Source organism: Archangium violaceum Cb vi76 (assembly GCF_000733295.1).
Classification (GTDB): domain Bacteria; phylum Myxococcota; class Myxococcia; order Myxococcales; family Myxococcaceae; genus Archangium; species Archangium violaceum.
The window spans coordinates 1-114,544 of sequence record NZ_JPMI01000394.1 but is presented as its reverse complement, the minus strand read 5'-3'; the positions used below and the strand labels follow the sequence as shown (position 1 = coordinate 114,544).

At 69.3% G+C, this 114,544-nt stretch carries 81 protein-coding genes, 1 tRNA gene and 1 pseudogene; 36 read left to right on the top strand and 47 right to left on the bottom strand.

Translation table 11 applies throughout. The annotated features are described in order from the left end of the window. Nucleotides 1-2,291, top strand: a 2,291-nt coding sequence (locus tag Q664_RS62810; RefSeq protein ID WP_043413693.1) for an ABC transporter substrate-binding protein, incomplete at its 5' end; no start/stop codon positions are given. A 3-nt stretch (nt 2,292-2,294) separates the two neighbouring features. Here the strand turns inward: Q664_RS62810 and Q664_RS49065 are convergent. The 8 genes from Q664_RS49065 to Q664_RS49030 form a co-directional block, all read right to left on the bottom strand. After that, on the bottom strand, nt 2,295-4,373 hold the full coding sequence (locus tag Q664_RS49065) for a hypothetical protein (RefSeq protein ID WP_043413689.1): 2,079 nt from the start codon (nt 4,371-4,373) through the stop codon (nt 2,295-2,297). A 101-nt stretch (nt 4,374-4,474) separates the two neighbouring features. Continuing rightward, nucleotides 4,475-4,834 carry a hypothetical protein gene (locus Q664_RS49060; protein WP_043413658.1) on the bottom strand — a complete coding sequence of 120 codons (360 nt, stop codon included), beginning with the start codon at nt 4,832-4,834 and terminating at the stop codon, nt 4,475-4,477. After that, entirely contained in the window at nt 4,831-5,394 is a 564-nt protein-coding gene (locus tag Q664_RS49055) for a hypothetical protein (protein WP_152622804.1), read from the bottom strand. Before Q664_RS49055 ends, Q664_RS49060 begins: the two co-directional genes overlap by 4 nt. Before the next feature lie 70 nt (nt 5,395-5,464). Next, nucleotides 5,465-6,079, bottom strand: coding sequence for a DedA family protein (locus tag Q664_RS49050; RefSeq protein ID WP_043413654.1), 615 nt, complete (start codon nt 6,077-6,079; stop codon nt 5,465-5,467). Between the two features lie 11 nt (nt 6,080-6,090). Next, entirely contained in the window at nt 6,091-7,158 is a 1,068-nt protein-coding gene (locus tag Q664_RS49045) for a radical SAM protein (protein ID WP_043413651.1), read from the bottom strand. Next, nucleotides 7,155-7,394 carry an anti-sigma factor family protein gene (locus Q664_RS49040; RefSeq protein WP_043413687.1) on the bottom strand — a complete coding sequence of 80 codons (240 nt, stop codon included), beginning with the start codon at nt 7,392-7,394 and terminating at the stop codon, nt 7,155-7,157. Before Q664_RS49040 ends, Q664_RS49045 begins: the two co-directional genes overlap by 4 nt. Before the next feature lie 60 nt (nt 7,395-7,454). Then, nucleotides 7,455-8,069 carry an RNA polymerase sigma factor gene (locus Q664_RS49035; protein ID WP_152622805.1) on the bottom strand — a complete coding sequence of 205 codons (615 nt, stop codon included), beginning with the start codon at nt 8,067-8,069 and terminating at the stop codon, nt 7,455-7,457. 46 nt (nt 8,070-8,115) lie between these two features. Then, a complete protein-coding gene (locus Q664_RS49030; protein WP_043413645.1) occupies nt 8,116-8,697 on the bottom strand; it encodes a DNA-3-methyladenine glycosylase in 582 nt (193 codons plus the stop codon). A gap of 157 nt (nt 8,698-8,854) precedes the next feature. Between Q664_RS49030 and Q664_RS49025 the strand changes: the two genes are divergently transcribed. Continuing rightward, complete coding sequence (locus Q664_RS49025) at nt 8,855-10,405, top strand: 4-alpha-glucanotransferase (RefSeq protein WP_043413685.1); 1,551 nt, start codon at nt 8,855-8,857, stop codon at nt 10,403-10,405. Nucleotides 10,406-10,459: 54 nt separating this feature from the next. Here Q664_RS49025 and Q664_RS49020 read toward each other — a convergent pair whose 3' ends face one another. Next, on the bottom strand, nt 10,460-10,777 hold the full coding sequence (locus tag Q664_RS49020) for a hypothetical protein (RefSeq protein ID WP_043413641.1): 318 nt from the start codon (nt 10,775-10,777) through the stop codon (nt 10,460-10,462). Between the two features lie 194 nt (nt 10,778-10,971). Between Q664_RS49020 and Q664_RS49015 the strand changes: the two genes are divergently transcribed. The 4 genes from Q664_RS49015 (at nt 10,972) to Q664_RS49000 (ending at nt 20,218) form a co-directional block, all read left to right on the top strand. After that, nucleotides 10,972-13,197 (top strand): BamA/OMP85 family outer membrane protein, encoded by a 2,226-nt coding sequence (locus Q664_RS49015; RefSeq protein WP_052519664.1) that lies wholly within the window; start codon nt 10,972-10,974, stop codon nt 13,195-13,197. Further along, nucleotides 13,194-17,879, top strand: coding sequence for a translocation/assembly module TamB (locus tag Q664_RS49010; protein ID WP_043413637.1), 4,686 nt, complete (start codon nt 13,194-13,196; stop codon nt 17,877-17,879). Before Q664_RS49015 ends, Q664_RS49010 begins: the two co-directional genes overlap by 4 nt. A gap of 90 nt (nt 17,880-17,969) precedes the next feature. Then, nucleotides 17,970-19,589 (top strand): SitA5 family polymorphic toxin, encoded by a 1,620-nt coding sequence (gene sitA5 / locus Q664_RS53820; protein WP_075207728.1) that lies wholly within the window; start codon nt 17,970-17,972, stop codon nt 19,587-19,589. Nucleotides 19,590-19,606: 17 nt separating this feature from the next. Further along, on the top strand, nt 19,607-20,218 hold the full coding sequence (locus Q664_RS49000) for a pentapeptide repeat-containing protein (RefSeq protein WP_043413635.1): 612 nt from the start codon (nt 19,607-19,609) through the stop codon (nt 20,216-20,218). Here Q664_RS49000 and Q664_RS62525 read toward each other — a convergent pair. The 3 genes from Q664_RS62525 to Q664_RS48985 form a co-directional block, all read right to left on the bottom strand. Then, nucleotides 20,212-22,809 (bottom strand): fused MFS/spermidine synthase, encoded by a 2,598-nt coding sequence (locus tag Q664_RS62525; RefSeq protein WP_043413632.1) that lies wholly within the window; start codon nt 22,807-22,809, stop codon nt 20,212-20,214. The two genes, Q664_RS49000 and Q664_RS62525, sit on opposite strands and share 7 nt — an antisense overlap. 66 nt (nt 22,810-22,875) lie before the next feature. Then, nucleotides 22,876-24,963 (bottom strand): HEAT repeat domain-containing protein, encoded by a 2,088-nt coding sequence (locus tag Q664_RS48990; RefSeq protein ID WP_043413630.1) that lies wholly within the window; start codon nt 24,961-24,963, stop codon nt 22,876-22,878. A gap of 59 nt (nt 24,964-25,022) precedes the next feature. Continuing rightward, nucleotides 25,023-25,472 (bottom strand): response regulator, encoded by a 450-nt coding sequence (locus Q664_RS48985; RefSeq protein WP_052519662.1) that lies wholly within the window; start codon nt 25,470-25,472, stop codon nt 25,023-25,025. A gap of 280 nt (nt 25,473-25,752) precedes the next feature. Between Q664_RS48985 and Q664_RS48980 the strand changes: the two genes are divergently transcribed. Next, complete coding sequence (locus tag Q664_RS48980) at nt 25,753-26,964, top strand: cytochrome P450 family protein (RefSeq protein ID WP_043413627.1); 1,212 nt, start codon at nt 25,753-25,755, stop codon at nt 26,962-26,964. 54 nt (nt 26,965-27,018) lie between these two features. After that, nucleotides 27,019-27,897 (top strand): zinc-ribbon domain-containing protein, encoded by an 879-nt coding sequence (locus tag Q664_RS48975; protein ID WP_043413625.1) that lies wholly within the window; start codon nt 27,019-27,021, stop codon nt 27,895-27,897. A 12-nt stretch (nt 27,898-27,909) separates the two neighbouring features. On the opposite strand, the gene Q664_RS48970 is transcribed toward Q664_RS48975, so the two are convergent. Beyond that, on the bottom strand, nt 27,910-28,962 hold the full coding sequence (locus Q664_RS48970; RefSeq protein ID WP_043413622.1) for a hypothetical protein: 1,053 nt from the start codon (nt 28,960-28,962) through the stop codon (nt 27,910-27,912). Nucleotides 28,963-29,170: 208 nt separating this feature from the next. On the opposite strand from Q664_RS48970, the gene Q664_RS60360 reads away from it, so the two are divergent. Continuing rightward, nucleotides 29,171-32,866 carry a patatin-like phospholipase family protein gene (locus tag Q664_RS60360; protein WP_043413621.1) on the top strand — a complete coding sequence of 1,232 codons (3,696 nt, stop codon included), beginning with the start codon at nt 29,171-29,173 and terminating at the stop codon, nt 32,864-32,866. Nucleotides 32,867-32,887: 21 nt separating this feature from the next. On the opposite strand, the gene Q664_RS48960 is transcribed toward Q664_RS60360, so the two are convergent. The 10 genes from Q664_RS48960 to Q664_RS48915 form a co-directional block, all read right to left on the bottom strand. Continuing rightward, a complete protein-coding gene (locus Q664_RS48960; RefSeq protein WP_043413619.1) occupies nt 32,888-35,638 on the bottom strand; it encodes a VWA domain-containing protein in 2,751 nt (916 codons plus the stop codon). A 66-nt stretch (nt 35,639-35,704) separates the two neighbouring features. Beyond that, complete coding sequence (locus Q664_RS48955) at nt 35,705-35,944, bottom strand: hypothetical protein (RefSeq protein ID WP_043413615.1); 240 nt, start codon at nt 35,942-35,944, stop codon at nt 35,705-35,707. Then, the gene (locus tag Q664_RS48950) at nt 35,941-36,561 is read right to left on the bottom strand and encodes a hypothetical protein (RefSeq protein WP_043413613.1); all 621 of its coding nucleotides are present in this window, start codon (nt 36,559-36,561) and stop codon (nt 35,941-35,943) included. Before Q664_RS48950 ends, Q664_RS48955 begins: the two co-directional genes overlap by 4 nt. Nucleotides 36,562-36,819: 258 nt before the next feature. Beyond that, nucleotides 36,820-38,553 (bottom strand): vWA domain-containing protein, encoded by a 1,734-nt coding sequence (locus Q664_RS48945; RefSeq protein ID WP_043413611.1) that lies wholly within the window; start codon nt 38,551-38,553, stop codon nt 36,820-36,822. Next, the gene (locus Q664_RS48940) at nt 38,550-39,416 is read right to left on the bottom strand and encodes a DUF58 domain-containing protein (RefSeq protein WP_043413608.1); all 867 of its coding nucleotides are present in this window, start codon (nt 39,414-39,416) and stop codon (nt 38,550-38,552) included. Before Q664_RS48940 ends, Q664_RS48945 begins: the two co-directional genes overlap by 4 nt. Next, nucleotides 39,413-40,921, bottom strand: coding sequence for an ABC transporter permease (locus tag Q664_RS48935; RefSeq protein WP_052519661.1), 1,509 nt, complete (start codon nt 40,919-40,921; stop codon nt 39,413-39,415). Before Q664_RS48935 ends, Q664_RS48940 begins: the two co-directional genes overlap by 4 nt. Next, entirely contained in the window at nt 40,918-41,898 is a 981-nt protein-coding gene (locus Q664_RS48930) for an ABC transporter ATP-binding protein (RefSeq protein ID WP_043413606.1), read from the bottom strand. Before Q664_RS48930 ends, Q664_RS48935 begins: the two co-directional genes overlap by 4 nt. Continuing rightward, entirely contained in the window at nt 41,895-43,721 is a 1,827-nt protein-coding gene (locus Q664_RS48925) for a hypothetical protein (RefSeq protein ID WP_052519660.1), read from the bottom strand. Before Q664_RS48925 ends, Q664_RS48930 begins: the two co-directional genes overlap by 4 nt. Continuing rightward, nucleotides 43,714-44,709: an AAA family ATPase gene (locus tag Q664_RS48920; protein WP_052519659.1), complete on the bottom strand. Its 996-nt coding sequence runs from the start codon at nt 44,707-44,709 to the stop codon at nt 43,714-43,716. The genes Q664_RS48925 and Q664_RS48920 overlap by 8 nt, the downstream gene beginning before the upstream one ends. A gap of 14 nt (nt 44,710-44,723) precedes the next feature. After that, nucleotides 44,724-46,148 carry a hypothetical protein gene (locus tag Q664_RS48915; RefSeq protein ID WP_043413603.1) on the bottom strand — a complete coding sequence of 475 codons (1,425 nt, stop codon included), beginning with the start codon at nt 46,146-46,148 and terminating at the stop codon, nt 44,724-44,726. Between the two features lie 428 nt (nt 46,149-46,576). Between Q664_RS48915 and Q664_RS53815 the strand changes: the two genes are divergently transcribed. The 6 genes from Q664_RS53815 to Q664_RS59795 all read left to right on the top strand — a co-directional run bounded on the left by Q664_RS53815 (nt 46,577) and on the right by Q664_RS59795 (nt 50,331). Further along, nucleotides 46,577-47,263, top strand: coding sequence for a protein kinase domain-containing protein (locus Q664_RS53815; protein WP_075207727.1), 687 nt, complete (start codon nt 46,577-46,579; stop codon nt 47,261-47,263). Nucleotides 47,264-47,610: 347 nt separating this feature from the next. Next, entirely contained in the window at nt 47,611-48,285 is a 675-nt protein-coding gene (locus Q664_RS48905) for a DUF2381 family protein (RefSeq protein ID WP_052519657.1), read from the top strand. A 78-nt stretch (nt 48,286-48,363) separates the two neighbouring features. Continuing rightward, nucleotides 48,364-48,840: a hypothetical protein gene (locus tag Q664_RS48900; protein ID WP_152622802.1), complete on the top strand. Its 477-nt coding sequence runs from the start codon at nt 48,364-48,366 to the stop codon at nt 48,838-48,840. Between the two features lie 82 nt (nt 48,841-48,922). After that, nucleotides 48,923-49,507 carry a hypothetical protein gene (locus Q664_RS58665; protein WP_152622801.1) on the top strand — a complete coding sequence of 195 codons (585 nt, stop codon included), beginning with the start codon at nt 48,923-48,925 and terminating at the stop codon, nt 49,505-49,507. A 220-nt stretch (nt 49,508-49,727) separates the two neighbouring features. Beyond that, nucleotides 49,728-50,039: a hypothetical protein gene (locus Q664_RS48890; RefSeq protein WP_043413594.1), complete on the top strand. Its 312-nt coding sequence runs from the start codon at nt 49,728-49,730 to the stop codon at nt 50,037-50,039. Nucleotides 50,040-50,160: 121 nt separating this feature from the next. Next, nucleotides 50,161-50,331, top strand: coding sequence for a hypothetical protein (locus tag Q664_RS59795; protein WP_160174669.1), 171 nt, complete (start codon nt 50,161-50,163; stop codon nt 50,329-50,331). Nucleotides 50,332-50,337: 6 nt separating this feature from the next. Here the strand turns inward: Q664_RS59795 and Q664_RS48885 are convergent, their stop codons facing one another. After that, a complete protein-coding gene (locus tag Q664_RS48885; protein WP_043413592.1) occupies nt 50,338-51,015 on the bottom strand; it encodes a hypothetical protein in 678 nt (225 codons plus the stop codon). A gap of 283 nt (nt 51,016-51,298) precedes the next feature. Here Q664_RS48885 and Q664_RS58660 point away from each other — a divergent pair. Then, nucleotides 51,299-51,371: transfer RNA gene (locus Q664_RS58660), tRNA-Cys, on the top strand. On the opposite strand, the gene Q664_RS48880 is transcribed toward Q664_RS58660, so the two are convergent. After that, a complete protein-coding gene (locus Q664_RS48880; RefSeq protein ID WP_043413589.1) occupies nt 51,350-51,571 on the bottom strand; it encodes a hypothetical protein in 222 nt (73 codons plus the stop codon). The genes Q664_RS58660 and Q664_RS48880 overlap by 22 nt on opposite strands. Nucleotides 51,572-51,889: 318 nt before the next feature. Here Q664_RS48880 and Q664_RS48875 point away from each other — a divergent pair, with 318 nt between their 5' ends. The 3 genes from Q664_RS48875 (at nt 51,890) to Q664_RS48865 (ending at nt 57,918) form a co-directional block, all read left to right on the top strand. Further along, entirely contained in the window at nt 51,890-54,889 is a 3,000-nt protein-coding gene (locus Q664_RS48875) for a SusC/RagA family TonB-linked outer membrane protein (RefSeq protein ID WP_200883882.1), read from the top strand. A 19-nt stretch (nt 54,890-54,908) separates the two neighbouring features. Further along, entirely contained in the window at nt 54,909-56,285 is a 1,377-nt protein-coding gene (locus Q664_RS48870; protein ID WP_052519656.1) for a RagB/SusD family nutrient uptake outer membrane protein, read from the top strand. 79 nt (nt 56,286-56,364) lie between these two features. Beyond that, nucleotides 56,365-57,918 carry an Hsp70 family protein gene (locus Q664_RS48865; protein WP_043413587.1) on the top strand — a complete coding sequence of 518 codons (1,554 nt, stop codon included), beginning with the start codon at nt 56,365-56,367 and terminating at the stop codon, nt 57,916-57,918. Between the two features lie 85 nt (nt 57,919-58,003). On the opposite strand, the gene Q664_RS48860 is transcribed toward Q664_RS48865, so the two are convergent. Further along, nucleotides 58,004-59,785 (bottom strand): M20/M25/M40 family metallo-hydrolase, encoded by a 1,782-nt coding sequence (locus Q664_RS48860; RefSeq protein WP_043413583.1) that lies wholly within the window; start codon nt 59,783-59,785, stop codon nt 58,004-58,006. A gap of 302 nt (nt 59,786-60,087) precedes the next feature. On the opposite strand from Q664_RS48860, the gene Q664_RS48855 reads away from it, so the two are divergent. The 5 genes from Q664_RS48855 to Q664_RS53810 all read left to right on the top strand — a co-directional run bounded on the left by Q664_RS48855 (nt 60,088) and on the right by Q664_RS53810 (nt 69,736). Further along, a complete protein-coding gene (locus Q664_RS48855) occupies nt 60,088-60,474 on the top strand; it encodes an SET domain-containing protein-lysine N-methyltransferase (protein ID WP_235217176.1) in 387 nt (128 codons plus the stop codon). A gap of 66 nt (nt 60,475-60,540) precedes the next feature. Next, on the top strand, nt 60,541-62,214 hold the full coding sequence (locus tag Q664_RS48850; RefSeq protein ID WP_043413576.1) for an NHL repeat-containing protein: 1,674 nt from the start codon (nt 60,541-60,543) through the stop codon (nt 62,212-62,214). A 240-nt stretch (nt 62,215-62,454) separates the two neighbouring features. Further along, nucleotides 62,455-65,514 carry a serine/threonine-protein kinase gene (locus tag Q664_RS48845; RefSeq protein ID WP_043413573.1) on the top strand — a complete coding sequence of 1,020 codons (3,060 nt, stop codon included), beginning with the start codon at nt 62,455-62,457 and terminating at the stop codon, nt 65,512-65,514. An 8-nt stretch (nt 65,515-65,522) separates the two neighbouring features. Then, on the top strand, nt 65,523-66,779 hold the full coding sequence (locus Q664_RS48840) for a hypothetical protein (protein ID WP_043413569.1): 1,257 nt from the start codon (nt 65,523-65,525) through the stop codon (nt 66,777-66,779). Between the two features lie 26 nt (nt 66,780-66,805). Then, nucleotides 66,806-69,736 carry a DUF4215 domain-containing protein gene (locus Q664_RS53810; protein ID WP_084610977.1) on the top strand — a complete coding sequence of 977 codons (2,931 nt, stop codon included), beginning with the start codon at nt 66,806-66,808 and terminating at the stop codon, nt 69,734-69,736. Nucleotides 69,737-70,197: 461 nt separating this feature from the next. Here the strand turns inward: Q664_RS53810 and Q664_RS48830 are convergent, their stop codons facing one another. After that, nucleotides 70,198-72,459, bottom strand: coding sequence for a M4 family metallopeptidase (locus Q664_RS48830; RefSeq protein WP_043413567.1), 2,262 nt, complete (start codon nt 72,457-72,459; stop codon nt 70,198-70,200). A 478-nt stretch (nt 72,460-72,937) separates the two neighbouring features. Here Q664_RS48830 and Q664_RS48825 point away from each other — a divergent pair, with 478 nt between their 5' ends. Genes Q664_RS48825 through Q664_RS48815 form a run of 3 tightly spaced genes read left to right on the top strand, consistent with a single transcriptional unit; the run spans nt 72,938 to nt 74,906 of the window. Next, complete coding sequence (locus Q664_RS48825) at nt 72,938-73,654, top strand: MotA/TolQ/ExbB proton channel family protein (protein WP_043413564.1); 717 nt, start codon at nt 72,938-72,940, stop codon at nt 73,652-73,654. A 3-nt stretch (nt 73,655-73,657) separates the two neighbouring features. Then, entirely contained in the window at nt 73,658-74,092 is a 435-nt protein-coding gene (locus Q664_RS48820) for an ExbD/TolR family protein (protein WP_043413562.1), read from the top strand. Between the two features lie 16 nt (nt 74,093-74,108). After that, a complete protein-coding gene (locus Q664_RS48815; RefSeq protein ID WP_043413560.1) occupies nt 74,109-74,906 on the top strand; it encodes an energy transducer TonB in 798 nt (265 codons plus the stop codon). Here the strand turns inward: Q664_RS48815 and Q664_RS48810 are convergent, their stop codons facing one another. Then, a complete protein-coding gene (locus Q664_RS48810) occupies nt 74,907-75,638 on the bottom strand; it encodes a hypothetical protein (RefSeq protein ID WP_043413557.1) in 732 nt (243 codons plus the stop codon). 17 nt (nt 75,639-75,655) lie between these two features. Then, the gene (locus Q664_RS48805; protein ID WP_043413555.1) at nt 75,656-76,834 is read right to left on the bottom strand and encodes a hypothetical protein; all 1,179 of its coding nucleotides are present in this window, start codon (nt 76,832-76,834) and stop codon (nt 75,656-75,658) included. A gap of 186 nt (nt 76,835-77,020) precedes the next feature. Between Q664_RS48805 and Q664_RS48800 the strand changes: the two genes are divergently transcribed. Continuing rightward, a complete protein-coding gene (locus Q664_RS48800; protein WP_043413552.1) occupies nt 77,021-77,353 on the top strand; it encodes a tellurite resistance TerB family protein in 333 nt (110 codons plus the stop codon). An 18-nt stretch (nt 77,354-77,371) separates the two neighbouring features. Here Q664_RS48800 and Q664_RS48795 read toward each other — a convergent pair whose 3' ends face one another. The 4 genes from Q664_RS48795 to Q664_RS48780 all read right to left on the bottom strand — a co-directional run bounded on the left by Q664_RS48795 (nt 77,372) and on the right by Q664_RS48780 (nt 80,584). Continuing rightward, nucleotides 77,372-77,794, bottom strand: coding sequence for a hypothetical protein (locus Q664_RS48795; protein ID WP_043413549.1), 423 nt, complete (start codon nt 77,792-77,794; stop codon nt 77,372-77,374). Nucleotides 77,795-77,939: 145 nt separating this feature from the next. Continuing rightward, nucleotides 77,940-78,566 (bottom strand): hypothetical protein, encoded by a 627-nt coding sequence (locus Q664_RS48790; protein WP_043413547.1) that lies wholly within the window; start codon nt 78,564-78,566, stop codon nt 77,940-77,942. A 351-nt stretch (nt 78,567-78,917) separates the two neighbouring features. After that, nucleotides 78,918-79,658 (bottom strand): hypothetical protein, encoded by a 741-nt coding sequence (locus tag Q664_RS48785; RefSeq protein WP_043413543.1) that lies wholly within the window; start codon nt 79,656-79,658, stop codon nt 78,918-78,920. A 41-nt stretch (nt 79,659-79,699) separates the two neighbouring features. Beyond that, on the bottom strand, nt 79,700-80,584 hold the full coding sequence (locus Q664_RS48780; protein WP_043413541.1) for a hypothetical protein: 885 nt from the start codon (nt 80,582-80,584) through the stop codon (nt 79,700-79,702). Nucleotides 80,585-81,155: 571 nt separating this feature from the next. Here Q664_RS48780 and Q664_RS48775 point away from each other — a divergent pair. Then, the gene (locus Q664_RS48775) at nt 81,156-82,691 is read left to right on the top strand and encodes a LysM peptidoglycan-binding domain-containing protein (protein WP_075207726.1); all 1,536 of its coding nucleotides are present in this window, start codon (nt 81,156-81,158) and stop codon (nt 82,689-82,691) included. Between the two features lie 59 nt (nt 82,692-82,750). Continuing rightward, entirely contained in the window at nt 82,751-83,218 is a 468-nt protein-coding gene (locus tag Q664_RS59790; protein WP_160174668.1) for a hypothetical protein, read from the top strand. Between the two features lie 126 nt (nt 83,219-83,344). On the opposite strand, the pseudogene Q664_RS48765 reads toward Q664_RS59790, so the two are convergent. Both Q664_RS48765 and Q664_RS48760 read right to left on the bottom strand, forming a co-directional pair. Next, a pseudogene (locus Q664_RS48765) lies at nt 83,345-84,286 on the bottom strand (endonuclease/exonuclease/phosphatase family protein); the annotation flags it as partial. A 140-nt stretch (nt 84,287-84,426) separates the two neighbouring features. Next, complete coding sequence (locus tag Q664_RS48760) at nt 84,427-85,581, bottom strand: TIGR03118 family protein (protein ID WP_052519654.1); 1,155 nt, start codon at nt 85,579-85,581, stop codon at nt 84,427-84,429. Between the two features lie 276 nt (nt 85,582-85,857). Between Q664_RS48760 and Q664_RS48755 the strand changes: the two genes are divergently transcribed. Both Q664_RS48755 and Q664_RS48750 read left to right on the top strand, forming a co-directional pair. After that, nucleotides 85,858-86,214, top strand: coding sequence for a DUF4398 domain-containing protein (locus Q664_RS48755; protein WP_043413528.1), 357 nt, complete (start codon nt 85,858-85,860; stop codon nt 86,212-86,214). A 23-nt stretch (nt 86,215-86,237) separates the two neighbouring features. Continuing rightward, nucleotides 86,238-87,350, top strand: a complete 1,113-nt coding sequence (locus Q664_RS48750) for an OmpA family protein (protein WP_043413527.1) — start codon at nt 86,238-86,240, stop codon at nt 87,348-87,350. A gap of 85 nt (nt 87,351-87,435) precedes the next feature. Here Q664_RS48750 and Q664_RS48745 read toward each other — a convergent pair whose 3' ends face one another. From Q664_RS48745 to Q664_RS48720, 6 genes are all read right to left on the bottom strand, one after another. Then, nucleotides 87,436-88,629, bottom strand: coding sequence for a BMP family lipoprotein (locus Q664_RS48745; RefSeq protein ID WP_043413524.1), 1,194 nt, complete (start codon nt 88,627-88,629; stop codon nt 87,436-87,438). 54 nt (nt 88,630-88,683) lie between these two features. Further along, complete coding sequence (locus Q664_RS48740; RefSeq protein ID WP_043413522.1) at nt 88,684-89,613, bottom strand: ROK family protein; 930 nt, start codon at nt 89,611-89,613, stop codon at nt 88,684-88,686. A 21-nt stretch (nt 89,614-89,634) separates the two neighbouring features. Next, nucleotides 89,635-90,189, bottom strand: a complete 555-nt coding sequence (locus Q664_RS48735; RefSeq protein WP_043413519.1) for an NADPH-dependent FMN reductase — start codon at nt 90,187-90,189, stop codon at nt 89,635-89,637. Between the two features lie 16 nt (nt 90,190-90,205). Then, a complete protein-coding gene (locus tag Q664_RS48730; protein ID WP_043413516.1) occupies nt 90,206-91,573 on the bottom strand; it encodes a phosphomannomutase/phosphoglucomutase in 1,368 nt (455 codons plus the stop codon). Between the two features lie 413 nt (nt 91,574-91,986). Continuing rightward, nucleotides 91,987-97,296, bottom strand: coding sequence for a trifunctional serine/threonine-protein kinase/ATP-binding protein/sensor histidine kinase (locus Q664_RS48725; RefSeq protein ID WP_043413513.1), 5,310 nt, complete (start codon nt 97,294-97,296; stop codon nt 91,987-91,989). A 139-nt stretch (nt 97,297-97,435) separates the two neighbouring features. After that, nucleotides 97,436-98,596, bottom strand: coding sequence for an LOG family protein (locus Q664_RS48720; protein WP_043413510.1), 1,161 nt, complete (start codon nt 98,594-98,596; stop codon nt 97,436-97,438). Nucleotides 98,597-98,662: 66 nt separating this feature from the next. Between Q664_RS48720 and Q664_RS48715 the strand changes: the two genes are divergently transcribed. After that, nucleotides 98,663-100,765, top strand: coding sequence for a S9 family peptidase (locus Q664_RS48715; protein ID WP_200883881.1), 2,103 nt, complete (start codon nt 98,663-98,665; stop codon nt 100,763-100,765). 13 nt (nt 100,766-100,778) lie between these two features. On the opposite strand, the gene Q664_RS48710 is transcribed toward Q664_RS48715, so the two are convergent. From Q664_RS48710 to Q664_RS48680, 6 genes are all read right to left on the bottom strand, one after another. After that, nucleotides 100,779-101,513 (bottom strand): hypothetical protein, encoded by a 735-nt coding sequence (locus Q664_RS48710; RefSeq protein WP_052519653.1) that lies wholly within the window; start codon nt 101,511-101,513, stop codon nt 100,779-100,781. A gap of 764 nt (nt 101,514-102,277) precedes the next feature. Continuing rightward, complete coding sequence (locus tag Q664_RS48700) at nt 102,278-104,164, bottom strand: CotH kinase family protein (protein WP_043413505.1); 1,887 nt, start codon at nt 104,162-104,164, stop codon at nt 102,278-102,280. A gap of 130 nt (nt 104,165-104,294) precedes the next feature. After that, nucleotides 104,295-106,016 (bottom strand): serine/threonine-protein kinase, encoded by a 1,722-nt coding sequence (locus tag Q664_RS48695; RefSeq protein ID WP_235217175.1) that lies wholly within the window; start codon nt 106,014-106,016, stop codon nt 104,295-104,297. Nucleotides 106,017-106,340: 324 nt separating this feature from the next. Then, on the bottom strand, nt 106,341-107,135 hold the full coding sequence (locus Q664_RS48690; protein ID WP_043413499.1) for a hypothetical protein: 795 nt from the start codon (nt 107,133-107,135) through the stop codon (nt 106,341-106,343). A gap of 8 nt (nt 107,136-107,143) precedes the next feature. Further along, entirely contained in the window at nt 107,144-108,475 is a 1,332-nt protein-coding gene (locus Q664_RS48685) for a pre-toxin TG domain-containing protein (RefSeq protein ID WP_043413495.1), read from the bottom strand. 207 nt (nt 108,476-108,682) lie between these two features. Beyond that, nucleotides 108,683-109,747 (bottom strand): mannose-1-phosphate guanylyltransferase, encoded by a 1,065-nt coding sequence (locus tag Q664_RS48680; RefSeq protein ID WP_043413490.1) that lies wholly within the window; start codon nt 109,745-109,747, stop codon nt 108,683-108,685. A 146-nt stretch (nt 109,748-109,893) separates the two neighbouring features. On the opposite strand from Q664_RS48680, the gene Q664_RS48675 reads away from it, so the two are divergent. The 3 genes from Q664_RS48675 to Q664_RS48665 all read left to right on the top strand — a co-directional run. Beyond that, entirely contained in the window at nt 109,894-112,608 is a 2,715-nt protein-coding gene (locus Q664_RS48675) for a GDSL-type esterase/lipase family protein (protein ID WP_235217174.1), read from the top strand. 1 nt (nt 112,609) lies between these two features. Further along, entirely contained in the window at nt 112,610-114,034 is a 1,425-nt protein-coding gene (locus tag Q664_RS48670; protein WP_043413488.1) for an MBOAT family O-acyltransferase, read from the top strand. A gap of 108 nt (nt 114,035-114,142) precedes the next feature. Beyond that, nucleotides 114,143-114,544, top strand: a 402-nt coding sequence (locus tag Q664_RS48665) for a hypothetical protein (protein ID WP_043413485.1), incomplete at its 3' end; no start/stop codon positions are given.

Genomic DNA, 114,544 nt, shown 5'->3' with positions numbered 1-114,544 from the left:
CGCTGGGTGTGCGCTCCACTCAAATCGGCCGCATCGTGGACGTCATCCAGGAGATCGCCGACCAGACGAACCTGCTGGCGCTCAACGCCGCCATCATCGCCGCCCAGGCGGGTGAGCAGGGCCGGCCCTTCGGCGTGGTGGCCGATGAAATCCGCAGCCTGGCCGAGCGCACCGCGCGCTCCACGCGGGAGATCGCCACCATGGTGGGGGGCATCCGCCGGGAGGTGAACACGACGGTGGCGCTGGTGAAGGAGGGCCGCGAGCAGGCCAGCACGGGCGTGCAGTTGGGAGACCGGGCGGCCGAGGCGTTGATGGAGATCCGCACCATCACCCAGCGCACCTTCTCCGCGGTGGAGGCGATGCAGGCCGAGACGAAGCGGCTGGAGATGCAGGGCTCCACGGTGGTGGAGGCCAGCCACCGGGTGGCGCGGCGTGTGGATGACGTGACCCGGGCGGCCATGGAGCAGGCGGGTCACGGACGCGAGCTGGTGCATCAGACGCAGCAGATGGCGAAGCTGGCGCAGGAGGCCTCGCAGAAGGCGGAGGGCCAGGCGCGCACGGGCAGGGACCTGTCCACCGCGGTGGTGCGGTTGAGCACGGCCATCGAGGAGATCCGCGCGGCGCACGGCGTGTTGATGCGCGGGGACGCGGCCATCGGCGAGGAAGTGGCGCGGGTGCGCGAGGACGCGCTGCAGGTCATCCGCATCGGCGACGGGCTGAGCCGCACGGTGGAGCAGTTGGCGCACGAGGCGGCCAGCCTGGATGGCGAGGTGTTCCGCTTCCGGCTTCCGGCCCCCCACGCGGGAGGCACGGTGCGCGCGGGCATCCACCAGACGGCCTTCGTCCGGGCGCTGGGCGGGTTGGATCCGCTCTTCGCCGTGGACAACCAGTTGCTGGAGATGAGCTGCTGCGTCTTCGCCAACCTGTTGCGGCTGGATGACGGCGTGCTGGTGCCGGACCTGGCCGAGCGCTGGGAAGCGGACCCCTCGGCGCGCCGCTACCGCTTCTACCTGCGCCAGGGCGTCACCTTCCATGACGGGATGCCGTTGACGGCGCGCGACGTGAAGCGCCACTTCGAGCGGCTGTTGGACCCGGCGGTGAAGTCGCCGGACCGTGGACTGATGGAGGACGTGGAGGGCGCCCGGGCCTTCGCTTCGGGCCTGGCGCGCGAGGTGACGGGCATCGAGGTGCTGGATGACCAGACGCTGGAGATCCGGCTGGAGGAGCCCAAGGCCTTCTTCCTGCAACTGATGGCGCTGCCGCGCACGGCGGTGGGCCGGGTGAGCGCGAGCGGGCGGGTGCTCGGCACGGGCCCCTACCGTCAGGTGGAGTTCGGGCAGGAGCGCATCGTGCTCGAGCGCAACCCCACCTACTGGCGCAAGGAGCAGCCGCTGTTGGACAGGCTCGAGTTCCACCTGGTGGACTCGCGCGAGCAGGCCGTCCTGGCCCTGCAGGAGGACAAGGTGGACCTCGTCTCGCACCTGTTCTCCATGCACGTGGAGTCGCTGGAGCTGGACGGGCAGCAGGTGGTCACCAGCACCACGCCGTCCACGTCGTTCCTCGGCTTCAACCTGCGCGAGGCGCCGTACAACGACGTGCGGGTGCGCAAGGCGCTCCGGGCGGGAATGGACTTCCAGGGGCTGGTGGAGCGCTTCCACAAGGGAGCGCGCATCGCCCGCACGGTGACACCGCCGGAGTTGCTGGACAACGAGGGCCTGCTGCCCGAGCCACGGCTGGACATCCACCTGGCCGAGCGGCTGCTGCGCGAGGCCGGCCTCCGGGTGCTACCGCTGACGCTCTACTTCGCGAAGGGACGCGACACGACGGCCGAGGACGCCGTGCTCTTCCGCCCGCTGCTCGAGGCGGGGCTGGTGGAGCTCCAACACGTGGAGCTGCGCGCGGAGGAATTCGCGGAGCGGCGGCGCGAGGGACGGCTGCCGGCCTTCCGGGTGGGATGGATCGCCGACTATCCCGACCCGGACAACTTCCTCCACTTCCACCTCAATTCGAAGGCGCAGACCGTCTACTCGATGGGCTACCGCAACGTGGAGTTCGACGCGTTGACGGTGGAGGCACGCACCACCATCGACCCGGAGCGGCGCAAGCAGCTCTACCGGCTCGCGGAGAAGATCGCCTACGACGAGTGCCCCATCATCCCCATCTTCCATCACCGTGTGTACGCGGCGGCGAGCGGGAGCGTGCAGGGACTGCGGCTGCACCAGACCCCTCCCCAGGTGCGCTTCGAGGACCTGTGGCTGGAGCAGGAGCAGCGGCTGGAGCGGAGGAGCTGAGCCTCAGGGGCTCGCGCGCCGCGAGCCGGAGACGCCGGACGCCTGGGGCCAACCGCGCGTCTCCGCCGTGATGAACGGCTCGAGGTCGAACGCCTCCAGCCGCCAGGAACCCCCTCGCTCGAGGGCCACGTAGACGGAGTGCCCCGCGTAGAGGGCTCCCACCACCCGGGGATTCCCGGGCAGCGGGCACATCATCAGCCGCTCGCCCTCCGCGAAGACCTGGAGGTGGGCCCGCGTCACGCCTCCGAGCCGCATGCTCGTCACGGTGCTCACCCCACCGCCCTGGACGAGCGCGGCCTCGTGCAGCACCCCGGGAGCCTCGTCCAGGAAGAGGGGCACCTCCCAGCGGGCCTTGCCTCCCCGCGCGTCGAATGCGCGCAGCAGCACCCCTTCCTCTTCCGGAGCGCACACCGTGCCGTCGGTGCGCGAACAGGTCCGGGCGAAGGCGTAACCGGTGTCTTCCAGCAGCAGCACGGGCTCGTCGAGCGGCCGGACGCTCGGGGCGCCAACGTCCCACTGCGCCGCGGAGGGTGTCCCCCCATCCACGCCCACGAAGGCCCGCGCCCCCGCGAAGAGCCAGTCCCCCGCCACGGCCAGCGAGGCCCCCGACTCCGGCACCTCCTCGAGCAACGGGATGGAGCGGAAGCCCGTGCCTCCGTCTTCTGGCTCGGCGCGAACCAGGGGCCCTCCCGCGGCGAAGAGGAACACCTCTCCGCGCGAGTCCAGCGCCACCCGAGCCTCTTCCGCGAAACCGTCCAGGGTGCCCTGACGCAACACACCGCCGTCCGGGGCGAGCACCACGAGCGCCGAGCTCCCACCCGCCCACGACACGAGCGACACCACGTTCCCCTCGGGTCCGAGCGCGACGCGCCCCACGCCGGTGGAGGGTCCCCCTGCTTCCGGAGGCGCTTCGAGACGCGTGAGGGGAACGCGCCACTGGGGAGCACCCGTCACCGAAGAGGCATAGGACTCGAGCGCTCCCGGCTCGTGCAGCACGACGCCCGCGTCCGAGACGCCGAGCAGCGTGCGCGCCGGGCCCTCCGGATAGGGCGTCTCGAAGCGCAGGAAGCCCTCGCTCGTATAGGACACCAACCGGCAGCCGGCATCGCCGCCGCACACCGACGCGAAGAGGGACTCCCCTTGCGCGAGCAACACCGGCCCACCGGGCGTGAACGAAGGCTCGCCGCCGAGCTCCTGGGCGAAGGCGGGCACGAGCTCCGTCACATCCGGACGCACGCACTCGCCGGACTGACAATGGCCCTCCCCCTGACAGGGCGTGGCGGGCGAGCAGAGGAGTCCCTCGGGCGTGGGGACCTCGCGACAGGTGCCGGAGAAGCACAGCTGGGCGGTGACACAGTCCACCTTGCCGCAAACGGAGAGATCGCGGGCATCCACCTCGGTGCACCCCCGCTCCCGGTCACACAGGCCCACGCGGCAAGGGTTGCCGGATGAGGGACAGACCACGGGCGAGGTGATGCATCCCTGCTCCGGTGAGCACGCATCCCGGGTGCAGGGGTTGCCATCGTCACACGTGCGTGGCGAGCCCACGCAGGCTCCAGCCTGACAACGGCCGTTCTCCTGACACCGGCTGCCGGGGATGCACGCCGCGCCGTCCGGAGCGTCCGACTCCACGCACACGCCCGGCTCCAGCTCGAAGCGTGACTGGCGGCACGCCGCCGAGGGCACGCACACCAACGGCCGTACGCCCTGGCCTCGCAGGGCCACCTCCACCGAGCGCCCTCCGGAGGACAGCACCAGCGTGGCCTCGGCTGGACCATTGCCCGCGGGGAAGAGGACCTCCAGCGCCACGGAGCTGGCACCCGGGACGGACACCGCGGTCTCGGCCAGGGAGAAGGGACCACCACGCACCGAGGCGGAGATGGTGACACTGGCGCGGCCGGTGCCCACCACCGTCACGGAGCGGCGCGCCGTGTCGCCCTCGAGTACCCGGCCGAAGTCGAGCACCCGCGCCTCCACGTCGAAGTCCCCGCGAGTACCGCCCACGGGCGGCTCGTCACACCGACAACCGCCGACGAGCACGAAGGCCACGAGGAGCAGCAACCCGGGATGGGAACGGAGCATGACCACCACTTGATCGCGGCTCCACGCGTGCGCTCAACGCTTCCCGAGAGCGACGGATGGATGAACGACAGTTCGGCCTGTCCGAAGCACGGGTCTGGTGCTCAGCCCCGCTGCGTGGCGACGAACTCCGCAGCGAGGTCGAGGAACTTCATGATCACCTTGCCGTGGTCGCCACCGCAGTCGTCGAGAAACTTCTTCACCCAACCTCCGCCCTCGGGGAACTCGTGCTTCACATCCGCGAGCCAGTCCACGAACCGGCCCCACTCCTCATCGGTGAAGCCGTTGCGGTAACAGCAGTGCAGATAGCCCGCGATATAGGACCACATGTTCTCGGCGTTCTCGGCCCCGAAAAACAACCAGAAGGGGCGTCCTCTCCGGGCCTCCTCCCGGATCCCCATCAACACATCCAACACGAAGACCGGACGGTCACGCTCCGATGGTGTCGAGTTCCGTGCGCTCATAGGCTGCTCACCACTTCCCAGAGGGGGACACCATCGTGCGCGATCAGCCGTTTGAGATATTCGCTCAAGACCATGCCCTCCGGCCCGGTGAAGGCATCATAGACCTTGTCCTTCATCATGACCGCGTAATGCCTGCCCATGTCGGATATCTGAATGGTGCTTTTCGGGTCCCCTGCTCGCATCTCCCAACCCAGATAGGGTGGCTTTCCAGGGGGCTTGAATTGGACGTACTGCGGATTACCGCCAAAGGCCTTGAAGCCGTTGGAGATATCCCGGGCAACCTGCTTGCAAGGCCCCATCGTCCTGTTCACCGCGTTGTAGGCGCTCTGCATGGCCTGTAGCGCGGCGGGAACCGTGCTCCGGTTCATATGGAGCTGCCAGAGGGAGATGGCGCCAGCGATGTCTCCTCGCGCCAGGGCCGCCAGCATCTTGAGGCGCACCGTGTCTGGCACCGTGGCCAGCAGCGCCGTCGTGGGCAGACCCGGTGGCGAGGCGTGGAGAACACCCGGCGCCAGGAGACAGCCCACAACCAGGAGAAGCCTACAAGCGTTCGCGAACATTCCACGAGACGCTACCGAGGCCGATGGCCGGTCACAATCCGCGAAGCTGGGAACAGGTCCCGCACCGTGCTCAGGTAGTCTGAGCCTTCCGCTTCGCCAGGGCGCGCACCAGCGCCGCCACCACGCCCACCGCCACCAGCCCGATGACGGCCCACTGGTAGCGCCACATCAACGCCTCCAGCCGCTCCAGGTTGCCGCCCACCGCCGCGCCCAGCGCCAGCACCAGCCCCGTGTGCGCCATGGCCGACAGCGCCCCGAGTATCAACGCGTTGCTGCGCGGCATGTGCGCCGCCCCCGCCGCCACGAATATCAATCCCCGCACGCCCGGGATGAAGCGGTTGGCCAGCAGCAACCACGGCCCCTTGTGCCGCATCTGTGACTGCACCGCCTCCAGCCGCGCATGGGAAATGCCGAAGAACACGTCCCCCGGCTTCCGCTCGAAGCGCCCCACCAGCCACCGCCCCACCTGGTAGTTGACGAGCGCCCCCACCACGCTCCCCGCCACCACCACCAGGAACACCAGGGGCCAGGGGTGCTCACCCCGTACCGCGTACACCCCGCCCAGCAGCGTGATGGTGTCCCCGGGGAACGGCGGCACCACGTACTCCACCGCCGCCGCCAGCCCGAGCACCAGCAGCCCCAGCAATCCGATGTGGGAAATGAGGTTGTCGAGGTACTCGACCATGCCCCGGCAACTTAACCAGCGGCCACCGGAGGCGGCAGCACCACGCCGCCATATTGTGAAGCTTCCAGCGTCCCGCACGCCGCCCCGATGTCCTTGCCTCCCGAGTAGCGCCGCGCAATCGGCGCTCCCAGGATTTGCAGGTGGTCCCGGAACGCCTTCAACTCCTCGGCCGAGGGCGGCAGGTACTTGCCCGTGGGATCCGTCACATCGATCAGATCCACCTTGATGGGGATGCCCTCGAACGCCGCCTTCAGCGCCTCGGCATCCTCGCGCCCCAGGTTGAAGCCGCTGATGGCCACGTAGGCGATCATCGCCCGCTCGCGCCGCACCGTGGAGTACTCGCGGATGGCGTCGATCAGCTCCGGCAACGGGTGCGTCTTCTCGATGGGCAGCACCTTCACCCGCTTCTCCGGAATGGCGCTCGTCACCGAGAAGGCCAGCCGGTACGGGTGCCCCTCGCGCACGTAGCGCCGGATGGCCTGCACATGGCCCGCCGTGGAGAAGGTGATGGAGGGCCCGGCAATCGCGAAGCCCGCCGGGTGGGAGAGGATCTGCGCCGCGCGCAGCGTCTCCGTGTAGTTGAGCAGCGGCTCCCCCATCCCCATGAACACCACGCCGCGCACCGGCCGGTCCGCCTCGGCGCGGACCTGCATCACCTGATCCAGAATCTCCCAGGTCTGCAGGTTGCGCTTGAAGCCCAGCTTGCCCGTCATGCAGAAGTCACACGCCAGCGCGCAGCCCACCTGGCTGGAAATGCACACCACGTACTTGTGGTCGAAGATGGGGATGCGCACCGCCTCCACCCGGCCCCCCAGGGGCGAGGCGAAGAGGTACTTCACGAAGCCGTCGTCGGCCTTGCGCCGCTCCACCACCTCCAGCCGCGTCATCTCCATGTTTTCCCGGAGGAAGTCCGCGACGCGCCGCGGTACCTGGGGCGCCTGGCACACCTCCTCGAGCGAGGAGGCCCCATGGGCGAACACGGAGGCGAACACCTTGCGCACGGCCACGGGCGAGGGCTCCGTGGGGGCGAGGGCCAGCTGCAGCTCCGGCAACGACAGCGACTTCAGGTTGAGCTTCACGAGGCGGACTTGATGCGCGCGCGCAGGTATTCGGTGAGCTTGGCGGAAACTTCCTTCGGCATCTGCTGGGCCATCGCACGCTTACACAGCCCTGGCGTGGCCTTGTAGGTCCGCAGGAAATCGACACAGGGCGCGCACCCGGACAGGTGCTCCTTCAGGTGTCGTGACTCCTCGGGCGTCATCTCGCCATCGAGGAAGTTCAACAGGAGGTTGATGGCGTCTTTACACGTGTACATCCGAACCTCGGCCGTGGCCTGCCTCGTCATTCACGAAGATGCCTGGCCTCCTGATGGGTTTCACCCGCCCGCACTGCCCTGATTGTAGAACTGGTCGATGGCTTCGCGAAGCGCGAGCCGGGCGCGGTGCAACCGGCTCTTGATGGCGGGGATGGAATCCCCCGTCACCTCGGCGATCTGTTCGTAACTGAGGCCCTCCACGTCTTTCAAGAGAAAGACTTCCCGGTACCCCTCGGGCAGGCGGTCGGCCGCCCCCTGGATGGCCCGCCCCAGCTCGGCATCCAGAATCTTGCCCTCGGCGCTCCGGCTCCAGTCCTGGAGGGGGTACTCGGCCAGGCTCCCCCGCTCGGTGAACTCCGGGCCCTGGATCTCCTCCTCGGCCGCCTGCACCACCCGCCGGTGCCTCAGCCGCATCAGGGCGTTGTTGGCGGCGATCCGGTGCACCCACGAGCCGAAGGCCGCGTCTCCCCGGAAGTCCTTGAGGTGTTGGTAGGCGGACAGAAAGGTGTCCTGGGTGATTTCGGCGGCATCCGCCTCGGAGCGCGTCATCCGCAGCGTCAGGCCGTACACCTTGTCCCGGTGGGCCTCCACCAACGCCTCGAAGGCGCTGATGTCGCCGGCCTGGGCCCGCGCCACGAGCTGCCGATCCTCTTCCTTGACGGCCTCGTCGGACATCTCGTCGGACATGAGGGGCGCACCCTCCCAGCCAAGCCGAGCCCCGTCAAGGCCGCTCTCGGCGACGGCGGACCGGAGGACGGCTCACGTGTTGACTGCCGCGGATCCACAACCGGTAGGGCTCCAGGGCCCACTCCCCAGCATAGTCCACCCCGATGCGCGGGCCCCGCTCCACCCGGGCCTCCGGCACCGGCTCGCCCCGGGTCAAATGGAGGGCCGCGTCCTGCAAATCCCAGCGGTTGTGGGCCAGCGTCAGCCCCAGGGCCCGGCACAGCCGCCCCGGCCCGTCCGTCCGGACATCCCCGGGCAACCCCTCCACCGGCTCCACCGCCCGCACCAGCACCGCCGAGCCCACCCCCTCCTGGTCCGTCACCACGTTGAAGCAGTGGTACATGCCATAGATGAGGTAGACGTAGGCCCGCCCCGGTGGACCGAAGAGGACCTCCGTGCGGGGCGTGCGCCCCTTGGAGGCGTGGCAGGCCAGGTCGTGCCCCCCCACGTAGGCCTCCGTCTCCACGATGCGGCCCACCCGCCGCCTGCCCCCCTGCTCGAAGACCAGGTGGGTACCCAACAGCTCCCGGGCCACGGTGAGCGCGGGGCGCGCATAGAAGGAGACGGGGAGTCGCACGGGACGAGAACGGATGCCGCCGCTTCCGCCTGCCGTCAATGGCCGGGCCAGGAGGTAGCCGGAGTGTCTCCCCAGGCCGACAAGCGGCCACGGCGCCGCCCGACCGGGCAGAAGGACAGTTCACACCGGGGGGCACGTGATGCATTGTGCGCCCACCATGGCTTCCACCGGCCGGATTTCCGGTCTCCTGCTTCCGCTCTTCTCCCTCCGCTCGAAGAACGACTTCGGTATCGGCGACTTCGGCGGTTTCGACGGCCTCTTCCAGTGGATGGAGGCGGCGCGCCAGCGCCTGCTGATGCTGCTGCCGCTCCTGCCCACGTCTCCGGGCGACCCCAGCCCCTACTCCACGCGCTCGGCGTTCGGGCTCAACGCGCTCTTCATCAACCTGGAGATGCTGCCCGAGTTCCACGCCACCGGCGGCGAGGCGGCGCTCTCCGACGAGGAGAAGCGGCTGCTGGCCGAGGCGCGCGCCGCCCCCCGCATCCGCTATGACCTGGTCTTCCGCCTCAAGGGCGCGGCGTTCCGGCGGGCCTTCGACCACTTCGACCGCACCGAGTGGCCCCACGCCCCGCGCGCCAGGGAGTTCGACACCTGGCGCAAGCAGCAGGGCGAGTGGCTGGAGAGCTACGCGCTCTACACCGCCATCTCCCAGGACCGGCACCAGAAGCCCTGGTGGGAGTGGCCGGAGCCGCTGAAGAGCCGGCACCCCGAGGCGCTCGCGGCCGAGACGGCGCGGCTGGAGCACGAGGTGCGCTACCACGCATGGCTGCAGTGGGTGGCCGAGGCGCAGTGGAACACGGTGCGCGAGCGGGCCAGGGCACGCGGCGTGCTGCTGTGCGGGGACGAGCCCTTCATCATCGGCCAGGACAGCTCGGACGTGTGGGCGCACCCGGACATCCTGCGCCGCGACGCGCGCCTGGGCGTGCCGCCGGATGCCTTCTCCGCCACGGGCCAGGACTGGGGCCTGCCCTACTTCGACTTCGAGCGGATGGAGAAGGACGGCTACCGCTGGCTCAAGTCGCGCGCCGTCAAGGCGGCCAGCTACTACGACCTGCGCCGGGTGGACCACGCGGTGGGCTACTTCCGCCAGTGGATCCGCGACGAGAAGACGCCCACCGGCCGCTTCCTCCCCGACACCGAGGAGGCCTGGAAGCGCAACGGCGAGAAGAACTTCCGCCTGCTGTCGAAGGACGCGGGCATCGTCGCCGAGGACCTGGGCGTGATTCCGCCCTTCGTGCGCGCCATCCTCAAGGACCTGGGCCTGCCGGGCTACCGGGTGATGCGCTGGGAGCGCGACGACAACGTCTACCGCAACCCGCATGACTTCCCGGCCGTGTCGCTCGTCACCACCGGCACCCACGACACCGAGCCCGTGGCCGACTGGTGGGAGAACGCGGCCACCCAGGACGAGCGCCAGGCCATCGCGCGCGTCTACCCCGAGTTCCAGGGCCTCGGCGTCACGCGCGAGTTCACCCCGGAGCTCCACCGGGCCATGCTCGCCGCCGCGCTCAACTCGGGCAGCGAGCTGTGCGTGCTGCCCTGGCAGGACGTGCTCGGCACGCACGACCGCATCAACCTGCCGGGCTCCATGAGCGACGCCAACTGGTCCTACCGCATGAGCCAGAACGTCGAGGACCTGCTCTCCAACGAGGACACGCGCAAGGCCGCCGAGCGGCTGGGCCTCCTCACCGCCTCGGCCCGCCGCTGAGGTGTCCGCACCGGCCCGGGTCCCTCTTCACCGGAGGGGCCCGGTGCCGCCGCGCTACCTCGGCTCCATGCACTTCACCTGGCCGGGGAAGCCGTCGAAGATGGCGCACTCGTTGCCCTGCTTCGCGCACTGGAGCCGCTCGCACACGTCGAGCGTGAGGCACAGCGCGGGTGAACGGCCGTACTCGAAGAACACCTCGAGGCAGGCCTCGTCCTGGAATCGACAGCCGAGGGTGGTGCAGTACTCGAGCTGCCTGCCCGGCACACCCAACGTCTGCCCTTCCTTGATCTGCACGATCTCATCCTCGGACACACCGCACGAGGTGAGCACCACCAGCGCCGCCGCCAGGAATCCTCTGATTGGCCATGACATACGGCCCCACTCTGGAGCAGGCGGGCTCCGGATGCACGTCCCACGCGTCTGCTGGCGCGCTCCAGCGGACAGAGCCCCCGCTCCGGAGGGCGTCAAATGTCCGCTGGAGGAGACGCTCCACTCCGGGCGGGTGCATCCCCAGCCGTCCGGACTATGTATTCCGGGTGGACGTCCCGGACTCTCCTCTTCGCCAGATGCTTCGCGGTACCAGTCTCCTGCTCCTCCTCGCCACCGGGTGCGGCACGACCTCGGGCACCACCCGGCCGGACCAGCCCAAGGTGATGGACCTGAAGATCGAGGGCGCCGACGAGGTCAAGGCCTCCGACATCAAGGAGAAGATCGTCACCAGTGAAACGCCCTGGTGGGAGCCGCTCAACCCCTTCGTGGGCCCCAACTACTTCGACGAGAACGCGTGGCTCGCGGACCTGAGGCGCATCAAGCGCTACTACCAGGCGCAGGGCTACTACCAGATGCAGCTCGAGTCGGAGCAGCTCCAGGACACGGTGGTGCGCCAGGGGGAGGACGCCGTCGCGCTCCGGGTGAAGGTGAAGCAGGAGGGCGAGCCCACCCGGGTGGGCACCTTCGAGGTGAAGGGGATGCAGGCGCTGCCCCCGGAGCACGTCTCCCGGGTGCTGGCGGAGCTGCCGCTGAGGCCGGCCCGGGAGGGCGAGGAGCGGCCCATCTTCCGCGAGGAGGGCTGGGAGGAGACGAAGGCGCTGATGCAGCAGCGCCTGCGCGAGCTGGGCTACGCCGAGGCGGAGGTGGGCGGCGAGGCGCGGGTGGACCTGGCCACGAGCGAGGCGAAGGTGCTGCTGGAGGTGAGGCCGGGCCCGCGCTACCGCTTCGGCAACATCTTCGTGGCCACGGACGCCAACCCGCAGGTGAAGCCGCTGCGCATCATCGAGCAGGCCCAGGGCGCCATCCGCAAGGGCGATTGGTACAGCGAGTCGGCGCTGTCCGAGGCCCAGGCGCGCGTCTTCCGCATGGGCGTGTTCGGCGCGGTGAAGGTCAACCGCGGCGCGCCGGACCGGGAGGCCCGCACGGTGCCGGTGGTGGTGGACGTCCGCGAGGCGCCCTTCCGCTCCATCCGCCTGGGTGGCGGCGTGGGCCTGGACGCGGCCCGGCAGGAGGTGCGCGCGGTGGGCGAGTGGACGGACCGCAACTTCCTCGGAGGTCTTCGCCGGCTCACCGTGGGCGGCCGGGTGGGTTATGCCTTCATCCCCACCCTCGGCGCCGCGTTCGATCGGCTCGACACGGATGGGGACGGCGTGCTGGACTCGCCCAACCTCAGCACCCCGCACGGCCTCGTCTTCCAGCTCTCCACCCAGTTCGAGCAGCCGCGCTTCCTCGCCCGCGACCTGCGGCTGCAGACGACGCTCACCGGGGAGCGCGGACTGGAGCAGGCCTACAACTTCATTGGCGGGCGCCTGAGCGGCGGCGTCATCTGGGAGCCCCTCCCCAGGTTCTCCCTCTTCCCCAGCTACAACCTCGAGGTCTACCGGCTCCAGGGCCAGCGGGGCCTGGAGGATCAAACGACCGTCCCGCCCCTCGTGCTGGGCTGCCCCCCGAACAGTGGCTCGGACACCTGCAACATCTCGGTGAGCTACCTGGAGCAGATCGCCGAGTGGGACCGCCGCGATGACATCATCGCGCCGAAGCAAGGCTTCTATACCTCGCTGTCGCTCCAGGAGGGCGGCGGACCCCTCCAGGGCGACTACACCTTCCTGCGTGTGCTGCCGGACGTGCGCGGCTACTACACGTTCGGCGACAGCGAGCGCTTCACCCTGGCGGCGCGGCTGCGGCTGGGCACGCTGCTGACCCCGGTGGTCACCAATGAGGCGGGCGAGCGCATCCGGCAGGAGAGCGCCATCGTCAACCGCTTCTTCGCCGGCGGTGGCGCGTCCATGCGCGGCTTCAACAGCCGGCGGCTCGCGCCCATGAACAGAATCAGCCGGGACTCCAACGTGTCGCCCGTGGACCAGATCGTCCCCATTGGCGGCAACAGCCTCTTGGAGACCTCGGTGGAGCTGCGCATGAAGCTGATCGGCAATCTGTACCTCGCCGCCTTCCACGACACGGGCCTGGTGGGCGCCGGCCCGCTGAACTTCGGGCCCCATCAGTCCGACGTCCGCAAGGAGAGCAGCCGCGTCTTCGGGAGCCACCACTACCAGGCAGTGGGGCTCGGCATGCGCTACGTGACCATTGTCGGGCCCATACGGCTGGACCTGGCCCGGAGGTTGAATATTGGCCGGCCCCTGCCCATCTTCGACCCCACCAGCGGAGCACCCGAGACCCTGGGGGGACTGGGGGATTGCTTCGGACTCGGTGGGGTGGCAGCAGGCGCCGCGGCCACCAATTACTACGCGGGAAGCCCGGAAGGACTCTGCACGTTCTTCCTGTCCATCGGAGAAGCGTTTTGAAGAAGCACCGGAGTCGATGGCTGCTGTGGGGCCTGCTCGGTCTCCTGGGACTGGTGTTGGTGCTCGTGACCGGCGCCCTCATCTACGTCACCGGACCCGCCGGTGAGGCCCGCCTCCAGGCCCTCCTCGTCCAGCAGGCGAACGAGCAGCTCTCGGGCAGGGTGGAGCTGGGGGGGCTCGACCTGGGCTTGCGCACCGCCGTCCTCACCGGGTTGAAGCTGTACGACCCCGAGGGCGAGCTGGTGGCGGAAGTGGACCGGGTGGAGGCACGGCTGGCGCTCCTCCCCCTGCTGCGCAAACACGTGGTGCTCAGCTCCGCGCTCGTGGAGCAGCCCCACCTCTACCTCCACCAGGACGAGCGCGGCCTCAACCTCTCGCGCGCCCTCGAGCCCCGGAATCCCAAGCCCGAGGATCCCAACGCGCCGCGCGGCACGTTGCGCTTCACCCTCGAGAACCTCCAGCTCGAGAACGGCTCCGTCGACTACGTCGCGGAGGCGCCCGAGGGCAACCGCGAGGTGCGCCTGGATGACCTGGATGCCTCGGGCGCGGCCTCCTGGGCCTCGGCCACCCAGGCGCTCGACGCGAAGCTCGACGCCACCGCCAGCCTCGCCAAACCCCTGGCGGGCCCCGTGCGTCTGGCACTGAAGGCCGGGGGCGAGGAGGGCAAGCTGAGCGCCGACGTGGACATGAGCGCCCCGGGCCTCGAAGTGAAGGCCACCGGCGGGCTGGAGGGCGAGAAACAGGCCCGCGTCGAGGTGAAGCGGCTCAGCGTGGCCCCGGAGACGGCGCGCGCCTTCCTGCCCGCCTACCCGCTGGCCGCGCCCGTCACCCTGTCGGGCACCGTGGCCCAGGCGGGTGACACGGTGCGGGTGGACCTGGACGCCCAGGCCGCCGACGGCACCGCCGAGGTGGAGGGCGCCCTGGATGTGGAGCAACTGCGCACCGAGGGGCTGACCGCCCGCGTGCGCCAGCTCGACCTGGGGAAGCTGCTGGGCGGCGGACCGAGCACCGTGCTCGCCGCGGACCTGCGCGTCACCGGTGGCGGCAAGAGCCTGGAGACCCTGGATGGCACGGTGGACCTCACCCTGCCGCCCTCGCAGGTGGGAGGCCGGACGCTCGGCCCGGTGGAGCTGCACGCGAGCGCGAAACAGGGCCGCTTCGAGCTCTCCCAGCTCCAGGCCCAGGTCCCCGGCGCCAGCCTCAGCGCGCGCGGCGGCGGCACCCGGGAGGACATGCGGCTCGAGGGCAGGCTGGTGGCCTCGGACCTGGAAGCCTTCGCCAACACCGTGGGCCGGCTGGGTGACGGCAAGCCCCTGCCCCTCTCGGGCCGCGGCGCGCTGGACTTCACCGTGTCCGGCCCCGTCCGCCACCCCGCCGCCAGCGTCAAGGGCGGCTTCGACTCCCTCGCCTGGGCGGAGACGTCCGTGCGGGGGCTCGAGCTCGACGCACGCGTGCCGGACGTCACCCAACCCCTCACCACGAATGCCACGCTCGAGGCCACGAAGCTGAGCGCCGGCGGCCGCACCTTCGAGGACCTGAACGCCTCACTCGTCACCCGCGGCCGCGCCCTCGCGGCCACCGTGACCACCGGCGGCGCCACGAACCTCCTCGTGTCCCTCGAGGGCACCGTGGACAAGGACCACCAGGGCCTCGGGCTCGACACGCTCACCCTGCGCTACCCCGAGGCCGGCTGGACGCTCCAGCGCCCCACCCACCTGGGCTGGGGCAACGGCCGCGTGGAGGTGGCCACGGAGAAGGAGCCCCTCACCCTCACCTCCGGGCAGCAGGCCCTCTCGCTGTCGCTGCGCATGGAGGGCGAGCGCATCAACGCCCGCACCGAGCTGCGCGACTTCGACCTCGGACGGCTGCCCAAGGCCTTCCTGCCCACGACGCTCGACGTGGACGGCCAGCTCTCCGGCCAGGTGGCGGTGAGCGGCCGCATGGCCCGCCCGGACGCCACGGTGGACCTCACCCTGCGCGGTGGCCGCTACCAGCAGTACGCGGACCTGGGCTTCGACCTCAATGGCCGCTACGTGCGCGACCGCGCCACCGGCACCTTCGCCGCCAACGCCCCCGCGGGCCGCATCTCGGCGAAATACGACGTGCCCGTCCAGGCGCTGATGCAGCACCGCCGCGAGCCCGTGGACCTGGAGCTCACCCTGGACCGCGTGGACATCGGCCCCGCGCTGCGCATGGCCGGACAGCCCGAGTCCGCCACCGGCATGCTCTCCGGCAACATGACGCTCCAGGGCATGGCGAATGATCCCCGCCTGCAACTCGCGCTGAAGGGCGAGAGACTGCGCTATTGGGGGACGACCCCCCTGCGCCCTCCCCCCGTGGTGCTCCCGCCCGGGGCGCTACCTCCCGAGCTGCGCGCGGAGCCGCTCGGCTTCGAGCTCACCGCCCGCTCCGACGACAAGGACGGCGCGCTCAGCGCGAGCCTGGACCTGCACGGCATCGGCTCCAAGGCCACCGCCCACCTCGCGACGCCCTTCACGCTCGGCCGGTTGCTGGCGGACCCGCCCACGGCGGCCCAGGTGCTGGACACGCCGATGCGCGAGCTGCGCGCGGAGGTCAGCGAGCTGCCGCTGGGCCTGCTGTCGCAACTGGGCGTGGCCGATGGCGCGGGCGGCACGCTGTCGATGACGGCCAACGTCGCCGGCCCCCTGCTGGCGCCCGTGGGCGAGCTGAAGATGGAGGCGAAACGGGCCACGGTGAATGGCCTCCAGCCGCTGGACGGCAACCTCGCGCTGAACACGGACAAGGACTCCGTGAAACTGCAGCTCGTCGCGCGGCGGGAAGACACGCTGCTCGCGCAGGTGGACGCCCACGTCGAGGCGCCCATCGCCGCGCTGCAGGACCAGGAGGTGGTGGGCCACATCCCCTTCACGCTGGCGGTCCGGGCCGGCCCCATCTCCCAGCGCGAGCTGATGGGCCTGGCGTCCGCCCCCTCCGGAGGGCGGCCGGCCTCGGTCTGCCGGACCGAGGAGCAGGACTCGCGAAGCACCGAGCTCCAGAACGTCCTCTCGCTGAACCTGCGGGCGCGCGGCACGCTGGCGGACCCGCAGGTGGACCTCACGGCCGGAGTGCAGAACATCGGCGTGAGCCAGATTGGCCTCGGCCAGGCCCGCCTCCACTACACCTATGAAAACGCGCGCTCCGTGTTCAACGCGCTCCTCTCCGCGCCCGGGGGCGGCACGCTGATGGCCAAGGGCCAGGTGACGCAGGAGCTGTCCCTGCCCACGCTGCGCAAGGGCGTGGACTTCGCCCGGGTGCCGCTGGAGGTGGAGGCGGACGCGCACCAGTTCGACCTGACCTTCCTCTCCGGCTCACAGCTGCCCATGGTGCGCAACCTCGGCGGCGTGCTGCGCATGGAGAAGGTGCACGTGGGCGGCACCCTCGGAGCGCCCACCTACCGGGGCACGCTCGAGTGGGTGAAGGGCCGGCTCGCCCTGGAAGGCATGGGCGACTACCAGAACATCCACGTGGCGCTCGACGTCACCGACAAGCACCTGAATCTCTCCGACCTCTCCGCGAGCAGCGGCGGCGGCACGCTGAAGTTCCAGGCCAGGGCGAACCGCACCTCGGCGGGGGCGTACTCCCTCACCGGCGAGGGCAACCTCGACGACTTCCCGCTCGTCTACGACGACCAGCTCCTGGCCCTCCTGCGGCTGCGCACCCGGTTCGAGGGGGAGGTGTCCAGCAGTCTCGTCAACCTGCGCAGCCTCACCATTCCCGAGGCCCACATCACCCTGCCCGAGGCCAAACGCAAGGATCTCCAGGCACTGGACCGGCCCGAGGGCATCATCCTGGTGTGCCACGGGACACCGATGAAGGCACCCAAGCGCAAGCCAGCGGCTCCCACGGCCGGCGCGGCGGGCCCGGGGACGGCCACGGGAGGCGCGGGCCCGGTCCATGGGGACGAGAAGCCGCAGCGCCAGTTCATCGTCAATGTGAACGCGCCGAAGAACCTCTGGGTGCGAGGCTCGGACGTCAACGCGGAGCTCGGCCTGTCGGAGAACTTCCGCGTCGAGTACGCGGACACCCCCTCCATCTATGGAGAGGTGCGCGTGCTGCGCGGCGAGGTGGAGGTGCTGGGCAGGCGCCTCACCATCCAGGACTCCAGCCAGGTGCGCTTCACGGGCCCGGCGGCCATGCCCTACATCAACGCCACGGCCGAGTACGCCAACGAGCGCGCGGGCGTGAAGGTCTTCGTCACCGTGCGCGGGCAGGGCAAGGAGTTCACCATCAAGCCCACCAGCGAGCCGCCGCTGCCGGAGACGGAGATCTACACGCTGCTCGCCACGGGCCGGCGCACGCTGAAGGCGGGCTCGGGCGCGTCGATGAACCAGGAACAGGTGGCCTCGGTGCTGGGCTCGGCGCTGGCCTCGCAGGCGCGCAAGGCCCTGGCCGCGAAGCTGCCGCTGGACGTGCTCACCATCGAGGCCGGCGAGGAGGGCTTCTCGGGGACCCGGCTGGAGGTGGGCACGTACCTCACGGATGACCTGTACCTGGGCTACAGCGGACGCCTGGGAGCCGCGCAGAACCAGTCCACCACCCGGCGCGAGAACAACAACTCCGTGCGGCTGGAGTACCAGTTCAGCCCGCAGTGGAGCGTCGAGGGCGAGTACGGAGACGCCCAGCAGGGCGCCGCGGACGTCATCTGGAGCAAGGACTACTGACGGCCCGGCGGCCTTGACGGGTGTGCTCGCGCTCCCGTGTAGTCCAGCGACCGCGTTCTTCCGTCCACGCGGCTCGCCCGGGAAGGCGGCATGTCCACTCGTTTCACTGAACCGTCCTCGGGGGTGCGGCCGCGCCCCGGGTTGGCCGGTCAGGTACTGATTCTCCTCTTCCTCTTCACCGCGTGCGCCACGGGCCATGCGCCCCCTCCGGCGTCCACACCTGCCCGGGATTCCGGCCCCACAGGCACCACCGTGTACGAGGTGGTGGTACTCGAGCCGGGCCATGTGACGACACGGCCCGTGTCCATCGGCAGGGCCGAGTTCCAGCGATCCTTCCAGCGGCTCGTCCGCGAAGTGCGGGTGGGGAAGAAGACGCCCCAGGAGGCCGCACGCGAGCTGCTGAAGGGACAGGTGGAGCAACAGGTGGAGTGGCAGCAACTGGAGGGCGTGTGGCTGGCCGAGGTGTACAAGGATCGCGTCCTCACGCTGGTGCCCCAGGATGAGAACAACCGCCTCATTCCCGAAGCGGACGAGGCCCTGCGGAGCAGGTACGTGCAGTGGTGCGCGAGGCGGGGTGGGGGTGACTGTCTGCACCTGTTCGACGACGGGCCCTACCTGCGCACGGATGACCGGCGCACGCTGGCGCTCGCGCTTTCCTTCGGCTCGGTACTGGATGAAACGCTCGAGGCCCTGGGACGGGAGCTGAATCCACGCGTGCTGGTGGCCACGTGTTTGTGGACCGTGAGTTTGTACTTGGCGTTGTGGCTCGTGCCCGAACCGACCACGAAAGCACTCGCCGCGGGCCTGTCCGTGATTCTGGTGGCATGGCTGGGCGTGGACACGGTGTGGGGGTTGATGGACGGCTGGGCACGTCTGGCCACCCAGGCCCATCAGGCCACCACTTTCGATGAGCTGCGCGAGGCAGGTGAGCAGTTCGCCAAGGTTCTGGGAAAGGACGCGGCCCGGACGATGATGCTCGCGGTCGGGGCATTGACGGGGCGCACGCTGGGGGAGATTGCGGCGCGGGTGCGCTCCATGCCGGGGTACAGCGCGGCGGGGGCACAGTGGGAGGCGCAGGGCGGAGCCGCGGTCCTGGGCGGCTTGCAGGTACGCGGAATAGGGGTAGCCAGAGAGGACGCGCTCGCCGTCGCGGTGGAGGCAGTGGAGACGGTGGTGGCCACTCCCGAGGGAGCTCTCGCGATGGCGATGCTCAGCCATAACGGTTCGGCGAGCGCGGCCGGTCTGGCGCCTGGGGGGAACTTCGTCACCACCGTCCTGCGGCACCGGGGTGGCAATCAGCAGGTGGTGCTCGGCAATGGCCAGCGCTGGCACCTGCCGCGCGGCCGGTCACCCAAGGACATCCCGGCGGAGGATCCGCTGGGCGACGAGCTCCAGGCCGCAGCCAATCGACTGGCGAAGCAATGGGGGCCAGGCGACCTCACGAACCAAGAGAGAATCGCCATCAATGAAGCTCGCAATGCGGGCGACTTCTTTCAGGCATCCCGGCTCGAGGGACAGGCTCGTGGGCGTTGGGTCGAGAGGCAAATGAAGCGCTTGTTCAACCATCTGCAATGGAATCCCCAAGGAGTAGATGTCACCAATCCCATGGGAAAGGAGTATCACTATGAGTTGCTCGCCGGATCAGCCGAGAATTTCGGGCGCCACGGACGGCGAATGTCCGACGTCTTCTTCCGCATGATCTTCTTCTGACAGGAGAAGATGGGTGCATGAACATCATCTACGAAAACCGCGAGCTGGCGGGGGAAGAACTGGAGCTAGCCGACAAAGATGGCTTGTACTACCTCGGTTCGAACCTGACCCTCCAGCGCTGCACGGTAGTCATCCGTGTGCCGACCCGGAGGCTGCTCATCTGTCCTTCCCGCTTCATCGGCTGCACCATTCAAGTGAAGCAGGAACTGAAGAACCTGGATTGGTCGATGGCCTTTTTGAAAGGCTGCCGGTTCACCGGGCGCCAGACGGGCAGTGACTTCGGACTCCGGTTCCCCGACCGAGCAGGTTGGGAGAACGGCGGCATCGAGGACTGTGACTTCACCGAAGCCCGCCTGAACTACTGCCGCTTCCATGGTTGCGACATGCGCACCCTGCGCCTGCCGCCATGGCCCTGCTTCACCTTCCTGGACCCCATTGGAAGAAGTCCGGAGTTGAATCGCGTCAAATGGCCAGGGCGATTTGGCAGTGTCATCGTGGAACACCTCTCCACCGAGCCTCCCTCCACCGTGGCTTTGACCTATCACGCCCCGTCAGTCGCGGAGCGGTTCGGGACCACTCCCGAAGAACTCAAATCCGTCCTCGAGCAGCTCGACTTCATCGTCTACTGACGGCTCGTCAGTGCCCCCGCGGGCCGCAGGCAGTCCAGCTCCAGGTCCAGCAGGAAGGACAGAAAGGCGTTGTTGCCCACCTGCGCGCGAGCCTCCTCCACCCGCGCCCGCGCCGCGTCCCACTCCCCTCCCCGCTTGAGGCGCGTGGACTCCAACACCCGCCGGTTGGCCTCCAGCTCGCGCGCGAGCCGCACCCCGTCCAATCCCTCTCCACGCACCACCGTGGGCCGCTCCGCCATCGCGAGCAGTGCCTCCGGGTCGAACGGCTTGTCCGCGTTGAAGAGGAAGTACTCCACCGCCGGGTGATCATCCGTCACCGAGGCATAACCCCGCGTCCAACGCTTCAGCGCCTCCGTGCCCGCCACGTACGTGCCCATGAGGCCATACGGCGAGGTGAAGCCCACGTCCGCCAGCGAGCGTGCCACCGACGCCTGCGCCCACCGCGTCTCCCAGCCCGCCACGTCCACCCCCAGCGGCCGGTCCGCCGCCACCAGCACCGCCTCGTAGTCCGAGGGAATCCACAGCGTCACCTCGGAGAAGGCCTCCAGCAGCGAGGCCACCATGCCCCGCGTCAGGTTGTCCGGCTGCTGCTGCAAGGGAATCCACTGCGCCAGCACGCCTCCCGGCGTCAGCCGCTGCTTCACCTCCCGGTAGAACTCCGTGGTGTAGAGCCCCACCACGCCCGCCGAGCGCGGCGGCGGCGGCTCGAAGGAGATGACGTCGTAGCGGCCCTGGGAGGCCAGCAGGAAGTGCCTCCCATCGTCGAACACCACGTGCGTGCGCGGATCCTCCGCCGCGCCATGGTTGTGCTCGGCGAAGTGGGGCGCCGCGGCCAGCACATCCGGATTCGTGTCCACGATGGTGAGCGAGCGCAGGCCCGGGTGGCTCGCGAACGAGCCCGCGGTGCTGCCCGTGCCGAAGCACACCTGCAGCACCTCCTTCGGCTCCGGGTGCAGCAGCATGGGCAGGTGCGCCAGCGTGGCCATGTAGCGCTTCCTCGGCAGCGCCGTGTTCGCGTACGACACCGAGCCGAACAGCAACTGCTGGTGGCGGAAGCCCTTCTCCCGGCACCCCGGGCCACACGCGTACAGCCCCGAGTCACACACCGACTCGCTGTCGTACTCGAGCACCGCCAGCGCTCCGTCCACGCCCTCGCGCACGAAGCGCACCCGGGAGTCCACGTGGTCGGCGAAGGCGCGCACCAGCAAATCCCCCGGCACCATCACCACCGCCACCCCGAGCAGCGCCGCCCCCGCCCACATGCTCCGTCGGGCACGCGGCTGCGCCTCCGTGTCCAGCGCCTGCACCCCGAGCGCCAGCGCCATGTTGAGCGCGCACACCAGGATGAACGTCCACTGCGTGCCCATCGCCGGCACCAGCACGAAGCCCACCGCCAGCGAGCCCACGATGCCGCCCAGCGTATTCACCGAGTACAGCAGGCCCACGTTGCTGGCCGCGTTCGCCACGTGCCGCGTGGTGAGCTGCACCAGCAGCGGGAAGATGACGCCGATGAGCGAGGCGGGCACGAGGATGACGAGCGCCGCGTGCAACAGCATGCCCACGTACACGGCGTTGGGGCCCCAGCCGCCCACCAGGCCGGCCAGCAACTGGCTCACCGGGCGAGACATGCCCAGCAGCGCCATGGACAGCAGGCCCGCGAAGGCGAGCAACGACTCCACGGTGACGAAGAGCTCCAGGTCCCTCACCCGCCCGGCCAGCTTCAGCGAGTACACGAACCCTCCCACCACGAGCCCCAGCAGGAACGTCACCAGGAGGATGGTGAAGGCATACGTGGTGGAGTCCAACGAGGTGGACAGCAAGCGGAACCAGAGCACCTCGTAGGAGATGGACGCGAAGCCGCACAGCGCGAAGGCCGCGACGAGCAGCGTGCGGCGCGAGCCCTGGAAGGCCGAGGCCCCACCCTGCGGAGCCTCGGGCGCCGCGGGCGTGGGGGTGGAGAGCGGCTCGGGGCGCAGCCACAGGTGCAGGAGCACCACCCCGAGCCCCACGAGCACGTTGAGCCCCGCGGCGATCGCCGCCGTGCGCCACAGCCCCACCGCGCCGATGAGGTAGAAGCCCGCCAGCCCGCAGCCGAGCGCCGCGCCCAGCGTGTTGAGCGAGTACAGCACCCCGAAGGAGCGCCCCAGGCCCTCCAGCTCACGCGCCACGAAGCGCATGAGCACCGGCAGCGTGCCCCCCATGACGAAGGTGGGCGGCAGCACCAGCAGGAAGGCCAGCACCCCGCGCACCGGCAACGGCCCTCCACCCGGCAGCCCCAGCGCGGAGAGCCACTCGGGCAGCGAGGCCAACACCCGGGTGATGCCCAGCGCGAGCACGCCCGTGGCCACCTCCAACAACCCGTACGCCAGCAGCGGATGCTTCAGCCTGTCCGCGACCCGCCCCCACCCCAGGCTGCCCAGCACGAGCCCCGCCAGGAAGGCGGACACCACCAGGCTCGCGGCGAACGTGGTGTGGCCCACCACCAGCGTCAGGTAGCGGACCCAGATGACCTCGAAGACGAGCCCGCTCATGCCCGAGGCGACGAAGAGCAGACCCACGGCGGCGAATACCCTGGCGGAGATGCGATTCACGGGAGGTGCGACTCTACCCCGACTCCCGCCGCTCCGCCGGTCCGTCCGCTCACCCGGCGGGCGGGCTCACCGGCCCGGGCCCCTCCCCCGCCTCAGGAACTCCAGCCGCTGCCGGGCGCCCCGGTGCCGCGAGTCGAACCGCAACGCCTCCTCCAGCCGCTCCTTCGCCCGCGGCAGGTCCCCCTGGCGCGCGTAGACGTCGGCCAGCACCACCAGCACCTCGGCGTTGTACGGCTGCATGTCCAGGGAGCGCTCCAACTCCTGGACACCGGTGGCCAGGTCCCCCCGGCGCAGCGCCAGCTGGCCGAGCATCACGTGGGGCATCGTCAGCCCCTCCGACTCGGGCTGGTGTGCCAGCGTCTCCAGCGCCGACACGCCTCGCGGATCTCCCGTGAACGCGAGCGGAATGGCGGCGGCCTGCCGCACCCAGAGCGACTTGTCCTTCAGCAACGGGGCGAGCACGTCCGCCACGTCGCGCGTGCCCGTCAGCGACAACGCCTCGGCGAGGTCCGAGCGCAGGCCCGGCTCCGTGGCCGTGGCGAGCGCCGCCTTCAACGCGGGCACCGCCTCCTCGCGGAAGCGCTGGGCCAGCAACTGGGCCGCCACGCCGCGCAGGGCCGGCGCCTCCTTCCTGTCCGCCAGCACCTGCTCCAGCGGCCCGCGGCTGTCCGCCGCCGTCTTCACCGCGATGGCATCCGCCAGCCGCATGCGCCGCGCCTGCCGCTGCTTCGCGTGGGGCCACCACTTCTCCAGCGACTCCGCCATCGCCTCGGGCGAGGCCTTCTCGTGTGTGTGGCACGCGTTGCACGCGTTGGGGATGTCGTGCTTCACCGTGTTGCGCGGCACCGGCACGTCGATGGCGTGGTCCGCGAAGTGATCCAACACGCCCGACACCGTCGGCGGCATGTGGCAGGCCACGCAGTCCCGCGCCTCGGCCGAGGTGTGGTGCGTGTGCCGGGAGCCCTCGGCGACCTCCTTCGCATGGCAGCCCTGACAGCTCGCCGAGCCCACCGTCACGCCCTTCGCGAGGTGCTTGGGCTGTTTGATTTCATTGTCCGCGTGCTCCGCGTGGGGAGCGGTGTGGCAGGTGAGGCACGTGGCGCCGCCCCGCAGGTAGCAGCGCGACTGGGTGAGGGCCTGGTACTCGAAGCTGGACGTCTTCGGGCGCCCGTCCTCGAAGAAGTCGCCGGAGCGCTGGTTGCCCAGCAGCACCACCATGGGCATGTAGTAGTCCTCGTAGCGCTTGCCCGGCTGATACCGGTGCGCCGCATCCAGCAGCGGGAAGAGCGTGCGGTGCGGCCCGTGGCACTGCGCGCACACGGCCAGCGCCTGCTGGGGCGGAAGCTTCGACGGCTGGATGATGTCCCGGGTGAGCTGCGTCTCCACGTGGCGCGCACCGGGGCCGTGGCAGCTCTCGCAGGCCACTCCCGCGTCCGCGAAGCCGGTGCTCCACTCGTGGCTGCCCCGGTCGTAGCGCGTGTTGAGGCCGGTGACGTGGCAGTCCAGGCACGAGTGCTGGCTGTTGCGCTGCCAGTTGGCCCAGAAGAAGGGATGGTCCGGCGTCAGCACGCCCTGCTTGGACTCGGAGTAGTCCACCCACTCGCCCTTGCCGGTGACGTGGTAGTAGATGGGCAGCACCTGCCAGCGCCCGTCCGGCATCACCGTGACGGGGTCCTGCATCCGCTTGCCGCCCACCACCCAGTTCACCGGATACGCGTCGAGCGCGCCACCCGGCCCCTTCGTGCGCATGGCGTAGTGCGCGTCCTGGGAAATCATCCACGCCTCGCTGGAGTCCCCCTTGTAGTGGGCGTTGTCGAAGTCGCCGACCACGTACTCCGCGGTGGCCTCCGAGAGCGCACGGGCATGCCAGTCCTCGCGCCACGCGGCGTGCTCGCCGTCATGGCACTCGCCGCACTTCTCCGAGCCCACGTAGCCAGGAGGCGGAGGCAGCAGCTCCGCCGTCACCTTCCTCCCGGGCGGAGGGGCCAGCGGCGCCGCGGCCGGAGCGGCACGCACGGCCGTCTCCTTCGGAGCAGTGGCGGGGGATGGCGCGGCGGGCGGAGCGTCCGGCGTGGCCGGGCGCCAGAGGACAGCCCCACCCGCCAACACGAGGAGGACGGCGACCGCGAGGACGAGTGTACGGGAGCGGGACATAGACCTGTCTCAACCGTGCGTTTCCCGCGGAGGGGCCGTACCACCCGGCAGGCTCTTCATCATGACTGGACCTCGCGCGTCCCGGGCCCCGGGCCCTGGGACGTGGAAATCTCCCGGCGCACGGTGTCCGTCAGGACCTGAAGGTCCACCGGCTTGTCCAGGAAGGCTCTCACCCCCAACCGCCGCGCGGCCTCACGCGTCGCGTCATCCACGAAGGCCGACAGGAGGACCACCGGGCAGAACAGCCCGGCCGCCTGCGCCCGGGTGAGCACGTCCAGCCCGGTGAGCCCCGGCATCCGCACATCCGACAGGATGAGATCCGGCGGCAGCAGCGGACCGCCACACACCTGCGTCAGCGACACGTAGTCGGACAGCTCGAAGCCATCCTCCAGCGCGACCACCCCGTAACCCGCCCTCGCCAGGGTCAACGTCAGGAGCGAGCGCAACTCGGTATCGTCCTCGGCCAGCAGGATGCGCGGCGGGTGGGGTTCCGAGGGAGGGGAAGACATCACGGCACACCACCCAGGCGGAGAGGGAACTCCCTCCTCAAGCAGGGTCCGTGCCAACGGGCTCCCCCCTCTCACGAGAGCCATCCGTCCGGGAGCCGGGCCGGGACATTCTGCCCCACGGGGGCACTCTGCCCCGGGCCGCCCCGCGTCGAGCACCCATCATCTCCTTCCAGCGCCCCCCCTCATGACCCGAGCACGGCACCCCGACAGGCGATATCCAGGGAGCTCCCCGGATGGGAGCGGGCCGGCCCCCATCCGCTTCACCCCTGGAGAGTCACGCTTGAGCTCGAGCACCAACCGTCACGACCTGTGGGCGCCGGAGACGCGCGCCAACCCCCTGCCCGTCTACGCCCGCATGCGGCAGGAAGCCCCCTTCGTCCGGCTGATCGACCCCTACTACAAGCACCCCATCTGGGTGGCGACCCGCTACAAGGACGCGGTGGAGCTGATGCGCGACCCGCGCTTCACCAAGGACATCCGCAAGCTGCCCGAAAACTCGCCGGCCAGGCAGAATCGCGTTGGCGAGAACGCGGTCTTCAACCAGCACATGCTCTCGGCGGATCCGCCGGATCACACGCGCCTGCGCACGCTGGTGTCCAAGGCCTTCACCCCGCGCCGCGTCGAGGAACTGCGCCCGCGCATCACCGCCATCTCCCAACGCCTGCTGGACGCCGTGCAGGCCAAGGGCTCCATGGACCTGCTCGACGCCTACGCCTTCCCCCTGCCGGTGACGGTCATCGCCGAGATGCTCGGCGTGCCCCAGGAGGACCAGGACCAGTTCCGCGAGTGGACGAACATCGTCGTCAACCCGCCCCTGGATGGGAACATGGAGAACATCCGCAAGGCCGGCATGCAGTTCGCCCAGTACTTCCAGGGCATGATGGCCAGGCGCCGGACCGAGCCTCGGGATGATCTGCTCAGCGCCCTGCTGGCGGTGGAGGAGCAGGGAGACCGGCTCACGCCCGCCGAGCTCATCAGCATGCTCTTCCTGCTGCTGGTGGCGGGCCACGAGACGACGGTGAACCTCATCGGCAATGGCGTCTGGGCGCTGCTCAACCACCCGGAGCAGCTGGAGCGGCTGCGCGCCAACCCCGCCCTCATCGACTCCGCGGTGGAGGAGATGCTGCGCTTCCGCGGCCCGGTGGAGACCAGCACCCAGCGCTGGGCCACGGAGGAGCTCGAGTTCCGCGGCCAGGTGATTCCCGCCGGCGAGAGCGTGGTGGCCTCGCTGCTGGCGGCCGACCATGACCCCGAGCACTTCCCCGAGCCGGAGCGCTTCGACATCACCCGCGAGCCCAACCGGCACATCGCCTTCGGCTTCGGCATCCACTTCTGCCTGGGCGCGCCCCTGGCCCGGCTCGAGGGCACCATCGCCATCAACCTGCTGCTGGAGCGGATGCCCCGGCTGCGCTTCGCGGAAGACCCAGCCCGGCTGCGCTGGCGCGACGGCATCCTCGTCAACGGCCTGCAGCAGCTGCCCGTGGCCTTCTGAGCGCACGCCTTCCGGGCACCCCCCAGGGGAGGTTCATGCGAGGATGGGTGGCGCATGAACATCCCCTGTCCCCACTGCCAACGGCCCATCACCCCCGGAGCCACGACGTGTCCGGGCTGTGGCACCTCCCTGCTCCGGGACGCCACCCCGGGCAGCGCCGAGCCCACGTGCGCCTACCACCCCCACCGCGTGAGCCTGGCCATCTGCGACCGCTGCGGCTCCTTCGCCTGCGCCGAGTGCCTGCGGCTCAACTCGCGCCACGAGGTGGTGTGCCAGCGCTGCCATGCGCTCGAGAACGACACGCCCCTGCCGTGGGATGAGCGCGAGGAGCTGGGCACGTTCACCGCCTGGTGGAAGACGCTGGTGAGCGTGATGCTCCACCCGAGCGTCTTCTCCACCGCCCGTCCCCACGGCGGCGCCGGCGAGTCCCTGCTGTTCGCGGCGCTGTGCACCGTGCCCAGCTGCTTCATGGGAGGCCTCTCCTATATGGGCATCCTCGCCGCCGCGCCCTTCCTGCTCCCCGAGGAGGCCCGGTCCACGGGGAACATCCCCGTGTGGGTGGGCCCCCTCATGTTCGTGGCCCTGATGATCCTGGGCCCGCTGTTCTCCGTGGCCTACACCGTCATCCAGGCGGGGCTCGACCACCTCGTGCTGAGGATGGGCGGCGTCACCCGGGACTACCAGGTGACGCTCCGGGCCAACGCCCTCTCCCAGGCGCCCTGGGTGCTCGGCGCGGTGCCATGCATCGGCCCCTACGTGGCACCTGTCTGGATGATGGTGGCCCGCGTCCATGCCTACCGCGGGCTGCACCAGACGAGCTGGGGCGTGGCGGTGGTGGGATGCCTGGCCGTGCCCCTGCTCTCCTGCTGCCTGTGCGGCGGCTTCTACATCTTCCTGTTCAGCATGATGAGCGGCCTCCGTGGCCTCAACTGAGCCGCCCCCCGCTCAGAGGGCGTAGGAGGCGTAGCAGCTGCCCACCGGGCCCGCGCCCGTGAGGGGAGCGCTCGGAGCCGAGAGCCACGCGCCCTCGGCGCCGCACTGGTGCCACTGGGAATCCCCGCTGGACTGCACGCACGTGCGCGCCGGCACCGAGCGGCCCAGCGTGGCGGACGAGCAATACGGCCAGGACGCCGTGCAGTTGGTGGGCTTGGTGGTGGTGCCCGCCGTGAAGGTGCCGTCGGCCTGGCACTGCCGCCAGATGGCGTCCGAGGAGCTCTGCACGCACACGCCCACGGCCACGTTCGCATCCACCGTGCCCGAGTAGCACGTGACGGTGCTGCCGCCGGTGCCCCAGTTGTACTCGCCCTTGAACTGGTTGTACTTCACCGCCACCAGCGACGAGCCGCCAATGTCGTTCCGGCCGCACTGGATGGCGTACGCGCCCACCCAGGGGGTGTACGTGTAGAGCGCCGCGGTGGCCTTGTTGGCCGGCCTCACCGAGCACGGGTCGGACGTGCTCTTCGTCACGCCCGGCTTCCACCCGGAGATGGTGGCCCGGCCCGCGTCCAGGTCGGTGAGGTAGCCGCGCAGCTTCTTGGCCGAGCACTCGATCTGCTTGCCGAAGCCCGCGTAGGAGGTGCTGCACCCGCCGCTGTCCGGGCAGCCACAGCCCGTGGCCTTGGCCAGGTTGGTGGAGGTGCCGCTGGTGATGAGGCTCGACTCCGTCTGGATGCGCGCCAGCATGTACAGCGGGCTGATGGTCTGCAGCTTGGACTGCTCCACGATGAGCGTCGCCGCCGTCTTGTTGCTCCAGGCCGGATCCTTGTAGGTGGCCAGGTACGAGCCCTTCTGCTGCAGGAAGGCCTGCACCTGCGCGACGGTAATCCACTGGCCGCCGGTGATGTCCGTGTCCTCGAGCAACCGGTGCATGTCGTACTCGGTCGTGGCCGGCTCGAGCACCTGGCCCGTGAGCTCGTCCACCACCACCTCGTCCTCGGACGGACCGCAGCCCACGGCCAACAGGGCGGGCAACAACAACAACGTGTAGCGCAGCTTCATCGCGTGCCTCGGGTATGGCCGCGGAACCGGAGGGGGAGTCCCGGCTCCACGGCGGGGGGGAGGACGCCTCTTAGCATCAGGAAATGTCACATTTCCTGATTTTCTTGGATATTGGAAGAATCCAACAATCGCATCTGGCCCGGGGACACTCCCTCCGTGTGGCACGCGGACATACCGTGCGGGGGCGGAAACGCGCCCGGAGAGAGCCATGCGCAAACCATCCAGGCCCACCGGGAAGCCGGGTTCGAGCATCGCCCACCGGCTGCTGGCGCGAGAGCGGAGGTACCTGGAGAGGGCCCGCGCGAGGCGTTCCGGCGGCGCGAAACGGAAGAAGCCGGCCCCGGCGGAGCCCCGGTTCGTCAGCGAGCGGAGGGATTTGTGCGGCCTGGCCCTCTCGGGCGGAGGCATGCGCAGCGCGACGTTCAACCTGGGACTGTTGCAGGGCCTGCACCAGTTGGGGTTGCTGGAGATGTTCGACTACCTCGCCACCGTCTCCGGGGGAGGGTACATCGGTGGCTTCTGGACGGCGTGGCGGCACTACCACGGCAAGCGGGCCGGACAGGCCCATGCCACTGGGAAGGGCCCCGAGCTCTTTCCCACCACCACCCAGGGCTCTCGCGGGGCGAAGCTCCCCGAGGTCAGCCACCTGCGGGAGTTCAGCAACTTCCTCAATCCCCGGCTGGGCCTGACGAGCCTCGACACGGGGCGGATGATCGTCGCGACCCTGAGCGCCGTCCTCCCCGCGCTCCTCGCGGCGCTCTCGCTCCTCATCCTGGCGCCCCTGCTCTGGCAACTGCTCGCCCGGCTCCTGCTCGTCGAGTGGTCGCCCTGGCACGGGGCACCGCCCGTGGCACTGCCCATCTCGTATGCGCTGCTGTTCCTGATGACGGGTGGAGCGCTCTGCCTCTTCGAAGGGCTGCTCGCCCGGGAGTACGAGCAGGTGCGGCTCGCCCGGAACATCCCGCGGCCCCGCCAGGAGGACGCCGAGGACGTGGAGTTCCGGAGGCCCGGCTACTACCTCCCCACCGCCCTGCTGGCGACGGGAGCCACGTTGTTGCTCTGGTGGGGGCTCGTCCACCTCTACCATGACGGGCCCGGCACGAGGTTCGAAGGCCCCTGGCCGCGGCCGGTGATGCACACCGGCTACCTGGATCCACTCTACGTGTTCCTGCCCTCCCTGGCCTGGTTGGGGAGCATCGTGCTGCTGGTGATCCTCCGGTGGTTCGGCTCGCGCTTCACGACCGAGTGGATGCAGCGCACGAAGCTGGCCGCGGACGAGCGCGTCATCAGCCAACTGCTGCTGCTGGCGGTGGTCTGGACGTTCTTCGCGGCGCTCTGGGTGGCCGGGGGGTGGCTGCACGGGCTCATCCTCGAGAGCGGAAACCCGGCCGGTGCCTACGCGAGTCTGGCGGGAATCGTGACCACGCTCACGGCCCTGCTCGCCAAGGCCCATCAGTTCCTCGGGCGGCGGACGAGCAGACCGGTCAGCCCCGGCCTGAAGGATCGCCTGAAGGCCCACCTCCCCAAGCTCCTGGGGTACGTGACGCTGACGCTGGTGGGGCTGGGACTCGTCCTGCTCATCCGCGCGGCGGAGCACGGGGGGTGGCTGCTCGGGCTCCAGGTGGGAGCGCTGACCCTCACGGTGCTCACGCTGTTCCTCTTCGATCCCAACCTGGTGGGGCTGCACGTCTTCTACCGCGGCCGCATCGCGCGGACCTTCATCGGCGCGGCGCACGGAGAGGGCCCGGGCCAGACCGAGCCCCACACGAAGGATGACCTGCCCCTGGACTGGCTGAAGCCACGGCCCGGACCCCTCCATCTCATCTGCTGCGCGGCGAACGATCTCTCCTCGGCGGACCCCATGGCCAGCCTCTACCGGGGAGCCGACAGCGCGGTGCTCTCCAGCGTGGGTTTCTCCGTGGGCAAGGAGTGGAAGAGCTGGAAGAAGCTGCGCGAGGAGGGGGGCACGGTGCCCACGCTGGCGGCGGCGATGACGGCCTCCGGAGCGGCCTTCAACTCGCACATGGGCGCGGTGTCCATGCGGCTGGGGCGCGCGGTCACCTTCCTGATGACCGCCTTCAACCTCCGGCTGGGCCTCTGGAGCCCCCACCCCACCCGGGCCCACCGGCGGTGGTACGAGCGCCTCTTCGTGGGACTGCCCTTCTACAAGGAGCTGCTCGGACAGTCCCGGGCGCGCAGCCGGGACGTGCTGCTGTCGGACGGCGGCCACTTCGAGAACCTGGCGCTCTACGAGCTGGTGCGCCGCCACTGCCGGTTCATCCTGGTCTCCGACTGCGGCATGGACTCGGACACCACGTTCGACGACTTCGCCAATGCCGTGCGGCGCGTGCGCGAGGACTTCGGGGTGGAGCTGCGCATCGACGTCTCGCCCCTGCGCGCCGGAGAGGGAGGACTGTCGCGCCAGCCCATCGTCGTGGGGGAAATCGAATACCCGGACGGGGATACCGGGGTGCTGTTGTTGCTCAAACCCACGCTGATGGGGAACGAGCCCCCCGACATCGGGCAGTACAAGGCGCGCAACGCGGACTTCCCGCATGAGACGACGGGGGACCAGTTCTACGACGAGGCGCAGTGGGAGGCCTACCGCCGGTTGGGCGAGCACGCCGCGCTCACGGCCTTCCGCCCCCTGCGTGAGGCCACGGAGCGGAGCAAGGAGCGGGCGGCGCAGCTCTTCGCCCGGGCCCGCTACGATTGGATGCCCGTGCCCGAGGGCTACCAGGAGCGCTACTCGCGCTTCGTGGCGCGCGCCGCCGAGCTCGATGCGCTGCTGCAACGTCAGGAGTCCCGGAAGCTCTTCCGGGAAGTCTTCAAGGAAATCAACGAGCTGGACCGGGAAGCCAAAGAACAGGCGCGGATGCGCGAGGGAGTGCTGCGCAAGGTGTGGCCAAGGTTCAAACCGGGAGGCGGAAACGGCCACCCGGAGGAGTTCAACCCCACCCCTCAGGAGCTATCCGAGGCGCTCCACATCCTGCGGCTCGCGCTGCTCTTCATGGAGGAGGTGTTCCTCTCCGAGAACCTCTCCACCCACTACAACCACCCGGCCTACCAGGGGTTGATGAACTACTTCGCGCGCTGGGCCTACTCGGCGCTCTTCCGGGCCTGGTGGCCCCTGCTGAAGACCCAGTACTCGTCACGCTTCACCTACTTCCTGGAGAAGCGCTTCAACCTCCCGCCCCTGGACCAGGAGGACATCGGGCGGCTCTCCCGGGAGGAGCATGGCTTCGCGATGTCCTGCTGGAGATACCAGGGAGGCCGGTTCGCCCGGGATGAAACCCCCGAGGACACGCCCACCCCGGGGCAGGTTCCCCTCGAGCGGCTCATCTCCTACCAGCTCAAGATGCCCTGTGAGGGAGAGCCCCAGTACTTCATCCAGGCCGCCCAGCTCATCGCGCGCACGCACCACTCGGACGGCAAGCCGCTGCTCTGGGATGCGGACGGCAGCGGGGGCAGGCTGGTGATGGTGTGGCAGGGCGACGACTTCTACGTGCCGCCCGGGCTGTGGGGCGCCGGCATCCGCGAGGACTTCCTGCGACGCATCACCACGAGCCAGGAGCCGCACGACACCTTTGGCATCTCGAGCGGGACCCTGATGGCGGTGCGGATCCTCGTGGACCGGGAAGCCTCGGCCGCCCGGAGGCACCGGTGGGCGGAGGATGTGCAGTTCTACCGCTCCCACGGCTTCGAGGAGCCCGGGCCCGAGCTGGCGGAGTGGCTCAACACGGACATCGAGGATGAGCTCAAACACGACTCCGCCCTGCGCTGGCACAGGAGGGAGGACGTGTACTGGCTGCCGTACTGGCTGGTGCGGACCTACGAGCCCGAGAAGGAAGCCTCGCGGCCCCCGGAGCACCCTCCCGAGCGGGAAGGCGTGACCCTGCAGTAGGCCGCGCCAGCACCGGGGCGGCTAACGCCCCATGCGGCGGCGGGCGCGCTCACGAGCGGACTCGAGCGCCGAGTCCACGCTCCGCTCCTCGCGAGGCTTCGTCTCGGGCGAGGCCGGGGCTTCCGGAGCCGGGCCCGTTCCGGCCGCGGGCTTGCTCGAGGGCCGAGGCGAGACGGAGGGAGCTGGCATGCCCGGCACCGCCACGGTGGCCGGGGTGGAGGCGGCCACCGCGCGCCGGAGCCTCGGGCCCGACAGGAAGCGGCGCACCACCACCTCCACCAGCAACACCCCCACCGCCAGCGCCACCCACCAGGGCGCCAACGCCACGCGGCCCTCGGACTCGGGCGCCTCCGCGAAGAGGCCCGTCATGGAGAGCCGCTCCAGGCCTCCGCCCACGGCCGCCACCCCGCGCAACACCTCCAGGCCCTCCTGGGCACTGCCGGGCTCGAACTCGGGCGCGTAGGGCAGCGTCACCGGAGGTGCCCGCAGCACCCGCGTGCCCAGCTTCACCACCGGGTGCCACGTGCCGCTGCCCGGCAGCGTGTACTCGGCCGCCACCCGGTCCTCGTCCTCCCAGCGCATGGGCAGCTCCACCGGCGCGCCCCGCCCGTCTCCCGGCAGCAGCACCAGCGAGGGCAGCGCGCCCGGCAGGGCCTCTCCCGGCGCGAAGTCCAGCGTCACCCGCAGCAGGTTGCCCCGCCGCTCCGAGCGCGCCACCGCCTCGCCCGCCTCGCCCGCGCCCCCCATGCTCCAACGCACCATGCCCTCCAGCGCCGCGCGCAGGCCGCTCCAGGTGCGCAGCTCGCCGGTGAATTCGCCATCCACCTCCGCCATGAAGGCCACCACCCGCCCCGAGCCGCGCGGCCACAACGCCAGCACCGGCGCCGCGTTGTCATCCAGCGTCCGCATCGCCACGCTCGCGCGCGGCCGCAGGTACGTGAGGTTGTAGCCACCCACCTGGGGCAGCCCCAGCGACGGCAGCCTGCCGAGCAACGGCAGGTCCGGCGCCGCCTCCAGTGAGGCGGGCTCGTCCACGAAGGTGGCCCGCGCCACGGCGATGGTCTCCTGGCTGAAGATGCGCGGCAGGCTCATCGCGTCCTCGGCGAAGTAGATGCGGCCTCCGCCCCTCGTGGCGATCTCCTCGAGCAGCGCCGCGTCCGAATCCTTCTCCGAGCCCAGGCCGATGACGGACACCGTCACCTTCTGGCCCTGCAGCTCCGAGAGCGTCCTCAGGAAATCGTCCGGCTCCTCCGAGTCCGCCGCGTCCGAGAAGAGCAGCACATGCCGCGTGAGCTTGTCGCTGCGCAGAATCTGTTCGCGGCCCGCCCGCAGCGCCTCGCCCACGTAGATGCCGCCTCCGCCGCTGAAGCCGCGCGACACCGCGTCCAGCGGCAGCCCGTTCTCCACGGGGCTCATCGGGAAGACTTCGTGCACCTCGGTGTCCACCATGTGCACGGACACCTCGTCCTTCTCGTTGAGCAGGGTGAGCGCGCCCACCACGCCCTCGGCGGCCAGTTCCATCTTCGTGCGTCCGTCCGGCACGGTGGCGCCCATGGAGCAGCTGCAATCCATCAGCACGCTCATGGCCAGGGCCGTGCGGCGCTGCTCCTCGCGCATCTCCAGCGACACGGGCAGCAACGGCTCCACCGGCGAGCGGCGGTAACCGCCCTCGCCGAAGCTGGAGCGGCCACCCGTCATCACCAGCCCTCCCCCGGCCTGCTCCACGTACGAGGCCAACACGTTCAGCGCGGGCTCGCCGAGCTGGTTCGCGTCCACGTTCTCCAGCACCACCGTCCCCACGCCGTCCAGGGCATCGAGCGTCACGGGGAAGGGCGCGCGCACCTCCAGCAGCAACCCCGCCGAGCGCAGCGCCCGGGCCAGCGAGCCCTCCGGCTGCGCGGTGAGCAGCAGCACCCGGGGAGGCCCCTCCACCCGCAGCACCGCCTGCCCCACGTCGTTCTCCACCACCCCGTCGCCAGGCGCCACCACCGTCAGCCGGTAGGCCACGAGGCCCGGCTCCTCCACCAGGTCGCGGAAGGGCAGCAGGTTGGGCCCGGCCTGGAAGTCGAAGGGCCCCTTCACCAGCACACGGCCATTGCGCTCCAGGCGCACCGTTCCAGAGACGGGCGCCGAGGCCACCACCACCCCGGTCATCTGGAAGGGCTCGTGCGCCCTCACCGCGGCCGGCACGTCCAGCGAGAGCACGGCGAGGTCGAGCGGGGAGTCCTCGCGCACCACCTGGCGGAAGTCCACGGCGATGCCCCGCGCCGCCAGCCGCCGTGCCGCGCCCCGAGCGTCCGCGCCAGTGGCCCGTCCGTCGGACACCACCAGCACCCGGCCCGTGCGGCCCGGAGGAATGAGGGCCCCCGCCGCGTCCAGCGCCGCCGACAGGTCCGAGGCCTCCGTGTCCACCGGCCGGGTGAAACCGCCGAAGCGTCCCGCCTCCGACAGCGGCTGCTCCACCCGGGCCTCACGGCCGAAGGAGAGGACGCCCACCCTGTCACCGGTGCGCCGCTGTGTCTCCAGCAGGCCCACCAGCTCCGAGGCCACGCGCCCCGCGTCGGCCGGCATGGAGCGCGAGCGGTCCACCACCACCACCACGTCACTGCCCGCGTGGCGCAGCACCCACTCGGGGCCGGCCAGCGCGCCCACCACGAGCAGCAACAGCGCCCACCGCAGGGCCATGGGAGGACCGGGCCGCTGGCCTCGCTTCCACAGGAAGAGGCCCAGCGGGACGAGGAGCACCAGCGCCTGCGGCAGGGAGAAGCTCATTCGGGAGGGAACCGGCCTCGCTCACGGAGGACGCCGCGCCATGCTACCCACCCGGCCCTGGCCACGCTAGGGCACGTCCACCGCGCGCCCCCCGAACGGTGGATCCGCCTGGATGGCCTGGGCCAGGCGCTCCGCGAAGGCCCGGCCCTCCCGGGCGTAGGCGGCCGTCTCGTTCGCATCCAGCCGCACCCGCACCGCCGACATCGCGATGCCGCCGACCACCACCTCGATGATCAGCGCACCGCTCCGGTCGCGCAACAGCCTGTAGAGGAGCGGGCTCTGGAGCAGGACTTCTTCGTCGCTCAACGGATTTCCTCGACCCGGGCCTGCGCGACCGGGGCGTTGATCACCATCACCTCCGGCACCCCTCCCGACGTGAAGCCGCCGAACTTGAAGCAATCCGTGTCCTCGGCGCTGGTGCACTTCCACACGCCCGGATCGCTGTCGACGGGCAGACGCACGCAGACCCCGCTCGCATCGAGGTCGAGCGTCATCATCCGCAGCGTCCCCTCGAAGTTCTTGGCCGGCAGGCCGAGCGCCTTGCCGAGCACCGCGGGGTCATGCGTGCCGTCCTTCATCGAGTCCTGGACGGCCTTCTGGATGACGCTCGCCGGCGCCGCGAACAGGTAGCAGCCGGTGTCGTTGCAGCGGCCAAAGTTCTTCGCGTTCGTCTGGACGACGAACGTCTGGTAGGCGCTGTCCTTCATCAGCCACGACACCTGACGGCCGGGGAACTTCTCGGCGATGTGCTTCTCGATGGTGTAGGGGCTGGCGCGCTGATCCGCCTCCCGGGAGAGCTGGGCCTGCGTGGCATCGCACCGCGCGATGAGCGGCTCGGGGGCCGGAGTGGTGGGGGGGGCGGAAGGGGTGGTGACACAACCGGACGCGACCAGGACCCAGAACAGCGCGACAATCTTCTTCATGGCGACCTCACCAGGGCAGCGAGAAGAGGCGCAGCGTAGACGATCTGGAGTCCAAGGTCTGTCGCTCTACACCCAGGGGCCGCCTCAAGACAGGCGCGTCCCCCCCGGCGGCGGCATGGCGGGAGCGGTAGATGAGCGCGCGAGGAAGCCGCGAACCAGCGGACGAGCCGCCGGATCTCCGCGATTTCTTCATAGCTGATGGGCATCGCTCGCTCCGCTACGTGGGAGCCTCCCTCGTACAATGAAGAAGAGAGAGGCTCACTTCACCTCGGTGCGCCGCGTGATGTGGAAATCCGCCATCAGCGCCGCCAGCAGCACCAGCAGCGGCCAGCGCGCCCGTCCGGGAGCGGCGCCGCCCGCCTCGTCATCCCCCTGCGCCTGCGCGGGCCTGTCGCCCTCGCCCCGCCCACGCAGGTCCGACTCGCGGGCATCCAACGGCAGCACCTCCACCGCGTCCACCGGCTCGCCGTCCCGCTCCAGCGAGTAGCGGCCGGGCACCGCGGGAGGCGGCAGGCTCAACGCCCCCGCGCCGAAGAGGGGCCGCGTGCCCTCCGGGCCCTCCAGCGCGTAGCGCGCGCCCGGCCGCGTCACCACCGCCAGGGCCTCGCCGAGCGAGAGCTGCCGCCGGGGGAAGCCCTCCTGCGAGCGCCGCACCTCGCGCAACAGGTTGCCCAGCAGCACCGGCCACGCGGGCGTGCGCTGCACGTTGGAGCGCGACAGGTCCACGTTGAGGTGCACCTGCCCCTCCGCCTCGGAGAGCAGCACCACCGTGCCCGCCGTCATCAGGGGCCGGCCCGGAGGAGGCTCGGCACCGGCCGCCCAGCGCACGCCGCCCAGTTGCACGTCATCCAGCAGCGGGTGTCCCTTCTCCGCGAAGAAGGGGCCCACGAAGGTGCGCACGGCGCCGCCCACGCCCACCGTCAACCGCGCGTCCGAGCCCCGGGGGCCCACCACGAGTGCCCCCTCTCCGGGCCCCTGCTCCACACCCGGCGACACCGCGAGGAAGCGCTCCAGCGCCGAGCGTGCCGGCGCGTCCAATCCCTCGGCCAGCGCCACGCGCACCCGCCGCTCCGGGGCGGGAGGGAGGCGGGCCTCGCCGTCCTCGGGCAGCGCGTCCGGCGGCAGGGACACCTCCACGTCTCCCGCGTTCTCGAAGGTGAAGCGCAGCGTGGCCGCGCCCTCCTCGGGCAGCCGCACCCGCTCGCGCCGCTCGGTGCCTTCCTTCGCCCCCGGGCCGGGCCGGGCCACCGCGCGCACCTCCGTCTCCTCGGGCCCCGTGCCGAAACGCGCCACCCGCAGCGTCACCGTGGCCGTGGAGCCCTCGTCCCCGCGCCACGCGGACACCAGCGCCACGTTGTCCCGAGGGGCGCCCAACGCCGTCCACCGCACCGCCGCGGGCACGGCCACGCCCTCCGTGGGCGGAGCATCGGTGAGGAAGTGCACGCGCCGTCCCGGGCCCGCCAGCTCCTGGGCCCACAGCAGCGTGGGTGCCACGTCATGGTCCGCGCCCAGGGCCCGGAAGGACTCCAGCGCGGCCAGTGCGCGCGAGGGCTCCGCCTCCGGCCCCGCCAGCACGCGCGGCACCGTGCCACTGGCCAGCACCGTCACGCTCGTGGCCTTCTCCTCCTCCACGCGCCGGGCCGCCTCCGCGCGCACCTTCTCCAACACGGGGCGTCCGTCCGCGCCGCGCGCCGACATCGAGAGGCCACCGTCCACCACCAGCACCACGTGCCGCGTCCGGGCCTCCTCGCCCAGGCGCACGTCCGCGAGGAAGAGGGCCGCGGCCACCACCGCCAGCGCCTCCAGCAGCAGCGAGGCCTCGCGGGTGAAGCGCTCCAAGCGCGGGCCGGCCTCGGCGCGGTGGCGGGGCGTGCGCCAGAGGAAGAGGGCACTCACCACCACCGGCTTCTGCTTGCGCCGCAGGAAGTACGCCGCCACCAGCGGTGCGAGCGCCCCCAGCGCCAGCAGTCCCCAGGGAAAGCCGAAGCTCATGCCACCCCCGCCGGGAGGAACAGGGGCCGCAGCGCTCCGGCCACCAGCGTGCGCAGGGCCTGGGGCGCGGGAGCCACCAGGTGCACCGCCCGGGCCCTCGCCGCCGCGGCCCCGAGTGCCTTCTGGTGCTCGGCGAAGCGCCGGGCGTAGGCCGCCAGCACCTCTTCCGTGAGGAGCTCCTCCAGCGCCGCGCCGCTCTCCGCGTCCACCAACCGCGCGCCCTCGCCGCCCGTGGGCTCCAGGTCCTCCGCGTCCAGCACCTGCACCAGGAAGAGGACCGCGGCCCCCTGCGCCAGCCGCGACACCAGGGCCGGCAGCGGCGCCTCGAAGAGGAAGTCGCTCACCACCACGCGCAGCCCGCACGGGCGCAGCGGAGGCAGACGTCCGAGCGCGGCGTGGAGCGCATCCTTCGCATCGAAGGTGGCGGAGCGCAGGGCGGAGCGGCACACCTGGCCCTGGACGCGCTCGGGGCGCGCGCCGCCCACCAGCAACGTGGGGCTGAGTCCCTGGTGGGCCCCCACCTCCGTGGCCAGCAACGCCAGCTCGCGCGCGCACCCGGCCTTGCGCGGCGACAGCGCCATGCTACGCGAGCCGTCCAGCAGCACCTCCAGGCGCGGGGACACCTCGTCCTGGCGCACGCGCAGAATCAGCTCGCCGGTGCGCGCCACCGCGTTCCAGTCCATCTGCCGCAGGTCGTCTCCCGGCTGGTACGCGCGGAAGTCATGCAGCTCCAGCGAGGAGCCGGCCGAGGCCGCGCGCACCTCGCCCACCCGGCCGCGCTGAGGCGTCCGCGGCAGGGCCAGCGCGAGGCCCGGGGCCAGCCGGGCCACCTCCGCCTCGTCGAAGTCCAGGGCGGTGCTCATGAGGCGGCGTGGGCCCGGCGCTCGCGCTCGACGAGGGCCCGGTCCGCGGCGAAGGCGGTGAGCACGGCCACCAACCACACGCAGGCGAGCAGCCCCAGGTTCATCTTCGGCTCGTCCAGCGAGTGGTTGTAGTCGTTGAAGTTGCCCATCCCGACGAAGGGGTTGAGCAGGTTGAAGAGCGGGTCATCCACGCGCTGGTCGAAGAGGACGGCCAGCAGCGGCAGCAGCGCACCGGCCAGGCCCGACAACGAGAAGAAGAGGACGCGCATCACGGCCGGGGAGGCGAGCCTGTCCGATTGCGGCAGGCGCCCCACCACCAGCGGCAGCGACAGATAGAAGAGCGTGTAGGCCGGCGCGGCGAGCACCCCGAGCAGATGGGCCATGTCGGAGCCGCGGCCACCCGCGGACATGGAGAGGAACCCCAGGCACAGCCCCGTCCAGCCGAGCATCAGCACCACGACGAGCCGGAAGCCTCGCACCGCGCCCGGACGCAGGAGGCTCCAGGGACGGGTGTGGGCGCGCAACGCCCGGGCCTGGCCATCCACGTCCGTGGCCACGAAGATGCCGGTGATGGCCAGGTGCAAACACCCCAGGACGCTCGCCCCCGAGGCCGCGCCCGCCGGTGGGGCATCCCATAGCCACAGGCCCAGCAGCAACACGCCGGTGAGCACCAGCTGCAGGGTGAGCGCCAGCCGGGGGCCCCACGTGTAGTTCTCCGTGGCCAGCGACAGGCGCGCGGCGGCCGTCTCGAAGAGCAACCACCCGTAGGAGAGCATCGCCCAGAGGCAGGCGCCCGTGGCGATGAGGAAGCCCTCCTCGCGCGAGACGGAGCGGTAGCCCTGCTCGCTCAGGAAGAAGGCGGCGATCAGCCCGTACATCACCGCCATGCCCAGGGAGCCCAACAGGACGAGGTGCACCAGGGCGCGCCCGATGCGGCCGTCGGCGAGCGTGGCGGCGCACACCGCCACCACCGTGAGGAAGAAGAGCCAGCTGGCGCCCAGCACGAGCACCAGGAGGATGGTCGGCAGATCGATGCCGTTGAGGTAGTAGCTGAAGAGGAGGAAGGGCCCCACGGCGGAGGCGTACAGCGCGGCCTGCACCAGGAAGGAGGCCACCTTGCCGCGGAGAATCCTCCGGGGCCCCAGGCCGGTGAGGATGAGCAGCACCCACGTCTCGTCCTCGCGCTCGCGCGCCAGCGAGCGGTAGGCGCTGTAGGGGATGATGAAGAAGTGCACCATCGCCAGGCAGACGTAGAAGCCGAAGAAGAAGCCCTGGCCCTTGGTGGAGAGCGCGCCTTCCCGCGTGCTGACATAGGCCACCATGGAGAGGATGAAGCAGGACAGCAGCATCAGCCCGAAGCTCACCCAGAAGACGCGCGAGCGCAGGCCCTGGCGCACCTCCTTCACCACCAGCGGGTTGAGCCTGTCTCCCAGCCGCTCCAACAGTCCGCGCCGGGCCTCCTCGCGCGGGGCGGTGCCCGCGGTGTCCGTGGCGAGCGCGCTCACGCCACCCTCCCCTTCGTCACGTGCATGAACGCATCCTCCAGGTTGCGCTCGCGGTGGCTGAAGGCGCACACCGGCACGCCCGCCCCCACCAGCGCCGCCAGCACCCGCGCCGCCGACTCGTCCACCCACTGGCCCGCGGCGCCGCCCTCGTGCTCCAACCGCACCCGCAGCGCGTCGCCCTCGCGCGCCACCTGCTTCACCCGGGGCTGCTCCAGCAGCAACCGCTCGGCGCGCGCCCACACCGCCTCGCCCTCCTCGCCCGGGAAGAGGCGCACCAGCAACTCCGCCACCGCCGTCCCCGTGGCCTGCGCGAGGATGTCCGCCACCCGGCCCGTGGCCAGCAGCCGGCCCTGCTCGATGATGGCGCAGGTGTCACAGATTTCCGCCAGCTCGGTGAGGATGTGGCTGGAGATGAGCACCGCCTTGCCCTGGTCCGCGAGCGCGCGCAGCAGCTCGCGCAATTCAATCCGGGCACGCGGATCCAAGCCGTCCGCCGGCTCGTCGAGGATGAGCAGCTTCGGCTCGTGCAGCAGCGTGCGCCCGAGCGCCACGCGCTGCTTCATGCCCTTGGAGAGCGCACTGGTGAGCTTCTCCTGGAGGGGCACCAGCCCGGTGAACTCCATCACCGAGGCCACGCGCCGGGCCCGCTCCCTTCCGTGGAGGCCGTAGGCGCGAGCGAAGAAGTCGAGGAACTCGAAGACGGTGACGTCGTCATAGGTGCCGTAGCGGTCCGGCATGTAGCCGATGAGCGGCCGCACCTTGTCCGGGGTGTCCACCAGCGAGTGCCCATCCAGCATCACCTGGCCCGCGTTGGGCGTGTCCAGCGTGGCCAGTATCCGCATGGTGGTGCTCTTGCCGGCGCCATTGGGCCCGATGAAGCCCAGGATGGTGCCCGCCTCCAGCTCGAAGGACACATCGTCCACCGCGCGCAAGGCGCCGTAGTCGCGCCGCAGCCCCTTCACCTCCAACAGGCTCATGGTCCGTCCACCCTTCCCCGTATGAAATGCACGCCCTCGTGCAGCTCCACCGGGAGCGCCGACGAGGGCAGCAATCCCGGTCCCTCCAGCTTCGCGGCGAAACCGCCCTCCGGCAGCGGCTCGGACAACGAGGGCCAGGACACACGGGAGAAGCGGCGCCGCGCGAGCACGGAGAAATCCGCCACGCTGGAGAAGGACACCTTGTCCACGGAGGCGGACGCCAGGGTGGCCTCGCCCTCGGCGCCGTCCGCGAGCTCCGGCAACTGCCATAGCTTGCCGCCGAGCCGCACGTAGCCCGACGCCAGCGGGGCGCCGAGCGCGTTCTGCACACGCAACCCCTCGCCCTCGCGGCGCACGGAGAGCCGGGCCCGTGAGGGCAGCGCCGCCACCTCGCCCCATTCGCGGTAGGTACGCGAGGGCAGGAAGCTCCCCGTCACCGCCATGCCATTCGTCCAGTCCGCCTCCGTGGCCTGTGACTCCCAGTCCAGATCCGGTCCGATCAGCGCGGCCTGCGCCGGGAGGTGCAGGCCCTCCGGCTCCAGGTGGGCGTAGTAGCCACCGAGGCCCACCATCAGCGCCCGGTCCCGGTCCCGGTCCAGCCAGATGAGGCTGTAGCGGGAGGCGTGGATGGCGAAGCCCTCCACGAGCACGGACCAGGCGACGATGGCCAGACACGTGGCGAGCGCCACCGAGGGCACGGCGATGAGCAGCGCCACGGGGCCCTTGCGCCGGGCGAGCATGAGGCCCCCGGGCCCCACCGCCAGCACGAAGAGGGTGATGAGGAGCAGGAAGCGACCCACCGGCGCCTGGACTCCGGGCAGCAGCGGCACCTCGCCATCGTTCAGCAGGTGGTGGTTGCTGAAGGGCCCCCGCTGCCAGCTCGGTGGAGGCCCGAAGGGAGTGATGACGCCCACGTGGCCCACCCCCGACTCCTCCATGAGACGCACGTCGGTAAGCAGCCCCTCGCCGCACTCCCGCGGCTGGCCGCACACCCGCACCCAGCCGAAACCGTAGGGGAGCACGCCCATGGGCGTCTGGGTGAGCAGCGGCAGCCGCGCCGCCACGTCCCGCGGAGGGCGGAGGAGGACCAGGTAGCCGCCCGTGGCGGCGTAGGCCTCGAGCGCGCTCCAGACATCCGCCGGCAGCGCGGTGACGTCCCCGGCCACCATCACCATCCGGTGGCCCACGTAGAGGGCGAGCTCACGCGGCGCGTCCTGCTGCGGGATGAAGCGGACCGCCAGCCGCGCCTTGTCCTTCACGCGGGGCAGCTTCGTGCCGGACTGGAAGGCCTCCTCCGAGCCCAGCACGAGCACCGGCTGGCCCGCCGGCTCCACCGAGTAGAAGTGGAAGGGTTGGATGGAGCTGCCCGGGCTGTTCACGCGCACCAGTCCACCCTCCGCGGTGCTGGGCACGGGCATCCAGGCGGAGAGCCGCTGGCGGGGACCCACCTCCACCTGCCGCGTGGTCACCTGGGCACGGCCCAGCCGCTGCGACTCGACGCGGATGCTCACGGAACGCGAGGTGGCAGCCGGGTTGAAGAGCACCACCTCCAGCGGGATGTAGCCGCCCGGGGGGCGCAGCACGCTGTTGACCACCGTGACCTTCAGGCCCCCCTCGGAGACCTCCACGGGCTGGCCCGGCACCTCCAGATAGCCGGGAGACCAATCCTCTTCACCCTCCTCGGAGTCCACCTCGGCGGTGGCGGGCTCCACCTCGGCGGTGGCGGGCTCCATCACCACCGCCGTGGGCTCGGTGGCCACCGCGAGCATGGGGAACACCCCCAGCAGCAGGGCGAGGAGCGCGGCGGGAAGACGCTCACGCACGGGGCACCTCGGGGACGGCCTGGAGCAGGGCGCGCACCACGTCCAGGGCGCCCACCTTCTCCAGCGAGGCCTCGTAGGCGAGCACCAGGCGATGGTTGAGGACGGCGGGGGCGGCGGCCACCACCTCGTCGAAGCCCATGTTGGGCTTGCCCCGCATCAACGCGAGCGCCCGTCCGGCCGAGGCCAACGCCAGCGCGGCGCGAGGGCTGGCCCCATAGCGCACGAAGCGGCGCACCGGCTCCGGCGCAGCCGGGGCGCGTGGGTCGCTCGCCTCCACCAGCCGGCCGATGAAGTCCGCCACCGGCACGGGCAGGTGCACCCGATCCACCGCGGCGAAGAGCGAGGCGAGGCCCTCGGCGTCCGTCGCTCGTGGCAGCACGGGCGGAGTACCGCGCACGCGCGTGGTGAGCAGGGTGGCGAGCGTCCTGGCGCCCACGGGAGGCACCTGGACGCGGAAGAGGAAGCGGTCCAGTTGCGCCTCGGGCAGCGGGTAGGTGCCCTCCAGCTCGATGGGGTTCTGGGTGGCGAGCACGAAGAAGGGCTCGGGCAGCGGGCGCGTCTGGCCGAGCACCGTCACGCTGCGCTCCTGCATGGCCTCCAGCAGCGCGGACTGCGTCTTGGGGCTGGAGCGGTTGATTTCGTCCGCGAGCACCACGTTGGCGAAGAGGGGCCCCTCGCGGAAGGTGAAGTCACGGCGCCCCTCGCCCTCGAGGATGTAGGTACCGGTGATGTCGCCGGGCAGCAGGTCCGGGGTGAACTGGATGCGGCGGAAGGGCAGCCCGAGCAGCCGCGCGAGCGCCTTGCACAGCTCCGTCTTGCCCAGGCCCGGCAGGCCCTCCAGCAACACGTGACCGCGCGCGAGCACCGCCGCCGTCACCTGCTCCACCACCTGCGTCTGGTCGAGCAGCACCTGATTCAGCCCCTTCTGGAGCTGCGCCACCCTCTCCGCCGCGCCCTGCACCTCGGCGGGGCTCAACAGTTCCGACACGGCCGACTCCTCTCCTAGGGTTCCCCCCCGAAATACCGCTTCACCAGGTCCCGGTTGCGGGGCAGCAGCGGCCCCGTCGAATGTCCCGCCTCCGCGTCGCCCTGGGCGCCCATCCCCTGCGCACCGCCCCCTCCACCGCCCTCGCTCCGCTGAGGTTCCGCGGAGCGCAGGCCCCACAGTCCCTGCGCCTCACCCCCCTGCCCCTTTGGCAGCGGCTTGAAGGCGAGCCGCTCCGGATCCATCTGTGCCTCGTCGCCGAAGACGAGCGGCTGGCTCTCCCCGCCCCGTCCCGTGCCGCCCTTGCCCTCACCCTTGCCCTGCCGGGTCTGGCGGCTCGCGTGGCCGCCCTGGCGTCCCTGCCCCTCGCCCTCTCCGTCTCCCGGCCGCGAGCCGCTGCGCCCGTTCCCGTCGCGCCCGTTGCCCTGGCCGAAGCGCTGCTCCAGCTCACGTTGGCGGCGCTCGAGCGTCTCGCGCAGGCTGGCCACCTCATCGCGCGAGCGCGCTCCTCCGCTGCCTCCCTGCTTCCCCTGGGCCTGCTGGCCGCTGGTGCCACCATCGCCCGAGCTCGGAACTCCACCGCTATTGCCAGAAGCGGGGTTCCCCTCCTCCTGACCCTGTTGCCGCCGCTGCGCGGCGTTGTCCGCGCCCAGCGCCATCAGCGCGTTCTCCAGGGCCTCGCGCTCCCGGGTGGCGGCCTCGGCTCCGGAGGCGGCGTCCAGAGACTCCTCCAGCTCGCGAGCGGCCTCGGACGCGGCGGCCAGCTCGGCGGCGGCCTTCGCGGCGCGGGCCTCCAGCGACTTCTCCAGGCTGTCGGCGGCCTCCCAGTCGGCGCTGTCGAAGCGGCCCTCGGCGACCTCCTCGGACAGCCGGCGCAGCTCCTCCTCCAGCGGGGTGCCCAGCGGCTCCTCACGGGCGAGCGCCTCGGCCTTGGCCTGCACGGCGGCCACCTTCGCCGCGGCGGCCGCGTTGGCGGGGGTCACCCGGCGCGCGGGCAACGGCAGGAGGAATCCAATGACGAGGAAGGCGAGCGCCGCGAGCAACGCGCCCACCGGGCGTTTCCAGGCCACGGGTGGCGGCGTCACCGCGCGGGCGTACTGGTTGACGGAGAGCTCCCACTCGCCCACGGGGCGCTCCAAGCGGGTGAGCAACAGCCCGCCCGCGCCGGACGAGCGATCCGCCAGCACCGCCGCGTGCGCCAGGGACACGCTCCGGGCACGGGCCCGGACGAGCCACCACGCGCCCGCGGCGAGCAGCGGCACCGGGAGCACCCAGGCGGCGGAGTCGCGCAACAACATCCGGGCCAGCACACAGCCCGTGGCGGCGGCCCACACGGGAGCCACCGCCGCCTCCGTCCAGAGGACGGCGTTGAGCCGCCGCCGTACGCGCCGGACGGGGGCGAGGACGAGGGCCTGCAGGCGGCGTTCATCGCTGGCGGGCATGAGGGCTCCGAGTCTCGGACACTCGGCGGCCCTTCCACAAGTCACCCACTCCAGGGAGAAAGGCGAGGAGCTGGACGGGTTCAACCCCGAATCCACTTCCACGTACGTAGAAGTGAAACCCACCTCCAGGGAGCCCTCGCGGAGCACCTGGTGCAACCCCAGGTGGTGTTATGCTGGCCCACCTGCGAGGTGGTGCGCATGGATGGCATGCAGGCCGGGAAGTCGGCGGACAGTGGCTCAGGGCCCGGCAGCGCCTCTTGTGGCGGCAGGCCATACTTGGAGCCGCAGCTGCCCCTGTCCGGGACGCAGGTGGGGGGCCTGGTGCTGGAGGCGAGGCTGGGCACGGGCGGCTACGGCACCGTGTACCGGGCCCGGAGCCCGGAGCCCGGGGGGCAAACCGTACGCGGTGAAGTTCATCCACCTGCCGCGTGCGGCGGCATGGGCCTGGAGGGAGCTGGAAGGCGCCGCGCTTCGTCTACCTCGTCATGGAGTACGTCCAGGGCGCGTCGCCGCACACGTGGGCCGGGCGGAACAACCCCACGGCGCGGCGGGTGGCGGAGGTGGTGCGCGCGCTGGGGAGGCAACTGGCGGCGGTGCACCGCGACGTCAAGTGCGCCAACGTGGTGGTGCGCGAGAAGGACGGGCGGCCGGTGCTGGTGGACTTCGGGGTGGGCACCTTTCCTGGAGCCCACCCGGTGACGGGGCCCCGGGTACCGGGCACCGCGCCCTACCGCAGCCCCGAGGCCAAGGGCCACCGGCACGAGCAGGGGCGGTACGAAGCACATGCCCACGACGACTTGTGGGCCCTGGGCGTCGTCCTCTACTTGGACCACTGGAATGATATCAAGTACCCGCTCCCCAAGGGCACCGTGTTCTCCGGGGAGCTGTTCGTCGGACCGGAGCGAGTGTACGGCCGCTTCACCCAGGCCCGCACGCCCGAGGGCCACACCTACCCCATGTGCCTGGAGCTCTACGAGCAGTACGAGTATGGCGCGCGGGGCGTGCTCCGCCGTGAGCCGGGCGGCACCGCGAATACCGCCATCATCTCCACCAAATCCACCCGTGTGTTACTCCGGGCCGTCCCGCGCTTCGACCCCGTGCCGGAGCGTGAGTAGCTCCGGGCAGTTGGGGAGCCGGGCAGGAAAGGCCGTGGGGCCGACGTGGGAGGTACTTGTCAGTCCAGGCCACTTTGGAAGTACTCCCGCCCCTGGCCGTCCTGCCCCTGCTGCTCGCACTTTCCACCCCGCCGCCCGCCGCCGCCCTGCCCGCCACCGGGGAGTGGGACCGGGGGGTGAGCGCCACGTGGAATTCACGGCGGATACCGCCGGGCAGGTGCACACCGTCACCATCGGGCCCCAGCGCGCCACCACGTTCGTGTTCCACGCGCCCCTGCGGCCCGGCACGGTGGCGGTGGAGGCGCGCGAGCTCTTCCTGTCGGTGACGGTGGACGAGGGGGGCCGGTGTGATCAACCTCCTGCCCTCCGGGGCGCTGCCGCCCGGAAGGGAGTTGATGATGACGGCGCGCTTCGCCGACGACGCCGTGCCTGGGTGGGCCCGCTTCCGGCTGGTGGTGCACGCCACCCGGGCCGAGCGGCAGGTGGAGGTGTACCGCCTGCCCCGCCCGGCCGAGTCCTACCGGCAGGCAGAGCAGCGGGAGCGCGAGCGGGCGGAACGGTGCGAGGCACGGCTGGCCCGGGTGGAGACCGGGGGCCGGTCCCCCGAGGGCCTCACGGACCTGCGCGAGGCCGGCCTGGTGAACGGGCTCAACGGCGTGGCCGTGAAGCGCATCATCAAGGACGTTACCCAGCGCCCCGGGGAAGTCCTCCGGGGGCGGGAAGCCTGGGGCTACCACGCGGGCATGGTGAAGCGGGTGGTGGTGGAGTTGAAGGTGGAGAACACGGGCGACACGCCCTGGACGGCGGAGGGCGTGCCGGGGGCGGAGCTGGTGGGCGCCAACGGCGAGCGGCTGCGGATTGTCCGGGTGTGGCAGCCCGGTCCCCTCCTTCCGGGAAGCACGGGCTCGCTCATGGTGGAGTCGGAGGCCACACCGGAGCAAACCCGAGGTGCCTTCCTCTTGAAGCTGGGCGAGGCGGGCGGGCCGCGCACCCTCACCGTGCGGGGCGTGACGTTCCCGTAGGCGCCGCATCCCGTCTCGCAAGCTGGACGGGCAGGTGGCAGAGGCCTCCCTCACACTGAGCGTGGAAAGGGAGGTCCCATGAATTCGCGGCTCCGGGTCACTGTTCGTGGAATGGGGCTCTCGCTGACGCTTCTTGGAGCAGCCCTGCTCGCCTGTGTCGGCGGCCACATCCCGCCGTCCACGTTCCAGTTCCAGAACGTCGTGCCCTATAGCCCTCCACAAGGAGGAGGGTGGAAGGTGGCTCAGGTCGTCATCTTGCTGAGCAGGATTTCTTCCGCCTTTCCCTTGACCGCCACCTGCGACATCGAAGTGGGTGTTCCGGAAAAGAATGTGAACGGATGGGTTCTGGATGAATTCGCACAAATCGAGGCCGCCAAGGCAGCAGACAAGGCCGCACGCATCGTCCTGCGGGAAAAGATTCCTACCGCCTTGGCCTGTCAGCAGTTCAGGGAGCACATGCAGCGCATCTTGACGGAGAAGGACATTGGCCCCATTCCTGGTGCGAAGGTCAGCGGCTTCAAGGAGGTAGGGGTGCCTCGGATGACGTTTCCGTGAAGCACGAGCCCTCCGCGACACGAACACGGTAGAAGGGCTGAGTATCTCCTCACAATGTAGCGGCCCAACGGGCAGCCCTCGTATGAATCCAGAACTGACAGCCGACGCGCTCGTCCAACTCGTCCACCGCTACTACCCGGCCGACCTTGGCAATGAAGATCCGCGGTACGAGCAGTCAGAAGAAGGCCGACGCCTCGAAGCGCTGCTCCAGGCCCACGTGAATCCCTCGCCAGCCTGGAAGGAATTCATGCTACGGCTTTCTCGCGAGCTACCCGACTGCTGGCTCTGGGACACAACCATCCCACGCCATGACCCCTGTTACGAATGCCGCGTCTCCCTGCCGGGCTTCCAGGTAGGTGACCCCCTCTATGACTGTGTCGTGTGCATGGTGAGCAAGCTCGCCCCCGTATACGCTCTCTATGCCTCCCATAGAGACAAGAACGACCCCAGTGAGGAGGGCTACTGGCTGCGCTTTCCACCGTTCCCTCCTGAGTTCCAATCCCAGGAAACGAAGCTCGCCGCACTCATCGAGTCCACCTTCGGTTACACCCGCCTCCCCAACGACGTCCTCTTCACACCCGTGCCGGACCTCGTGCCCCGAACAGCCAACTTCGTGCCCGGCCAGGCGCACCTCATCGACTGCCTCTTCACACACTACCGTTGGTGAGGCTCCCGGGTGTGCAAGGCCCCGACGGAACGCCCTGGGATGTAAAGCGCCTTGGCAAGCCCCCCGGCCTCCGAAAAGCCTCCATGGGCAACCTCCGGGGTCGTTCCCTCCCGCCCCACCGCTGCCGTAACCGTCCTCTCACCTTCGCGTCAGGGTCGGCCCCCGAGCAGTCAGCGGACAGCCCATGCCCCCTCCACCGCGAAGCGAGGAGATTCCTTCCATGTCTGACGACACGAGCGGGCGCATGGCGCCCGCCAGCGGATTGTCCGTGCTCTTTTCCCAGGGAGGTACCGACTACCTGCGCCTCCAGAAGCTGGAAGAGGGCCCCTTCGGGGAAAAGCTCTATCTCTGCCAGCCGCGCACCGGACAGACGTACGGCGCGCTGGTGGAGATCGCCGTGCTCGACCGTCAGGGCCGTCGCATCGGCCAGGATCGGATGAGGGAAGCGGCACGGCTGGGCGCCCCACGGACGCGGAGGGGCGAGCGCTGCGCATCATCCATCGCAACGTCAACCCCTACACCCTCATCATGAGAGACGACGGCGAGGTGATGCTGGCCCATTTCACGTCGGCCTTCTCGCGTCTGCCTGGGCGCGAGCCGACCACCACCTGGAAGGTGCGCGGAGAGCTCGACTTCGCCGCCCCGGAGCGCCTGTGCCACGCGGTGGATGCCCCGGTGACGGTGCGCGGGAGGCCCTCGCGGAGTTGCAGGGAGCGACGGCCGAGGCGGAGCGCATCGACTCGGAGCTCTTCGCCTCGGACGAAGCAGTGCGGACGGCGGGGGAGGCGCACGCCATGGCGGTGCGCGGTCCGCCCGGCGCCTAGGAGAACTCAGCCCACGGAGCGCACGAGCTTGGGCTGGAGACCATCCATGAGGGCCTCCACGAGCCGCTCCACGTCATCGACGGGAACCCCCTGGATGGTGAGCAGCGTCTTGCCTCCCTGCACGCTCGTCTTGAGCTGCACGCGCGCGCCCTGGGCGAAGTGCCGCGAGAAGCTCTCCCGCATGAAGTCCACGCGGGCCGCGTCCGGTGGAGGCATGGACGGCCTCGACGGTTTGCGCTTGTGCTTCACCGCGCTGAGCACTTCCTCCAGGTTGCACTCGGCGAAGGGCTTGGACACCACGCTGCCGCCCTCCTGGGGAACGTCGATGGGCACGGCCCCCACGTCACCGGCCGAGAGCGCGAAGTCCGCCACCTTCGCGTAGGTGCTCAGCGAGGCCAGCTTCGCCACACCGTGCGCCTTGCACACCTCCTCGGTGTACTGCCGCGCCACGGCTCCGTAGCGGCTCAGGGTCGACTGCGCCAGCTCCTTGAAATTCTGGCTGAAGAACTGCTGGGCGCTGGAGTACCCATTCTTCTCCGCCAGCTTGTTGCTCACGGTGTGGTTGTAGAGTCGGCCGATGGCATGGTGCCCGGCGTTGCCCTGCGTCAGGTGGGCGCGGATGGAGTCACGCACCTGGATGAGCGTCAGCCCGGACAGGGTGTCGCTCGCGTTCTTCTCACTCATGATTGCTCCCCTCGGTATGAGGTCAGCCACGTGAATCGCGGCTGCCTCCAGGAGCAGCAAGGCCCGGACCAAGAGCAGGGCCCGTGAACTCGCGGGCTTGCACGATGGCGCGAGCACTCGAGGTCTCCATCCGCGACGGGCAGTCCATGCGCTGAGACCCATGCCCTGCCTCCCATCCACTTCCACGTACGTAGAAGTGAACCGGAGCGCCGTGTCAGGACATCGCGTGCGCGCCGTCCCTCTTCCCAGGCTGATTCGAGGGACACCTCGAGCACTCCGATGAGGCCCGTTCCGCCCGGGGCGGCGGCGGTCTGCAAAACCGTTGTTGCCGGGTTCAACTCCCGGACGGGCCTCCACCTCGTCCCCCCCCCCGCGCGTCCGGGCTCGCGCTCACCACCTGGCCCGTCACCAGTTGCTGGAGCCGCTGGTTTCCCTGCACCTGGGCGTTCCGCTGCCGGGTGCGCGCCACCTGCTCCTGCCGCTGTTGCCGCCCCGGCTGCTTGCAACCGGCGGTGACGAGCAACGCGGCGGCCAACCCTCCCGAGCCCTTGAACATGGACCCCTCCTGTCGGTGACGAGACAGGGCAAAGAGGGAGTCCCCCCGCGCGACGCCAACCCGGCGTGTCCTCGCGGAGGGCCGCCCTGGCCGCCTGCCCTCCCAACGTGGATGCCGGGCCCGAACGCACCGGGCGTGAACCCTGGCGACTGGGGCGCGAAAATTTCCGCGTCACCGGAAAGTACGCCCGAGCATACACGGTTTTGCGTTTCATAAGCGACGTTGACGGTGGTTGCTCTTCCCACACACGATTCGTTTTCAACGGCAGCCCTTACAGGGGGGCCGCTCCATCCGCAGAACGTTTGAGGTGAAGAGCGAATGACGCTGAAACAAGCGTTGATTTCGGGGTGCGCACTTGCACTCCTTTCCGTCGAAGCCAAGGCGCAGGAGCAGGGCACGGCCGCCGAGGCTCCGCAGCCGGCCGCCCCCGCGGCCCCGGCCCCGACTCCTTCCAACATGCGCAAGATTTCCGGCAAGGTGCTGGACGCGCTGACGAACGATGGGCTGCCGCTCACGCGCGTCATCATCAAGGGCACCACCAAGGGCGTGGAGACGGAGCTGGACGGCTCCTTCACCCTGGAACTCCCCAAGGGCCCGGTCACGCTGCTCTTCTCCAGCCAGGACCACAAGGACCGCGAGGTCGTGGTCGGCGCCAACCGTGACACCGTGACGGTGTCGCTGGACGCCACCTTCGTCGAGGAGATGGTGGTGGTGGGCCGCGCCAGCGAGCTGGCCCGCAAGCACCTGGCCAACTCGGTGGCCTCGGTGAACAACGAGGACCTCAACCGCGCTCCCGCCGCCACGGTGGATCAGGCCCTCCAGGGCAAGGTGGCCGGCGCCAACATCCAGAGCAACTCGGGTGCGCCGGGCGGCGGCATGCAGCTGAAGCTGCGCGGCGTGTCCACCGTCAACGGCTCCAGCGCGGTGCTCTACGTGGTGGACGGCGTCCTCATCAGCGACGTGGCCATCGCCTCGGGCGTCTACCAGCTCACCGAGTCCGTGCGTGGCTCCAACCCCGCGGCCACCCAGGACAACCAGGTCAACCGCATCGCGGACCTCAACCCCAACGACATCGAGAGCATCGAGGTCCTCAAGGGCGCGTCCGCGGCGGCCATCTACGGCTCCAAGGCCAGCAACGGCGTGGTCATCATCACCACGAAGAAGGGCAAGGCCGGCGCGCCCCGGGTGGACGTCACCCAGCGCGTGGGCATGTACTCGCTCTCCAACACGCTCGGCTCGCGCCCCTTCACCTCGCGCGAGGAGGTGGTGGAGCGCTACGGCGAGAGCGTGGCGGCCCAGCACTGGACCGGCAGCACCTTCAACCAGGAGGCCCTGCTCGCCGGCCGCCGGGACGTCTCCTACGAGACGCTCGCCAGCGTGAGCGGCTCCTCCGGGGACACCCGCTACTTCGCCTCGGCCATGGTGAGGGATGACAAGGGCATCATCCAGAACACCGGCTACCAGAAGCAGTCCTTCCGCCTCAACCTCGGGCAGAAGCTGGGCAGCGACGTCGAGGTGAACGCCAGCGCCAACCTCGTCCACACCCTGGGCAACCGCGGCCTCACCAACAACGACAACACCAACATCACCTACTACATGGCGCTGGCCTCCACGCCCAGCTTCGTGGACCTGCGCGCCAACGGCTCCGGCGTCTACCCGGCCAACCCCTTCGTCTCCAGCCGCTCCAACCCGCTGCAGACGGCCGCCCTCATGACGAACGATGAGGACGTGTGGCGCCTGCTGGGCTCGGCCGACGCGGTGTGGAACGTCTACAAGAGCGAGACGCAGAGCTTCAAGGTGCTCGGCAACCTCGGCGTGGACCGCTTCCAGCAGCAGAACAAGGTGTTCTCGCCCAGCACGCTCGCCTTCGAGCTGCCGCTGGACAACCTCCCGGGCACCTCGCTCCACGGCACCAGTGAGGTCCTCAACATCAACACCGGCGTCAACGTGGTGCACAACTACAAGCCCGCCAGCGGCGCGGTGAACGCCACCACCTCGGCCGGCTTCCAGTACGAGCAGAGCGGCGTGGACTCGCTCTACGTGCGCAGCAGCGGGCAGATCGCCGACCAGCAGAACGTGAGCTCCGGCACGCAGCTGAGCGTGCGCCAGAACCGCGCGCTCGTGCGTGACCGCGGCTTCTACCTCCAGGAGGAGATGCTGCTGATGAACGAGCACCTCACCCTGGTGGGCGCGGTGCGCGGCGAGCAGAGCAGCGCCAACGGCGACCCCAACCAGCTCTTCTTCTTCCCCAAGGTGGCCGCCGCCTACCGCTTCCAGCCCTTCCACCCGGCGGTGAACGAGTTCAAGGTGCGCCTGGCGTACGGCGAGACGGGCAACCGGCCCACCTACGGCCAGAAGTACACCTCCCTGTCCTCCATCAACAACATCGGAGGCCTGCCGGCCATCCTCGGCACCGGCTCGGTCGGCTCGCCGGACCTCCGCCCCGAGCGCCAGCGGGAGTTCGAGGCCGGTGTGGACACCATGCTCTTCAACGGCAACGCCGTGGTGGAGCTCACCGTCTACCAGCGCAACATCTACGACTTGCTGCTGCCGCGCACCATCCCCGGCTCCACCGGCTTCACCACCGAGTTCACCAACGGTGGCGAGATGTTCAACCGCGGCGTGGAGGCCATGCTCCAGGTCACCCCGGTGCGCAACGAGGACTGGGAGTGGACGTCCAACACCACCTTCACCCTCAACCGCAGCCAGGTCACCGCGCTGCCCGAGGGTGACGTGCGCATCCCCGTCTTCGGCACCAGCCTGGGCGAGTTCCGCCTCCAGGAGGGCGCCAGCGCCACGCAGATCGTCGGCGACCTGGTGCAGGAGGACGGGACGACGGTGCTCCGCAAGGTGGGCGACGTGGAGCCGGACTTCCGCATGGGCTTCGCCAACACGGTGAAGTACCGCGACTTCAGCCTGTCCTTCCTGCTCGACTGGCAGCAGGGCAGCGACATCATCAACCTCACCCGCTTCCTGTACGACGCCAACAAGAACTCGGTGGACTACGCGACGCGCGGCGCCCAGCGCCAGAAGGACTGGCTGACCGACGCCGCCGTGTACGTGGAGGACGCCACGTTCCTCAAGCTGCGCGAGGTGACGTTCAGCTACAACCTGCCCAGCTCCTTGTTCTCCAAGGTGCCCATGGTGAAGTCCGCCCGCTTCAACATCAGCGGCCGCAACCTGCTCACCTTCACCAACTACTCCGGGTTGGACCCCGAGGTGAGCAACTTCGGCAACCATCCCATCGCCCGCAACGTTGACGTGGCTCCCTTCCCGCCCAGCCGCAGCTTCTGGACGTCGCTCGACGTGGGGTTCTAGGACCATGAGGATTCGCGACATGAAGAACATGAAGAAGGTGGCCCTGGCGCTGTGCGCCACGGCGATGCTGGGCGGGTGCGGAGACCTGACGGTCCCGGACCTCAACAACCCGAGCCTCGATTCGTTCCAGCAGACCCCCACGCGCACCGCGGTCATCAACGCGTCCACGGGCCTGCTCATCGGTACCCGCGCCGGCATGACGAACCAGAACGGCTACGTGGCCCTGATGGGCGTGCTCGGCCGCGAGAGCCTCGTGCTGGACTCGGCGGACCCGCGCTACGTCGGCGAGATGCTGGCGGGCCCCGCGCTCAACGGCGGCAGCCCGGCCTTCGGCGGCAACTTCTGGGACAATCCCTACGCCAACATCCGCAACGCCAACACCCTGCTCAACGCCCTGGAGAAGGTGGAAGGCGTCACGGAGGCCGAGAAGAACGCCATCCGCGGCTTCGCCAAGACGATCCAGGCGCTGGACTTCCTGGTCATCGTCAACACCCGCGACACCAACGGCGCGCCCATCGACGTGAACCGCCCGTTCGGTGCCCCGCTGGCCCCCATCGAGACCAAGGAGAAGGTGCTGGCGCACATCGCCACGCTGCTCGACGAGGCCAAGGCGCACCTGGAGGCCGGTGGCACGGCGTTCCCCTTCCCGATGAGCAGCGGGTTCCGGGACTTCGAGCCGCGGACGGACGGCAAGGTGATCGACATCACCGTGCCCAACTTCATCAAGGTCAACCGCGCCATCAAGGCCCGGGTGGACGTGTACCGCGAGCGCTGGGAAGAGGCGCTGGTGGACCTGGAGGAGTCGTTCCTCGACATCGACGCCCCGCTCGACCTGGGCGTCTACCACGCCTACGGCACCGGCTCCGGTGACGTGAAGAACACGCTCAACGGCCCCAACATCTTCGCCAACCCCATCCTCCTGGAGGACGCGAAGCAGCCGGACGGCTCGCTGGACGCCCGCGTGGGGCGCAAGGTGAAGGACTCGGAGAATCCCGGCGAGCTGCCGGGGGTCATCGAGAAGTACTCCAAGGGCTTCGCGCAGTACACGGCGGACACCGCCTCCATCCCCATCATCCGCAACGAGGAGCTCATCCTCCTGCGCGCCGAGGCCAACATCCGGCTGGAGCGGTACGAGACCGCCATGGCCGACATCAACACCATCCGGGAAGACTCCGGTGGCCAGGCGCCGATTCCCGAGGTGCTGGAGGGCGAGCTCGCCATCAACGAGCTGCTCTATCAGCGCCGCTTCTCGCTCCTCATGGAGGGCGGGCACCGGTGGATCGACATGCGCCGCTACGGGAAGCTGGAGGAGCTGAAGCGTGAGGATCCCCCGGGCATGTCCTTCAACGTGCACCCGCGCTTCCCCATCCCCACGACGGAGATGATCGGACGCTAATCCTCATTCACTGAGGGAATGAGCGGGCGGGCATCCATGCGATGTCCGCCCGCTTCGTTTAGAGTGGGCCCCCCCCTTTATGAGTGCCCCCAAGAGTGCCCCCCAGAGTGGCCCCATCCTCGGCATCGACTTCGGCACGACCAACACGGCGGCGGCGTTCTTCGACCGTCAGGGGAAGCTGAAGCTGGTGTCCGTCTCGGACAAGAACTTCATCCTCCCGTCCGTGGCCTGGTACCACGCCGCGGACAAGGCCATCGTCGGCCCGGCCGCGCGCCGGCAGATCATCGATGATCCGCGTCACACCATCTTCGGCAGCAAGCGCTTCCTCGGGCGGCGCTACCAGTCCGAGTACGTGCAGAAGCACCGGGAGCGCTTCGCCTTCAACCTGGTGGAGGGCACGGACGGTTACTGCGCCGTGAAGGTGTACAACCGGGTGACGCCGCTCAACGAGGTGGCGTACTTCATCCTCCGGCACATCCTCACGCTGGCCAACCACGCCGCCGGAGAGCCCTTCGCCGAGTGCGTGCTCACCGTGCCGGCCCACGCGAGCATCCGCCAGCGCGAGGCGGTGCGCTACGCGGCCGAGCGCACGGGCCTCAAGGTGCGCGCCATCATCAACGAGCCCACCGCCGCGGCGCTCTACTACGCCAACCTGCGCAGCCCGGAGCAGACGGTGATGGTGTTCGACCTGGGCGGCGGCACCTTCGACGCCACGCTCATGTCCGTACAGAACCGGGTGGTGAAGGTGCTGGCCACCGGCGGTGACGCCTTCCTCGGCGGCGCCAACTTCGACGAGTGCATCGTCGAGCACCTGGCCGAGGAGTTCCGCCAGCAGCACGGCGTGGAGCTGCGCGGCAACAAGATCGTCATGCAGCGGCTCGTCTTCGCCGCCGAGTCCGTGAAGATTCAACTCTCGAGGGCGGAGGTGGCGGAGCTGCGCGTGCCCTGCATCACCCAGGGGCCGGACGGCGGCTTCCTGGACTTCCAGTTCCGCCTCACGCGCAAGCGGCTGGAGGAGATGACGTCCCGGCTCATCGAGCGCACCGTGTCCGCGTGTGACGAGGTGCTGGAGCGCGCGGGCCTGAAGCCGGCCCAGGTGGACGAGCTGGTGCTGGTGGGCGGCCAGACGCGCATGCCCGCCATCCGCGAGCGCCTGTCGCACTTCCGCCGCTTCTCCTCGGAGAAGGACGTGCACCCGGAGCTGGGCGTGGCGGTGGGCGCCGCCATCCTCGGCCGCAACCTGTCCCGGCCCGGCGGCACCGGCCTCATGGACGTGGTACCCATGCCCATCAGCGTCATGCTCCCCGGCGGCGTCACCCACGAGGTCATCCCCTCCAACACCCCCGTGCCCTGCCGCAAGTCCGTGTCCCTGGAAGCCCTTCCGCCCGGCCCCACCCCGCTGCCCGTGCTCGTCTTCGAGTCCCTGGACACCACCAGTGTGGACCGCGAGGTGCTCGGCACCCTCCAGGTGGGCCCCGAGTGGCGCCGCGGCGGCGCTCCCCGGCTCGAGCTGCACATGGGCCAGGACTTCGTGCTGCGGACCTATCTCGTCGGCGCCGATGGCAAGCCCGTCCCCGCTCCCATCGTCGACGCGAGCCCTCAAATGAGAGCGCCCCGGGCCGCGGCTTCTTGAGCCACGGCTCCGGGGCGGGATTCAACCCGGGGTGAGCAGCACCCTCACCCCGACCCTCTCCCGGGGGGAGAGGGGTGGTGACACCTCACTGCACCGTGAAGATCAGGTCGTCGCGGTCGTCGTACGAGCCCGTGGTGCACGTGCCCGCGGAACCCTGGTAGCGGAAGTTCGCGCGGATGGCCTGGTTGGTACCGGTGGGCAGCGTGTAGTTGGCGGTGATGGTGCGCGCCCCGGAGCCGCTCGGCTTGTACGAGCCGATGAGCACCCACGACGGGCTGCTCGCGTTGGCCGCGTAGTACAGGTCCAGCGTGTCCGACGTGGCGGAGTAGGCCCACACCGTGGCCGTCACCGTCACCTGCTTGCCCGCCTTCAGGTTCGTCCCGTCCACCGTGGCCACCTTCAGCCGGTCATTGGACTCGTCCGAGTGGTAGGTGCCCGAGGCGCCGTCCGTGCAGGAGGCGTTGATGGTGTTGGGCTTGTTCACCTCGGGGCCCAGGCCGCCGCGGCCGTTGAGCAGCGTGCCCGAGTCGCAGCCCGCGCCCGCCGCCGTGCACCGGGGCGCCTTGAGCGTCGCGTCGTAGGTGGCCGTGTTGACGGTCCCGCCACCCCCGCCGCCGTCCACCGGCGGAGGCGTGTTGCCCGTCGTCGCGCCCTTGGCCAGCTCACCCATGAAGGACACCGCCAGCTTGGAGAACTTCACCGAGTTGGCCGCCGTGCCGCCCGTGACCGACAGCGTGTCGCCCGAGGTGTGGATCTGCGGGTTGTCCGTGCTCATCGTCGCCTCGAAGGGCATCGAGGTCGGGAAGCCCGCGCTGTTCCACGAGGCGTGGTCCGAGCAGCCGTAACCGCACGTGATGTTCGTCCAGGTCAGCCCCGGCTGGTACGTGGAGATGAGGCTGGTGGTGAAGGAGTTCTGCGCGGCGTTGGTGTTGTCCGTCACCATGCCGAAGTCGTAGCTGGAGCCCTTGTAGTTGGTCATGTCCAGTTGGAGCACGCCCACCACGTTCACCGAGTTGTTCTTGTGCCAGTTGGCGATGTCCGCCGAGCCCCGCAGGCCAATCTCCTCGGCGGCATAGGCCATGAACTTCACCGTGCGGGCCGGCTTGTAGCCATTGGCCACGGCCACCCGGAAGGCCTCGGTGAGCGAGGCCACGCCCGAGGCGTCGTCATCCGCGCCCGGCGCCGCGGCGGTGGAGCCGCTCTGGTTGATGGAGTCCAGGTGCCCGCCGATCACCACCACCTCGTTGGGGTGCGTGGTGCCCGTGATGGTGGCGATGACGGACGGCTGCGGCGAGGTGCTGCTCGCGTGCGTGTAGAGCGCCACCGAGATGTCGCTGCGCCCGTTGGCGATGGTGCTCCACTGGCTCCTCAGCCAGTTGGCCGCGTCGATGCCCGACTGCAGGTTGTAACGGCGCGTGGTCCAGGTGGTGGACAGGTAGTTGATGGTGTTGCGGATGTTGAGCTCCTGCACGCCGCTCAGCATCGCGTTCACCGACGGGCCGTTGTTGAGGGTGTAGCTCACCAGCGACGCCAGGGGCTGCGGCGCGGTGGAGCCCTCCACGGCCGCCAGCGCCTGCTCCTCGGTGTCATGGGCGATGAAGCCCGCGCACCGGTTGAGCTTGTCGTGCATCGCCGCGGCCAGCGTCTCCAGCTGCGACTCGCGCACGCGCAGCACCGCCACTCCGCCCTTCTCGAGCGCCGGCGCCGGCAGCGTCAGGCCCTTCTGCTGGAACGAGGCGCGCGCCGGCTCCAGCGCGTCCGCCCCGATGGTGATCCACACTTCCCTCTCCTTGGGGGCTGCTTCCGCGAACGCGGGGGCGGCACATGCGAGCATCGCGACGACCGTTCCAAACTTCCTGATTGCCATACGCTTCTCCTGGCGCTTCCTTCGGGGGTTCCGCGAACCGAATCTGTCCGGTTCACAGGAAAGGCAGACTTATCCGCCAATACGCGAACTTATTGCACCCAGGGCGCATCGGGAAATAACTTGGAGTGTCGTGTGAAAAACCGGCTCGGGGAGAACCCGGGAGGAGATGCCGCCGCGCGGCATGCTTGCGGGCTCAAGCAATCCCGGGCCCTTGGCGGTCCGCCGTTGTGGTAGCACGCGGCCTCCGCCAGGAAGGGTTTCCAAGGATGCAGCCAGGAGAGGCACTCTTCGTCCACCCGGGATTGAAGATCAGACCGTGCGAGTGGGGCTATGGCGTCTTCACGGACGTGGCCATTGCCGAGGGGACCATCCTGGAGGAGGCCCACTACCTCAAGGTGCCCTTCCGCACCGTGCGCAGCTCCGCCCTGTCCGACTACGTCTTCAACATCGAGTGGGGCCCGCACGAGGAGGACCGTGGCGGCGAGTGGGTGGCGATCGTGATGGGCTCGGGGATGATCTACAACCACTCGCAGGACCCCAACGTGTCGTACTACCGGGGGTACCAGAAGGGCCACTCGCCCAAGGACGTCTTCACCTTCTACGCCCTGCGCGACATCGAGGCCGGCGAGCAGCTGTGCATCAGCTACGGGGAGAACTGGTGGAAGACGCGCGGCCAGGACATGCCCTGAGCCACGGGCCGGGCCGCGGGGAGCGCGGCTTGTCGCTCCGTCGGGGCCCGTGACATAAACCCTGGCATGCGCATGGGTCGTCTTGGAGTCCTGGTCCTGGCCACGCTGGTGGCCGCTTGCGAAGAGCCCACCCCCGCCCCCCCCGCGAAGTACAGCGTGGGCGGAACGCTCTCCGGGCTCTCCGGTGGCGCCCTCACCCTCCAGCTCAACGGGCAGCAGAGCCTCACCCGGAGCGCGAACGGGCCGTTCTCGTTCGAGACGCCACTGGAGGACGGGCGCGACTACGCGGTGACGGTGGCCAGCGCGCCCGCGGAGCAGGAGTGCTCCGTGGAAGGCGGAACCGGCAAGGTGGCCGGCGGGGACGTGAGCTCCGTCCAGGTGCGCTGCGCGGCGAGGACGTACTCGGTTGGCGGCACGGTGGAGGGCCTGCGCGGGGCGCTCGAGCTGAGCCTCGGAAGCGAGCGGCTCCAGGTCACCGCGAATGGAGGCTTCACCTTCACGACGAAGCTGCCACGTGGCGCCACGTACTCGGTGGGGGTGGAGACGTCCCCCGCGGGCCAGCGCTGCACCCTCTCGAATGGAGCCGGGACGGTGGCCGGCGACGTGACGAACCTCTCGGTCCGCTGCCTCGACTGGTACACGCTGGACACCCACCAGGCCGCCAGCGTCGTCATCGGCCAGAAGGACTTCACCAGCGGCTTCCCGCACCAGGCGGACAGCGCCGGGGCCAACACCCTGGATGGTCCCCTGGGCAACCCGGTGCTCGCGGGCGGGCGGCTCTACCTCTCGGACCAGAACTCCAGCCGCGTCCTCGGCTTCAACGGCGTGCCCTCGGCCAACGATGCCTCCGCGGCCTTCGTCCTCGGACAACCGGACTTCACCTCCGTCGAAGCGGGCAGCGGGCAGGGAAACCTGGACGGACCCGCGGGCCTCGCCAGCGATGGGACCCGGCTGGCGGTGGCGGACTATCGCAACAACCGCGTCCTGCTCTACCCGGCGCTTCCCGCGAGCACCGGGGCCACGCCCACGCTCGTGCTCGGCCAGCCCGCCCTGGACACCCATGCCGAGGATTGCGGCCGGGATGACCTCCGCCTCCCGAAGGACGTGTTCCTCGGCCACGGCAAGGTGCTCGTGGCGGACAGCGGCAACAACCGCGTCCTCGTGTGGAACACCTTCCCCACCGCGAACGCGGCCCCGGCGGAGCTCGTCCTCGGCCAGCAGTCGTTCGAGTCCTGCGCCCCCAATGACGCCACGGGCGACGGCACGGAAGACGCCACGCCTTCCGCCTCCACGCTCTTCAGCCCCACGGGGGTGTGGACGGATGGCACCCGCCTCGCGGTGGTGGATACCGCCAACAGCCGCGTGCTCCTCTGGAACCGCTTCCCCACCGAGAACGGGCAGGCCGCGGACGTCGTGCTCGGACAGGCCGACTTCACCTCGCGTGCGACCGGCACCACCGCGTCCAGCCTGCGGATTCCCTCCTACATCGCCTCCACCGGGCTGCAGCTCTTCGTCGCCGACAACCAGAACAACCGGGTGCTGGTGTGGAACCAGTTCCCCACCGCCAACGGCGTGGCGGCGGAGCTCGTCCTCGGGCAGCCGGACTTCACCTCCGACACCGAGGCCTCGCCTCCGAACGCCAGCGGCTTCAGCCAGCCGGCCGGCATCCTCCTGGCATGGCCCCATGTGGTGGTGCCGGACGCCAGCAACAACCGCGTCCTCGTTTTCACCAGCCGTTGAATCCTACCTCGCCCGTCTGCCCGTCCGCCCGGCTGCCTCCCCGCCGGCCAACCTCCACTTTCCGAGGAAGCGCTGGTTCCTCGGGGTCACGGACTATCCGAATTCCATCCTCCATGTATGATTACGTACAATCATGGGGAGAAAAGGGGATGACGTTGGAAGCTCCCTGAGCCGGAGCAACTGGCGAAGTCGCCCTGGAGCACTCCCCGAGCGTGAATGCTTCGTAGGGGACGTCGCCTGATGAAGAAGAACGAAGCAGCTGCCTTGAGCTGGTCCGCCGACCCCTCCGTGGTGGTGGACGCGGACATGGACGAGCGGACCATCGCCGCGGACGTGGAGTCGCTCTTCACGCCCGTGCCGCAGGCGCAGCCCCATACCTGGGATGGGCCCTCCAGCTCGGGCCATTCCAGCTCGGGGCATTCCAGCTCGGGACACTCGAACTCGGGGCTCTCGGGGTCGGGCTTCTCCGGGTCCAGCCCCTCGGGCTCGGGCCTTACGGGCCCCGGGGAGCTGGACGGCCACGGACTCAGGCCCGGCACGCGCATCCAGCACTACGAGCTGATCCGCGAGCTGGGCAGCGGCGGCATGGGCACCGTCTTCCTGGCGCGCGACACGCGGCTGGGCCGGCGCGTGGCCATCAAGTTCCTGCACACGCAGGACGCGGACGTCACCAGGCGCTTCATCCTCGAGGCGCGCACCACGGCGCGCTGCAGCCACGAGAACATCGTCATCATCTACGAGGTCGGCGAGTCGCAGGCCGGCCCGTTCATGGTGCTCGAGTACCTCGAGGGCCAGCCGCTGATGAAGGTGATGGGCAAGCAGCGCCTGCCCCCCTCGCGCGCGGTGGAGCTGATGGTGCCGGTGGTGCGCGCGCTGGCGTGCGCCCACGAGCAGGGCATCGTCCACCGCGACCTGAAGCCGGAGAACATCGTCGTGACGAATACGGGCGCCATCAAGGTGCTCGACTTCGGCATCGCCAAGGTGCTCCAGGGGGACGAGCCCAACGAGGGCCTGATGGCCCAGGGCAACGGCAAGCCCCACCTGCCCTCCGCGCACGAGCTGGGCGAGGACGTCTCCAACCTCACCCGCCGGGGCGCCATCATGGGCACCATGGCGTACATGGCCCCGGAGCAGTGGGGCATCGGCGTGCCCATCGACCACCGGGCGGACATCTGGGCCGTGGGCATCATGCTGTTCCGGATGATCGCCGGAAAGCACCCGTTGGACCCGCTGCGCGGTCCGCAGCTCATGGTCACGGCGATGATGGACGAGGCGATGCCGCGCCTGCAGAGCGTGGTGCCGGACGTGCCGCCGGACCTGGCCGCCGTCATCGACCGGTGTCTGCTCAAGCCCAAGGACGAGCGCTTCCCGGACGCCAACACGCTGCTCAAGGCGCTGGAGCCCTTCCTCCCCGGGCGCTACAGCCGCGAGCTGCGCATCGACGAGAGCCCCTACGCGGGCCTCAGCTCCTTCCAGGAGGCGGACGCGGACCGCTTCTTCGGCCGCACGCGCGAAATCGCCGCCCTGGTCAACCGCATCAGCGACCGGCCGCTGCTGGCCGTGGTCGGCCCCTCGGGCACGGGCAAGTCCTCCTTCGTGCGCGCGGGCCTGGTGCCCGTGCTCAAGCGCTCCGGCACGGCCTGGGAGTCGCTCGTCATCCGTCCCGGCCGCAACCCGCTGGGGGCCCTGGCCAACATCGTGGCCCCGCTGGTGAGCTCCTCCACCACCGTGGAGGAGGACATCGCCGAGCAGCAGCGGCTCGTCGAGCGCCTGCACGCGGAGCCCGGTTACGTGGGCAGCCTGCTGCGCAGCCGCGCCCGCCGCGAGCGCCGGAAGATTCTCCTCTTCATCGACCAGTTCGAGGAGCTCTACACGCTGGTGCCGGATGCACAGGAGCGCCTGGCCTTCACGGCGTGCCTGTCGGGCATCGCGGACGATGCCACCTCGCCCATCCGCGTCGTGCTCTCCATCCGCTCGGACTTCCTGGACCGGGTGCCCGAGGACGAGCGCTTCATGGGCGAGCTGAGCCAGGGGCTCTACTTCCTCACCGCGCCCAACCGAGATGGCCTGCGGGACGCCCTGGTGCAGCCGGCGGAGATGGCCGGCTACCAGTTCGAGACTCCGGCCATGGTGGACAACATGCTGGAGCACCTGGACGCCAGCCAGGGCGCGCTGCCGCTGCTCCAGTTCGCGGCCACCCAACTGTGGGAGTCGCGCGACACCAGGAACAAGCTGCTCACCGAGAGCGCCTACCAGTCCATTGGCGGTATCGCCGGCGCGCTCGCCACCCACGCCGACAGCGTGCTCGCGAGCATGTCCAACGCGGAGCGCACCCTGGTGCGCGCCGTCTTCCTGCGGCTCGTCACCCCCGAGCGCACGCGCGCCATCGTGTCGGTGGACGAGCTGCGCGAGCTGACGAAGGACTCGGGGGAGATGTCGCGGCTCATCGATCACCTGGTGCAGGCGCGTCTGCTGGTGGTGCAGACGGGAGGCGGGGCCACGGGCGCGACGGTGGAGATCGTCCACGAGTCGCTGCTGCACAGCTGGCCCACGCTCAAGCGCTGGCTGGACGAGGGCCAGGAGGACGCGGGCTTCCTCGAGCAGCTGCGCAACGCGGCCCGGCAGTGGCAGGCGAAGAACTTCGACAACAACCTGCTGTGGCGCGGCGAGATGGTGGAGGAGGCGCTGCGCTTCCAGCGGCGCTTCCGAGGGGAGCTGCCGCGGTTGCAGCAGGACTACCTGGCGTCCGTCTTCGCGCAGGCGAAGAAGGGCAAGCGCTTGAGGAAGGCGCTGCTCTTCGGCGGCACGGCCTTCCTGGGCCTGCTGGTCATCGCGGCGGTGGTGGCGCTGGTGGTCATCAGCAACGCGCAGCGCGAGGCCCAGCGTCAGGCGGAGGTGGCCATCAAGGCCGAGGCCGTGGCGCGCACCGCCGAGCAGACGGCGCGCAGTGCCGAGACCGAGGCCAAGCAGCGGCTGGCCGAGGTGCAAGCCAAGGAGTTGGAGCGTCAGAAGGCGCAGCAGGCGGCGGAGGCCGCCAACAAGCAGGTGGCGCTCGCCAACGAGGAGCTGCTCAGCAAGAACGACGAGCTGCTGCTGGCGCTCGAGCGGGCGCAAGAGGCCCAGACACGCGCCAAGGGCGCCAAGAGGCGCGCCGAGTACAGTGCGCGGGAGGCGCGCCTGGCCAAGGAAGAGGCCATCAAGGCGGCGGAGAGCCTCGCCAACCTGCTGCGCCGCGAGCAGGAGCGCGCCCAGCGCCTGCAGTCCCAGCTCGGCAGTCCGGTCATCGAGGTCCTGAAGTGAGAACGGTGATGAACAGGTCCAGGTTCGCGCTCACCCTGTCCGCGGCGCTCCTCGCGCTGTGGACCCTGCCCGCGGAGGCCCAGACGCCCCGCGGCAAGCAGAAGGCCCCGGCGGTGCGCAAGGCCGGCACGAAGCTGTCCGGTGCGAAGAAGCCCGGAGCGAAGCGGCCCGGCTCCAAGCAACGGGGCGGCAAGCAGCGGCCCGGGGCCGTGGAGTCCCCCGCCGATGACGCGGCCCGCTCCGGCCTCCCCGCCGCCTCCGACGCGCCCCTGGGCGCCTCGCCCGCGTCGCCCGACCTGACGCCTCCGGCCCCCGCCCCGCAGCCACAGGCGGCCACCCCTCCCGAGCCGGCCGGGGAGCGGCCCTGGGCCAAGGGCGTGTCGCCGGAGCAGCAGAAGGCCGCGATGGCGCTCTTCCAGGCCGCCAACGCGCTGCTCAAGGAGTCCGTCTTCGTCCAGGCCGTGGAGAAGTACCGCCAGGCGCTCGATGCGTGGCCCCACCCGGCCATCCACTACAACCTGGCCCTGGCGCTGATGAACCTGGACCAGCCCGTCGAGGTGCACGAGCAACTGGTGGCCGCGCTGCGCTTCGGCCCCGCGCCCCTGGAGACAGAGAAGTACGAGTACGCCCGCAACTACAAGACGCTCATGGAGCGGCAGCTCGCCCGGGTGGACATCTCCTGTGACACGCCCGGCACCACCGTGACGATGGATGGCCAGACGCTGTTCGTGGCCCCCGGCAAGTACACGGGGCTGGTGCGTCCCGGCGCGCACAGCATCGTCGCCTCCAAGGAGGGCTTCCTCCCCACCGACCAGAGCCGCACGCTGCTGCCCGGTGAGACGGCGACCCTCCAACTGAAGATGTTCACCTCCGAGGACCTCATCGAGTACCGGCGCAAGTGGGCCGCGTGGATGCCCTGGGCGGTGGTGGGCGCGGGCGTGGCCGTGGGCGCGGGCAGTGGCTGGCTCCACCTCCAGGCCCGCGACAACCTGCGCGCCCTCGATGCCGGCGTCACCCAGTGCGGGGGGTGCTTCCTGACGCCCGCCCTCGATGCCACCCTCAACCGGGGCAACACCTACCAGGCGCTCGCCATGGGCGGGTACGCCCTCGGCGGGGCCGCGCTCGTCACCGGCGTGGTGCTCGTCTTCATCAACCAGCCCCAGCCCTTCCAGATCGACCCCACCCAGAAGAAGGTGGAGACCGTGAGTGTCGCGCCCCTCGTGGGCGGCGGCACGGGCGGCATCCTCACCACCTTCCGTTTCTGAAATCCCCCCCCTTCCGAGAGCCCCCCATGAGACGACAGCCGCCTCTCCAGATGAACGGCCGCATCGCCGCGCTCGCCTTGGCGCTCCTGGCCCTCCCCCTCGTCCTGTCCTCCTGCTTCGAGCCCACCAGCGTCCAGTGCCCCTCCGGCCTGTTCTGCCCCACCGGACAGAAGTGCGCCGCCCGGCAGGACGTGTGCATCAAGACGGACTGTGGTGACGGTGTCGTCCAGCAGGGCGAGGCCTGTGACGACGGCAACATCGTCGACGGCGACGGCTGTAACCGCACCTGTACGTCCATTGAAATCTGCGGCAACCAGGTCGTCGACGTGTCCAAGGAGGAGGTCTGCGACGACGGCAACACCCGGGACCGGGACGGCTGCAGCGCCAACTGCAAGTCCAGCGAGCTGTGCGGCAACGGCATCGTGGACCGGGCCGTGGGCGAGGTCTGCGACGACTTCAACAACCGCTCGGGTGACGGCTGCAGCGCGGACTGTCTGTCCCAGGAGAGCTGCGGCAACGGCTACACGGACACCGCCAAGAACGAGAAGTGCGACGACGGCAACAACGAGAGCGGTGACGGCTGCAGCTCCGACTGCAAGTCCCAGGAGAGCTGCGGCAACGGCTACAAGGACACCGCCAAGGGCGAGGTCTGCGACGACGGCAACAACGTCAACGCCGACGGCTGCAGCTCCGACTGCAAGTCCAACGAGACGTGTGGCAACGGCATCAAGGACGTCTCCGTCGGCGAGTTCTGCGACGACGGCAACATCGTGAGTGGTGACGGCTGCAGCTCCGACTGTCTGTCCGGCGAGGGCTGCGGCAACGGCGTGCGCGATCCGGAGGAGCAGTGCGACGACGCGGGCGAGTCCGTCAACTGCAACGCCAACTGCACCCTGCGCCTGTGCGGCGACGGCATCCTCAACCGCACCGCCGGTGAGCAGTGCGACACCCGGGGCGAGTCCGCCGAGTGCAACACCAACTGCACGACGCGCCGGTGCGGCGATGGCATCATCAACTCCACCGCTGGCGAGCAGTGCGACAACGGCACCCCCGCCAACTCCGTCACCTGCGACAACGACTGCACCATCCCCTACTGCGGTGACCGCCACGTCAACGGCGCCCTGGGGGAGATCTGCGACACCGGCGGCGACACCCTGACGTGCAACGCCAACTGCAAGCCGGCCGCCTGCGGCGACAAGTACCTCAACACGGCCGCGGGCGAGCAGTGCGACGACGGCCCCAACTCGCCCTACTGCGACAACGACTGCACGCCGCCCCTGTGTGGCGACAACACCCTCAACACCGCCGCGGGTGAGAAGTGCGACGACGGCAACACCTCCAACGACGACGACTGCCTCGGCACCTGCCAGCCCAACATCTGCGGCGATGGCCGCATCAACGTCAACGGCCCCGTCCGCACCGAGGCCTGCGACGACGGCAACACCAGCACCGAAATCGAGTGCTCGTACAACACCCGCACCTGCACCTACTGCAACGCCACCTGCTCCTCCGTCCTCAACCTGACGGGCCGCTACTGCGGTGACGGCTCGACGAACGACGCCAGCGAGAAGTGCGACGACGGCAACAACACCACCGAGACCGAGTGCGCCTACGGCACCAGGACCTGCTCGGCCTGTGACGCGGCCTGCTCGACGCCCCTCAACCTGGCGGGCCGCTACTGCGGTGATGGCGCGAAGAACGACCCGAGCGAGGCCTGTGACGACGGCAACACCATCACCGATTCCGAGTGCAGGTACGGCGAGAAGAACTGCACGCTGTGCAACGCGGACTGCTCGGCCCCCATCGAGCGCACGGGCCGCTACTGCGGTGACGGTGCCCGCAACGACGCGAGCGAGGTGTGCGATGACGGCAACAACGTCAACGAGGGCACCTGCCCCTATGGCCAGGCGAACTGCACCACCTGCAACGCCAACTGCACCGCCCCCCTCAACCTCACCGGCGCCTTCTGTGGTGACGGCCTCAAGAACCACCCCAGCGAGGTCTGCGACGACGGGGACAAGATCGACAACGCCGAGTGCCCCTATGGCCTGGCGAGCTGCAACATGTGCAACGCGGACTGCTCGGCCTTCCTTCCCCTCACGGGCCGCTACTGCGGCGATGGCGCGAAGAACGACCCCAGCGAGGCCTGTGACGACGGCAACACCCTCAACGAGACCGAGTGCCCCTATGGCGAGGCGAGCTGCAATACCTGCAACTCGACCTGCTCCGCCGTGCGCCCCCTCACGGGCCGCTACTGCGGTGACGGTCTGAAGAACGACGTGAGCGAGGTCTGCGACGACGGCAACACCACCACGGAGACCGAGTGCCCCTACGGCACCACGAGCTGCATCCGGTGCAACGCGACCTGTGCGGCGGAGCTGCCGCTCGCGGGCCCGTACTGCGGAGACGGGCGCGTCACCAACTCCGAGGTCTGCGACGACGGCAACGCCGATGCCTGCGGCACCTGCAGCCTCACGTGCAACCGTACCCAGTTCACCAAGGCCACCGGCACCATCACCGCCGCCGCGGGCTCGAAGCTCAGGGACAAGGACAAGTTCACCATCACCGACGGCATCAACGGCACCACGGTGACCTTCGAGTTCGACGAGTTCGCAGGCGGGGTCTCCGCGGGCAACGTGCAGGTGGCCTACACCGATTCGGCGACGGCGGACCAGATCGCCAACTTCATCGCCACGGCCATCAACACGAAGGTGACCGTTCCCTTCGAAATCACGGCGGTGGCCAGCGGCAGCACGGTGACCGTCACGCACAAGAAGGAGGGCTCGTTCGGCAACCGGGCCATGACCGAGTCCGTCAACAGCACCCTGGACTTCAAGGTCAACGGCATGGCCGGTGGCAGCGGCTACGACTGCCCCTCCGGCACGCGGTGCAAGAGCAACACGGACTGCGACCCCAGCCTGGAGTGCCTGCCCGAAGGAGTCTGCGGAACGCCGTAGGCGCGGCATTCCGGCAGTGAAGCCGCCGGCGCGGCCTGGCGCTCGTCACGCGAGCGCGCCAGGACGTGGCCGGCGGTCTCCTTTCCGCCCCCCGCCTTGGTCCGAGAGCCCGTGGATGTCCCCTCTCCTGGGAGAGGGCCATGCCAGCGGAACACGGTTCTTTCAGGGGTGGGTCTGTCCGCACCGTCTACGCAAGTCACTGCCTCGAGTGCAGCCCGCCTCCCGGGCGCGCTCTTCACGAACTTGTCCAACTGTTGGACAACTTTGGCGAGACCGGGCCCGGAGGGGTCCCTCCCGCCCTCGAGCCGAGCAGAGACCCCTGCACGGACCTTCTTCCGATGGCTTGGGGTGAGGGTCTTCCCGCTACGAGCTTCGTGGGCACCCGGGCGCACCCCGCAAGACAACGGGCGGCCCCCCTCGTGGGGAGCCGCCCGCTCAACAGTCCATCCTGCTCACCGCGGCTACGGCCGGGTGTAGTTGATGGCCAGGCTGTAGGTACCCGAGGTGTAGCCGCGCACCATGATGTACGCGCTGGTCTGGCCCGCGGGCACCGTCAGGTCGCACGTCTCGGAGGCGCCCGAGAGGTACGGACGGCAGTTGTAGCTGGAGGTGGTCGGCTGGGCGCCGAAGCGGACGTAGAGGTCCGGGTCACCCGTGCCCGTCATCACCGCCTTGAACTGCGTCCCCGGCACCACGCTGAAGCCGCCGTGGAAGACGTTCTGACCCGAGGTCACCGAGCCGCTGGCCGTCTCGCTCACCGGGCCGCCACCGCCGGAGCCCGCGGTGTACGAGCCCTTGAGGCTCATGCCCGAGGCGGACGAGTAGCCGTAGATCTTCACGTAGTACGTGCCGGCGCTCGGAGCGGCGAAGGTGCAGGCCTCCGTGTTGCCACCCGCGTAGGGGCGGCAGTCGTACGAGGAGCTGGTCGGCTCGGAGCCGAACTTCACGTACATGTCGCCGTCACCCGTGCCACCGCTCAGGTTGAACGCGAGGTTGGTGGCGCCCGCGGGCACCGCCAGCGTGTAGGTGCAGCTCCACGCGCTGCCGGACACGGAGATACCCGTGACGCTCACGCCGTTGGCGAGCACGACGGGCGTGGTGCAGGTCGGCGGCGGGGTGGTGCCACCGCCCACGCCCACGGCCGTCCAGGCGGCCGTCACGGACGCGACCTCCGCCGTGGAGTAGCCGAGCGCCGTCGCGGCCTGCTCGGTGTACGTCTTCGCCTGGGCGAAGGTGGTGGAGGCCGTCATGTAGTCCACGTTGGCCTTGTAGAAGATGGCGCCGGCCTTCTGGATGCCGATGCCCGTCACCACCGTGGTCGTCTTGCCGCGCGGGTGCGTGCCACCCTCGCTCAGCAGGTAGAAGGCCAGGTTGGCGATGCCCGAGTTCCAGTGCACGCCGCCGTTGTCGGAGCTGCCCGTGTAGCGCTCGGGGTAGTAGTCGTAGGACGAGCCGTCCTGCGTGGGGTTGGCCATGTAGCGGAGCGCGTCACCCGGGGTGGCCGGCGTCCACACGTCATCGCCCACCATCCACACCGCCGCGTCCGTCACCCAGCTCTTCGTCCACGCCTCGCAGTAGGCGCCGAAGATGTCGCTCATGCCCTCGTTGAGCGCGCCGGACTCGTTGGCGTAGGTGAGGTTGGACTCGGAGCTCGTCACCGCGTGCGTCAGCTCGTGCACCGTCACGTCCAGCGACTTGCCCAGCGGCGCGGACTGCGTGCCGTTGCTGTCGCCGTACACCATCTGGCTGCCGTTCCAGAAGGCGTTGGTGTAGCTGGTGCTGTAGTGCACCGTGCTGCGCAGCTGCGCGCCCGCGTTGTTGTACGAGTCGCGGCCGAAGTTCTGGTAGTAGCACTGGTAGGTGGTGCCCAGGTGGCCGTAGTTGTCGTCCACGTGGGTGTCACCGGTGGCCGCGCCACCCTCGGAGCGGCGGAGGGTACCGGGCAGCGAGGTGCCGTTGTTGGCCGAGTACACCGCGCGGTTCTGCGCCGCGTGGATGTCCGAGTTGACGGCCTCCACCGAACCGGTCAGCGCGTTCACGTAGACGCGGTCACGGATGGGCAGGTCGCGGCCCTCGCCCGTCACCACCACCTCGTGCACCAGCTTCAGGCGGCTGTCCTTCTCGGAGCGGATGTACACCAGGCGGGCCTCGCCCTCGGTGGCGAGACGGCGGCCCACGGTGTTGTCCAGGGCGGCGGCGCGGGCGGCCTCACCGGAGATGCGCGCCTGCGTGGGGGCGAGCTCGCCACCGCGCGCGGAGCCGTTGGCCGCGTAGATGCGGCCGTCCTGGTCCACGTGCACCACGAGCTCACCGCCCACCACCGGCAGCCCGTTCTGCGTCTGGGCATAGCGGATGTGGCTGTGGCCCTGCTCATCCACGGAGATGCGCCGCACCACGAGATCCGCGGCCTGGAGGCGGAAGATGGGGGCGATGCGGTGGAGCGCGTCACCCACGCGGGCGCTCGCGTCGCGGGCGGCGAGGCCACGCAGCGACTCGCCCGCGGAACCGAAGTCACCGCGCACGAAGTACGGCACCACACCGTCTTCGTGCTTGCCGAGCACCTGCGCGCCGGGGATGGCGCTCAGCGCCGCCTTCACGTCAGCGGAGGAGAGAGAACCAACGCTGTCGGTGCTCTTCTCCGTCAGCGTCTCGTTCGAGTCCTCCACCGCGCACGCAGCCAGGGGCAGCGAGAGGAGTGCAGCCAGAATCCGATTACGAACCAAAGGGGGACCTCCTGCTGGCCGATGGCGGAGATGCCATCGCAGCCGGGCTCTCCCTCAGCAGGAGTCATACCGAACCCCGAACTCCCGCCCTTCCCCTCTCAGGCGCACTTTCCGGGAAGACGCACTGGAGCATGAATGTCCCATGCTCCCGCGCCCTCCGTGTAACCCCTCTTGACAAAGGTGGGTGCAAGTACGCGTAATAATTGATGATGCAACGATTTGACGGACTGTCCTGGATTTGGACACCGGGAGAGCGATGAGGTCCCTATCGACCCCGGCCCGCCGGGAGGGGTGGAACCCTCATCGCCCGCGCAACCTCCGGCCGGCGCGTCCATTCCCGAGCGGCGCCCCGGCGGGTGGGTAACGGCCTGGTAGCAACCGGGGAGGCAAGAGCCAAGGTGGCTGATTCATTTGACTTTCGATGTGATGAGGAAGAATGGGAAGCGTCGCCTCACCCCTCCAGCCATCACAGGTCTCCATGACGTCCTTCGTTCTCCTGGCCCAGATGGGCCACAACGAGCAGCTGGGCTGGCTCAGCCGCAAGCTGCTCGGCGTGACGCTCACCAGCGCCGAGTGGGTGCTGTGGGTGCTGGTCATCCTCTCGGTGCTCTCCATCGCGCTGATGCTGGAGCGGGCCGTGTATTTCGCCACGCACCGGCTGCCCAACTCCGAGGAGCTGGCCGTGCGGCTGGCCCGCGGTGAGTTGGAGGCCGTGCGCACCGCGGTGGCCAACCACAAGGGCATGGAGGCCGCCGTGCTGCGCGAGGCCCTCGCCTCGGTGGAGCAGGGCGCGGACGCGGTGGAGGAGGTCATCGCCTACACGGTGGCGCGCGAGCGCCCCCAGTACGAGCGCTACCTGTCCTTCCTGGGCACGCTGGGCAACAACGCGCCCTTCATCGGTCTGTTCGGCACGGTGCTCGGCATCATCAAGGCCTTCAACGACCTGGGTCAGATGAACGCCAAGGGCGCGGCCATGCAGCAGACGGTGATGGCGGGCATCTCCGAGGCGCTGGTGGCCACGGCGGTGGGTCTGGCGGTGGCCATCCCCGCGGTGGTGGCCTTCAACGTCTTCAACCGTCAGCTCAAGACGCTCACCTCGCGCACCAACGCGCTGGGCCACGCGCTGGTGGGCAGCCTGCGCGCCGAGCGGGGCCAGGGCGCCCCTCGCGCCGTGGCGTCCGGGGAGGCGCGCTAGGTCATGGCCGGCGGCGCTCAGGACAACGACGAGGAGATTACTGGCATCAACGTCACGCCGCTGGTGGACGTGGTGCTGGTGCTGCTCATCATCTTCATGGTGACGGCCAACTTCATCGTCCGCGAGACGATGGAGGTGGACCTGCCCCGGGCCGCCAACGGCGGGGAATCGGTGCAGGGGCTCGTCAACGTGGTGCTGGACAAACAGGGCAAGCTCTTCTTCGACGGCGCGGAGGTGAGCGAGGGCGAGCTGCGGCGCAAGGTGGCCGAGGCCCTGGCGAAGGACAAGGAGACGCGCGCCTTCATCAGCGCGGACCTGAGCCTGCCCTACGCCCGGGTGATATGGCTCCTGGACGTGGTGAAGGGCGAGGGCATCGCGAAGTTCGCCCTCAACATCGAGAAGGACGTGGCGCCCGCGGCTGCACCCGCGGCGCCATGAGGGGTGTCCCAGGGCCATGAGCCAGGCCGCGATCAACCCACCCATGCCCGTCCGCCGCGACTCGTCGTGGGCGGTGCTGCTCTTCCTGCTCGTGTCCCTCGGGGTGCACGGCGCGGGATTCTTCCTGTTGTCGCGCGTGCGGGAGCGCACGCCGCCTCCGGCCCAGCGCCCGTTGGAGATGGTGATGGTCGAGGTGGCGAAGCCGCCCCCACCGCCACCTCCGCCCCAGGAGGAGCCCAAGCCGCCTCCACCCAAGCCGAAGGTGGCGCCCAAGCCCCCGCCGGTGAAGGTGGCCCAGGCCGAGAAGCCGCCCCCGCCGCCTCCTCCCGACGCGGCGCCTCCGCCTCCCAACGACGCGCCTCCGCCCGAGCAGCCCTCCAAGCCGGTGCCCCTGGTGGTGGGCATCTCCATGTCCTCCACCACCAGCGCGGGTGGCTTCGCCGCTCCGGTGGGCAACACCCTGTACGGCAAGACAGGGGACAAGGCCGTGGACCCCAAGGAGGTGAAGGCCTACTCGGCGCCCAAGTACGTGCCGGTGTACCAGGTGGACACCGAGCCCAGCGTGGCCTCCGAAGTGAAGATTCCCTACCCCGACGAGGCCCGGCGCGCCGGCATCGAGGGCACGGTGACGCTGTCCATCACCATCGACAACGAGGGCCGCGTGGTGAAGGCCACCATCGTCAAGGGACTCGGCTACGGGCTGGACGAGGCCGCGCGCACCGCCCTGATGCGCTTCCGCTTCAAGCCCGCCATCAAGAACGGGGAGCCCGTCTCCACGGAGATGAAGTACTCGTACACCTTCGTGCTGGATTGATCAGAAGTCCGCCCGGACCTGGGCCAGGGTGTACTCCTTGTGATTGGGGAGCACCGGGCCCTTGCGCTCCACCAGCCACGCGGGGGCGCCCCGCGGCAGGTAGAAGTCCTCCTCGAAGGGGGACAGCCCCAGGTGGCGCAGGTAGTCCTTGAGCATGTCGAAGGTGAAGCGGTCCCTCACCCGGCGCGCCTGGTACTGCTCCAGCTTCTCGAAGGGGAAGGGCTCGCCGGATTGATCGAACACCCAGCGCCCCCCGTCATTGGACACGCCCAGGGCGCGCACGTAGTTGAGCCAGGCCGTCCGGTGGGGGCCATACACATCGAGCATCACCGCTCCATAGCGGCCCTTGTCCTTGCGGAGGGTGTTGGGAACGGCGACCACCCGCAAGCCTCGGCAGCCCAACACCTCGGCCATGTAGGACACGGGGCTGAAGACATCGGTTCCCCGCCATCCGTTGTCGACATACGCCGTCCAGGGGCTGCGCGTCGGAATGAAGAGGTACCTCCGCCTCTCCGCATCGGTCAAAGGCAGCAGGGAGGAGAGAGCCTGCTCCAGAAAGCCGCCCGACACAGAGCGCACCTCGACGGAGATGCCACGGGACACAAACAACCCTGCCTGCCACGCCGCGAAGGCACGGGCAGCGTGCTCCGCACCGGCCTCGAGGAATCCCATCTCCGAAGTGACAGGCGCCCAGCGGTCATCCAGCAGCAGTCCCTTCATGTTCTCCGTCATCGAGTGGGCCTCGCCCGTCAGGGCACGATCAGCAGGATGACATCCGCGTTGAGGTCGTTGGATGTGATGCGAGACTGATGGCCAGGGCCTCGGCCAGACGCGGGCGTGTCGTACTCCACATGGTAGCGTCGCCCCTTATAATCGAACTGCAGATCCGGCCGATTGGTTCCCACGCGCTGGCTGTTGTGCACCGCGACCTGCTGCTGGTTCACCCGGATGTTCTCGGCGCCGATGCTCCGCAGGTACTGGATGTCCGCTTGGAGCTGCGCGTTCTGACCCGGGCTGGAGCCGATGGGTCGGTCTGGCCGCCGCACATTGGGAACCTTCGGGTTGACCGAGACATCCTGGGGGGAGCGCGGGCCAGCGGCCACGGGTGGCGTCGGGTTGGCGCCGGTGAGGGCCTGGACCAGCCCCGGAGATGGCGCAGGTGCACCCGGCGCGGAGGCGGGCGCGGGTGGTGCGGCCGGCGCGGCGGCCCGCGTCACCGGCTGTCGCGGCGCCGGAGCTTCGCCCCCAGGCCCCTCCTTCCGGACAGACGGACGGACTGCCGGCTCCGAGCCCATCCGCACCACGCGCGAGAAGACTCCCCGCAGGATGCGGTTCCCCGTCATGTCCAACAACAGGGCCTTCAGTTCCCGCTGGCCCGTTTCCACCAGTTCCTGCCGCACCGCGAGCATCGTCCGGGCGATGCGAGGGGTGGTGGCCGGAGAGAAGACGGTGGGCACGATGAGCGCCCCACCCGCTCCGCGATACCAGGCATATCTCGCGCGTCCTGACCCGGAGGCCCTGGCCGCCATGTCCGCCAGGGCCTCGTTCCGGTCCGGGTAGATGGAGTCACTCAGCGGCTCCGCGCTCGTGAGCTCGAGGTCGACCAGCGACTCCGGGACGAGCACGGGCAATGGCAAGCCATCGCAGTAGAGAAGGTACCCTCCCGTCGTGAGGCCAAAGCCCACGGCGGTCACCCGGAGCTCGACGAAATCCCGGTGCGCGCGTGGATCTCCTGAACGGGAGGCCCGGGGCAATTGCACGCCGCGCTGGCGCAGTTCCCCGGCATGCCGCGGCGTGACCACCTCGAAGTCGACTTCGACGGCTTCCTGCCCGGCACTCGCGAGCACGGGGAAATCCCGGGCCACGAGCAGGCCATCACGTCCGGCACATCCCAGGAGCCACAGAAGGAGCGCGAGCCCGCTCAGCACGAGGAGGCTCCGCCTGCTGGAATGACAAGAGGCCGCAAGGGACATGTGCCCCGCCCGTTCGAGGTCCATGCGCCAGGAGGATACGACATGAGCCGTCCACCCCTGGACGCCCGGGCCCGCCCCTCTCCCTTGGCACTCCGCGCTCCGGTGTAGAGTCCGCCCTCCCTCTACCGCCGAGGATGCCGGATGACGCTCACCGCCGAGGACCGCTTCAACATCGAGGTCATCAAGCTGTTGCTCCAGGTCGCCTGGGTGGACCGGGAGATCTCCAAGACCGAGCGCATGGTCGTCCTGGGCCTGGGCCGCAGCTGGAGCGTGCCCGAGGCCGAGCTGCACGCGCTGATGGACCGGCTGGACATTGGCGGCACCATGCCCGAGCCGGACCTGGAAGTGCTGCGCACCCGCCCGGACGAGGTGCTGGAGGCCGCCCGGGCCCTGTGCGTCTCCGATGGCAAGCTCGCCGAGGGGGAGAAGGCCATGCTCGAGCGCATCACCTCCCGGCTGGGTGTGACGCCGTAGGCCCCTCCTCGCGCGGGCTCAGGCCACCGCGGGCTTCTCTGCGGGCGCCAGGTGCACGTCGATGGTCTGCGAGCCCTTCACGCCCAGGAACGTCTCCACGTTGCCCTTGCCACCGGGCTCGAAGGTGATGGTCTGCATGTTCGAGCCCAGCTTCGCCTCGATGGTCAGCTTGCTGCCGCTGGTGGTGTACGTGGCCTCGGAGGCGCGGTTGCCGTTGAGGGTGACCTCGGCCTTGCCGCCCTCGTTCAGCTTCAGCGTGAGCGAGAGGTCTCCCTTGTAGAAGACCGTGTCGATCTTCCCCTTGAAGGCCGCCTGGGCGGAGCCGAGGTCGATGAACTCGCCGTTGCCCACGTTCACGAAGGCGAAGACCACCTTCGCGAAGATGTTCAGCTTCCCGCCCGCCGCGGTGCCACGTCCGATGAAGTTGCGAAAATCGACCATGTTCTCCCAGTCCGATGCCGATGAGTGAGGCGGGGCACATGCCCCGGCGCCACACATCGTACCAGCGCCCGGCGTCTGCACCCGCCGCTGTTTCGCATGACGCGGGCGGACAGACGTGGACTGGCCGGCAAGGGAGCGGCCCCGCTCAGGGGCTGACGTGGGTGACCGAGCCGTCCACGCTGGCATTGCGCGGCCGGGCGAAGCGGGCGAGCGACATGACGGGCGAGTAGGTGCTCGTGAAGTTGACCAGCATCAGCGTCATCAGGGACGCCCGCTCCCCGAGCGGACGCTCCAGGAGGGGCTCCGGGAAATCCACCCGGAGGTCCCCCTCCAGCGACCCACCGCAGCTGCGCCGGCCCACGAAGCCATCCTCGGCGCGCCGCAGCACGTAGCCACAGCCTCCCACGTTGCCGTAGAGCCACTCCTTGTCCAGGGTGAGGTCCACCGGCATGCCGCCGAAGCTGCCCCAGACACGGGTGTCATCCCCTTCGGCGAGCTCCAGGAAGGTGCCGCGTGCGTCCACCGAGCCGGTGACCTCCTGCCAGGTCCAGGAGAGGGACACGGGCCTGTCCCGGAAACGGCCGCGTATGGACTGGTCGTCGATGACGAGCGAGGACGCGGGGCCGGTGACGTACGAGCCTTGCACCAGCATGGGCTCCCCCGCCGGTTGGCCCAGGGGATACGCCGGCCCTCCGGTACGGAAGTGGGAGTGGGAACCCGCACACCCGGCACCCAGGAGCATGAAACCCGACAGCAGCAGCAGACGCGACATGGCAGCCCTCCGAATCGCTTGGCCGTGACACTCCAGGGAACGCGCGGTTCGCGAAGGCATATCGGCGCCGGAGAGCGGAAATCCGCCGTCCGTTCTCCATGACGCGCCGCGTTTCGTGGAACCCGCTGTGGGGCAACCCCATCGAGAACTGGAGCTGCCCCGGGCCAACCCCCGCACCGCTACGCTGCGGAGGTACTGGTCATCGAGCCAGGCAGCGAGGCTCGGATCTCGAGGCGACAAGCGTGAAACTCCCGGCCAGGTCGGGAGAGATCGAATCCAAGCGGAACATGCTCATTCCACTGGCCCCTGAATCGGTGTTCCACATGGCCCGGTGCACGCGGTGTCGGGGGCTCAGGGGGCGCAGGAGCCCGCGGTCGTCGTGCAGGTCCCCGCGCACATCGCCTGTGCACAGGTGTAGGCGTCGGAATTCGAGAAGGCGAAGATATGCAGCGAGTTGGGCGCGTTCTGGCCGCCGCTGTTGCACATCAGGTACTCGTCCAATACCTGGGGGAGGGGGAGGATCACCCAGCCGTTGGCGGTGATCTCGGGCTCGATGCATTTCACTGCCTGATCGTATGTTGGGGCATTGATCACCATCAGCTCGCCGCAACCAGCCTTGTCGGCGATGGGGACTGCCCACGAAGGATCCAACGGGCTGAAGGTGCAGCTCTTGTTCTGGGCGACACAGGTTTTGGTCGGCACGTCACAGGTGCCGGTGGCGGGGTCACAGTGATTGTCGGTGCAGCACGGCTGGCCGACCTGGCCACACTGAGCGTTGCATTCCTTGAAGCCGTCAGCATTTGGCTCGCAGGTGCCTCCGTTCGGGCAGGTGGCGCTGCCGCAGCATGCCTGGCCGGGGCCGCCGCACGGAAGGCAGGCGCCGCTCACACAGGCCAGACCGTCGTTGCAGAAGTCCCCGAGGAATCCTTCCTCGCAGGGCCCTCCCACATCTCCCGGTGCCTTGGTGTAATCCGCGCACGCCCCTGCGTTGGGGAATACGATGGTGGGGTCGCATTTCTTCTCACAACTGATGTCGCCGCAGGCTTGCAGCATCACGAAGACGAGCGCACAGAGCAGGTTTTGTTTCATCATGGTGTTGAATCCTTTCAGGAATGCCGTTGCGGGCGGCGGCGCTAGAAGCGGCCCTGGCAGGCCGGGTCCTCGGGGGAGAGGAGGGTGACAGTCCGGCTGTCCTTGACGCCGTTGGAGGAGGCGGAGAGGGTGATCCGGCCGGAGGCGCCCGGCTGGATGTAGGCATCGAAGACCAGGCGGCCGGAGCCGGAGGACAGGCCGATGCGCTTGGGCACTGAAATCTTGCTGGGGTTGCTGCTGGAAAAATCGATGACGGTGCTTCCAGCGGTGACGGCCGTGTTGAGCCAGGCGCCCACCGTGAGCGGCGTCTTCTCGTCCGCCTTGGAGCACAGAGGAGTGGGGCCTTCGATGTACATCCCCGCGAGCGTGGGCTGCTCCAGCCCGCCCACCCCCTTCATTTCCAGCAGCCGCACAGGCTGCGTCCATGCGATGTTGCCCTCCGAGTGGCCCGCGAGGGTGATGTCCGAGCCGGGTGCCAGCTCGAAGGTGGTGTTGCGACGACACGGGGGGCGCTCGCAGTTGGCCGCGGCCTTGCCAGAGCCCAGCCAGATCTTGGTGACGATCTTGCCGGAGACACTGTCGATGTAGTTGCGGTTGCCGACGAAGAGGGGGGGCTGGAACGTCTGGTTGACGCTCCAGGTGATGGTCGAGGAGCCCGGCTCTTGGGTGCCCGTCAGGGTGATACGCTGGGAAGTACCGGCCAGCCCCAGGTCCGCCGCCGAAACGGAGATGGTCAAGCTTCCGGCTTCTTTCGGCAGCTGATGGGCCGCGGTGACATGGGTTTTCCCGTCAAACTCGACCACGAGCGCGTTGACATAGACATCCTTGCCGGCGCGGAAGTCCGAGAGCCCGCTGGCGAATGCACTCTGCGAGAGGCCGAGTGCCAGCAGGGCGCTACCAAGGCACAGGGGGATCCTTCGTGTCATGGGTGTTTCTCCGAATGTCGTGGGTGGGTGACGCTGTCTGCGAATGAAAGGGAGTGCGGTCCCGCGCCCCAGCGAGGGCCTCCGATGGCCTCGAAGGAGCGCGGCCTTCGCGAGGAGGTGAATGCACCCGGGATGCCAACTGTTGGACACGGGGGCGGCACACACGTGCCTGGCGCCCCAACCCCTTGAGTGCTGGGCACTTCCGCCGCGTTCCGCGGGCACGGAGGGTGGCCAGTCCACCCGGTGTGCCACGCGCCGCCAGAGCCCTGGCACAGGAGACCAGGCACGGGTGGCACGGGACGACCTGTGCCAGCGGGAAGCGAGGCGCATCAGAAAACACGGCCCATGACGAGCCCGGCCGCCACAAGGGCACGCCCTGAGTGGAAGCGGCGGGAATCGAACCCGCCGCCTGGTACTCCCAGAGCGGGCCTGGCGGAGTCTCGTGGGAGTTTGGCGCTAGCGTGTGCCCTGGCGAGGTGTGGCTGGGGAGGGATCGGCGCTCAAACGAGCGCTGGCCTTGAGCACGGCACACGGCCCCGGTAGCATCGACGCTCGCCCCGGGGGGGAGTCCATGTCCACAGACAAGCGGCACGGTTACCTGTCGCGGAATGTACGAGGACGGAGTTACCGCGTTTGCGCGGATGAAACCCTAGAGACGATTGCCGACAAACACGGTGTCACGGTGGCGACACTAAAGGAACTCAACAGCCTCCAGAATTCGACTCGGGTCTGGATTGGACAGGTGCTCCATCTCCCGCTCGGCACCGACGAATCCTCATCGACACAGTCCAAGACCGCCACCGGGATGCTTCAGGTGGGTCAAACCCAGGAAAGCTGGATTGGCAGGATCCTGCCCTGGAGCGTAGCGCTGCGTCGCGAACCACGCCGGAATCCCAGGGCACCCTACCAAGGCATCCTGACCGACCTTGGCCGAAACACCCGGGTGGTGGTCGTCGGGAATCAAGGAGGATGGCTGCGCGTCAAGACGACGGTCCGTGGAAAGAAGTACGAGGGCTACGTGTCACAGGAGCTGGTCGAATACGTCTCGGCGAGCGCCCCCCAGGCCCCGAAGACTCCAGCGGCCAACTCGGCTCCGGCCCCTGTCGTCCCGCCGGCCGTCTGGAGCATCCGGACGAGCAACGACTTCATCACCTTCGTCGAGGAGGTCGAGCGCGAGTACCCCAAAGCCCTTCCGGCGGAGATCGCGACGGAGATCCGCCAGTTGTGGTTCTCCGACCAGAACTGGGAACTGCTGGTGGCGGGCAGAGGGGTATATGACGCAGCGGGCAAGGCGGTGGACATTGAGACCAAGCCCAACCCGATCGCGCAGAAGTTCGACATGAAGGACCTGGCACCGCGTGCTGGCGGAAAGCAGATCAACACCAGTATGGGCCAAGTAGACATCGGCCACGTCATGGCCGGCATCGACGGACGGTTGAATGGCTTTCCAGCGGCCTACCCCCTGGTCTTCCTCAGGGAGAGGGGTCACGACGGCGTCCAAGCCTACCGCAAGTACGAGACGCTCAAAACAGCGAGTGGAGGGGACGTCCGCGACTTCACAACTTGGGCTGGAGACCTGGGCCAGGCCTATGCCGACTACCTGCTGAGCAGGTACGTCCAGGGAGCTTCGACCGCGACCTTGCCTGCGGCCTTGATGGCCAAGGCCTCGGACGCACAGCTCCTCGGTGACATCCACGGCTACATCGCCGTCGAACTCCACAACAGCGTACCGCCAGCGCGCAGGCCGGCGGGCGGTGACAAGGTGTCGAACATCCTCCGGAGCATGTACCTCGCGGACAAATCAGTGAGGGACAAGACGTTTCAGGAGTATATGGAGCAGGTCTCAGGCAGGAAGGGCAGCGTCGACCTACGCAACTTCATCCGAGACCGCATCCTTGCCTTCGCCCGGCCCTGGTTCGCCAAGCAGGCCTACGCGCACCGAGGCTATTGGTCGAGTAGTGGATGGTTCCCCGACGGCATCTGGAAAAGCCTCACCGATGAATTCGACACGCTCCACAAGAAGAACGAGTCGTCGGCGGTCCCAACGGACAAGCTCGACAGCCTCGTGGACAAATTCATGACAATGCTCTCGGGGCGGCTGAAGTGAGCCACCCTCCCAGGTATGGCACGGCGGGGATTGTGGCGGTACTGCTCCTTGCCGGTGGGATGCTCCTCTTCGCGGGCTGGACCGCGCGTGCCCGCCTGAACCCAGACACCGTGGAGTTGTCGGGAGTCACCTTTCAGGTCTTGCGGCGCGTCGAGCCAGAAGCTGTCGTGTTCGACTTGGCTCGCCCGGATGGCAGTGTGGTTGTCTCAATCATTGGCAGCACTGACACTCTTTGCGACCCGCCCTTCTTGATGGCCATGGATGTGGATCAAAATGGCTCTGGGGATGTGTATTACCGGCACTGCAGTGGTCATGGATACGTGACGTACCAGAGCGGCGCTCCGGTAGATGTAGACCTGGGACAGTACGAAATAAGTGACGCGCCCGCCGCCGCTTCCTTCTGGGCGAATGAGATTCAGGCGGGAGGCCTGCGCCTGCTCACGTCTGGCGCTGTCGTCATGCTTGTAGGGCTCGCCATGCTAGCGGCCTGGATTTCATCCGCTCGCCCCATTCACCACACGCGATAGTAGAGTGTGGTGGTGTCCCACCAGAGTCCGGCAGAGTGTCGGCACCGTATGTCCGCGCGCTTTGACACCTAGTGGAAGCGGCGGGAATCGAACCCGCCGCTTGTTGCCGTGCCCGAACCCGCACTACTCCGCGGGGACGAGGAAGTCCTTGATGACGGCCATGTGCTGCATGTTGGTGGCGCCACTGTCCGCGGACAGCGCGGGGGAGATGTCCGACAGCGGCGAGTACACGCGCGTATCCACCACGAGGCCCGCGCTGAAGGAGCTGGAGCCGATGACGGTGGACGTCTGGTAGGCGCGCAGGTCCGAGTCCACGAGCAGGTGATCGTACGGCTTGGCGCGGGAGGCGTTGGTGTTGGTGTTGCCGTTCTTGTCCGCCGGATACGGGCTGCTGGTGGTCACCACCTGGGAGAAGGTGCTGAAGCTGCTCTCGGAGCGGGTGTCGGTGTTGAGGTCACCGCCGATGGCCAGGTAGTCGCCCGCGGGGACGAGCGACTTGATGCGGGACACCAGGTTGGAGGCCTCGTTGTTGCGCGTGGTGGCATCCGAGGTGAGCAGGTGCACGCTCACCACCCAGAGATCCTTGGGGCCGGGGATGTTGATGCGCGCCCAGGCGAAGTCGCGGTTGGTGACGTACGGGTCATCCCACTCGCCCGAGGCGACGATGGGGTAGCGGCTGATGATGCCATTGGGGATCTGCGCGCCGGCCTCGCGGTAGTAATAGAAGCTGGAGCCGAAGGCGGTGTTGACGAAGTTCCGGATGGCGGTGGCCGAGTTGTCGCCGTAGTTGAACTCCTGGATCATCACCACGTCCGGCTTCGTGCCCTGGAAGATGCGGGTGCCGTGGCCCGGGTCGTAGCTCTGGTAGTTGCCGCTGGAGATGTTGGCGGCCATCAGCCGCACCCGGGCGGTGGCGAGCTGGGAGCCGGTGGAGCCCACCTCCGTGGCTGGCAGGGGCTCGGTGCTGTCCGTGCCAACACCGCACGCGGAGAGCGAAAGGGTGAACAGCGACAGCATCAGCCTGGACCCGAAACGGGTCTTCTTCGAGGGGGCGAAGCTCTGGGGCATGGGTTCCGTCCTGTGCGCGGAATGGGAGCGCGAGAGGAACCCTAGGCTGCCCTACGGGCAAGCGACAGCCTGGTGCCACATGGTTGGGGCCGCACCTTTCTCCGGCGGCCCCTGCCGTTCATACCGCGCCGCGGCACACCTCAGTTGGACTCGGGAGCCGCGGGCTCCGGAGCGAAGCGATCACAACTGACGCGCACCGCATCGAGGCGCCCGTAGAGGCCATGGGTCTCGTCCTCGGGGCCCGCGGTGAAGAAGAGCGTATCGGTGGGCTGGTTCGCCACGCCGCTGCCGAAGGCCAGACCCCACAGGCCATCGATCTTGATCGTCTTGCCATCGGGCCGCTCCAACCGGCCCTCGCAGTGTCCGGTCTGCGGGTCATAGACGTTGATGATGCCGTCGCCGAAGTTGGCCACCAGGAGCTTGCTGCCGAACTTGCCGAAGCTGGCCGGAGCCAGGGCCAGACCCCAGGGCGCGTTCAGCTTGCCGCGCGAGATGAGGCGCCGGACGAAGCGGCCATTGGCATCGAAGATGCTGACGTAGCCCAGTCCATTGCCGGTGAGCTCCTCATCCCGGGTCCGGTCCTGTTTGGCGTAGGTGACGTAGAGGTTGCCGTTGATGTTCTGGATACCGAAGGGCGCGAAGCCCGAGGGAATGAAGGGGTCCGTGAAGGAACCCGGCAGCGTGGCGGGCGCGAAGGTGCTGTCGAAGACGTCGATCTTCCCGTTGTGGAAGTCCGTGGCGTACAGGAAGAACCCCGTGCCATTGGGCGCGAGGGCGAGGCCCTTGTAGTTGGCGCCGGTGCTGGAGTTGTCCACGACGGTGAAGGAGTTGGTGAGATTGATGGCCGGAGCCCAGGCGGTGATGGAGCCCTGCTCGGTGGCGAAGATGAAGAAGCTGGTAGCCGAGACCTCGCCCTGGGTGACGACGAACTGGCCGGTGCCATTGAAGACGATGCCGGTGGGCCTGCCCGGTCCGGTGTCTCCCGGAGGAGGCGGGACGGTCACCACGAGCGCGTTGGGCACCCCGTCGCCGTTATAGAGCGTGGAGAGGCCGGTCCCGTTGTCGTTGACCCAGACGAGACCGAACGGGTTGAAGGCGATGCCCCACGCGTTGACCAGGTTGGGATCCACGTTCTCCGCGAACCCCGCCCTGTCGGCGACGAGGTTGCGTTGCACATAGGCATTGGGTTGCTTGCACGAATCGTGGGCGAAACCGGCCGCGGGTGCCAGGGAAGCGGCGAGCGCGAGTGCCAGCACAGGGCTCCGCCAGGAGCCCGAAAGGAATGAAGCATTCATGTGTGTCCCCCCTCCACGATGCCGCCAGGACAGCGGCATCGCCGGACGGGAACCTGGGAGCCGAGGCGAGGAGCGACAACCCACCCCGGCGGCCGTGAAAGCCGAGCACTACTGTCCCCCAACCCAGGCCCTCCCGCCCACCAGGCACTCGAACAGGCGGACGGAAGCCCGTGCTTGTTGCCCTGTCTCCGAGTGCACATCTCCGAGGCGTTGACGGCTGCGTGGAAGCGGCGGGTCCTGGATCCGCCCGCGGTCCGTACAAGGGAGCGACGAACGATGCGACGAGCGATCGTGGGCGCTGGACTGATGTTGGGACTGGCCGGCTGCGCGGGAGTGCAGCAGGTGCCACCCACCGAGCAGTTGGTGGACTCAGCGGTCTCCATCCGCCAGGCGGAGGCGGCGGGAGCCGAGACGGTGCCGGATGCGGCGCAGCACCTGCAGTGGGCACGGGAGCAGGCGAGCGAGGCGCGCCGGCTGCTCGAGCGCAACGAGCGGGACAAGGCGGCGCTGTACCTGAAGCGCGCCGAGGCGGACGCGGAGCTGGCCCTGGCCCTGGCGCGTGAGGCACCAGCGCGGGCCGAGGCCGATCGGTTGCTCCAGCAGGTCCAGGAACTCCAGGGCACGGTGCAGTGACAGCCACACGTAAGGAGAAGGTCATGCGGGGATGGAAACTTCTGACGTGGGGCGTGCTGGGAGCCGCCGTGTTCGCGGGGTGCGCGGCGAGCACGCCCCGAGAGCTGCTGGATGCGCGCTATGCCTATCAACGGGCCTCCACGGGGCCGGCGGCGCAGTACAGCCCGGATGCCCTCGTCGAGGCGCGCGAGGCGCTCAACGAGGCCAACCGCTCCTTCGACCGGGAGCGGGACTCGGAGAACACGCGCACGCTGGCGTACGTGGCGCTGCGCAAGGCGCAGATCGCCGAGTCTCGAGCCCGGGCCGTGGTGGCCGAGCAGGAGCGGGTGGCGGCGGAGCAGCAGCTCGCCACGGCACAGAGCTCGGATGCCGTGAGGACGCGGCAGGAGCTGGAAAAGGCCCGCGCGGAGCTCGCCGAGGCCCAGCGCCTGCGCACGGAGGCGGAGCAGCGGCAGGCCCAGCTCCAGCAACAGCAACAGCAGGAGGCCCAGGCGAAGGCCGAGCAACAACGGCTGGAGCAGGCCCGGCGTGAGGAGCAGGAGCGCCAGGCGCGGCTCGACGAGGCCCAGGCGAAGATGGATCAGCTCAACGCCCAGCTCGAGCAGGAGCGCCAGGCGCGCCTCCAGGCCGAGCAGCGCGCCGCCCAGGCCGAGGCCGAGGCCCGCGCCCAGGCGCAGGTGGCCAGCGAGCTGCGCAACATCCGGCAGGTGCAGGTGAAGGAGGAGGCCCGCGGGCTGGTGCTCACGCTCTCCGGCAGCGTGCTCTTCCGCTCGGGGAGCTCGGATCTCCTGCCCGTGGCCAAGCGCCGGCTGGACGAGGTGGCCGAGGCGCTGAAGAAGACGCAGAGCCCGCTCCTCATCGAGGGCCACACCGACAGCCAGGGCCCCACGGACCTCAACGAGGAGCTGTCCTACGAGCGCGCGGGAGCGGTGCGGGACTACCTCGTGGAGCGTGGTGTGGACAGCGAGCGCGTCCGCACCGAGGGACGCGGCGAGGAGCAACCCGTCGCCTCCAACAAGAACGCCGAGGGCCGCGCGAACAACCGCCGGGTGGAGATCGTCATCGAGCGCGGTATCGGCGGAGGCGGTGAGCAGCAGCAGCAACAGCAGCAGCAACAGCCCACTCCGGAGCGCTGAGCCGGGAAGAAGCACACGCCGGACATGACAAGGCCCCGTTGCCTCCTGGAGGCAGCGGGGCCTGGTGCTTCCCGCCGGACGCGCGTTACGGCTTCGCCGGAGCGGCCGTCAGCTGCGACGGGTGGGTGGGCACCTGGATTTCACCGGAGACGACCTTGGCGCGCAGCTCCTCCACCTTCTGGAGGGCCTCGGCCTTGCCCGGGAAGTCCACGCGGACGGGAGCGTAGGTGACACCGCCCTCCTTGAGGCCCAGCGTCACATCACCGCCCTCCAGCTTGCCCTGGGACAGGTCGCGCACGGCCTCGTAGACGCCCAGGTCCACGCGCTTGAGCATGGAGGTCAGCACGGCCTCCGGGGCCAGGTGCGACTGATCCGAGTCCACGCCGATGACGAACACCTGCTTGCCGGCGGCGCGCGCCTCCTTCACCGCCTGGATGACGCCCAGGCCATCCGAGCCGGCCGCGTGGTAGACGACGTCCGCGCCCTTGTTGACGAGGTCCTGGCCCACCTGCTTGCCGGCGGCCACGTTGTCGAAGGTGCCCGTGTAGTTCACCAGCACGGTGGCCTGGGGCTTCACGGCGGCCACACCGGCGCGGAAACCCGCCTCGAACTTCTTGATGAGGGGCACCTCCATGCCGCCCACGAAGCCCACCTTGTCGTTCTTGGAGGCCAGGGCCGCCAGCGCGCCCACCAGGAAGCTGCCCTGCTCCTCGCGGTACATCACCGTGCGCACGTTGGGCAGCGTGTAGACCTTGCCGTCCGCGGACACCAGCGGGCTGTCGATGAGGAGGAACTTCGCGTCCGGGTTGCGCTTCGCCACCGTCTCCACGGCGTTCTCGAGCATGAAGCCCACGCCGATGGCCAGGGACACGCCCTCGTCCACCAGCGTCTGGAGGTTGGGCTCATAGTCCTCGGGGACCTTGCTCTGCAGCACCACGGGGGTGGCCCCCACCGGAGAGATGCCGCGCGTGGCCAGGTCCTGCGCGAGCGTCTCCTTCAGCTCCTCCGGGGTGGCGTCCTTGTAGCTGCCCCCCTCCATCTTCTTGCCCGCGCCCCACAGCTCCAGCCCGCGCAGCGCCGAGTCGTTGAAGGAGTGGTCACCGCGGCCTCCCACGTCCGTCACCAGGCCCACCTTCAGCGTCTTCGCCTTCGGCGCGGTGGCGGCCGGAGCATCGCTGGGAGCGCCCTCCGGCTTCGCCGCCTCCTGCTTCTTGCAGGCGGACACGAGCACCAGGGCGGACAGCAGGGACAGTCGCAGGAAGGGGCGGGAAGTGGCCATGGCGCGGGCTGTAGCAGAGCCGCGCCCGCCCCTCAAGTCACGCCCCGGGAGACGTCAGGCCAGCAGGGCCGCGCCGATCAGCCCGCTGTCGTCACCCAGCTCGGCGTCGGAGATGAGCAGCCCCTCGCGCGAGGTGGTGGAAGCGAACGCCTGCACGCCCTCCACCACGCGCCGCCGGATGCCGGGGCAGTGCGTCAACACGCCACCGCCCAGGATGAGCCGCGCCGGGTTGAGCACCGTCACCTGGTTGGCGATGGCGATGGCCAGCATGAGGCTGGCGCGCTCGTAGATTTCACGCGCCTCGGCGTCGCCCGCGTCCGCCGCCTGCTCCAGCGTCACCGGCGTCACCCGGGCCGGGTCTCCACCCGTCAGCTCCATCAGCACGTGCGAGCGGCCCGTGGCCAGCAACTCGCGCGTCTGCGCGATGAGGTTGTGGCCACCCGCATACGCCTCCAGGCAGCCCAGCTCGCCGCAGCCACACCGGCGCCCGTTGGGCACCACCTTGATGTGGCCCAGCTCGCCGGCCACACCGCCGCCGCCGGTCACCAGCTTGTTCCCGGCGATGATGGCGCTGCCCACGCCCGAGCCCACGAACACCGTGTACATGTCCTGCGAGCCGCGGCCCGCTCCGGCGTTGAGCTCACCCCAGGCGGCGGCCGACAAGTCATTCACCACCCGGACGGGGTAGCCCAGGCGCGTGCGGAGCAGCTCCCCCAGCGGCACGTTGCGCCAGCCGAGGTTGGGCGCCACGGCCAGCACGCCCGACTCCCCATGAATCTGTCCGGCCGCGCCCACGCCACACCCCTGCACGGGCATGCCCGCCGCGTCCACCGCGGCCTTGGCGGCGTGGGCAATGGACTCCACCACCGCCGAGGGGCTGCGCTCGCCGAGCGCCATCTTGGCGGAGGCGATGATGGTGCCCTTCGCATCCACCACCGCCGCGCGGGCGAAGGTGCCTCCCAGGTCGATTCCCAGTGTGGGCATGCATGTCCTCCGGTCGGGCAATCAGCCCTTGAGCTTGGAAACGAGCGACGAGACGAGCGCGGCCACTTCCTTGCGCCGGGCCTCGTCCTTGAAACTCCCGTCCGCGTTGAAGGCCTCCGTGGCCCGCGGCAGGTGCACCTGGGTGGGCAGCACGTGCGCGCCCGTGGAGGCCAGCACCTGCCGCAGGTGCGGCTGCATGCGCGCGGTGCCGAAGACGCCCGGCGTCGCCCCCATCACCGCCGCCCACTTCTCCGTGAAGAGGCGCTCGGGCGGACGCGACACCCAGTCGATGAGGTTCTTCAACCCGCCCGGGATGGAGGAGTTGTACTCGGGGCTGGCGATGAGCAGCCCGTTGGCACGGGCCAGCCGCTCCCGCAGGTCCTTCACCAGCGGAGGCCAGCCCTTCGCCTCCACGTCCTGGTCATAGATGGGCAGCTGCGTGAGCACCTTGGGGTCCACGGCATCGACCTCGGCGCCCTGCGCACGGGCTTCCGCTACCGCGAGGTCCAACAGCTTCTTGTTGAAACCCCCCGTGCGCGCGCTGCCGCACAGGGCCAGGATATGGGGAGTCGCCATGGGGGCCCTCTCTAGCTCAGGCGACCTCGCGCTGCACCTTCTCCACCGTGCCCTCGATGAGCTGGCGGATCTCCTCCAGCCGCTCGGGCGTCTTCGCCTCGAAGCGCAGCACCAGGATGGGCTGGGTGTTGGAGGCGCGGATGAGGCCCCACCCGTCCGGGAAGGTCACCCGCACACCGTCCACGTCCACCAGCGAGTGGCCCGCCTTGCGCAGCGTCTCGGTGGCGCGCTTGACGATCTCGAACTTCTTCTCCTCCACCGTGTCCACGCGCAGCTCGGGCGTGGCGAACGTCCTGGGCACGTCCCCGAGCAGCTCGGACAGCTTCGCCTTCTCGTGGGTGAGAATCTCCAGCAGGCGCGCCGAGGAGTAGATGGCGTCGTCGAAGCCGAAGTAGCGGTTCTTGAAGAAGATGTGGCCGCTCATCTCGCCGGCCAGCTCCGCGTGCTCCTCCTTCATCTTCGCCTTGATGAGCGAGTGGCCCGCCTTCCACATCACCGGCTTGCCGCCGTGCTTCGCGATGTCGTCGTACAGGGTGTACGAGCACTTCACCTCGCCGACGATGGCGGCGCCCGGGCTCTCCTTCAGCACGTAGCGGCTGAAGAGGATCATGAGCTGATCCCCCCAGAGGATGTTGCCCTGGTCGTCCACCACGCCGATGCGGTCGCTGTCGCCGTCATAGGCGATGCCCACCTCGGCCTTCTCGCGCTTCACCGCCGCGATGAGGTCCTGCATGTTCTCCACCACGGTGGGGTCCGGGTGGTGGTTGGGGAAGGTGGCGTCCATGTCGCAGAAGAGCGGCACCACCTCGAAGCCCATGCTCTCGAAGAGCGGCACGCCCACGGCGCCGCCGGTGCCATTGCCGGCGTCGATGACGATCTTCATCCCCTTGCGGCCCACCTTCACCGTCTGACGGACGAAGTGGTAGTAGGGCGTGTGGATGTCGAAGGGGCTGACGACGCCCGGCGTGGCGGCCTTCTCGAAGTCACGCGCCTCGATGAGCTTGCGCAGCGCCTGGATTTCAGGGCCGTGGAAGGTCGTCTTGCCGGCGCCAATCTTGAAGCCGTTGTACTCGGGCGGGTTGTGGCTGCCGGTGATCATCGCCAGGCCGTCCACCGGCAGGGTGTTGGCGGCGAAGTAGGTCAGCGGCGTGGGCACCACGCCCACGTCGAGCACGTTCAACCCGGTGGAGGTGAGGCCACGGCAGAGGGCGTCGCGGAAGCGCGTGGAGGACTCGCGGCAATCGCGGCCCACCACGATGGAGCGTCCACCCTTGCGCCGCACCACGGTGCCGAGTCCCTGGCCCAGCAGTTCCACCACCTCGACGGTGAGGTCCTTGTCCACCAGGCCACGGATGTCGTACTCGCGGAAGATATGCGCGTTCATGAGGCTGTTTCCTGATGCCCTCGAAGGGGGAGGCGGGGTCGAGGGCGGCGCACTGTATACACAAGCCCGGGGCGGGGGGGTATTCAAGCGGAGCCCCTGCCCCCCACTGAAAGCCCCCCTCCCCGGGGGTCCGGGGAGGAACGGGCCGCCCCGCCGGGGTGCACCCTCCGTGTAACCCCTCGTGACTTTGCGTGGCCCTGGTCGTGTTGCGCATGCTCCCTCTCCCTCTGGGAGAGGGCGGGGGGTGAGGGTCGTCCCCTCGATACCCATCCGCTCGCCCGAGCCCGGGGGGGTGCAGGTGTACGTCAGCTCCAGCCCACCGAGGACCGCCAGCTGCCGCAGCACCGCCTCCGGCACCGCCGGGAGCCGCCTCCGGTCCGGCAGTGAGTGAAGAACCATGTGAGGAAAAGCCTCTACGCGCTCTGGGTGTCCGCCCCCGTGGAGGGGAACTTGAAGGTGGCGGTGGCGCCCAATCCCAGACCCTCGCTATCCAGCGTCAGCTTGCCGCCCATGAGCTGCGCCGCGAGCGCGCTGGAGTGCAGGCCGATGCCATGGCCTTCCTTGCGGGTGGTGAACCCCTGGGTGAAGAGCCGCCCGTGCACCTCGGGGGCGATGCCCCTGCCATTGTCGATGACCTGGAAGAACACCCACTCCCCTTCCGCATACAGCCGGATGTGGAGCCGGCGTTCCCCCGGGATCACCTGCTCCATGGCCTGCCGGGCGTTGCTGATGAGGTTGAGGAGGATCTGCAGCAGCCGGTGCCTGTCCACCTTCATCCTGGGCAGCGGCGCCAGCGTCTTCATCACCCGTACGCTCCACTGTTGCAGGACGCCCGCCTGCAGACGCAGGACCTCGTCCAGCACCTCGGACAGGTCACACTCCTCCACCAGCAGCGTGGCCTTCGCGTAGGCCTGCTGCATCTGGATGATGGTGCGCACCCGATCGACGTTCTTCGCCAGGTCCTCCATGCCCCGCTGCAGGGAGGCGCGCTCCTGGACCAGCTCGCCCGCGAGGCCGGAGAGGTAGGTGAACAACTGGAGACCGCGGGGATCCTTCGTGAAGAAGCCGGCGAGGTCATCGCGGTGCCGCGCCATCAGGTCGACCACCTGCTCGACACGGCCCATGCGCGAGGTCTCCACCGTGCGGCGCAGGGCATCGCTGTCCACCACGAGGCTCGTCAGGGCATTGCCCACGTCATGCAGCACGCTGGAGGCGACCTCGGCCTTGCCCACCATGCGCGCCGTCTCCACCAGGTTCGCCTGGGCCAGCTTCAGCTCGCGCGTGCGCTCCTCCACGCGGGACTCCAGCGCCTCGTTGGCCTCACGCAGGGCGGCCTCGGCCTGCCGCACCTCGGAGTAGAGCCGCGCGTTCTCCATGGAGATGGAGGCCTGGGAGGCCAGGTGCTGCAACAGGGTGATGCGGCTGGGATTGAAGGCCTCGGCCGTGAGGGCGTTCTCCAGGTACAGCACGCCGTAGAAGGCCTCCCCGCGAGTCAATGGCAGACACAGCACGGAGCCCGCCTGGCTGGAGATGCCGGCCGGGCCGGAGGAGAAGGCGTGGGGTTGGGAGGTGTCCTCGATGAGCACGTGCTCACCGGTGCGCCGCACGTAGGTGATCAACGCCCAGGGCAGCCGCCAGGAAGCCTGCTCCGGGGACACCGCGCGCACCGCGCCCTCGGAGGACTGCGCCTGCGCCGCCACCGTCAACGTCTCGCCCTGCAGCAACAGGAGGGCGCCCCGCTGGGCCCCCGCGTTCTCCATGGCCACACGCATGAGGGTGCCCACCAGCCGCTCCAGGTCCATCTCACTGGAGAGCGCCTGCTGCGCCTTGACGAGGCTGAGCGCGTCCAACAGCTTGGAGCCCGTGTCATAGCTGGTGGTGCCCTGGCCACTCAGGACGAGCCGGGAGATGTCCGGCCACTGCTCGTCCAGGTGCCGCACCTTGCCCTCGGCGCCCCACTGCAGATAGGCGTCGCGCGCCTGGCGGGCATAGGCCAGGGCGATGAGCGGGATTCCCGCCTCCTTCCAGAAGTGCGAGGCCAGCTCGCTCGCCACGGCGACGTCGTGGATGAGGCCATGCTCGCGGGCGGCGTCGATGGCCTCCTCGTAGCCGCGCAAGGCCAGCTCGAGTCTCCCGTGCAGGCGGTGCAGCTCCGCCGCCACCATCCGCTCGGCCGACCGGAACGTCTCCGGACAGCTCGTGGCCCACTCCTCCAGTTGCCGCCGGTGCTGTTGGATGTCCTTGAGGTACTGCTCCCGCAGCGGCGGCGAGGCCTCCCGGCAGCACGCCGCCAGGCTCAGCGCCCTGTAGAGGTGATGGTCCAGCAGTTGGATGCGGCCGAGCACCGCCCAGAGCATCCCCTGGGCCTTGTCCGCCGCCTGGCGCGCCTCCTCGTAGGCGCCCGCCATGAAGCGGGAGCGCGTCTTGATGACGGGATACGAACACTTCAACGGGGCCATGCCGGTGACCAGCAGGCGCTCGATGTCCTCCTCCCGGAACCCCTCCCCGTTCAGGGTGCCGAAGGACTCGGTGAGCCCCCGCATCTGCCGCGAGAAGGCCCGGAGGAGCCCGGTGATGTTGCTCGCGTCCCGGAAGCCGGCCCTGCGCGCGAACTCGGCATGGGTGGCGGCCTCGCGCTCCACCTCGGCCAGCTCGGCGCCCATGGAGAGCTGGAGCCAGGAGACGAAGATGCAGCAGTAGCCGGCGATCTGCATGTCCCCCGACAGGAGCGCCTGCTGGAAGGCCTTCTGGTAGAGTTCCTTCGCCTCCCGCAGCGGCCGCACCCAGAGGCTCACGTGGCCCTGGGTGAAGAGGACCCGGGCCCGGTAGGCGGAGATGTCGTTGCGCTCGACGAAGGCACACGCCAGCCCGCCAAAGGCATATCCCCGGTGGGGATCCTTGAAGAGGCAGCTCGTCACGAAGCCATACCAGACATAGGCGGACGCGGACTCGTGGGTGCTGCCATGGCGCAGCGTCAGCGCCACCATGTGGCACAGGTGCAGGGCCAGGAGCGTCTCGCTGGTGAAGAAGGCCGGAGCGAACAGGGCCCCGAGCAGCCCCATCACCGTCTTCACCTCCGGGTCCGTCATGGTGGGCAGCTCGATGAGGCTCTCGATGGAACGGCCGCCCAGCAGCGACTCCACCTCCCGCCGGGCGGCGGTGACCTCGTCCCAGGTGGGCCGCGCGGGGATGCGGAGCCCGAAACGCGCCAGACACTCCAGCAGACAGACGGCGGCGGCCTCGGGCTGGTTGGCGATGAGGAGGATGTTGCTCTCGAGCCGGTAGACGGCCGCCAGCTCCTGGTGCGAGAGCGGCCTCGCGCGAAGCTCCGCGACGATGCGGCGGGCCTCGGGGCCATTGCCGCTCATCAGCTCGCTGCTGGCCTGTCCCAGGCGCAGCTCGAGGGCCAGCTCGGGCGCCGTCTCCCACAGCTCCCCGGGCATCAGCCGCAGGGCCATGGCGAAGTAGCCGATGGCCGAACGGTGGGCGCTGGAGGATTGGGCGCGGAAGCCCGCCTCGGCGTTGAGCCGTGCCAGCCGGGCACGCTCCTGCTCGTCCCCCATCAACTCCACGCCCGCGTTGAGCTGCCCCACCACGTCGAAGAGACGCTCGCGCAGCTCGCCGGGCGAGAGGCGGCCCCACAGCAGCCTGCCAATCTCCAGGTGGATGGCCTTGCGCTCCGGCTCGGATAGCAGGGCGTAGGCCGCCTGCTGGATGCGGTCATGCAGGAAGCGGTAGTGCTGGGCGCCACTCCGCATCACCAGCTCTTCCTGGAGCGCCGGCTCCAGGCCGAGCTCCACCTCGGAGACGTCCTGCCGGGTGAGGAGGGCCAGGTTCTCCAGCGGGAAGGTGTTGCCCACGCACGCGGCCAGGCAGAGCAGACGCTGGACCGGCGCGGGCAGCTTGCGCAACCGGCCGGACATGAAGTCCACCACGTTGTCCGCGTAGGCCATGGCCCGCGCGGCGTCCGCGTTCCACAGCCATCCCCCCCGTGGCACCCGCTCCACCAGCCCATCCTGGTAGAGCGTCTGCAGGAACTGGAGGAGGAAGAAGGGATTGCCTCCCGTCCTGGACTGGAGGAGCTCCGAGAGCGGCTCGAGGAGCTCCTGGCTCGCGCCGGGCAGGGTATCCGCCACCAGTTGCCGCGTCTGCGCGGGCGAGAGCGGCCCCAACTGGAGGTCCGCGAACCGGGCCCCCTCCTTGCGCGCCTCCTCCAGCACCATCGCCAGCGGGTGCGCGGTGTCCACCTCGTTGTCCCGGTATGCGCCAATCAGCAGCAGGGGCGGCGTGTCCGGATGGGTGCTCAGGAACTTCAGCAGTTGGAGGCTGGCGAAGTCCGCCCACTGCAGGTCGTCCAGGAAGAGCACCAGCGGCCGCCCCGAGGAGGCGAACACCCCGAGGAAGCGCTGGAAGAGGCGGTTGACGCGGTTGCGCGTCTCGGCGGGCGGAAGCTGCGGCGCGGCGGGCTGCTTGCCCACCACCCTCTCCAACTGGGGCACCAGGTCCACCAGCACCTGGCCGTTGCCCTCGAAGGCCTCCGTCAGCCGCTGACGCCAGGCCGCCACCTCCTCGTCACTGCCCGCCAGCACCTGCTGCACCAACGCCCGCATGACCTGGGCCAGCGTGTCGTAGGGCACGTCGCGTTGCAGCGTGTTGAACTTGCCGCGGAGGAAGAAGCCCCGGCGCTCCAGCACGGGCCTGTGCAACTCCTGGACGATGGAGGACTTGCCGATGCCCGAGTAACCCCGCACCAGCACCCACCCGGGCCGTCCACCCCGCGCCACGCTCTCGAAGGCGCCCAGCAGCGTCCGCACCTCCGCTTCGCGGCCGTAGAGCTGTTGCGGAAGCTGGAAGCGGGCGGGGAAGTCCTGGAGGCCGAGCGGGAAGTCCTCGCTCACGCCCCGCCGCAACGCCTCGTGGCACCGCTCCAGGTCCGCCTTCAGTCCCTCGGCGCTCTGGTAGCGCTCGTCCGCGGCCTTGGCCAGCAGCTTGAGCACCACCGCCGAGAGCATGGGCGGAATCGTGGACTCCCACTGGCTCGGAGATACGGGCGTCTGGGAGATGTGCGCGTGGAGCCACTCCAGGGGATCCTTCCCCCGGAAGGGCAGACGCCCCGTGAGGAGCTGATAGAGCGTCACGCCCAGCGAATAGAAGTCCGTGCGGTAGTCCACCACCCGGTTGATGCGCCCCGACTGCTCCGGGGACATGTACGGCAGCGTGCCTTCCACGAGGGAGACAGTGGCGCCCTCCACGTGCTCCACCTGGCTCAGCGTGGCGAGGCCGAAGTCGATGAGCCACACCTCCCCTCCTGGAGAGCGGAGGATGTTGGCGGGTTTGATGTCCTTGTGGATGACGCCGCGGCGGTGCATCTCCGCCAGCGTGGCGGCCAGGGAAATCGCGATGGAGAAGAAGTCGGCGAGAGCCAGGGGCTGGCCCAGCTGCTCCGAGAGGGCCTTTCCCCCCACGTCCTCCAGCAGCAACACCGGCCGCTCCCGGAGCACCTCACAGCCCCGGGCGGCGAGCACTCCGGGCGTCCCCCGCAGGCGCTGCAACACGTCGTACTCACGCTGGTAGCGCGCATGCTCGCGGGGGCCGAGGTGCTCGTTGCGCGGAGTCTTGACGATGACGGGTACCGCGTCAGCCTCGCGCAGCGCCTGGAACAGCAGGCTGCTGCTCGTCATCTGGAAGAGGCCGAGGAGCTTGTACCCGGGGATGTCCATCATGGTGGTACGGCGGGTTTCTAACACCTCGCCAGAACCTCCCAAAGACGGGCAGCCCGCCGTCGCGCGCTCGACAGCGCATGGCCCACTCGGGGTAGGAGTCCATCCCCCGCACCGTATGGCTTCAGCCTACGGGAACTCCCTAACCGGCGCGCTCGCGGGACTCCTGCTCGCGATCGAAGTCCACGAGGGCCTGGATGATGCGCTCGCGGGAGTCGGTGAGCAGCAGGTAGCGCGCGTAGTCATGGCCCCGGGCGAGGTGCTCCAGGACGGGGTAGACGGGCCGCGTGCGCGTCCAGAAGTCCTGGCCCAGGAAGATCATCGGGCTGATGACGCCCACGGTGTTGTAGTGGTTCTGGCAGGCGTCCTGGAAGATCTCCTGGATGGTGCCGGCGCTGCCCGGAGAGTAGATGACGCCGCCCCTGGCGATGGTGAGCAGACCCTCCTCTCGCACGCTGTTGGCGAAGTACTTGGCGATGTGCGTGGCGAAGGGATTGGGCGGCTCGTGGCCATAGTGCCAGGTGGGGATGCCCAGGCTCTCGCTGACGACACGGTCCGCGTCACGGAGGGGCCAGGTGGCGCGCACCTCGAAGGCCCGCGAGAGCCACTCGCGGTCCCTGTAGCTCGGGGCCTTGGCGAGGAGCTCGAGGGCGGCCGACAGCTCGGCGTCTGTGCGGCGGGCGAACCAGGCGCCCACGTGCGTGGCCTCCATGGCGCCCGGCCCGCCACCGCTCACCAGGAAGAAGCCGAGGCGCGCCAGCTCGCGGGCCAGCTCCGCGACCGCCCGGTAGTCTGGCTGACCCCGGAGCATGGAGTGGCCGCCCATGATGGCCACCACCCTGCGCGGCCGGCCCTGGCTGTGCTGCGCGAGCACCTCCTCCATGGCATCGGTGACGGCATGGTCGTGGAGCCGCTGCGCCAGCGTCTCCAGCAGCGAGGGGGAGTTGGCCGCTCCGCGCGAGTTCCAGTGGGCGTAGATGCGGGCGTCGGGCGTGTCGGCGTAGCTCTCGGGACGCGCGGGGTCGAAGCCCGCGTACAGCTCCTCGGGAGAGTAGAGGCCGCCCCGGTAGGGCGAGTAGGGCAGCCCCGAGAAGGGAGGGAAGACCATGGCCCCGTGGGCAATCACGGCCTGCAGCGCCTGCGTCTCGAGCTGGCAGCCCAGGAAGACGGTGCCCGTGAGGTCCGCACCCAGCAGCACCCGTGACTGTTTCGTCAGGTCCAGCCCTTGAAGGATGACGTTGGCGAGGCTCTTGCCGCCCGACAGGTGCTGCTCGAATGCCGCCAGGGTTTCAATCTCGACCACGAGGAACTCCCGAAGATGAAGGGGGCTTCGAACATAGCAAGTCCGAGCGTCTGGCAGACTCGAACCATGCCGAGAATGCTCTCCGTCTGGGTTCCGATCACTCTGCTGCTCACGCTCGCCTGCGCGACGGTCCCGCGTCCCACGCCACCCGTTGCCCGGCAACAGCCCCACGTCATCACCCTGCACGGCGACACGCGCCAGGATGAGTACTTCTGGCTGCACGAGAAGGACAACCCCGAGGTGCGCACCTACCTCGAGGCCGAGTCGGCCCATGCCCGGGCCTTCATGCAACCCACCGCGAACCTCCAGGAGCGGCTCTACCAGGAGATGCTCGGGCGCATCCAGCAGACGGATGCCAGCGTCCCCTACTCCAAGGATGGCTACCTCTATTACTCGCGCTCGGAACAGGGAAGGTCCTACGCCATCCACTGCCGCAGGCATGCCAGCCCCGGCAGCCCCGAGGAGGTGCTGCTCGATCTCAACGTGCTCGCCGAGGGGCACCGCTACTTCAAGCTCAAGGAGTTCCAGGTCAGTGACGATGGCCAGCGGCTGGCCTTCTCCGCCGATACCAGCGGAGCGCGCGATTACACGCTCTACATCAAGGACCTGCGCTCCGGCGTGCTCCTGCCCGAGCGGCGCGAGCACGTCGATGACGTGGCCTGGGCCGCCGACAACCGCACCCTCCTCTACACCACCGAGAACGCGGCGAAACGCTCCCACCAGCTCTGGCGCCATGTGCTCGGCGAGGAGCGGGACACCCTCGTCCACGAGGACACCGATGAGCGATTCAACGTGAACCTGTGGCGCTCGCGCTCGCGCGAATACTTCATCATCCAGAGCCGCAGCCGCGACACGAGCGAGGTGCGGGTGCTGCCTGCTCACGCCCCCGATGCTCAACCCCGCGTGGTGGCGCCTCGCGAGCAGGGCCACAAATACTCCGTGGACCACCGGGACGGGCTCTTCTACATCCGCACCAACGCCGGAGCCCCCAACTTCCGGCTCGTCACCGCCCCGGTGAACGCTCCCGGGCCAGAGAACTGGAAGGAGTTCCTGCCCCATCGCGACACGGTGATGGTCGTGCAGTTGGAGGTCTTCTCCAACCACCTCGTCACCCGCGAGCGCGAGGGAGGCCTGGAGCACCTGACGGTGACCGACCTCGCCTCGGGGGAGCGCCACCGGGTGGCCATGCCCGAGCAGGTGTACGAGGTGGAGTTCGCCCAGAACGAGGAATGGAACACCCGGAGCCTGCGCTTCCGCTACGAGTCCCCCATCACGCCGGCCTCGACCTTCGACTACGACATGGCGACGCGCGAGCGGGTACTTCTCAAGCAGGAGACGGTCCTCGGAGGGTACGAGCCCTCGCGCTACACCACGGAGCGCCTGCACGTGACGGCGGCGGACGGCACGCGCATCCCGGTCAGCCTCGTCTACCGCAAGGATTTGAAGAAGGACGGCAGCGCGCCCATGTACCTCAAGGGATACGGCGCCTACGGAGCCACGCCCTCCCTGGGCTTCTTCGCTAATGACCTGTCCATGCTCGACCGGGGAATGGTGGTGGCCACCGCCCACGTGCGCGGCGGCGGGGAACTGGGCGAGGCCTGGCACGACAGTGGCCGCCTGCACCGGAAGATGAACACCTTCACCGACTTCATCTCGGTGGCCGAGGCGCTCATCGCCCAGGGCTACACCTCGAGGGAGCGGCTGGCCATCTGGGGCGGCAGCGCCGGAGGGTTGCTCGTGGGGGCCGTGCTCAACCTGCGCCCGGACCTCTTCCGGGTGGCCCTCGTGCACGCGCCCTTCGTGGACGTGCTCACCACGATGCTCGACCCGTCACTGCCGCTCACCGTCCCCGAATACGAGGAATGGGGCAACCCCACGCGGCCCGAGGATTATGCATACATCAGACAGTACTGCCCCTATACCAACGTGAAGGCACAGGCCTATCCGGCGCTCCTGGTGATGGCGGCGCTGAACGACAGCCAGGTGATGTACTGGGGGTCCGCCAAATGGGTGGCCCGGCTGCGGGCCCACAAGACGGGCTCCCGTCCCGTGCTCCTCCAGATGGACATGGCCGCGGGACACACGGGCGCCTCCAGCCGCTACGACCAGCTGCGCGAGACGGCCTTCACCTTCGCCTTCGTCCTCACGCAGCTGGGGATGGAGCGCTGACAGGATTCAGCAGCTACTGCTCAGCCTGCATGAGCGGATAGAGGGCTCGATGATTCACGTTCTCCTGACACACCGCCAGGTGAGGCTTGCCTCCGATGGTGATGAAGGCGTGCCTGGTGGAGGGTGGCGTATTCGCGAGCCATGACTCCGCATCTGCTTGCGTATCGAATGCGGCCACAGCTGGGGGCAGGCCCTCCTCCAGATGACTTCCGATGAACTCCTCAAGGGTCGGAATCGGAAGAAAGCCAGGCTCCCTCCGCTCGCGGCTCCGCTTGACGGAGTGGTACTGGTTCCCGATCAACACCCTGGCCCCATAAGGTGGAACAAGTTGCTCATCCAGCCATGTCTCCGCTTCGGAATCCGTTTTGAAGGCAGCGATAACGGGCGGGAGGGTGTCGGTCTCCCAGTAGCGAGGATACTCTTCAAGTCCCCTCTTCTGGCCGGAGACCTCGATGAACGCGAGTGCGTCCATGACCGCGAGGAGAATCTCCTTCTCCTCGACGGAGGAGGACTCCCTTCGGATGCGTTCGAGGAGTTCTAGGACCTGAACAAACGAAGGAACAGGTGGATGGCCGGAGGGTCTGCTCGTGCGGAATTCGTCGAAGCGATAGAGCTGGCCAGTGAAGTAGATGAAGGCAACCGCGCCATTCGCAACATCGAGGAGCCCGCGTTCCTCCTCGGACAGACCGTCCTCCTGATATCTGCCGAGCAGCGGCATCGCGTCGCCCGGAAAGCATTCGATGATCATGGGATGGACTCCTCGAAATCAGGCGCCGAGAGAGCGCCGGAGGATGCGACGAAGAGAAAGGGCGCGAGGATGATGACGCCTCCGCCCGAGAAGGCCACGGCGAAAGCCACCCCAGCGATGACAATGACGGAACCGGCCAGGAGTTCTGTCCTGTGGCGCTTCACCCACTCGACGGCGGCATCAATGGAGACGAACCTGTGAACGCGTGCGCCCTTGCGTTTGACTTCATCCCAACAAGCGTTCCGCTGTGCCGCGCATGTGTCACGCAGTATCTGACCTTCCCCAGCTTCTCGCCGTACTAGGCGATGTAATGCTCCCAGTCTGGGGGAATTGAGCTCCTCATGCACAACTCCCAGCACTTTTCATAAACAGCCTGACATTTATCGCCCGTCACGCGGTTGCCAGAACGCCGGCCCGCGAGCACGACCATGCCGTCGAGGTCAGCGCTACTCGCCGCACTCGAGTATTCGAGTATTCTGGCAGCTCGAAACTGGATGTTGGACTCCAGGAGTGCGTTACCTGCCCGTCCGGTGCCTCCTGGATGACGAGTACGTATCTGGACAGAGTCTCAGGGCCCACTGGCCCTGGTACTGGGTTCATGGGCCGGGTCACACCGCAAGAGACAAGGAGAAGGCTGAGGCTCGATGCGACGAGCCTCTGAAGTGCTGTGATCTGGATGCTCATGTGGAGTAGCCGCCCATCATCGGCGTGGAGGCCACTACCACGGCCGGGTAGCACCGGCCACCGCTTTCCCCCGGACGGCTTTACGGTCCGGACTGAGGGCCGAAGGACTCGGCGCCGCGAGGCTGGCGTCCATAGGCCTCGCCCGGCTTCAGCGGCGCCAGCCAGAGCAGATCCATGGCCGACTTCCCATCCGCCGCGAAGAGCGACACCTCGGGTCCCTGTGGGTCGATCGTCGCGCCCAGGTGCGCCGTCCCCGCCGCCCCCTGGCGGAAGGTGACAACCTGTCCGGGCGCGACGGTGAGTGCGGGCAGCGTCCACTGTCCGGGCACCCGCGTGAAGCCCGAGAGGTACAAGCCTCCCACCGACACCGGCGCGGAGCCCCGGTTGTAGAGCTGCACCCAGAAGGCGCCCGCCGCATCCCGGCCCACCCGGTCGATGACCAGCACTCCACTCCCGAGCGACTCGATGTCATGGATGTGCTGGAGCAGCCACTTGCGGCGCTCACGCACGAAACGGTGGAGGTGCTCGGAGCTGCGCGCGACGTGGGGAGGACTGACGTACGGGTCCACCGTCTTGCCGTCCGGCCCGGGCACGATGAACGGAGCGAGCAGCTCGTGCATGGCGTCCACGCGCGGACCGATGTTCTCCTCGGCGAACCACGTGTCGAGCAGCTTGCGCAACCGCTCCACGTACCGGGCCCGCAGGCCTGGATCATCGTAGATGCGCGTGGAGAGCGTGCTCCATGCGGGCTTCATGTCCTGCATGTCCGGGAAGGTCCGGCGGAAATCGGCCAGCTCGTACACGTGCGGATCGTAGGCGGTGAAGCTGAAGAGCGGATGATCCTCCTTCACGCCCTGGCGCTCGGGATTGGTGCGGTTGTAGAGCGACAGCGCGTTGTTCAGGTCCCACGGTACATACGTCCACTTCCCCATCTCGCGGTCGTAGATGAGATAGCTGCGCGAATCGCCCTGCAGGTCATTGTTGATGAACGTCTCCAACGCCAGCCAGGTGAGGTAGTCCTCCAGCTCCAGCCGCTGCTGGGCGAAGGCGGCGAATTGGTGCGGCGGCGTGCGGTTGATGCCCTCGAGGAAGCTCCACAGCCGGTCCCACGGCTCCTTCTCGTTCGTCTTCTTGTCCCAGCGCTCCTGGTACTGCTCCTGCGGAGGCTGGCGCATCTCGCAGTCGTGCATGCCGCAGCGGTAGAGGTCTCCGTCGTCATCGAAGTCGTGGGCCTCGAGGAAGTCCTTGTTGATGGACTCCAGCTCGGTGAAGACGCCCTCGTACTTCGTGAGGACGCGCCCATTGTCCTGGACGAGGTGCAGCGTCACGTGGACGTAGCGCGCCCGAGGCACGCGCAGGCCCACGCTCGCCGCCAGGTCGTACCAGAGCTTCTCGGTGAGGTAGCCGCCGTCCTTCCACGTCGCCAGCAGCTCGATGTTCTTCTTCCCCTCGAAGCGCGCCTCCTTCTGCTCGAAACGCACGTCCCAGGACTTCTTCACGACGCGCGCGTCCGTCTTCGTGGAGCGCCCGCGGAAGCTCAGCAACGCCGGGTACTCGCGGCCCTCGTGGGTGAAGCGGCCCTCCACCTGGAACTTCTGTGACGGAGGATCCGGAATGTGAGCCCACAGGGCATCGTAGTCCCGCTGCGACAACGTCAGCGCGTAGGTGGAGATGGACGTCTGCAGCGTCGGCCACCGGGGACTCGTGGGCGAGGGCCTCGAGCCCGTCTGGCTTCCCCCGTCCGGAGTGCCCGCGTCCGGTGGTGTCCCGGCATCCGGCACTCCCGCATCCGGTGGAGTGCCCGCATCGGGGAGGCCCGCGTCCGGCGCCCCGGCGTCGGGCCGTCCGGCGTCGGGCTCCCCGGTATCGATGATGCCGGTGGGGTCCTTGCGCGCATCAGGTGAGGGCTCGGTCGAGCCACAGGCGCCCAGGAGGAAGAGAAGTCCGGTGAGCAGCGCGATTCTCATGCACTCCACCCCAGAGCAAGTGATGCGCCAGGGTCGGAGTCCTGTCCGCGACAGCAATCAGGGCAGCCCGCGGGCGGGACCTGGGAAGCGAACTACCCAGGGCGGGTGGAACACAGGCTCTGGAGAGCACTCACGGAGACGCGGAGGGGCGCGCCGGTTCCCTCGCCTCCATGCGCATGCGCTGGATGAGCGATTGGTAGTACCGGTGCAGCGAGACGTTGAGCGGATCCACGCGGAGCGCCTCGGCGTAGCGCGCCAGTGCGCCATCGAGCACGTTCTGCGCCTCCAGGAGGATTCCCTCATCGAAGATCGCACGCGCGCGGGACTCGGCGTCCGGACGGGCCGCGAGGAAGGCCTGGCGCAGACGCTCCACGGCATTCAGTTGCACTCCGGCGGCGATGCAGCGGGCCACGCCGTAGAAGTTGCCTCGCGAGGCATCGAAGCGTGCGCGGGACAGAGGCTCGCCGAGCGTCTTCCGGGCGGTGTCCACCTTCTCCCGGAGGGCCGCGAGCGCCTGGCGCTGTCCGGCCGGCAGGGGCCGCTGCCAGAAGGGCTCCAGCCGGCGCTCGGCCTGGACCACGCGCCGCATCACCTCGGCGAAGTCCGCATGCGGGTGGACGGCCAGCAGGGTGTACGGATCCTGGCTGCACGTGGCGGCACGCGACAACAGTTGGGCGAGCTCCGGATCCGGCGTGGGCTCCGCGGGAGGCGGGGCCAGCGCCTGGGCGATCAGCCGGCGCACGTCGTCCGAGGGCTCGGAGAACTGGAGGATGTAGCCCTGGCGGCCGCCCCAGGTGCGCGCCTCCTCCGCGGGAAGCAGGCGCACCACGTCGCAGGCGCAGGCGAGCACCCAGCCATTGAGCGAGAGCTCCACCTCGATGCGGGCCCCGAGCCGCGGCAGCGGCCCGTCCCAGGCGATGCGCAGCCCCTCCTGGCTCACGTCGTTCACGAACACCGGCTGAAGCCCCCTGCCCTCGGGGTCCTCGACCCGCACGTGGAAGGCGGGCGGCGCCAGACAACCGAAGGCGGGCCGCCGCATGGCCTCGCGCAGGGCGGAGCGGAAGGCGCGGGCGGTGGGGAAGCGCTCGTCCGGACGCAGGGACATGGCCTGCATCAACACCGCGGACAGCGCCGGCGGCACGCGCGACTCGAGGATGTGTGGCGGCAACGGCTTCGTGGGCTTGTGGACGAGGAGCATCTCGCCCATGCGCCCGCCGCCGCCGAAGGGCAACCGTCCGGTGAGCAGCCGGTAGCCCAGCACCGCGAGCGCATACAGGTCCGCGCGGCCATCCGGCTCGGCGCGCACCCACAGCTCGGGCGCGAGGTAGCCCGGGCTGCCCACGACCATGCCCGCGGCGAGCTCCTCCTCGGAGAAGGCGGCGGCCAGGGTGGCGGACATGCCGAAGTCGAGCAGCTTCACGCGCCGCTCACCATCGCGGCCGGTGGTGAGGATGAGGTTCTCCGGCTTGACGTCGCGGTGGACGACACCGCACGCGTGCGCCGCTTCCAGTCCCTCGAGCACCTGCGAGAGGAGGAACACGACCTCGGCGGAGGGCAGCGGCAGCGGCAGTTGCGACAGGGCCGTGCCACTGACGTACTCCATGAGGAGGCAGTGGTGGCCGTTGGGCGCCTGGCGCACGTCGAGCACCCGGGCCACGTTCGGATGGATGATGTGCTGGGCGGAGCGGGCCTCCGCGTAGAAGCGGGCGAGCACCGCGGGATTGCTGGCCAGGTGCGGGTGAAGCACCTTCAGCGCGAAGTGCGCACCGCTGGAGGGGTGCTCGGCGAGGTACACGGTCCCGAGCGCCCCGGTGCCCAGCTTGCGCACGAGGACGAGGGGCCCGTAACCCATCCCGGACAGCGCCTCGCCGTCACACGGAGGAGCCTCGGGCCGGATGCATGAAACAGTCGTTGGATGATCATTGAAGCAGTGGTTGCAACCCATCGCCGCCCCCCAGCGGCGCTCGCCTGAACGGCTGCGCCTCCTGGAGTGTTGCAACCTGCATGCACCCTTGATTCGTCACGCAATCAACGCGACAAGCGCTGGAAGTACCGTGGCGCGCGGTTGGAAAGACGGAGTCGTCCGGTAATTCCTGCAAACGCGGCCCTGAAAGAACGGGAGTCCCTCTTCACTCTCGAGTGAGGAGAGTGAGGCGAGGGGCTTCGGGACCGGGTTTCAATGGATGACGTTGGAGAGGGACTCGAGGGCAGGCAGGCGGGTGGGAGGCGTGTGGTGCGCGTGGTCGTAGAAGCACCCGGGCCCGAGCTGTTCAATCAACTCGCGCTCCCGCGCATCGCCCTGCTCGGTACCGGAGTCGGTGGGTAGCTCGTAGGGCTGGACGAGGACGAGCTCCTCACCGAGCGGCTTGCGGCAGTCCTCGGGCAGTGAAGCGAGGCGTTCGCCGAACATGCGCACGAACGGAGGGCCGAAGAAACTGCGCCAGAAGAGGCCGGAGAGGCCCCCGCTGTAGTTGCGCACGGTGAAAGTTCCGATGGAGCCGTGACCGTTCTCGGCGGGGACTTGACGCCAGGTCTTGCGCTCGACGTCCTCGTCCAAGGAGGCCTCCGCCAGAGGGGAGTTCACCAGGCGCATGATTTCGGCCACCTGCACGACATGGGCTGCACGCCAGGCGGGCTTGGATACCAACTTCGCGGAGGCCTCCCAGGTGATTCTCCCATTGTAGGCATAGGGCCGGGAATCATCGCGCGCGGGGGCGAACCGGATGAAATCGCTGTCCGTCCGGGCAGCGATGCAAAGGGATTGATACTCCTCGTAGGTCTCGGTGAGCGCGTCGTAATCGATATGGTTGGGATCGAGCTTCTGATTCCAGGTAGCGAAAAACCCATAACGCGTGGGTGCGAACCACCGGTACTTCTCGAAGACGAGTTGAAGACACGCCCGGATCACCGTAGCCGGCGGGCGACCCGGCGGAAGGTTGATGTGGGTCGTGAGATAGCGCAGGCGAGGCATGGCGAACCTCAAGGTGAATACTTCACAGTGGCCTTGCCGTCACGAGCAAGCTCCTTGATGGCGTCGAGAAGCTGCCTGGTCAAATGTGTCCCACCTGCGGGATGCTTCGCGGAACGAACCCATAGCTCGACGTGCCCTCCGTATATCGCCACGTAATCGAGCATGGCCTTGAGATTCCCCGAGTGAGCCAGCTCCTGGCGGCCCTTCGCCTCGATGAACTCGTAGGGCTGGCCCCACACCATCTCGCTGGGATTGCCGCGCACGGAGTCCGGGATGAAGCCCACGGCTCCCTTGCCCGGTGGAGGCATCATCACCGCCGTGTTCTTCACGTAGCCCTCCGCCTTGAGAATGCCGTCCTCGAAGACGTTACCCGCCTGCTTGTTCGCGAGGATGGAGCGGTAGAGCCGCTCCCACTCGGGGTCCACGGCTGAAGAGAAGCTCCGGTACTTGCGCGGGTGTCGGAACTGGTAATCCACCCAGCACTGGGCCATGTGTTGGGGCGTCCCGGGGAACAGCCGCGTCCCATCCGGCAGCGTGCGCATCCCCAGCACGGGCAACACCTGCCCATGTCCCAGCGCATTCACGGCCATGCGCAGGGGCTGCTCCAGCGTCCCGGCCACCCGCTGGAGGAAGGCCAGTTCCACGTCGGTCAGCGTTCCGCCCCTGTCCGCGGCCCGCTGGAGGACGCGCTCGATCTCCTTCACATCATCGGAGCTCAGGTGCGAGGCCACACGGGAGAGCGCACGCACCTCGTCCAGACTCCTGCCGGTGACGAGCGCCACCCGTTGCACCGCGGCCTCCCCGCCCTGCTTCAGCAACTTGCCGTTGGTGAACGGCAACAACACCCCCAGCAGATGGATGAAGCGCTCGGGATTGCTGAGCGGATGTCCGGTGAGGCTGTAGCCAGACATGGCCGCCGACAGGTCCGTCACCTCTCCCAGGATGGGCGTGAGGCCAACGGCCAGCTCCACCACCAGTTCCTCCGCCGTGTACACATCCCCGGGCGGCGGCGTGTAGTCGAGGTGAGGAGGAGCCCTCTTGCCCAGCTCGATGGCGGTGGCCAGGGCGGAGCGGCTGGCCAGCAGGTAGAGCGCGACTTCCGAGGGGCTTCGCCGCAAGAAGTCCGGGTCCTGCGTATGGCTGTAGGCCCAGGCGAGCGTGGCCCGGACGAGCGCATCCAGGGACTTCTCGCGCAGTGGATGCTCGGTGAGGAGGTGGCCGGGAGCGATGCGCCGCAGGTGCGTGGCATGCGTCTCCATCAGACGCATTCCCCACTGCAGGTACTCCTCCAGCTTCTCCTCCACCGCCTTCCAGCGTGCTTCCTCCTCCTCGGGGCTCATGAAGCCAGGGGAGGAGGCTCGCGGCGCGGGCAGCAAAGGGCGGCCCCGGTCACCGCCAACGGCAGGCCCCGGAGCGGAGGACAGGGCCCACACACGGGTGCGCGAGGCCCATCCGGCTCGAGGCCCCGCGCAGGCCAGCAGCAGGAGCAGCAGGACGCTCGCCCATCTCCACCCAGGTGCGTCCCGTCTCCCGCGCATGACCACGGCCTACAGGTACTTCTCGCGCTTGCGGGCCTTGAGGGCCTCGACCACCTTGCGCACGTCCTGGCTCTTGTCCTTGGGCACCACCAGCACCGCGTCGCCCGAGTCCACCACCACCATGTCCGTGAGGCCCACCACCGTCAGCGGACGCTTGTCGGCCAGCACCACGCAGCCCTTGCAGTCCACCACCACCGCCTCGCCACCCGAGATGACGTTGCCGTGCTCGTCCGCGGGCCACACCTCGGGGATCGCCGCGAAGGAGCCCACGTCGCTCCAGCCGAAGTCTCCCGGCAGCACCGCGATGTTGCCCGCCTTCTCCATCACCCCATAGTCGATGGAGATGGAGGGCAGCTTCGGGAACACGCGCTTGAGCACCGCCGGGAAGGTGCGCTTGCCAGCCGCCTTGCGCAGCGCGTCCAGCCCCTTCTGCATCTCCGGCATGTGCTTGGCGAAGGCCTCCAGGATGACGTCCGCCCGGAAGACGAAGATGCCCGCGTTCCACAGGTACTCGCCCGACTCCACGTAGCGCTTCGCCGTCTCCGTGTCCGGCTTCTCGCGGAAGGCCTTCACCTGCCGGCCCCCGCCCTCCAACCCGTCACCCACCTGGATGTAGCCGTAGCCCGTCTCCGGACGGTTCGGCTTGATGCCCAGCGTGACGAGGTGGCCCTTCGCCGCCACCCGCGCCGCCTCGGCGATGGTCTTCTTGAAGCCGGCCACGTCCGCCACGTGGTGGTCCGAGGGCAACACCACCAGGATGCCCTCCGGATCCTTCGCCGCCACCTGCACCGCCGCCAGGGCGATGGCCGGCGCCGTGTTGCGCGCCACCGGCTCCACCAGGAGGTTCTTCTTGGGCAGGCCCTTCACCAGCTTCGCCGCCTGCTTCGCGTGCAGGGGACCGCAGACGATGAGGGTGTCCTTCACCGACGCCAGGCCCTTGAGCCGGACGGCGGTGTCGGTGATGAGCGGGTTCTTCGAGGCCAGGGGAAGGAACTGCTTGGGACGCGCCTTGCGCGACAGGGGCCAGAAGCGGGTACCAGAGCCGCCGGCCATGATGACGGGATGGAGGGTCATGGGCGGCGCACCATAGCGTTTTGCCCGTCGCTCGCCAGGGGCTCGCTCGCCCGGCTACCCCACGAACGTCGGCAGGAGTTTTGACCCCGCCCCGAAAAGCCAGTCTCATGCCGGGCGCGTTGGAGTCCAAGCACACATCGGTCGGTTTGACGCTCGCCCTCACCCTGGCGCTCGCGGTAGGGCTGTCGCTCGCCCCGCTCCCCGAGGCGTGGCGGCCCATCCCCAGCCTCTCCCAGGGGCCGGTGGTGCCGCAACTCATCGCGCTCGTCACCACCTCCAGCGCCGCCGCCAAGCGCAAGGCCATCGGCGTCGAGCCCGACACCGGCCCCGCCCCCGAGGTGCCCGAGCTCCCCGAGGAGGAAGAGGAGACCGAGCTCGTCGAGGCCGACACCGCCTCCGGTTCCGACGGCGGTACGCCGGCTCCCCCACCCGTCGTCGCCGACGCCTCCGACACGCTGGGACTGGCGAACCTGGGCCCCGCCACGCTCACCAAGGCCACGCGCATGGAGGCCCTGCGCGAGAAGATGGGCTCCAAGCACGTGGACCTCGACCCGGGCTGCCGCCGCATGGGCGCCTCCGGGTGCGAGGAGAGTGGGCTGGAGCCCTTCTTCAAGGCCCTGCGCGCGCTGCACAACGGCAGCCGCACCACGCCCGTGCGCGTGGAGCACCTGGGTGACTCGCTCATCGCCTCGGACCACATCAACGACGTGGTGCGCGAGCGGTTGCAGGAGCGCCACGGCTCGGGCGGCAAGGGCTTCCTCTACATCGACCGCCCCACCCGCTCCGGCCGCGGGGTGCGCGCCGGCCAGGCCTCCGAGGGCTGGGAGTTCATCCGCGTCATCGACCGCTCGCCGCCCCGGGACCGGCTCCCCTTCACCGGCGTGGCCTTCACCGCGAGCGCCAAGGGCTCTCAGGACGTGCGCTTCGACATCGGGGACGCGCGCACGGCCGAAATCTTCTTCCTGGCCCAGCCCATGGGTGGCTCCGTGCAGGTGCTCGTCGACGGAAAGCAACTGCAGCGTCTGCAGACGCGCTGGACTCCGGCCGAGGTGGCCAACGCCCGGGTGAAGCTGCCCGAGGGCGCCAAGACGCTGACGCTCAAGACGCGCGGCAAGGTGGAGCTGCACGGCGTGTCGCTGGAGAACGGCGAGCCGGGCGTGGTGTACGACACCCTCGGCCTGCCGGGCGCCTACGCGGGCGTGTTCCTGCGCACCCACCCGCCCTACTTCCGCGCGCAGATGCGCCAGCGCAAGCCCTCGCTGGTGGTGCTCATGTTCGGCGGCAACGAGGCCTTCCGCCTCTCGCGCGACTGGACGAAGCCCGAGGAAATCAAACAGGAGGCCGAGCAGCTGGTGAAGCGGGTGCGCGAGTCCGTGCCGGATGCCGCGTGCCTCGTCTGGTCTCCCATCGACGCGGCCGTGCGCACCATGGGCGGGGAGCTGGTCCCTCGCCGGGGCTCGCGCATGGTGGCGGACATCTTCCGCGACGCGGCGAAGGAGGGCGGCTGCGCCTGGTGGGACGCGCTCGAGGCCATGGGCGGAGAGGGCGCCGCCATCCGCTGGCTGTCGGCGGGCCTGCTCAACCAGGACCTCATCCACCCGCGCGCCCGGGGCTCGGACCTGCTGGGCCACCTCTTCGACCTGGCCATCCAGCGCGCCTACGCCGCGAGCAGCCCGCCCCGCATCGCCGCCGAGCCCTCGGGCCTGCAGAACGGCGAGAAGTCCCTCACCGCCACCTTCCGCCGCCTGAGCAAGCTGGAGAAGGGCGAGGACGCGCGGCTGGGCATCCTCCAGATTGGCGCCTCGCACACGGCCTCGCACTACTTCACGGACGCGATGCGCAACGCGCTGGCGAAGCGTTTCGGCGACGCCGGGCGCGGCTTCATCTCCGCGGGCAAGCCGTCGGAGCGGCTGAAGCCCGCGGGCGTCTCGCGCGAGCTGACGGGCGAGTGGACGGTGGAGGACGCGCTGCAAGCCACCACTCCCGGACAGGCCTGGGGCCTCGGTGGCACCCGGGCGGTGGGCGCTCCGGGCGCCTCGCTGCGCATCCGCTTCTGCGAGGGCTGCACCGCGGCCACCACGCCTCCCGCGCGGCTCTCGCTGTATTGGCTGGACGGTCCCGGCAGCGGACGCATGGAGGTGAAGGTGGACGGCAGCGCCATGCCGCCCGAGCCCGCGCCGCCCGAGCCCTTCACCGCGCCCACGGTGCGCGTCCGCTCCTTCCCCGTCACCGGCCCGGCTCACGAGCTCGAGGTGCTCAACCCGGGCGGTGGCCCGCTCACCGTGCTCGGCGCGGCGCTGGACCTGGAGCAGAAGGGCATCGCCTATGACGCGGTGGGCCTGCCGGGCTCCACCGCCTCCACGCTGGCCGGCATGGACCCGCAGGCGCTCTCCGCGCAGCTCTCCTCGCGCAAGCCCCAGCTGCTCGTCTTCTGGTACGGCACCAACGAGAGCGGCCAACAAGACCTGGATGCGGAGAAGCTCCGCACCGAGTACGGCGCCCTCATCTCCCGGCTGCGCAAGGACGCGGGCGGCGCCGAGTGCCTCGTCATCGGCACCACGGACCGGATGCAGAAGGGCGCGGACGGCAGCTGGGAGGAAGCGCCCGCCCTGGCCCGCGTGGTGACGGCCCTCCCCGAGATGGCGCGCGCCCAGGGCTGTGCGTACTGGTCCCCCCGGGCGGCCATGGGTGGGGACTGGAGCCTGCTGCGCTGGCAGCGCGAGGGCCTGGGCCACTCGGACGGCATCCACCTGACACCCGCGGGCTACGAGAAGCTCGCGGGCTCGTTCCTCTCCGACCTGCTCGCGGCCTACGAGGTCTTCAAGACCCAGCCGCCAGCGCTCGCCGCGGAGGGCGGCTGACGTGTATTTCCACAGCCTCCAGTTCCTCTTCTTCCTCACCCTCACCTTCAGCCTCTACTGGGCGCTGCACCGCTACAAGTGGCCGCGCCTGGGCGTGCTGATGGTGGCGAGCGTCTACTTCTATTCGATGTGGACGCCGTGGCCCCTGGTGCTCTTCCTCGGGGCCACCGGCATCAACCACCTGTGCATCAAGGGCTTCCGGCGCTCGCAGTCGGCCGGGGTGCGCAAGGCGCTGTTGACGTTGTCCATCGTCAGCACGCTCGGGGTGCTGTGCACCTTCAAGTACGCGGACATGTTCCGCGAGACGGCGGTGGCGCTGCTGGGGCCGCTGGGCATCCACGTGCGCACCCAGCCCTTCGGGCTGCTGCTGCCGGTGGGCCTCTCCTTCTTCACCTTCCAGGCCCTCAGCTACGTGGTGGACCAGTACCGGGGCGAAATCGAGAAGGAGCACTCGTTCTTCGAGCACCTGCTCTACCTGCTCTTCTTCCCGCACCTGGTGGCCGGCCCCATCGTCCGCGCCTCGCACCTCATCGAGCGCTTCGACGACACGCCGTCGCTCACGGCCGAGGAGGGAGGCCGCGGCCTGTACCGGATCGCCGTGGGCCTGGCCAAGAAGCTCATCATCGCGGACGTGCTGGGCTCCGGCCTGGTGGACCCCGTCTTCGCCTCACCCGAGGCCTATACGTCGGCCGAGTGCTTCATCGCGGCGGTGGCCTACAGCTTCGAGCTCTACTTCGACTTCTCGGCGTACTCGGACATCGCCATCGGCACGGCGGCGCTCTTCGGCTTCAAGTTCGCGGAGAACTTCAACCGGCCCTACCTGGCGACGAACCTCTTCGACTTCTGGGCCCGCTGGCACATCAGTCTGTCCAACTGGTTGCGCGACTACCTCTACCGGCCGCTGGGTGGCAACCGCGTCTCCAAGCCGCGCGCACTGCTCAACCTGATGATTACGATGGGCCTGGGCGGCCTGTGGCACGGAGCGGACTGGCGTTTCGCCATCTGGGGCCTCGCGCACGGCGCCATGGAGTGCGTCATCCGTGTGTGGTGGTGGATGACGGGCAAGCCGCCGAAGGAAGGCAAGATGGCGGTGGTGCGCGCGGGGCTCGGCTGGGTGGCCACCTTCACCGTGGTGGTGCTCACGCGCATCGTCTTCCGCTCGCCGAGCCTGGCGCACGCGGGGGAGATGTACCTGCGCCTGTTCGAGGGCAGCCTGGGCCTGGCCAACGTGAGCACACTGGTGTGGACGATGCTGGCGGTGGCGGCGGTGAGCCACGTGACGCCGCTGAGCCTCTTCCACAAGGCGGGAGATCTGTTCGTGCGGATGCCGGTGCCCGTGCGCGCGGTGGTGCTGGTGCTCGTGGGCCTGGGCGTGCGGCACCTGACGTCCGTCGAGACGCGGCCGTACGTCTACTTCCAGTTCTGAGTTCCCTGCCCCCCAATTTTCCCTCGCCCTCCGGGAGAGGGACGGGGTGAGGGTACCACGGACTCCGGGTTGGATCCGTGCATGACCGCGCTGGGGTGGAGAGACAGAGTGAAGAGACTGGACGAGTTGGTGAAAATCCTCCAGGAGGGGGACACGGCGGAACAGATTTCCGCGGCTCGGGAGTTGGAGGCACTTGGCCCGTCGGCCCTGGCCACACTGCCCCATGTCCTCGATTGCCTGCCCACGGCCGGAACCAATCTCCAGAAAGCCCTCCTGAACTCACTGGTTGGATTTGGACCCAGGGCGCTCCCGGAGATTACCCGCCGCGTCCAAGACGCTCCGGAGCCCGCGAAAACGGCCCTGCTCAATGCAGAGCATCACGTGGCCGAGCGCCTAGGCGCGCTTCTGGAGAAACAGGCTCGCCTGCGGAACTGGACGGCACGGGCGAGCGGGCTCTTGGGGTTTACCCTCCTGCGCTTCTTCGCCGGTCCCCAGCTCTATGAAAAGGGG

Excerpts from the sequence above, each read along its gene's own strand:
- Q664_RS48915 (WP_043413603.1), bottom strand. The coding sequence starts at position 46,148 with ATGCCCGCCAGCGATGAACGCCGCCTGCAGGCCCTCGTCCTCGCCCCC.
- Q664_RS49020 (WP_043413641.1), bottom strand. The coding sequence starts at position 10,777 with ATGTCATGGCCAATCAGAGGATTCCTGGCGGCGGCGCTGGTGGTGCTC.
- Q664_RS48870 (WP_052519656.1), top strand. The coding sequence starts at position 54,909 with ATGAAGAACATGAAGAAGGTGGCCCTGGCGCTGTGCGCCACGGCGATG.
- Q664_RS48680 (WP_043413490.1), bottom strand. The coding sequence starts at position 109,747 with ATGACCCTCCATCCCGTCATCATGGCCGGCGGCTCTGGTACCCGCTTC.
- Q664_RS48690 (WP_043413499.1), bottom strand. The coding sequence starts at position 107,135 with ATGCCTCGCCTGCGCTATCTCACGACCCACATCAACCTTCCGCCGGGT.
- Q664_RS48990 (WP_043413630.1), bottom strand. The coding sequence starts at position 24,963 with ATGTCCCGCTCCCGTACACTCGTCCTCGCGGTCGCCGTCCTCCTCGTG.
- Q664_RS48755 (WP_043413528.1), top strand. The coding sequence starts at position 85,858 with ATGCGACGAGCGATCGTGGGCGCTGGACTGATGTTGGGACTGGCCGGC.
- Q664_RS48735 (WP_043413519.1), bottom strand. The coding sequence starts at position 90,189 with ATGGCGACTCCCCATATCCTGGCCCTGTGCGGCAGCGCGCGCACGGGG.
- sitA5 (WP_075207728.1), top strand. The coding sequence starts at position 17,970 with ATGTCCACTCGTTTCACTGAACCGTCCTCGGGGGTGCGGCCGCGCCCC.
- Q664_RS48775 (WP_075207726.1), top strand. The coding sequence starts at position 81,156 with ATGTCCACAGACAAGCGGCACGGTTACCTGTCGCGGAATGTACGAGGA.
- Q664_RS48850 (WP_043413576.1), top strand. The coding sequence starts at position 60,541 with ATGCGCATGGGTCGTCTTGGAGTCCTGGTCCTGGCCACGCTGGTGGCC.
- Q664_RS48800 (WP_043413552.1), top strand. The coding sequence starts at position 77,021 with ATGACGCTCACCGCCGAGGACCGCTTCAACATCGAGGTCATCAAGCTG.
- Q664_RS53810 (WP_084610977.1), top strand. The coding sequence starts at position 66,806 with ATGAGACGACAGCCGCCTCTCCAGATGAACGGCCGCATCGCCGCGCTC.
- Q664_RS58665 (WP_152622801.1), top strand. The coding sequence starts at position 48,923 with ATGAATCCAGAACTGACAGCCGACGCGCTCGTCCAACTCGTCCACCGC.
- Q664_RS48865 (WP_043413587.1), top strand. The coding sequence starts at position 56,365 with ATGAGTGCCCCCAAGAGTGCCCCCCAGAGTGGCCCCATCCTCGGCATC.
- Q664_RS48885 (WP_043413592.1), bottom strand. The coding sequence starts at position 51,015 with ATGAGTGAGAAGAACGCGAGCGACACCCTGTCCGGGCTGACGCTCATC.
- Q664_RS49040 (WP_043413687.1), bottom strand. The coding sequence starts at position 7,394 with ATGTACACGTGTAAAGACGCCATCAACCTCCTGTTGAACTTCCTCGAT.
- Q664_RS49035 (WP_152622805.1), bottom strand. The coding sequence starts at position 8,069 with ATGTCCGACGAGGCCGTCAAGGAAGAGGATCGGCAGCTCGTGGCGCGG.
- Q664_RS48985 (WP_052519662.1), bottom strand. The coding sequence starts at position 25,472 with ATGTCTTCCCCTCCCTCGGAACCCCACCCGCCGCGCATCCTGCTGGCC.
- Q664_RS48790 (WP_043413547.1), bottom strand. The coding sequence starts at position 78,566 with ATGTCGCGTCTGCTGCTGCTGTCGGGTTTCATGCTCCTGGGTGCCGGG.
- Q664_RS48725 (WP_043413513.1), bottom strand. The coding sequence starts at position 97,296 with ATGATGGACATCCCCGGGTACAAGCTCCTCGGCCTCTTCCAGATGACG.
- Q664_RS48685 (WP_043413495.1), bottom strand. The coding sequence starts at position 108,475 with ATGAGCCCCGAGGAGGAGGAAGCACGCTGGAAGGCGGTGGAGGAGAAG.
- Q664_RS48845 (WP_043413573.1), top strand. The coding sequence starts at position 62,455 with ATGAAGAAGAACGAAGCAGCTGCCTTGAGCTGGTCCGCCGACCCCTCC.
- Q664_RS48900 (WP_152622802.1), top strand. The coding sequence starts at position 48,364 with ATGAATTCGCGGCTCCGGGTCACTGTTCGTGGAATGGGGCTCTCGCTG.
- Q664_RS48960 (WP_043413619.1), bottom strand. The coding sequence starts at position 35,638 with ATGAGCTTCTCCCTGCCGCAGGCGCTGGTGCTCCTCGTCCCGCTGGGC.
- Q664_RS48750 (WP_043413527.1), top strand. The coding sequence starts at position 86,238 with ATGCGGGGATGGAAACTTCTGACGTGGGGCGTGCTGGGAGCCGCCGTG.
- Q664_RS48785 (WP_043413543.1), bottom strand. The coding sequence starts at position 79,658 with ATGATGAAACAAAACCTGCTCTGTGCGCTCGTCTTCGTGATGCTGCAA.
- Q664_RS48715 (WP_200883881.1), top strand. The coding sequence starts at position 98,663 with ATGCCGAGAATGCTCTCCGTCTGGGTTCCGATCACTCTGCTGCTCACG.
- Q664_RS48795 (WP_043413549.1), bottom strand. The coding sequence starts at position 77,794 with ATGGTCGATTTTCGCAACTTCATCGGACGTGGCACCGCGGCGGGCGGG.
- Q664_RS48730 (WP_043413516.1), bottom strand. The coding sequence starts at position 91,573 with ATGAACGCGCATATCTTCCGCGAGTACGACATCCGTGGCCTGGTGGAC.
- Q664_RS49000 (WP_043413635.1), top strand. The coding sequence starts at position 19,607 with ATGAACATCATCTACGAAAACCGCGAGCTGGCGGGGGAAGAACTGGAG.
- Q664_RS48950 (WP_043413613.1), bottom strand. The coding sequence starts at position 36,561 with ATGAAGAAGATTGTCGCGCTGTTCTGGGTCCTGGTCGCGTCCGGTTGT.
- Q664_RS49065 (WP_043413689.1), bottom strand. The coding sequence starts at position 4,373 with ATGCTCCGTTCCCATCCCGGGTTGCTGCTCCTCGTGGCCTTCGTGCTC.
- Q664_RS59790 (WP_160174668.1), top strand. The coding sequence starts at position 82,751 with ATGCTCCTCTTCGCGGGCTGGACCGCGCGTGCCCGCCTGAACCCAGAC.
- Q664_RS48890 (WP_043413594.1), top strand. The coding sequence starts at position 49,728 with ATGTCTGACGACACGAGCGGGCGCATGGCGCCCGCCAGCGGATTGTCC.
- Q664_RS48740 (WP_043413522.1), bottom strand. The coding sequence starts at position 89,613 with ATGCCCACACTGGGAATCGACCTGGGAGGCACCTTCGCCCGCGCGGCG.
- Q664_RS49055 (WP_152622804.1), bottom strand. The coding sequence starts at position 5,394 with ATGTTCGCGAACGCTTGTAGGCTTCTCCTGGTTGTGGGCTGTCTCCTG.
- Q664_RS48810 (WP_043413557.1), bottom strand. The coding sequence starts at position 75,638 with ATGACGGAGAACATGAAGGGACTGCTGCTGGATGACCGCTGGGCGCCT.
- Q664_RS48880 (WP_043413589.1), bottom strand. The coding sequence starts at position 51,571 with ATGTTCAAGGGCTCGGGAGGGTTGGCCGCCGCGTTGCTCGTCACCGCC.
- Q664_RS48815 (WP_043413560.1), top strand. The coding sequence starts at position 74,109 with ATGAGCCAGGCCGCGATCAACCCACCCATGCCCGTCCGCCGCGACTCG.
- Q664_RS48860 (WP_043413583.1), bottom strand. The coding sequence starts at position 59,785 with ATGGCAATCAGGAAGTTTGGAACGGTCGTCGCGATGCTCGCATGTGCC.
- Q664_RS48825 (WP_043413564.1), top strand. The coding sequence starts at position 72,938 with ATGACGTCCTTCGTTCTCCTGGCCCAGATGGGCCACAACGAGCAGCTG.
- Q664_RS48820 (WP_043413562.1), top strand. The coding sequence starts at position 73,658 with ATGGCCGGCGGCGCTCAGGACAACGACGAGGAGATTACTGGCATCAAC.
- Q664_RS48710 (WP_052519653.1), bottom strand. The coding sequence starts at position 101,513 with ATGATCATCGAATGCTTTCCGGGCGACGCGATGCCGCTGCTCGGCAGA.
- Q664_RS48970 (WP_043413622.1), bottom strand. The coding sequence starts at position 28,962 with ATGAAGCTGCGCTACACGTTGTTGTTGTTGCCCGCCCTGTTGGCCGTG.
- Q664_RS49060 (WP_043413658.1), bottom strand. The coding sequence starts at position 4,834 with ATGAGCGCACGGAACTCGACACCATCGGAGCGTGACCGTCCGGTCTTC.
- Q664_RS48745 (WP_043413524.1), bottom strand. The coding sequence starts at position 88,629 with ATGGCCACTTCCCGCCCCTTCCTGCGACTGTCCCTGCTGTCCGCCCTG.
- Q664_RS48930 (WP_043413606.1), bottom strand. The coding sequence starts at position 41,898 with ATGAGCCTGTTGGAGGTGAAGGGGCTGCGGCGCGACTACGGCGCCTTG.
- Q664_RS60360 (WP_043413621.1), top strand. The coding sequence starts at position 29,171 with ATGCGCAAACCATCCAGGCCCACCGGGAAGCCGGGTTCGAGCATCGCC.
- Q664_RS49015 (WP_052519664.1), top strand. The coding sequence starts at position 10,972 with ATGCTTCGCGGTACCAGTCTCCTGCTCCTCCTCGCCACCGGGTGCGGC.
- Q664_RS48695 (WP_235217175.1), bottom strand. The coding sequence starts at position 106,016 with ATGGGTTACGGGCCCCTCGTCCTCGTGCGCAAGCTGGGCACCGGGGCG.
- Q664_RS48700 (WP_043413505.1), bottom strand. The coding sequence starts at position 104,164 with ATGAGAATCGCGCTGCTCACCGGACTTCTCTTCCTCCTGGGCGCCTGT.
- Q664_RS48840 (WP_043413569.1), top strand. The coding sequence starts at position 65,523 with ATGAACAGGTCCAGGTTCGCGCTCACCCTGTCCGCGGCGCTCCTCGCG.
- Q664_RS48780 (WP_043413541.1), bottom strand. The coding sequence starts at position 80,584 with ATGACACGAAGGATCCCCCTGTGCCTTGGTAGCGCCCTGCTGGCACTC.
- Q664_RS49050 (WP_043413654.1), bottom strand. The coding sequence starts at position 6,079 with ATGGTCGAGTACCTCGACAACCTCATTTCCCACATCGGATTGCTGGGG.
- Q664_RS49025 (WP_043413685.1), top strand. The coding sequence starts at position 8,855 with ATGGCTTCCACCGGCCGGATTTCCGGTCTCCTGCTTCCGCTCTTCTCC.
- Q664_RS48760 (WP_052519654.1), bottom strand. The coding sequence starts at position 85,581 with ATGAATGCTTCATTCCTTTCGGGCTCCTGGCGGAGCCCTGTGCTGGCA.
- Q664_RS48875 (WP_200883882.1), top strand. The coding sequence starts at position 51,890 with ATGACGCTGAAACAAGCGTTGATTTCGGGGTGCGCACTTGCACTCCTT.
- Q664_RS48945 (WP_043413611.1), bottom strand. The coding sequence starts at position 38,553 with ATGAGCTTCGGCTTTCCCTGGGGACTGCTGGCGCTGGGGGCGCTCGCA.
- Q664_RS48975 (WP_043413625.1), top strand. The coding sequence starts at position 27,019 with ATGAACATCCCCTGTCCCCACTGCCAACGGCCCATCACCCCCGGAGCC.
- Q664_RS48940 (WP_043413608.1), bottom strand. The coding sequence starts at position 39,416 with ATGAGCACCGCCCTGGACTTCGACGAGGCGGAGGTGGCCCGGCTGGCC.